Raw genomic sequence first — 112,404 nt, 5'->3', positions numbered from 1 at the left:
CCAGTACGCGCAACGAGCTGGTGCCATCGGACATGATCAGTGCATCGTCGAAGGAACATAGCCCCCACCCTTCGCCGTCAAACGTTGCCTGGTCGGTGACCTCGAAAGTGTGGGAGTGCCGTCGATAAGCGGTGCCATTTTGCCAGGTCAGCTGCCAGACCTCGTCGCCGTGCTGGGTGATGCCCTCCCCAAACTCCTGCGGTAACAATGGTTGGCTGGCGAGCTCCCGCCCATCTACGGTGCGACGCAGGATCCGGCTTTCGCCGTACCACCCGGTCCCCACGAGCAACTCCTGCGGGTTAGACCGGGATACCTCTAAACCCTGGGTAAACGCAGTGGGGTCCCCGGGGTGAGTCGCCACGATCTCCACCGTAAGTTGCTTCGGCTCGCTCGAACAGCTCACAACGAGGGGTAACACGGCCAGCGCGGCGACAAATGCGGATCTCATAGATTCCTATTTTGCCCCATCAGCCATAATGGGGGTGTGGGAACAGCTAAGAGACGACGCCGAGGACCGCTTTTTGACACCCGAGCAATCGGAATCGCACGCCGCGCCATCACCGATATGGGGGAGGATGGCGTCGGAGAACACACCGGAGTCACCGTGCTCTCCAAAAACGCTGTCGCGCATCATTTTGAGGCCGATGTTCCCGGTTATCGTGGCTGGGAATGGAACGTCGTTTTGGCATGCGCGGAAGGATCACGCTTCGTCACCGTCAACGAAGTTGCCCTCATGGCGGGCCGCGACGCCCTGCAAGCCCCAGACTGGGTGCCTTACGAAGATCGCGTCCAACCCGGCGACCTTCAACCCGGCCTGTACATCCCGCCTCGCGCCGACGATGAACGTCTGGAAGAAACAGACCGCGGGCACACCCTGACCAAGATCGGATTTCAAGGCGCCCTCAAACGCTGGCAGGACGCCTACGGACCCACCACCGAAAGCGCCGAACTATCCCCGCTCAAATGCGAAACCTGCGCATTCTACGTGCAGGTGGACCAGATCGGAAAGTTCTTCGGCGTGTGCTTTAACGAATTCGCCGACGACGGCCACATCGTGCACGCTTCCTACGGATGCGGCGCCCACTCGGAGACCCCACCTGCGAAAAACCTCGCTGCACAGGAGCACACCCCCTTCGACGACGAGCGCTTCTAAAGAACAGCGCTTCTAAACCAGATCCGCCCGCGCCCACAGCCACGCATTGACCTCGTCCACCGGGTACTTGGCGGAGGTGGTGCGCACCCCGGAAAACGCGTTGAGCAGCCACATCGGATGCCCCTCCGGGCGAAGCTGTCGGGTGGGAAGCCCGCCGAAAAACTCGGTGACCTGATGCAGCGTCGTCGATTCCAGCTGACGGGGTTGCGCCGGAACTACCGGGCCGGAAGGTGTGAACACGATCAATGCGGAGAAGATGCCTTCCACCAGGAAGCCATCGCCATCAACGAGCAGGCCTTCGTCGTAGCCCCGAGACTGGGATGTCGACATTGTCCCAGCTAGCCAACCAAGATCCGGTCCCTTGCAGGTGGGGTCGCACCGCTGATCAAGGTGCGGAACCGGATCCACACTAATCAGATCCTTGATAGGGCGATCGGGACGGTACTCCACCTCGCCGGTAGCCCTGACTAGAGGAAAGCATGGGGCCGACCCGAACCCACGCAACTGCTTCCGCACCTCGCGCTGCCCCTGCGGAGACAGCCCGAGCCGACGCCAATGCAGCTCTAGACCACGGACCCGACCCCCGACCATCCGGAAACTCGTTACCGTCATTGTTGCCCCAGCAGCACTCGGAAGGGCTCCATCTTCACCAGTACTTCTTCGTATTCTTCTGCCGGGTCGCTCAGCGCCGTTACCGCGCCGCCGGCACCGTATGTAAGCAGGTCACCGCGCTGCACCACAGTGCGGATCAGGATGGAAAAATCGGCGTCGCCAGTGGCGGACACATACCCCATGCAGCCGGAGTAAAAACCGCGTGGCTGAGCTTCCAGCGAGGCCAAGATGTCCATGGAGCGCTGTTTCGGCGCGCCCGTCATGGAACCACCCGGAAACGCTGCCCGCACCACCGACATGGGACTCACCCCGGCGCGCACCGTCCCAGTGATCGTGGAAATCATCTGGTGGGCGCGGGAAAACGTGTACACCTGGCACAGCTCCGGCACCGCGATGCTGGCAGGTTCGCAGGAACGAGCCAGGTCATTGCGCAGCAAATCCACGATCATGAGGTTTTCCGCCCGATCCTTCACGCTGGTTTCCAAATCTTTGATGAGGGCGGCGTCGTCATGCCCGCGTGGCCTCGTGCCTTTAATGGGGGACGCCGCCACCACGCTGTTGTGGATGGACAGGAACCGCTCCGGCGACGCAGAAAGCACGTTGACCTCGCCCAAGAACAACCCTGCCATTGGGGAGGGAGACTGCTCCCGCAGGCGCAGATAAAGCTTCAGTGGATCGGCCTCGCAGCGCGCCGACGCCACCGTGGTTAGACACAACTCGTAGGAATCGCCAGCCACGATGGCCTCCTGGCACCGCTGAACCAGCCCCACGTACTCGTCTTTTGCGTGCTTGAGGGTGATCTCACCGGAGAATGTCCCTGGCTCCGGCTCCCGCAACTCAGGCAGCTGCACCTCGTGCTGGGACAGCAGCCACGCCTGCTCGCCGCACACCTGGTACACCACCTCTGGAACGAGCAGCTCACCTGCCGCATACGGCCCACCGTCACTGCCACCCGTCGCCTCGTAGGGCAGCACACCGAGCGCGCCGGGCACGAAGTCCACCGGAGCGGGATCGGAGTCGAGGCTCAGCAAGCCGTGTGGAACATCGTCTGGCGCAACGAGCCGGTGGCCTGCGCCAATAAGGTGCATGCCGTCGCCTGTCGCGGTATCGAGCCAGCACAGGTAGGGGTATTCGGTGCGCCAGGCGTCGACAAGCGCGGCGGGGCTCACCAGGTCGGTGGCGCGGCGGTGCCAGGTGGGGAGGGCGCCGGTGGCGTCGATAAGCTGGCGCATCAGCCGCTCACCGTGCCCGGTGCCGATCGACTCGGGGTGGAACTGCACGCCCCACTGCTGCTTGCCGACGCGCCGGAGAGCCATAATCGTGCCGTCTTCCGCGGTCGCTAGCACTTCGACGCCGGTCGGGTCGGTGACTTCGAGCGAGTGGTAGCGGATCACCTGGAAAGGGGAGGGGATCCCGGCGAAAATCCCGGTGCCGTCGTGATGTACCTGGCTTTCTAGGCCGTGGCGCGGATGTTGCGCGCGAGTCACAGTGCAGCCGGCGTGCAGGGCGATCGCCTGGTGCCCGAGGCACACCCCAATCACGGGGGTGTCGCTGCGGATCGCCTCGGCCGAGGTGCCAATATCCGCTGGATGTGCGGGGTGGCCCGGGCCCGGCGAGATGATGTAGAGGTCGGCGTCGGGGAGGGGAGCGTCATTGGGCACGATCGTGGGCGCTATCCCTACTGCGCGGAAAATCAAATCAGCGAGTAGGTGCGTAAATGAATCATGGTTATCAATGAGCGCGATCTTGGTCACGTGGCGGTGGTCCCATCTGCATTTTTGGTTTGGTTTATTGTACAGCCCATGTTGCGAAAGCCCTGCGTGAGGTGCAAAAGTGTAACGGGCACCAATCACCATGACAAGGTGCATTTTAGTTTTTGGGAGAACATATGACTGCACCCGCAGTATCGCAACGCAGTGCGTTGGATAAATATTTTTCTATCAGTGAACGCGGTTCCACAGTAGGGAACGAGGTTCGCGCTGGCGTCGTGACTTTCTTCGCGATGGCCTACATTATTATTCTTAACCCGCTGATTATCGGCACCATTGAAGACCAGACTGGCCACGCGCTGGGCGTCCCACAGGTCGCGGCTGCGACCGCGCTGGCCGCTGGCGTCATGACCATCCTCTTCGGCCTAGTCGCACGCTACCCGTTCGGTATCGCCACCGGCCTGGGCATTAACACCCTCGTGGCTGTGACCATGGTCGCGGGCGAAGGTTTGACCTGGCCCGAAGCCATGGGCCTGGTGGTCATCGACGGTATCATCATCGTCTTGTTGGCTGTCTCTGGCTTCCGCGTAGCTGTATTCAACGCGATCCCTGACGCGCTAAAGGCTGCGATGGGTGTGGGTATCGGCCTGTTCATCGCCATGATCGGCCTGGTGGACTCCGGTTTTGTGCGTCGCATCCCGGACGCAGCAGGCACCACCGTGCCAGTGGGCCTTGGTATTAACGGCTCCATCGCTTCCTGGCCGACCTTCGTTTTCGTCGCAGGTCTCATCATCTGTGGCATCATGGTGGCCCGGCACGTGCGTGGCGGACTGTTCCTGGGCATCGTGATTACCACGGTGATCGCCATGGTGGTGGAAGGCATTTTCGGTGCGGGGCCGTCCTTCGTCGATGGCAAGCCAGTCCCAACCGGCTGGTCTTTGGCTGTCCCAGAAATTCCGCATTCCCTCGGCGGGTTGCCAGACCTGTCCATCATCGGTGCTGTTGACCTGGTTGGCGCCTTCACCCGTGTCGGCGTGCTTTCCGCCTGCCTGTTGATCTTCACCTTGGTGCTGGCCAACTTCTTCGACGCCATGGGCACCATGACGGCCCTTGGTAAGCAGGCGGGACTCACTGATGAACACGGTAACCTGCCAGACATGAAGCAGGCCTTGATCGTGGAGGGCGCTGGCGCGATCGTTGGTGGTGGCATGTCTGCGTCCTCCAACACGGTTTACGTTGACTCTGCAGCCGGTATCGCTGACGGCGCCCGCACTGGCCTGGCCAACGTGATCACCGGTGTGCTGTTCCTGCTGGCCATGTTCCTCACCCCGCTGTACTCTGTGGTTCCCATCGAAGCCGCGGCCCCGGTACTGGTGATCGTCGGTGCCCTGATGATGGGGCAAATCAAAGAAATCGACTTCACCGATTTCACCATCGCGCTCCCGGCGTTCCTGACCATCGTGGTCATGCCGTTCACCTACTCCATCGCTAACGGCATCGGCGTCGGTTTCATCGCCTACGTCTTCATGGCTTTGGCCTCCGGCAAGGGCAAGCAGGTGCACTGGCTTCTCTGGCTGATCGCCATCCTGTTCATGGTGTTCTTCGCTATCGACCCAGTGATGAATGCCCTGGCGTAATCACTGCTGTTTCTGGTGACCCGGCCGGCGCTGCCTTAAGGCGCGGCCGGGTTTTCGCATAGGGCGCTGGCTTATCGACGCAGTTCCGTGGCGCTAAAATGACACTGCTATGGCTACCTACATTCACATCGATGACCCCGCGGATCCACGCCTGGACGATTTCCGCGACCTCAAGCACTCCGACAACCGCCCCGACCTGCCCGGCGGAAAGGGGCTCGTGATCACTGAGGGGCCATTGGTGGTGCGACGCTGCCTTGAGTCGCGGTTCCCGGTCCGCGCGCTGGTGGGCTTTGAACACAAGCTGGATTCCTTCCTTGCTGAGGAAGGTGTGGCGGAGTTGACCCGGGACATTCCGATCTACTGCGTGACTAGGGACGTGCTCGCTGAGGTCGCGGGCTACGACATGCACCGGGGCCTGCTCGCAGCAGCCGATCGTGCCCCAGCCCTCAGCATCGCGGAAGCGATCGCCGGAGCAAAAACCATCGCAATCCTCGAAGGTGTGGGGGATCACGAAAATATCGGGTCGATGTTCCGCAACGCCGCCGGTATGGGGGTGGACGCGATCTTATTCGGGGCGGCCTGCGCTGACCCGCTCTACCGCAGGTCAGTGCGTGTATCCATGGGACACGTGCTGCGCATTCCGTTCGCGCATTTTGGTGGTACTCCTCGGACCTGGCACCACGAACTACAACAATTAGCAGGGTTCCACCTGGTTTCCCTGACCCCCAACACTGAGACCCTGCTGAAAGACGCGTTGGCGGGGGATCACGAGAAGGTTGCGCTGCTGGTGGGCGCGGAGGGGCCCGGCCTGACAGAGCGGACAATGCGTGTCACGCATACCCGCGCGAAGATCCCGATGGCTCCCGGCACCGACTCACTGAACCTGGCGACGGCCGCGGCGATAGCGTTCTACGAGCGACAGCGCCAGGATTAGCCCGATTTGGACGAGGAAATAGGGGGCGAACTGATCCCAGTGGTGTGGCCACGTTGACAGCACTGCCACGTCGGCCACCACAAAGACCGCAAACAGCAGCTGACTGAAAAATCCGACTTCTTTCCATTGTGTCTGAATTACAACAATTGGAACGAGGAGCAGGCTCTCCGTGCGAAAGGTGTTCGTTGCTGTCGCGCAAATGGTCAAGGTCAAGAACACCAGTATTGGGATAGGGGCTGAAACAACGAGTTTTCGATCAGACATCTTGACTAGCAGCGCACTCGAACGGGGAAAGTAGCATTGTATCCATCAGCAGGGCCGATACCTCGGATAGCTAAGCAATGACCATTGGTGAAAAAAGGGCCAAAAAGAGAGCCGATTGTTCCGATGGCCCCACAAATCTTGCCGATTGTACTTGGCACCACATGTGTGAAGCGACTTAAACCAGCCATGCACGAAGCTAGACCGGCTGCTGCCCATGTCATATCGTCAGTTGTGAATACAAGGTCTTGTCCTATCTTCTTACCGCCAGAGAACACGTCCCGAATGTATGGATCAGCGACAATTGGGAAAATGGCTGATGAAGCGTCAACTTTCTGGATCAACGTACTGCCTTCGATCTCGTAGTGTGAGGGAATTGGTCGGTTTTCCCAATCGACGGCCCACGCGGGATCGATCAATGCTTCCGGTTCTCCCCACTGTTCTTGACGGACCACTACATAGCCCTCTTGAGTGATATCGAGCCATTTGCCAGGAAACTCAAATTTTAGGTCTTCGTCGGATTCTGCTTCGAGGATGGAAACCAACTGGATCCCGTCTTGTCTACGGATCTCTAGTGTTCTTGAGCTCGGGGGAAGTAGGCTTTCGATGACTGGAGCATTGGGATCGGCTTGGCTGCGCATCATTGAGAGAGTATCGTGCTCTGCATGGGCAGTTTCCGATAAGGAAACTAATTCACCGGGGTTCTTTGTGTTGGCTTCTACGAGACTTAAAGCGTGATCTGCTGTAAAAGTGGGTGCTCGAGCCACAGCTGATGGTCCTGAGCTGGCGAACAGGATTAGTGCGGCCAAGAGGCCTGTCAGACTTTTTTCATTGCAACTCCCAAATCGAGTAACTAAGATCACACTCACCTTATCATCGGTTTCAATTTCATGCTTCGGAAATAGTAAAAGTAGATTTGTCGTGTCGATCGCTTTCAACGAGCGGCAGCGCTGCCTACTAACCCCGATCGGTGTGGCGCAGTTTGTCTTTCACTGTTTCTCCGAAAGCTCGCAGGGAGCGTCGCGCAGACTTTGCCAGAGCCTTCGCGTCAGCCCAGGCTTGGCCAGCGCGGTCGGGGCGGGCATCGTCGGGGGCCTCTTCGTAGTCGTCGTAGGCGCGGGTGGCTGGGTTCAGACCGAGCTTGGTGGAGGCGGATTCGACCATGTCGCTGACTGAACGTGGGGGACGGGGCGTCGATAAGCGTGGCTCTTTGCGGCCGTCGACGGCGTATCCGACCACTGAGAGGTCCGGGCCGTCGGCGGAAATGTCGATGCCGAGCCAGTGTGTGTCTGCCTCGCGGACCAGGTCAATCGGCTCAAACGGCAGGTTGATGCCAGTAGCTTCCCCGGCCCACAGCGGCGCTTCGAAGGGCTCCGGCAGGCCGACGTCCTCATAGACCCGGTCGCGGCGCGCACAGAAGCTGCGTCGCAGTTCGCCACCCTGCCAGTGCGCAATCCCACCGAAACCGGTGTCGCCGTTTTCTGCGAAGGCGTACACGTCGCGGGCTTCGATGGAGTTCAGCAGCTTCGTGGGCAGCTCTGACAGCACAGTCATCTCCTCGAGGAACGTCTGCACCACCGTCACGCCCGGGTAGCCCGCGATATAAAACTCGCCCTTCGACGCGCTGACCGAACGATTCAGTGGGAACTCGCCGAACACGGAGATAGGCCAGGAGGGATTCATCAAGGCCAGGTATTTCCGCCCAAACCCGCGGTCAGCCTTCGGACCTGCGTTAAGAACCGCTGCGGGATCGCTAACATTGACAAACCACAATGTCACGACGGCGTCATGCGGCTGCATGGCGGCCTACCCTCGTGGTCGCTTCGTGTTAGTGCGCACACCAAGGAGGACATCCTCCCAGTGGGGCGTCACCGCTTTACGACGACGCTTCTGTGGTTGTGGAGCGCTCTCCGGATGCTGGAGGAATTCTTCCTCGGTAGTCTCCACCGGTTCCTCGGCCGGTTGTTCATCGCGTTCCACCGGCGACAGGTTACGCACAGCGGGCTGACCAAAGTCTGGATCAGTGAGCTCCGCGGCGATGGCGTTCCGGGCAACCGCAGTAGCGTTGCTCATGCCGTGGCTGTGATAGGACCATTCCGCGGTGTTATCGGACATTCCTGTCTGCCAGGACACCCGCACCACCCATTGGCCGGAAGGATCCTTGTATGCATCCCAGGTTGAGGTCGACAGGTCGTTGCCACGGGCCGCAAAAGCGGTAGCTAGCACTTCCCACAGCGTGAGCTTAGCCGGGCCGTCTTCCCGTACCGGGTGGGAACGCTTCGCCATATCCGCTACCCGAGCGCGCTCGATCAGTACTGGGTGTGCAAACGGCTCAATACGGGCCTCCGCTACTTCGTTTTCCTCCGCGAGCTGCGCGATCGTAGCGCCAGCGCGAACCCGATCCTGAATCTCGCGTGGCCGCATCTTCAGCGGCGCGGAGAGGCGCGGATCGACCTCGCGGGGTGCCGGTTTTTCCGCCACAGGCTCCGGCTCAGGGGTCTGCTCGGGCTCGGGTTCCGTGGTGTCCGCTGGGGCGGGTGGTTCGGCGGGGGAGGCGTCGATAAGCTGGCGCAACTCGTCGGTGACCTCAACGAAGAAGTCCTCGTCGTCTGCGCGGAAAACCAGCGACGACGCTGTGGATTCTTCGGCTACAAATTTCAGCTCGCGCACGGGAAACTCCTTCTAACGTGGACGTGTCAGACACCACTGTAGACGAAAAAAGCGCAATAACGTGGGAGTTACTGCGCTTTTGCTAGGGCGTGTTATGCGTTAGCGTGGCCGCCGTCGATAGCCCAATCGATGGCCTTCGTCAGCTTCTCCACATCCTGGGAGTCAATCGCCGGGAACATGCCGATGCGCAGCTGGTTGCGACCGAGCTTACGGTACGGCTCGATGTCCACGATGCCGTTAGCGCGCAGCATCTTAGCGATTTTCGCGGCGTCGATAGCGTCATCGAAGTCAATCGTGCCCACGACCAGGGAACGCTTCGCAGGGTCCGTGACGAACGGGGTAGCGCCCTCGCGGGCCTCAGCCCACTTGTACAGGATGTCCGAAGAAGCAGTGGTGCGCTGCACCATGCCGTCCAGGCCACCATTGGCGTTCATCCACTTTACCTGGCTATCCATCATCAGCAGCGTGCCGACGGCCGGGGTGTTGTACGTCTGGTTCTTACGGGAATTATCCACCGCAGTCTGCAGGTTCAGGAACGCTGGGATGAAGCGGTCAGAAGCATTGATCTTCTCGATGCGCTCAATGGCCTTCGGGCTCATCGCCGCGAACCACAAGCCACCGTCGGAGGCGAAGCACTTCTGTGGCGAGAAGTAGTAGACGTCAGTGTTCCGCATGTCCACTGGGAGGCCACCTGCGCCGGAGGTGGCATCGATAGCGATGAGGGCGTCGGTGCCAGCTGGACGCTCGACAGGAACCATCGCGCCGGTGGAGGTCTCATTGTGTGCCCAGCCGATGAGGTCAACGCCGTCGATGGCCTGTGGTGCAGGAGCGTCGCCCGGCTCAGCCTCAACGACGACCGGTGCTTCGAGCCACGGGGCCTGCTTGGAAGCCTTGGCGAACTTGGAGGAGAACTCGCCGAAGGACAGGTGGCCGGACTTCTTTTCGATCAGGCCAAAGGTTGCAGCATCCCAAAACGCGGTAGCGCCACCGAGGGACAAGATGATCTCGTAGCCCTCCGGCAGAGAGAATAGCTCGCTCAGTCCCTCACGCAGGGAACCGACAACGTCCTTAACGGCTGCCTGGCGGTGGGAGGTGCCGATGATTCCGGAAGCGCCCTGGACAATGGCGTCGATCTGCTCAGAGCGGACCTTGGAAGGGCCACAGCCGAAACGGCCATCAGCTGGGAGAAGTTCTGCGGGCAGGGTAGGGAATTGATCGGTCATGGGCCAACCTTCTTTTCTTCTTCGGCGCGGTTAAAGAATGTCAACATTCTACCTGTAATAAATACAAAGGATTGAAAGTATGCAAAGATGGGGGTGACGTCAGCCGAGTTGTAACAATCGTTGCAACTACGCGGTTTTGTCTAGCTAAGTTTTTTAATGTGCAAAGTTTGTTAATGCTTCGACCTGGCTTGCAAATCATGCGAGGGGGTGGCTGGAGCGGAAACTAAAAATTTTGTTGGAGGCGTCACAGTTTTTGCTATTATGTGTGTTGTCCCACGGGGTTATGGTTGGTTGCCATAGTCCCGTGAGCCTAACGCGGTGGATTTTCTTGCTAAATTTCTTGCCGCAGTAGGTTCTAGGATTGCGCCCGCGCTACATTTGAGGTGACCTTGCAATATCCTAACGTTCTAATTGTGGAACAATGGTGCATATTGTGTAGGTCTGCCTAAGGTGCAATATGATGTGGCTCAAACGCACAGTGATCCAGTGCTGGTAAGCAAAAGTTTTCCAGCACATATGGTGAACTTAGAACGCCTAACACATGCGGCAAAAATTTAATAGCACTACCCGCTTACAGCAGGAGATCCCACCAGGGTTCCTGGACTGTGATAAATCGAAAGGGAAACTGTGGCTTCTGACAACAAAGAGAAGGCTGTACTCCACTACCCAGGTGGCGAGTTCGAAATGGACATTGCTCGCGCTTCCGAGGGTAACGACGGCATCGTCCTCGGCAAGATGCTTGCTGAGACCGGCCTGGTCACCTTCGACCCAGGCTACGTGAGCACCGGCTCCACCGAGTCCAAGATTACTTACATCGACGGCGAACAGGGCATCCTCCGCTACCGTGGCTACGCCATTGAAGACCTGGCAGCGAAGGCCACCTTCAACGAGGTTTCCTACCTGCTGATCCACGGCGAGCTGCCAACCCAGGAGCAGCTGTCCAAGTTTAACGACGAAGTCCGTCACCACACCCTTCTCGATGAAGACTTCAAGGCACAGTTCAGCGTGTTCCCACGCGACGCGCACCCAATGGCCGTGCTCGCATCTTCCCTGAACATTCTGTCCACCTACTACCAGGACACCCTCGACCCACTTAACGAGGATCACCTCCACAAGGCAACCATCCGCCTCATGGCAAAGGTGCCGATGCTGGCTGCATACGCACACCGCGCACGTCACGGTGAGCCATACATGTACCCAGACAACTCCCTCAACGCTCGCGAGAACTTCCTCCGCATGATGTTCGGCTTCCCAACCGAGCCATACGAGGTAGACCCACTGCACGTCAAGGCCCTGGACCAGCTGCTCATCCTGCACGCTGACCACGAGCAGAACTGCTCCACCTCCACCGTCCGCATGGTTGCCTCCGCACAGGCAAACATGTTCGTCTCCGTCGCAGCCGGCATCAACGCACTGTCCGGCCCACTGCACGGTGGCGCAAACCAGGCTGTTCTGGAAATGCTGGACGAGATCAAGGCCAACGGCGGCGACGCAACCGACTTCATGACCCGCGTGAAGAACAAGGAAAAGGGCGTCAAGCTCATAGGCTTCGGCCACCGCGTCTACCGCAACTACGACCCACGTGCTGCGATCATCAAGAAGACCGCTCACGAGCTGCTGGAGAAGGAAGGCAAGGACGAGCTGCTTGAGCTTGCCATGAACCTGGAGCAGATCGCGCTGGCAGATGACTACTTCATCTCCCGTAAGCTCTACCCGAACGTTGACTTCTACACCGGCCTCATCTACCGTGCCATGGGCTTCCCAACCGACTTCTTCACTGTGCTCTTCGCCATGGGTCGTCTCCCAGGCTGGATCGCACAGTACATCGAGCAGGTTTCCCAGCCAGGTGGCAAGATCTACCGTCCACGTCAGATCTACACCGGCGAGACCCTCCGCGAGTTCGTGCCACGCGACCAGCGCGGCTAAGACACACGCCGCAGCATAAAGCCAAACGCCTCCCAGTTACGTAAGATCGTGGAGAAGCGTTTGGCTTAACGCGTTTTTATCCCCTTCACTAAAAGGAGAATCAAGACATCATGGAAAAGCCAGTAATCGCCCCACAGACCGGCCCAGCGCCAGAGGACCTGGTCATTGAAGACCTCATCGTCGGCGACGGCCCAGAAGCACAAGCCGGTGGCATGGTGGAAGTTCACTACGTTGGCGTGGACTTTGAAACCGGCGAGCAGTTCGACTCTTCCTGGGACCGTGGCCAGACCATTGAATTCCCACTCGCCGGCCTTATTGCCGGTTGGCAGGAAGGCATCCCAGGCATGAAGGTTGGCGGCCGCCGCCAGCTGACCATCCCACCAGAGGCAGCCTACGGCCCAGCAGGTGGCGGACACCCACTGTCCGGCCGCACCCTGGTGTTCGTGATCGACCTGGTCGGCACGCACTAAGCTTTTCGACGCAGTAAGGCGCACTACCTATTGCAGGAGCGCGCCTTTTTCATCTGTCCTTGTTTCGGCGTCGGTAAAGCACGTACATGACGAGACACATTCCGCCGCCGGTAGTTAGCGGAATTCTGAGTGCCCGAACTATTGGGGATAGGGGTAAGCCGAACAAATCGGCCAAGCTAAGCAAGATGCCGATACAAGTGACAGCTGCGAGAGTTAATTCTAGTTTTGACACTTTCCCTCCAGTTACTGAGACCAGCAGGCACCGCCTGGGAAAAGTTTAACGCCGTGTCCCCATGAATTGCAGAGACCAACGATTCCCGATTGGGTGGCCAAAGCGCCTGCAATAGCTCCAGCGAGCAAAGGACCTACGCCAGTTTAGGCAGTGAGTAGCGCTGCTATGGCCGCAACGCCAGCTCCAGAGCTGTATGCATTTTGAACTGCTGTTGCAGCGCAGCTGTCCAAAAGAATTGCAGGGGGAACTGCTTCGAAGCCATTGCGCCCTTCGCAGCTATTACGCAGAGCTGTCATTGTGGGTAGAACTTCAGATGCTTGCGACTGAATGGCTATGAGGTCGGATTCTGATGCTTTTACGGCCCAACCTTGCGAGGCAAGTGCTGCTGAATACTCACTCAGAATGTTGTTGTCGACCAGTGGATTGCTTTTGGCTGATTCGAAGTCCAATTCTTTGGATTTCGTGAATACGTATGGTTCGAGCTGCTCCAAGGTTTTTAAAACTTCTTCTACTGTAGGTGAGGTGCTCGCATGGTTATCGGAATGTAGGGAACCGGTGTTAGTCTCAACCGTAGTCTGTGCGAGTGTGGTCTTTGGACTGAGTAGCAATGGAAATGTCACAGATGCTACTAAGATTTTTTTAACGGACTCAATCGATGCTCCTTCTATGGGCTGTGGTGGAAGCGATTCCGGTGGGAACGCTTCGATTTAAATCTAGCTAACTGCAATGATTATCGATAGTATCTTTATCGAACTGTTACTTTTGGGAATGATGCACTAATGCCTGCCACTTGTTGTTATATTCCTACGCTAACGCAGCTGCTTTCACGGCCTTAGCCACGGCCGGCGCTACCCGCGGGTCGAGCGGGGACGGCACTACGTGTGTCGCGTCGAGGTTTTCCTTAGCGATTTCCGCGATTGCGCGGGAGGCCGCAAGTTTCATGGTCTGGGAAATCTCCGTGGCCCCCGCTTCCAGTGCGCCCTTAAAAATGCCGGGGAAGGCGAGCACGTTGTTGATCTGATTAGGCAGATCAGAGCGTCCGGTGGCGACGACGGCGCCGTAGCGGGCTGCGAGTTCTGGCGCGATCTCCGGGGTTGGGTTCGCTAGCGAGAATAGGATCGGGTCAGGGGCCATGAGCTGCAGTTGCTCTTCGTTGACGTGGCCGCGGGAGAGGCCGATGAACACATCGGCGCCCAGCATAGCGGCCTCCAGTCCGCCGGTGATTCCCTCTGGGTTGGTGATGGCAGCTAGTTCCTGCTTGACCGTGTTCAGGGGCGAACGATCCTGGTGGATAATGCCCCGGGAATCCACCATCACGATATGGCGGACGCCGGCGGCGATGAGCATTTTGGCCGTCGCTACGCCTGCCGCTCCCGCACCGGTGATGACTACCTTGAGGTCGCTCAATGCGCGGTCGAGCAGCTCGCAGGCGTTGCGCAGCGCTGCGGTGATGACGATGGCGGTGCCGTGCTGGTCATCGTGCATGATGGGGATCTCGAGGGCTTTGATCAGGCGCCGTTCCAGTTCGAAGCAGCGGGGCGCAGAAATGTCCTCGAGGTTGATGGCGCCGAAAGAGGGGGCCAGGCGCACGATCGTATCGAAGAGTTCGTCGGTGTCGGTGGTGTCCAGGACAATCGGGATGGCGTTGAGCCCGGCGAAACGACCGAATAGCTGCGCTTTGCCTTCCATGACGGGGAGCGCGGCTGCAGGGCCGATGTCGCCGAGGCCGAGGACGGCGGTGCCGTCAGAAATGACCGCGACGTTTTTTCCCGCCCAGGTGTACTCGCGTGCCAGCGCGGGATCGTCGTGGATCGCCTCGCAGACCCGGGCTACGCCTGGGGTGTAGGCGATCGAAAGATCGCGGGTGGTTTCGAGGGGGCGAGTGGAAGAGATCGTCAGCTTGCCCCCGCGGTGCGTGTCAAAGATATCCTGGTCGCTGATCATTTCTTAATGCTACTGTAGCGTCGCTAACTTTTCGTAGTGTCGGAAACGCTCCTCTCGGCCAACTCGCTGCGGATTGTGATCCAGTTCCCATAAAGTGTGGCTGACGGTGGCCAAAACGCGGTCGATAAAGGCCTCCGGCTCGTCCGCGGCATCGCCAATCTCAGGGATGATAGCGTCCACAATTCCCGCCTTGAGCAGTGCGGATGCGGAAACATCCTGTTCTTCCATCATCTGTGGTGCGTGTTCTGTGTCACGGTAGATGATCGCGGACGCCCCTTCTGGGGGAAGCGGGGAGAGCCACGAGTTGCTTGCGGCCAGTACCCGATCTGATGGCAGCATCGCGAGCGCACCGCCGCCACAGCCCTGGCCAAGGATGATGGAGACAGTGGGTACATCCAAATCCACCAGTTCACCCAGGGTGCGCGCGATGGATCCGGCCATGCCATGTTCTTCTGCGTACTGGGACAGTTCTGCGCCAGGGGTGTCAATGATTGACACCAATGGCAGCTGGAGCTGGTGCGCGAGCGCAATGCCACGACGGGCCATGCGCAGTGCCTCGGTTCCCAGTGGGTGCTCACCCAGCGGCGGCTGCTGGTGGCGATCTTGCCCAATGAGTACCACAGGGCGGCCATCCAATTGGGCCAGGGCCACCGTCACAGCAGGGGAGCGTCGGCCATCACCGCTGCCAGAAAGGTAAATGAGCTTCGCGCGCAGCTTCGTGACGATATCCTGCACCCCAGGACGATCAGTACGCCGGGTCCGCTGGATGGCATCCCACACGCTCTCCGGCTCGTGAGGTTGCACTTCGGGAAGTGTGGGTTGCTGAGAGGGCACGGTGGATAGCAGAACCTCATTGATCTTCTTGACCGAGGCGCGTAGGTCCTTTGGAGAGACCACACCGTCGATAACACCACACCGGGCCAGGTTCTCGCCCGTCTGGACACCCTCCGGCATCGGGGTCCCCGTGGTGAGCTCCACCACTCGTGGCCCCAGGAAACCCAACAGTGCATCTGGTTCGGCGAAAGTGAAGTGACCTGCCGAACCCCACGAGGCCATCACGCCACCGGTCGTGGGGTTGCGCAGATAGACCAAGAAAGGAAGGTGCTGATCCTTATGGCGGTAAACGGCGGTGGTGATAGACACCATGAGTGCAAAAGCGGGGGTGCCTTCCTGCATGCGGGTGCCACCGGAGCTGGGGGAGATGAGAAGCGGTAGCTGCTGCGCGGTTGCGCGGTGGATGCCGTCGATAATGCGGCGTGCAGTGGCGGCACCGATGGAGCCGCCGAGGAAGCTGAATTCGCTGAGGATCGTCGCTACGCGACGGCCATCAATCGTCCCCTCACCAGTAATGACGGACTCATCCACGCCGCTTTTTTCCCGGGCCCGCTCGAGGGTGGCGCGGTAGTCGTCGGAAATGTCGCCGTACTCAGGAGGGGTGTCCCAACTGATGTAGGAACCTGGGTCGAGAACTTCGGTGATTAAGTCATGTGCGCTTGTGCGAGTCATGTCTTAAACGTAGCGAAACCCACACGTAGTTCGTGTGGGTTTCTTACTAATGGGGGTATTAATCCTCGTCGGGTTTGTTCCAGGCGAGAGCGAGCGCTGGATAGCCGCCCACAGTCAAGGTGGTCAGCAGGAGCAGGTAACCAGCGACGAGGTAGACGGAACGCGGACTTATTGTCAGGTCAGGAAGAACTGCCCCCAGGGCAATAAGGAAGAATGCAAGAGCTGCACCAAAGAAACCGTAGAGGCGGAATGCGAAAGAACGGTAGCCTTCCAGGCGCTCGAATTGGTACTCATCGAGTGCTTCCGGTGGGGCTTGGTCCTCGCAATCAATGGTGATGCGGATCATCGTCCAAAGTACAGCCAGAGCTCCGAGGCCGGCGGTCAAGGTGAGCAGATAGAGGTTGGATGCCGGAATGAGTAGGACGCCCAGAGTAGTAAGGGCGGCGATGAGCACGTAGGCGTTCACCAGCATTCGGCGGCGTGCTTGGCTGCGCCAGCCAGGAAGCTGGCCTGCGGTGCGCTGTTGTTGTTTGCGGTATGTTTCGAGCTTCATGACTATTTCTCCTGGTAGATCTGCGTGGACATGGGGGTGAACTCCGTGCGGGAGAAGATGGCTTCGATGGGGAGCTGGAATGCCTCTGAAAGGTTCATTGCGAGGTCGAGGCTGGGGTAGTGGTCGCTTCGTTCCAATGCGCCGACCGTTTGAACGTTGACTCCGATGATCTCAGCAAGTTGGGCCCGGGAGAGCCCACGCTCGGTTCTGAGTAATCGGATCCGGTTAAATATTGGTTTTGTAGGTTTCTTTGCTGGGCTCATGCTTCAAAGTGTTGTATAAACCCAACAAAATGTCAAGGTTGGGGGAGAAGTTTTTAGAAAGCCCCTGCGCAACAGCGGTGGGGCGCGCTACATTGGCGATATGACAGACACCACCTATAACCCCATGATTGTTTTCCGCGACGGCACAGAATTCCCGCAAGTGGGATTTGGAACCTGGCAACTTTCACCAGAAGATGCGGAACGCTGCGTACGTCGCGCCATCGAAGTGGGCTACCGACACATTGACACCGCAGCCATTTACCAAAACGAAGAAGCAGTAGGGAAAGCGATCCGCGACGCCATCGCTGCTGGTGACGTCACCCGCGATGAAATCTTTGTTACCTCCAAGCTGTGGCACAACCAGCAGGGAGAGGACACTGCTACTGGCTTCCACCAGACCCTGGAACGCCTCGGCCTTGACTATCTTGACCTGTACCTCATCCACTGGCCCTGGGCGTCCGCAGACCGGTATGCCCAATCTTTCGAGAACATGGCAAAGATCCAGGGGATGGGCACTGTCCAGTCCATCGGTGTATCTAATTTTTACCCACAGGTGCTCGATGATCTGATCGAGCGCACCGGCGTGGTCCCGGTATGCAACCAAATTGAGTTGCACCCTGGCTTTTCCCAGCAGGAGCTGCGTGAGTATCACTCGAAACACAAAATTGTCACCTCAGCGTGGTCCCCGTTGGGGTCGGGAAAGATCATCGACCTTCCGGAAGTTACTGACATTGCAACGGAGACCGGCAAGACGAATACGCAGGTTATCCTGCGGTGGAACCTGCAGCTCGGAAACATGGTGCTGCCACGTTCCAGTAATGACGAGCGGATCGCGGAAAACTTTGAGATCTTTGACTTTGAGTTATCCCCAGCCCAGATGGCGGTGCTGAGCGACCTTGATCGCAGCGAAGAACACGGTCGCCTGGGCGCTGACCCAATGACCTTCCCAGAACCACTCGAGGAGAACAACTAGATGTCACACCTGAACAGCGCGATTGATGAGAAGGTCTTGGTCCTGACGATTGATCGCGATGAAAAGCGGAACGCACTCAACACCGAACTGTGCATGGATATCGCAGAATTAGTGGGTGAAATCACCCTGGACAATGAAGCGCCGATCCGCGCCGTACTCATTCGGGGTGAGGGCAGGGCCTTTTGCGCCGGGGCTGACCTCGGTAAGGAAGACGGGGGCGTCTACGGTGGTGGCTTCCTCACCAGCCTGCAGCACATGCTCACTTCCATCATGAACTGCCCAGTCCCGGTCATCGCGGATATTCAGGGACCGGCCGTCGGCGCCGGCGTGCAGCTTAGCCTCGCCTGTGACCTGCGGGTGGTGGGAGAAAAGGCCTGGTTCCAGGTGCCACCGGCGAAACTTGGGTTTGCCCTGGACAACTGGACTATTCGTCGTTGCGTGCAGCTGCTGGGTGGCTCAGTCACCCGTGGGGTGTTGCTGGCGGCGCAGAAAATGGATGCGCACGAAGCTCACAATGTTGGGTTTGTGCATCTGTTGGGGGACGCCGATGCTGCGCTCGAATACGCACACGAGGTGTCTCGAAACGCTCCACTATCCATGAAGCACCTGAAGAACGTCCTCAATGATGAAGGCTTCGGCTTTGACCTGTCGCCAATGCAACAACAGGACTATGAAGCGGCCTGGAACAGCGAAGATGCTAAAGAAGCGCGCCAGGCCCGCAGCGAAAAGCGAGCACCTGAGTTTAAGGCTCGCTAACCTGCACTAAAATTAGGTCACATGAGTTTTGTGACCTCCGAAGACGGTTTGACCAGCGCAGAAGTAGCTCAGCGACGCGAACAAGGCGCAGTCAATCACGTGGTACGCAAAACGGGGCGCACAGTCAGTGAGATTGTGCGCTCTAACGTGTTCACCCGCATCAATGCCATCCTGGCGATCCTCTTTGCCATCGTGATGGTCACCGGAAGTTGGATCAACGGCGCATTCGGATTGTTGATCATCGCGAACTCCAGCATCGGCATCATCCAAGAGCTCCGCGCGAAACGCACCCTCGACCGCTTGACCATTTTGGGGGAAAGCAAGCCGCGCGTGCTTCGCGACGGCACCACCACAGAAATCTCACAGAGCGACATTGTGCTCGACGACCTTATCGAGGTCGGCTCGGGGGAGCAGATTTTGGTGGACGGCGTCGTTAAGCAGGCTAACGAGCTGAAAGTGGACGAATCGATGCTCAGCGGAGAATCGGACCCGGTACGCAAGAAAGCCGGTGATGAGGTTCTTTCCGGGTCGTTCGTTGTCGCTGGTGATGGCACGTTTCAGGCGACGCGGATCGGGGAAGATTCCTATGCTGCGAAGCTGGTCGCGGAGGCGGGGGAGTTTCGGCTTACGGATTCGGAGCTGCAAAAGGGCATCGACAAGATCCTGAAAATCATTGGATGGCTGCTGATTCCCACGGGCGCGCTGACAATCTGGACTCAGCTGTGGCGCACGGGCGCACCGGTGAAGGAAGCGATCCTGGCGATGGTTGCGGCGCTCGTACCCATGGTCCCGGAGGGGCTGGTCCTCATGACGTCGATTGCGTTTGCCGTGGGTGTGGTCCGGCTGGGACGTCGGAAAGCGCTGGTCAACGAGCTAACTGCGATTGAGTCCTTGGCGCGCGTGGACACCGTCTGCGTGGATAAGACGGGCACGCTGACGGAAAATCGGATGGAGCTGCTGAAGATTCAGCCGTTGGGGGAGACGGATGTGCAGCCCGTACTACGCGCGATGGTGGCGGCGGATAAGCACCCGAACGACACAATGCAGGCCATCGCTGCGGGCCTGGATGACGGAGAAACTCCGCAGCTGGTGCGGGTGGAGCCCTTTGATTCCGCCCGGAAATGGTCCGGCGTGGACCTGGGGGAGCGCGGCAAATGGGTGTTGGGCGCGCCCGAGGTGCTGTGCGATGAGGACGCGGTGCTCCATGCGGTGGCTGGCCAGCTAGACCAGGGGCTGCGGGTGCTGCTCGTGGCGCAGGTCGCTGAGTTCGGGGATCGGCCGACACCGCAGGCCATGGTGATTTTGCAGCAGAAACTACGCCCGGACGCTCGGGAGACTCTGGAGTACTTTGCTCACGAAGACGTCACGGTGAAGGTGATTTCGGGTGACAACGCGGTGTCGGTGTCGGCTGTGGCGCGTCAGGTGGGGATCGAAGGGGAAGCCATGGACGCTCGCGACCTCACCTCGGACACCATGGGGGAGCAGGTGGCGAAGGCACGGATTTTTGGTCGGGTGAAGCCGGATCAAAAGCGCGCCATGGTGGTAGCGATGCAGGCGGAGGGCCACACGGTGGCGATGACCGGCGATGGCGTCAATGACGTGTTGGCGCTCAAGGCCGCCGATATTGGCGTGGCAATGGGGGCGGGAGCTCCGGCAAGTAGGTCGGTGGCGCAGGTGGTGCTGCTGGACAACACCTTTGCGACGCTCCCGCACGTCGTTGCGGAGGGCCGCCGAGTGATCGGGAACATTGAGCGGGTAGCTAACCTGTTTTTGACCAAGACAATCTACTCTGTGGTGGTTGCGTTTGTGCTGGGTGTGGCGGGACTTACGTATCCCTTCCAGCCGATTCACGTGACCATGATTGGCTGGTTCACGATCGGAATTCCGGCGTTCGTGCTCTCGCTTGCACCGAATACGGAGCGTGCGCGTCCAGGGTTTGTGCGGCGCGTGTTGTGGCTGGCGATTCCGTTTGGTGTGCTGATTGCGCTGTTCACCATGGGTTTTTGGTTCGCGCACTATCCGGCGGAGTTTGGGGGAGTGGAGCATCGTCAGGTGGCGACGGCGACGCTAGCCGTGCTGCTCATCATGGCGATGTGGGTGCTCGGCGTGGTCGCGCGGCCGTGGCGCTGGTGGAAGGTGCTTCTCATCGGGGCCGGGGCCGTGGGGTATGTCCTGATTTTTTCGGTGCCGGTGCTTCAGCGGTGGTTGCTGTTGGACTCTGCTAACGTGCCACTGCTTATCGACGCCATCCTCACGGGCCTCGTGGGCGCGGCAGCGATCGAGGGGACTCGATGGCTGTCTCGGTGGGTGGACAATCGGCGTCGCTAGCGCAACACAAAGTTGGCTTTTGTGTCGGTTGCAAAGCCTTAGATCGCAATGAGTTAAACATTAACAACATTTGCAAACTTGCTTCAGTTTTCCATGTGGGGGTGCTTGGCAAATCGCCATTTGTCCAGCTAGGTGGCAAAGTCGGGGGTGCTCACTTAGCTAAATGGCAAATTCTTTAGTCATCAACTTCACAATTGCAATGTGAGCTGGGTAACTTTTCATGCATGCGGAATTTGTGACTGGTTGCACACTGTCAAGCCAGTTAATCTCTGGTCACTCCCGTAGCCCTTTTTAAGTTGAAATTGAGAATTCGAGAGGACTTCCACGATGAGCACTGGTACACACGCCCCGCTCACGCGTCGTGAGCCTACGGCCGCGGAATTTCGCGCGATGCAGACGAGCCAACAGTTTAAGGAACTGCGTTCCACTTTCCGCAACTTTACCTTCCCTATGTCGGTGGCCTTCTTCGTGTGGTTTGTCGGCTACGTATTGGTAGCTACCTACATGCCGGAAGCAATGGGAACCAAGTTGCTGGGTGAAGTTAACCTCGGCATCATCTTGGGTCTGCTCCAGTTTGTGACCACATTCCTGATCACCTGGATTTACATCAAGTACGCCAACAAGAACATTGAGCCGCGCGCTGCCGCGATTCGCCAAGAAATGGAAGGGTAGGTAGGCGACCATGAATACCACTGCGATCCTTGCCGCCGAAGGTAATACTGGCAACCCAATCCTTAATATCTCCGTCTTCATCATCTTTATCGTGGTCACCATGGGTATCGTGATGCGCGCAGGTAAGAAGACCTCCGAGGCGTCCGACTTCTACACCGGTGGTGCGTCCTTTAGCGGTACCCAGAATGGTCTGGCTATCGCGGGTGACTACCTCTCGGCCGCGTCCTTCCTCGGTATCGTCGGTGCGATCGCGCTGACGGGTTACGACGGATTCCTTTACTCCATCGGATTCTTCGTCGCGTGGCTGGTGGCGCTGCTGCTGGTGGCAGAGCCACTGCGTAACGTGGGTAAATTCACCATGGCGGACGTGCTGTCCTTCCGCTTGCGTCAGAAGCCAGTGCGTCTGGCCGCGGCGATGGGCACCTTGTTCGTGTCCCTGTTCTACCTGATTGCCCAGATGGCAGGCGCGGGCTCGCTGGTGGCCGTGCTGCTGGACCTGCATGGCAAGACTGAGCAGGCCATCGTCGTGGCGGTCGTGGGCATCATCATGATTGCCTACGTGCTGATCGGTGGTATGAAGGGCACCACCTACGTCCAGATGATCAAGGCTGTGTTGCTGGTCGGTACTGTCGTGATCATGACTGCACTCGTGTTCTTCGCAGTCAAGGGTGGTCTGTCCGAGCTGTTCGCCAAGGCTGTGCAGGCGCACAACGGCAATGAGGCGCTGCTCAAGCCGGGCATGAAGTACGGCAAGACGGAGATTTCCAAGCTTGACTTCGTCTCCCTGGGACTGGCACTGGTGCTCGGTACCGCGGGTCTGCCACACGTTCTGATGCGTTTCTACACCGTGCCTACCGCTAAGGAAGCACGTAAGTCCGTGACCTGGGCAATTATCCTCATCGGTTCCTTCTACCTGATGACCCTGGTCCTCGGATACGGCGCAGCTGCCCTGGTTGGTCCGGACGTCATTAAGAAGGCTCCTGGTGGTGCGAACGCAGCAGCTCCATTGCTGGCACTGGAACTCGGCGGTTCCTTCTTTATGGCCATCATTTCCGCAATCGCCTTCGCTACAGTTCTTGCTGTGGTGGCTGGCCTGGCAATTACCGCCTCTGCTTCCGTTGCGCACGACGTCTACCACTCCATCATCCGTAACGGTCAGTCCACGGAAGAGGAGCAGGTCCGCGTCTCCCGCATCACCGTGGTGGTGATCGGTGTCGCTGCAATCATCCTCGGCATCCTAGCGATGAGCCAGAACGTGGCCTTCCTGGTGGCGCTGGCGTTCGCTATCGCAGCATCCGCTAACCTGCCTACCATCCTGTACTCCCTGTACTGGAAGAAGTTCAACACCACCGGTGCTGTGGTCGGTATCTACGCCGGCCTGGTGTCCGCCCTGGTCCTGATCATCTTCTCCCCAGCGGTGTCCGGTAGCGCGACCTCGATGTTCCCAGATGCGAACTTCGCTTGGTTCCCACTGGCGAACCCAGGCATCGTCTCCATCCCGATGGGCTTCCTCGGTGGTATTGTCGGCAGCCTGCTGGGTAAGCCAGACAACCTCGATGACCTGCAGGCCGAGATGGAAGTTCGTTCCCTCACCGGTGTTGGCGTGGAGGCTCCGGTCGAGCACTAAGATCGGATCTCGACGTTAACTAGCCCGCACTTAAGCTTCGCGCTTGGGTGCGGGCTAAGATCATTTTTCGTGGCTAGTCGTATGTTTGAAGTGTTCCGCTGGACAGTGTCATTGTCCGCAGTGGCGGGACTCATCGGGGGAACGTTGGCGGTGAAAGAATGGTCGCAGCCTGAGCCTCCTGAGCCCACGGTAGTGGCGAAGACTGAGGCACAAGCCGATTACATCGCGGTGGATCAGCTGGATAACTTTCGGGACTTTCCCGGTGGCTCGCAGATGACGCTCGTGAAGCTTCGCACAGGCGAGCATGTTGGAAGCGCCACGGAACGCTTTCCCCGCCCGGCGCTCAGCCTGGCGAAGCTGTATCTAGCCGACTACGTCTTCGAGCACGGCGATGACAACGACCGTGACAAAGCACGCGAGATGATTGAGCGGTCCAGTGACTCCTTGGCCTATGAGCTGATTGAAAAGTACCCGGAAGCGATCTCAGCCACCGCCCGCAAGTATGGGCTGTGGTCCACACGGGCGGGCGAAACATGGGGGTTGAGCACGACCTCGACATACGACGTGGTGAAATTCGTCCAGGCCAAGTTAGAGCAAGACCCCACATCGCCGGTGCTGGAGGCTATGAAGGCGAGCGCCGCTATCGCTGCAGATGGCTATGGGCAGGATTATGGCACCGCAAAGCTCCCCGGGGCGCAAGGAACAAAGTGGGGATGGTCCAACTGGTACGACCTCCACTCCTCGGTGACATTCGGGGAGGATTTCGTGGCGGCCGCCGCGGTCTATGGCTCCGCGAGCGACCTCACGGCGCTGGTGAAGCGCTATATGGAACCGGAATTAATGCGATAGCCCCTGGGCTTTGTTGATGAGCTGGACGGCGTCGTTAAGCTGCTGCTGGCTCGGCAGTGGAATGTCGGCGGGAAGCAGGTAAGAGAGCGGGTTGGCGGCTGCGGGGCCGTAGCCCGGCTTCCACTGACCCCAGTCGTGGGCGTAGACGTTGTTGATATCCACCTCGATGCCATCGATCGTGTCTTTCAGGCCGGATTTTTGGTGGATGGTGGTGAGTGGGTGGATGCGCCCCTCGGAGCCCCAGTCGTGCATCCAGAAGTACTCGCCGAGCCCGTCCTTGGAGGCCCACTCAATGACGTTGTAGTTGCCGTATACGCCTAGCTTGAGGTTCGCGGCGGCCAGTGCGGTTTTGAAGGCGGTGAGGTAGGGGCGGATTTGGCCGTCGTACTGGGCGCGGGTGGGGTTGTCGTCGATGGCGACATAGATCGGGCGACCAGCGGGGCCGCCGGCGGCGGAGTGTAGGGAGATGGCCTTGGGGGCGTGCGTTGCGGCGCCGGCAGCGCCCTGGAGCCAATCGGCGGTCTCGGCGCGACCGAACTGGTACACAGACGCGACTTCCAGCCCAGCGTCGGCATAGGCCGTGGCTTCCTCTTTACGAACCGGCTTGCCCTTCATCCACTCGGCGCCAGGGCGACGCTCCGACACGTAGCGCACCGCGCCGAGGTGCCCCTTCGCCTTCACGTCCTTCGCGTTCGGCACGCCGGCGGAGTAGTCAATCACGGTGCCAATCGGTGCGCCCAGGGCTTGCGCCTGAGGCAGCTTAACGACGCCCCCTAACGCAATCGGGGCAGCCGCCGCAAGGGCGGAAGCCTTGAGAGTTGCTTGCAGGAAAGCGCGACGGGACAAATGCTGAGACATGACACTCCAGGGGTTTTAGTGAACTCGCGAGTTGAGTTCTAACACTTCAGTCACAATATCAACAATGGTGGGGGAGCGCTAGGGAGAAAGAGGGCATAGAGGGTTTCAGCTTTCTCCACTACCAACACACACGCATCCTGATCCCATCGCCGCTCCCATGAAAAGTTGGCGCTCGTCCCATGAGGGGTGCTGAGCTGGGTATACGATGCGGTTGTCCACAGATGGGGCCGAGTGCCACAGAACCAGTAGGTTTGAAGCTATGAACCACTTTGTGCCTGATGATCTGTTCAAAATCGCCACAGGAGCAAACCTCAAACTAATCGACGCGGCGACTCGTCCCGCCCGTGAACTTGCCTCCATGTCCGTCTCGGGTTTTGACGTGTCGTCGCTAGGGTTATTGGGGGCCATCGGCCCGCAGCCCAACTTTATGGGCAATGACTACACCAAGTACTTGGCCAGCTCGGGGCTGTCGGTCGCAAACAACCCCCTGGCGTCGATGGCTCCCGACCTCGCCAAAAAGCTCACGGGCGGCTTTGGTGCAGATATTGCTCAGGCTGCGATTGTGCCTGCGGTGGAGGGAGTTGCTAGATCATTTTGGCCTGAAACCCTAACCGGCGCCATAGCCGGGGCATCGGCGCTCGCACAGAACGCCGAAAGGTTGGGCGCTGCAAGTGGGGCTGCTTTGGGCGCGTTTACCATCGGGTACGAAAAGCAGCTTGGTGCAGTTCATGAAGCGTTTCAGTCTGTCTTTGACAGGGTTGTTAAACAGCCGGATTTTCGGACGCTACGAAAGACCTTCCTTCCACCCAACCTCGTAGACCTCGGCCCCGAGTTCTCACTGCACGATGTGTGGGATTTTGTGCAGGAATACGGTGTGCCCTTGTTGTTCGTTCCCCGTGCTCGAATAGCCGCGCGTCTTTTGAGAGCGCAGGACAAAGGCGGAGTCAGGGACGTGCTTGGGAAGGAGTTTGACAACCTCGTTGATGATTGCGAGACAGCAGTGGATCAGGTTAAGTCGGTAGAGCTATCTGAATATGTTGAGTTTGTTAACGACGCAATTGGTTCAATTCGCGCAGGCCATACGAGGTCAGCGCAGGCAATGTTGACCGTCCTCCTGGACACATTTGCCTACCAGCAAAACCCGCTTGCATACAAGGCCTCGAATAAGAAAGAGGCCAAGAGACTGTTTTCGATGGGAATCTCTGCGTACAAGCCCGACCGAAAAGAAGAAGATCAGGTCGAACTTGAGGACGAACTCACTATCCGCGCTGCAATGGTGTGGTACCCAATTCGCAATGTCCACTATCTTTTTGACCGAGATGTGGACGAGACGGTGCCACATGATTACGGTCGCCACCCCAGCACACATGCGGTGTGTAAGAGGCAATACACGAAACGAAACTGCGTACAGGTCCTCATGGTGGTGTGCTCGCTGTTGGCACATGTAAATGTCGAGAAGCGCAGACAGGAAAAACACAAAGCACAGATGCAGGCAGCTGTTTCCGCGTCGTAGAAGTGAAAGTAGCGCCGGTGCGAGTTTGTCTTGCACCGGCGCTACCCGCCTTTTTCGTGTCCCTAGTTCGCGGACTTCACGGCTGCGGACATCGTTATGAGCCGGGGCCAGGACCCGGCTTCCTTGATTGTGTCCTCGTAGGCGATGATGTACCCGACTTTGAGTGCGCCCATGTCCTCGTGGCTGGCCATGAGGACATGGGCGCTGGCACTCGTCCCACGAGGGTTGGTGAGCTGGTCGAATAGGAATCGGGGTAGGTACTATCCGATCCGTCGGGCCCGCCCCACATTCTTTATGTTTCGCTTACGTCCTGGCATACCTTTGAACCTCGTCTGTCCCTTCGCGGGTGACGTGACTGTTCTGCGTCCGCGGGTGACCGGATTGAATCGACGCGGGTCAAGAGGCTGTGCGTTGGCATCCAGCGTCTGGTGATGGATCGCGCTCATTTCGCTCCAGAAGCGTTGCCGCACCTGTTTCGTTGCGGTATCTCGTTCATTCTGAGGGCATCTCCTCGCTCGTTCCAGAACCTTCACGTATCGTTTCCAAGCGCTAATCTCAGCGGGCAAAACTTTGCTCATGTCAATGCTTCTACCGCACTTGTCCGTAGGGACGTGATAGGTGGTGGATCAATCGACTTCACTTAGATCGCGTGTTCCATGCGTACCTGCATGTTGTCCGTCCCTCATGATTTACTGAGCGTGTACTACTTGTTGGACCTACGAGGGGGACTCCGTTGACTAATGAGCCGCGCCTGCCAAAGCACATCAACCTTGACGAATTGATCGCCAAGCGACTGTCGGAGGACATTACCTACGCTGAATATCGTGATGTCTCCAGTTGGACTCGACTACGGCTTGTTTGACACAGAGAAGTAGCTGCACCTGGATGCGCAAACTCGTGGGATAGCGCACTGGGGTGTGGTAGACCATATTTTATGGCTGGCAAAAAGACTCAGAGCAAAAACGAAAACAAGACTCCGACTGTCGTCGTTTACCAGAACCCAGATTTTGTTTCGGGCCTTCTTCAAGAAATCTTCAAGAAGGGTCTGTTGGAGTACTCCGAGTTGAACGAAGGGTCGGCCAAAGACGGGAAAACTGATACGGCTGGGACGGTCAACGCCAAGGCCGACGGAGGTGCGAAGATTCCGCTTCTAGGCCAAGCTGGACTTGATTTTGGAGGAGACCTCACCCGGCGACATATCGAGAGTGAGGAGGTCTCCTCAACCGACCGCAAGAAGTTTGTTTACTCACAGTCTTTCTTCCTGGATCAAGTTAGAACTGCTCTTCGTGAGCGCAATCATATTCGGCCCGTGAAGGGTCTGGGGGACGTAAAGAATTGCAAGGTGGGAGATTTTGTTGAATTTGATGCCTGCTTTGTCCCCAACGAAGCTAATGTCCTGCTGGACATTCTGACCCCTGACCTGACAGCCGAAATTGCCCGCTACACGCGAAGGTCGGAGGGACGAAAAGAAGTTGAGCAGCTAGTGGATCAGGCTGACAATGCGCGAACGGAAATCTCGGTGGACAAGATAAGTTCGATTCGGGCGCTTCGAGAGGCGGAAGCAAACGACCAGGCCGACCTTGCTGCTGCAATCGCAAAGGCTTTCAGGCAGGACTTCCGGGGAGATACCACCAAAGAATTCTATGCCGAAATTGGATCGGGAGATGACAAAATTACTGCTGTTGCCGTGTGTGAGGCCGAGTACTTCACATCGAAGGACAGTGATCGGCTGCTAGATGGTCAATTCACTGTACTGGCAAAGGTAATTTCTGGTGTCAAAGAGGATGTCTCAATTCTGGAACGAAACAAGCTGTTGAACAGGTTAAATGTGGAAACTTTGGAGGAGTTGCTACTTAGGCCGCTTGCGAACCAGGACGAGGTATCCGAATATGTAAACCTTCGATTCAAGTCAACCATCGAGGGGGCCTCGGTAACGGTGCTACCAATTGCAGTGTACGTGTAACCCCACGCCACGCCCAGTTGATAAGCCCTTTTGCTTGTATTGGAGCATGGTCGGCCAGATCAGGTAAAAAGAATCCCGCCAAGGCGAAAAATGCCAGGGCGGGGTATCTCTTTTGGTACGGTTTTTAACCCGTTTTCTGTCCCCGAGAATACACTAGAATTGTGAAAGCACAAACCGGACGCGCAATAACTAGCGCCATCAGCTCGAATCGGTTTCAGACCTACCTCAATGCTGCGAATGGGAACAAGGAACGCGCGTTGGAGCTCTACCTCTGGAATGTGGAGGCAGCAGCCGCTGTTATTTCGACAACCGGAATGGTAGAAGTTCAGTTGCGAAACTCGATCAATGTTGCTCTGCAAAAGTGGAATATGGAGCAGCCGGTAACTACACCGGGACGTACTCGCGCTTATTCTGCGGACTGGCTAACTGATCCTGCGCCAAAGCTCGCCCAAATTATCAGTAAGCCAAACCAGAAGCCGCTGTGGGAAACTGCGCTGAAAACAATGAAAGACATCAACGGGAGCGTTACAAAGCCAAACCCAACTCACGATGATTTGGTGGCCGGTCTAACGCTAGGGAGTTGGACAAGTCTCCTTCCGATTCCGACTGCTGGTTCGAGAAATGCGCGAGTACATATTTGGGAAAACGCGCTACAGAGCAAATTTCAGTCGAGGTCGAAACACAAACAGTATCCATGTGAGAATCGAAACACTGTCTACTACTGGGCAAATTGTGTGAGGTATGGACGGAATCGTGCAAGTCATTTGGAACCTCTTTTGGACACTTCAGAATTGCTGTTGTTTCATAGAACCTCCATCCGACTTCTACACTCGATGAACGCCGATACAGCATCTTGGCTTGCAGGCCAGGCGTATATTCCGAAAGTAATGCGAAGGCGACCGTAGAGATATAAGTCTTGCCCAAGTGGGTGTCCAACTCCGTCATCGACATCGGGATTTAGTGGAAATCGTTGAAACCTTGTAGCTCACGCGGAAAGAGCTGGTAACGCCGGTGCGAGGTTGTTTTCCACCGGCGGTACCTGCATTTTTCCGTGTCCCTAGTTCGCTGACTTCACCGCCCCGGACATGGTAATGAGCCGGGACCATGACCCTGCTTCCTTGATCGTGTCCTCGTAGGCGATGATGTACCCGACCTTGAGCGCGCCCATGTCCTCATTGCTGGCCATGAGGTTGAGTGCTCGTTCCGCGGCGTCGCGCTTGGCCTTGACCTCCTCGTTGGTGCGGCCGCCTGCGTCCTTGCCCTCGACAATCCAGGTACGTCCCTCCAGGTCGCGGACCACGAAGTCGGGGTAGTAGGTCTTGCCCACCTGGTAGTCAATGGACGCGCCGTCGGCCATGTACAAGCGTGTCCACCACTCCACGTCTGGGGAGACATCGAGGTCGCAGGCTAGTTTGTGTTCTGCTGAGTTGGAGTCGAAGGACGCGGCGGTGTACAAATTGCGGGTCCAACCGCTGTAGAACTGGCCGTTGATGTACTTGTCGAACTCGCCCGGGCGTGGCTCAATGGTCTTTCCCACCCCGAGCTCGAACCGCGTGCGGGTCGGCATGGTCAGCGGTATGAGCGTGACGTCCGGCTCCAGATTGGCGAGGAACTGACGCACGGACGCATCAATTGCCTTTCCGAGCAAAATGGACGCGACATGCAGGGTATCGACCGTCCACGTCGTCGCCAGCGCGTTGTTGTAGACCAGTGGCGCGATACGGTTCTTAGCCTGGCTCATGTTCTGAGGCGAACGTTCCACACGTCGGTGGGTGAGGATTGCGCCCGCCAACTGCTTTTTCACCGTTTCCTCGTCCAGCGCAATAGCGTCGATGATGCCCTGGGTGAGACGCTTGGCCATCACCCGACCCTGTGCCTCGTCCCCAGTCAGTGCCAGGCGTTCCAGCACAGCGTGTGGGTTGTCCGTGATCTGCCGCGCGACCTGGATGATCTCGTCCTGCATGAGCTTTTCCAGCGGGTAGGCCGCGTTTTTGGCCGTGTATGTGGTGCGTGGGAACAGGAATGACACGTCCCTGAACTTCTCCACCAACTCCACCACCGCGAGCGGGGTTGGCTCCGGGTACAGGTCCTCCGGCTGTGCGCCATCCCCGCCGACCTGCTTGAGCCCGACCTGTGGTCGGGTGTCGGTGTCCTGGTCTGGGTCTGGGACCACCGGCTGCGGGTCCGCAGGTGGGAGTACCGGCGCTGGGTCGGCGGTGTTACCGCCCGGCACGGGGACTAGGTCCGGTGTCGGGTCTGGGGTTGGTGGTGTCACCACACCGTGTACGAGCGGCGGTGGCGGGACAGGCTCGCTGTGCCTGCGCCCCTCGAACCCGAACGACTTGTTGACCTTCTCACTGCTGAGCAGGCGCTGGAACGACTCGTGCGCCACGATGTCCAGGGTGTCGATGGCCTCAACCTCGGTGTACTTGCCGTACGGCAGACGCAGACCACGTCCCAGGGTTTGCTGGGTCAAGATGTCTGAGTCCATGGCACGCAGCGTCACCAACACCGCGATGGAACGACAGTCCCAGCCCTCCTTGAGCTTGTTCACGCTCACCACAGCCCGGACAGGGGAGTCAGGCGTGTCGATAGCGTCCAAGAGCGCGGCCTTCTCCTCGTTCATGGAGTCCGAGTCCACGCGCAGCACAGCGTACGGGTCACCGAACAGGTCCGGGCCAACGAGGGTTTCCTCGATACGGGTGGCGTGGGCGATGTCCTCACACACCACCAGCATGACCGGCGAGATCGGGGACGTGCCCTCCTCCTGGTTCTTAACCGCGTAGTGCCCCGCCTTAGTCTCCAGCAGGGTTTTTGCGTCCTTGAGTTGCTGGTATTCGCCCAGCTCGTCGTAGCCGTCCTTGCGGTAGACGATGACGGGCTGTTTGACGTTCTTGTCCGCGATGGCCTTATACAGCGGGTAGGTGAAGATGATCTCGTCCTTTTCACCGGGCGATGCGGTAAGACCCACCAGCGCTGCGGGCTCAAGATCATGTATGGCGGCGTGGAATGCCTTGGCCTTGGCCGAGTACAAGTGGTGCTCGTCCGCCAGAATCACGAGGTCATCCATATTTTTCAACTCGTCGTACAACACGCCAGCATACTCGGAGAACTTGCGGATACCACGCGCCTGCGCGGTCTTTCCACCGGAGGTGGTGTCACCGTCCATGTCTTTCGGAGCAATGAGTTGTTGAACGTTGAACACGTACACATTCGACGCGCCCTGCTCGGTGAACGCGGTCTGGTCCGCTGGATTGGACTTGTAGTTTTCCGGCGTGACCACACGCGGTGGGACAGGGGAGCCGTCGATGAACTTCGGTGCACCTTGGGTGAAGTTGGCGACCGTTTTGGTCTGCACCACCAGACCCGGGGTGACGATCATGACGTTGCGTAGACCCTGGCGGCGCATGTACTCGATAAACGCGGCCATGACGTAGGTCTTGCCAGCGCCGGTGGCCATGTTCATCACCTGTGGCTTGGAGCGGTCGAAGTCGCCGGACAGACGCTGCACGAGTGCGGTGAGTGCGCTGATATTGGAGGCGCGGAGCTGGAAGCTGACCGCGATTTCGGTGAGCAGGGCCTCGTCAAAGGTCAAACCTGGAACAGCCATGACTTATGCCTCGTCTTTCGTGCTCAGCGTGTGGGTAAACAGACCATCCGGGATGGACAGTGCGCGCGAGCCCTTGGCCCGCTTGTGCAGATAGGTGGTGTGCTCGGGCAGGACCGAGGTCGATGCGACGGTGACGGCTTCGTCCTCACCGAGGTAGGAGAGCAGCTCGTCCAACACCCGCTTGTCCACTGGCTGGCGGGTGACGTACAGCCACATGTTTCCGCGTCGGCCCGGGAACACTGGGTGTTCTGGGGTGAGGGTAAAGCGTAGGTGTGCTGCGACGGAGCGGGCGAGGTTGTCTGCGTCCGCGTGCTCGGTGAGGATGGTCAGTCCCAGGTCCTCGTCCACGTCGAAGCAAGGCTTGGACAAGGTGGCGATGGTGAATGACCCGCCGCCGCGCCAGTTCACGACGTCGCCTCTGTTGCGGGTCTTGGTCGCTGCCTTGAGTTCCTTGACCTGTGCGCTGTTTTTGAGTTCGGGGTTGTCCTTGATCACCTTGTTCAGCAACGAGGTGAACTTTTGTGCGTCGTCTGCGGTCATGCCCTCTGGTAAGCCGTCGGTGGTGTTGTCTACGCGCTCGCCCTTGGTCGTGGTGATACCGCCCATGTCCTCACCGCGTACCACCTTGGTCAGGCGAGGGACGGTAAAGCGGTTGAAGGTGTCCTCCAGTAGTTCGCAGGTGACCCAGCGCCGGCCCATCTTGTGGGCGACCGCGGCCGTGGTGCCGGAGCCTGCGAACACGTCCAACACGATGTCTCCAGGGTTGGTGGCGATGTGGATGACGCGCTCTAGCAGGCGCTCGGGCTTGGGAGTGGAGAATGGGGTCTGGCCAGGGAACAGTACCTTGATCTCATTCTTAGCGGCTCGATTGTGACCGACCTCTTGATTCGACCACCAAGTTCGCGGATTGTTTCCAGTCGCTGGAATGTATGCCTTTCGTCCTAGACCACCAGTTGAGCGGATCAGTATCTCTGGTAGCGGAGATATGTTTCTCCTGTTTTCAACGGATTTACGTGACTCCTCTAGCGGTACATCAAGAACAAGCGCGCATACATCGTGATTCACCTTCTCGGGATTGATTCCCTCGTTTTTAGCGCGCCATTCGCCGTCGTCAATATTCTTCAACGTATATGGTGCCCACTGTACTAGCGACGCAAGGATTCGTTGTTGGCTGTATCTCCAACTACCGCCCTTTGGTGGTCGCATCATCTCACCTGTCAGTGGGTTTTGGATGGCGTAGCACATACCGCCTGAGCCATCTCCGTGATTTGCAGTGGGGTCTCCATCCCACCACGGTCCGAGTGGGTCGTTGTCGGGGTTCTTGAAACGCGCATTGTCGGCTTCGGTTCTTGGCATGTGGGTAAACGCCCAACTATCTGACTTGCGATACACGATAATTACGTCATGGTCAACGGAGAATCCATCACCGCGTCTTGGTGAGTCCGACTTTTGCCACACCACCTCAGCAACAAAGTTGCCCGCACCGAATACCTCGTCCATGAGCAGGCGCATACGGTGGTTTTCCACGTCATCGAGGTGCACCCAGATGGACCCGTCCTCGGACAGGAGCTTCTTCATGTGGAGCAGTCTGTCTCGCATCATGGTCAGCCATACGGAGTGTTCGAGGTTGTCCTCGTAATTGGCAAAGGTCTGCGCCGTGTTGAACGGTGGGTCGATGTAGATGCACTTGACCTTGCCCACGTACTTGTCCGCCAGCTCGGGAACGCGGGTGAGGGCTTCGAGCACGTCGCCGGACTCGCCGTTAATGAGCAGGTTGTCGGTGGTGGGTTCGAGGTCGGCACGCTCGCCGTACTGTGTCCCGTCCTGCCTCGGTGCCTGCTCGCCGATAATGGTCTCGCCCTCGATCAGGTAATGCGTCTGGCAATAGCGCGGGTCATGGGGATCTACCCAGGCATAGCCGTAGCGTCCGCGTTTCTGGGGAATGAGTGCCTGGTCTTTGTTGAACCAGGTCAGTTCCAGCTTCTGTTGGGTCATGTCGCCTCGATCAAGTTACATTGGTGCGCTTTTCAACATCGTAGCAGGTCCGAGCTGGTTTTCGGTGGTATGTCCCTTAGGTTTTGGGTACAGAAAACCCGGCCTGCCTATGGGGAATAGTGTGGCACTAAGGCTGGACACAGCAATCCGACAGTCGAACAAATATGCGACATGAAAAGATCACCGTAAGTGCAGTTACCCGTTTTTCGACCTAGGGTGAAATTCACAGCAATGGGTAGGCTGTTACTTCAAGTGGGAAAGTGGCATTAACGCTTAAGAGCCCTCGGCATAAAAAGCGCCCCTGAGAGGAATCGAACCTCCGACACCGGCTTTAGGAGAGCCGTGCTCTATCCACTGAGCTACAAGGGCAGTTACAAAGCAACGCAACAAAGTTTAGCGCACCGCACCCGAAGACCAAATCACCGGGAGGGGGGACACTTTTGGGGGACTGACTAAATGGTTTTGCAGCGAAATCTAGTCATTTAGGCATAGGCTGTAGCTAGACGTACTCACAACTTAGAAGAAATGGGTGTTTAGAATGGCCGAGATCAAGCCAACCTTTACTGACGTTAACCGCCGCGACATCTTGGCTCGCATCGTTACCAAGAATGACGTTCCGGTGCTTTCCGTTGAGGAGCTGCAGGAAGACGGCACTAAGAAGCGTCTGATGCTGCTGAACAAGTATGACGCTAAGCAGCTGTCCGCGGTGTGTGAGCTGTACCTGCAGCAGATTTTCTCCGCTCAGTTTAATCAGTCCCACACTGGTCTTTCCCCAGAGGAGATGGCTGAGATCTTCTCGGATGACGAAGAATAAGCCATGAAGATTTCCGCGCCACCCAGCTCCGGGCGGCGCTTTTCTTTTTCCTAAAGTAGAACATATGCGACACATTGAAGTTATCGGTATTGGTGCCGGAAACCCGGATCACATGACGCTGCAGGGGATCGCAGCCCTGCAATCCGCGAGCGCAGTGTTAGCGCTGGATAAAGGCGACGCGAAATCTGATCTGCTTGAGTTGCGGCGGGAGATCGTCGAGAAGCATGCGCCCGGCACCCCGATCATTTCGGTGACCGACCCGGAGCGCGACCGCAACCCCGACGACTACAAAGCCGAGGTGGAGAGGTGGCACCAGGCGCGCGCGCAGCTGCTTATCGACGCCATGCCCGCCGAAGGCACCATCGCGTTCCTGGTATGGGGTGATCCGTCACTCTACGACTCGACCCTGCGAATCATCGAAAGGATGCGTGGCCTCGGGCTAGAGTGCACCGTCTCCGTGAGCCCCGGGATCACCGCTGTACAAGCGCTGACCGCAGCGCACGGAATCCTGCTCAACCGCATCGGCGAAGACATCCGCATCACCACTGGCCGAGCGTTACGGGAAGGATCAACGTCCAACACCGTCGTGATGCTTGATGGGGGAGCGGCATGGATGCACGTGCCTGAGGCCGAAATCTGGTGGGGTGCCTACGTGGGCAGCGACAAGCAAGTCCTCCGGCACGGGATCGTCTCCGACATCGGCGCGGACTTGGCACAAGAAAAAGCCGCACTTCGAGAGAAGCACGGCTGGATCATGGACATCTACCTGCTTAGGAAGTAAGGCGGGTGTACTTCCGCACGGCCACCTTAGGCTGCGGGTTCGTCGCGTGAGAACCGTCCGGGTACACGACCGTCGGTACGATCCGGTCGCCGCCATTGACGGACTCCACCCACGCGGCCGCCTCCGCGTCCTCCTCCACATCGATCCGGGTGTAGGGGATGTTCGCCTCGTCCAAAGCTGCGACCAGCTTCTGGCAGAACGGGCACCACTCGGTGGTATAAATCGTGAAATCAGCCATCGTTAAGAAGTCCTTTCGTAAGTAAGAAAGCGGTATTTCAGCGGGGTTTTCTCCTCGTCAGCCAGGAGATGTCCCTGCTCGGAGGTGTGCCACGGCTTCGCCTCAACCAGGGTGAAACCTGTCAGGGCTGGGGCGTGCACAGCGCCGGGGATTGTCGCGAGCTCCACATCGATCTCCGTCACCACTGCCCGGGAAACCGCGGGGAGGGTAGCCGCGTAGACTTTGCCGCCTCCGATGATCCAGGCGTCGATAAGCGGCAGCTCCGTCACCACCTGCGCGCCCTCCGACCACGTGCCCGCCTCTCGGCTGGACAGGACGTAATTGTCACGGCCCGGCAGGGGGCGGAACTTCTTCGGGATGGATTCCCAGGTGGCGCGGCCCATGAGTACCGGCTGGCCGAGGGTAGTGTCCTTGAAGTGTTTCAGGTCCTCAGGTAGGTACCAGGGCATGTCCGTGCCGTCGCCGATCACACCATCGCGGGACTGCGCCCAAATCGCTTGATAGGTCACACCGCGACCTCTGCCTTGATAGTCGGGTGCGGGTCGTAGCCCTCAAGCTGGCAGTCCTCAAAGTTGTAGCTGAACAGGTCCTTGGCTTTATTCAGCTTGAGCTGCGGGTAGGGCTTTGGCTCGCGGCTGAGCTGCTCTTTGACCTGGTCGACATGGTTATCGTAGATGTGGCAGTCGCCGCCCGTCCAGATGAACTCGCCGACCTCCAAGCCCGCCTGCTGCGCAAACATGTGCGTGAGCAGTGAGTAGCTGGCGATATTGAACGGCACGCCGAGGAACATGTCCGCGCTGCGCTGGTACAGCTGGCAGGAAAGCTTGCCGTCAGCCACGTAGAACTGGAACAGCAGGTGGCAAGGGGGAAGCGCCATGTTGTGCAGCTCGGAAACGTTCCAGGCACTGACGATGTTGCGGCGCGAGTCGGGATTGGTCTTGAGCATGTCCAACGCGCCACTGATCTGGTCGATGTGGCGGCCGTCCGGCGTCGGCCAGCTGCGCCACTGCACGCCATAAATAGGGCCTAGTTCGCCCTCAGGGGAAGCCCACTCGTCCCAAATGTGGATGTTGTTCTCCTGCAGCCACTTAACGTTCGACGAGCCCTGCAAAAACCACAGCAACTCGCCCACGACGCCCTTCCAGTACACCTTCTTGGTGGTGATGAGCGGGAAGCTGTCCTGTAAATCGAAGCGGATTTGCTGCGCAAACAGGCTGGTAGTGCCCGTGCCAGTGCGGTCTTCCTTCTTGGAACCGTCACGCAGGATCTTTGCCAGCAGGTCTTCATACGGGGTGGAGATCATGCTTTTTAGGATACAGGCCATGTCTAACGCTTTCGGCGTGTGCGGTGGCCTTGCAACGTGGGGGTGATTTTTGTGCCTTGTGACCTGCGGTGTTCGAATAAATGGGGGTATCGTGTCCGGTGTGGTGGATAAGGTTCGGGTCATGAACAGATTCGAGCATATGAGCGAACTTATGGAGCAAGCGTTGCTGGGGCAGCGTCAGGTCTGTGAGATGCTCGACAACGCCTTAGTGACGGGCACGGAACTCGACTTCCTGTTGGAAACCGCACGGCAGGCGCAGTGGCTCACTGAACTGCTTACAGTGAAGCTGGTGAAGCAGCTGCAGCTTGCCGACGCATTCCATCCCAGGTCACGGGCCAGTTTTAATGCCCGCATGCACAAAAACAAATTCACCCGAGGTGAGCTCAAAGACGCATGTCGGTTAGGGGAGGAGCTGTTTCCTGAATCTCCGTCCGTCGATCGTCCGGAGGGGAGGCCTGCGCGCATGCCTTGTACAGTGGCCGGGCTTAACGACGCAGCATTTGGGGTCGCTTCGGCAATGGAGATCGCACGATTGCTCGAACATGCTCCGGAAGGTACCCCCGCCGAATCTTTCGCCTACATCGAATCCATGATGGCCGAGATGGCGCGAAGCTTAGCTCCTGAGGACCTCCGCAAAGCAGGAATCAAGATTTTGCAGGGCCTGAATGCTGACTCCGAACCACAGGATGCCCAGCGCCAGCGCCGCCGACGCGTCACCATCTCCGCGCAAGGCGCTGATCTCAACGCGAAACTCTCGGGTGAAGTGACCCCTGAGCTCAAAGCACTGCTTGATCGGCTGTTCGCGGACTATGCCGGCGCCGGAGACCTGTTGCCGGACGGGGAGAAAGAAAACGATGTGCGAACCCAGGCGCAGCGCAACCACGACGCCCTGGTCGCAGCCCTGAAGTGTGCCCTGCACAGGAATGGGCCGATGCCTCCGACGCGAGGTTGCAGCACCGTTGTCGCCACCATGACCCTGGAACAACTCCAAAAGGCAGCAGGCGTCGTACCGACGGATGTGGGAACCCTACTTTCAATTCCAGACCTGATTCGCTTGGGTGCAGACCGCAACGCCTTCCTCGCCATCCTGGAGGAGGGGACCGGCAATCTCATTGAATTAGGCCGAACCAAGCGGGCCGCAGATGTTTACGCCTACCTTGGGCTCGTCGCTGCCCAAGGTGGAGACATGACCCCAGGGTCCAGCCTGCCCGCGGCGCTCTGCGAGATTCACCACGTCCGCGCATGGCGGTTTGGGGGCCTGTCCGAAGGGAAAAACTTCCAGCTCGCCGGGCACAATACCCACCGCAACATCGACGACACCCAAACAAAAGACACTAAGTGGTGGACCGTCTGCACCACCACGGGGCAGATGTTGTGGATACCACCAAAACACATCGATCCGGAGCGAAGACCGCAAGCGAACTTCAACCCCATGACCTGGTTCAATCCCGGACAAATGCTGCGGTTCGGCATGCATGAGCCCGAAGAAACACCACCGTTTACTATCCTGCGGTGCCCGAAATGTGGGAAGGACGTGGCCTAGTGCGTAACAACACACGAAGGGCTGGTAGCCCGGAAACTCTAGTAGGAACCGTGCGACTCCAGGTAGGAGTTTGCATGCTCAATAATCTCATCCGCCAGCTCAGGACGGCAGATGAGCAGATCTGGCATGTAGGTGTCCTTGTTGTTGTACGTCAGGTTGTTACCGTTCAAGCGGGAGCAGTGCAGGCCAGCAGCCTTAGCTACGCCCACTGGCGCAGCAGAGTCCCATTCGTACTGGCCACCGGCGTGGATGTAGGCGTCGGCGTCGCCAAGCAGCACATGCATTGCCTTCGCGCCAGCGGAACCCATGGGCACCAGTTCGGACCCCATGTTGTCCGCGATATGCTGGGCTACCTTTGGCGCGCGGTTACGCGACACCACAAACTTACGAGACAGGGGGCCTTCGACAGCCTTGGACTCGGCGGAGGTGAAAACAACCCCCAAGTCTGGCAAGCCAACGGCGGCGTGAATCGGGATGCCATTTTCCACGAGTGCAATGTGCACTGCCCAGTCCTGGCGGCCACCTGCGAACTCCTTGGTGCCATCCAGCGGGTCAATGATCCAGACGCGTTCCTTGCTCAGACGGGACTGGTCGTCGGCGGCTTCCTCGGAGAGAACGCCGTCGTCAGGGCGGTGCTGCGCCAACACGCGCGCGAGCCAGTTTTGGGAGAGTTCATCGCCGGCGTCGCCAAGGCCGCGGTCCCGCAGCAAGCCAACGCCACGGACACCTTTCAGGATTTCGCCGGTGCCCAAAGCAAGGCGGTACGTGAGGCGTGCGTCATCAATCGAAGCAGTCATACGTTTCATGGTAGTTGTTTGGTTACATAGAAGCATGACAGCACACATCCTCAGTCGTTTCCGCCCCCACGTGGCCACCTGGTTTGAGGATGTTTTCGCAGCTCCAACAGCTGTTCAGGAGCAGGCCTGGGAGCGGATTTCCCGTGGCGATCACGCCCTCGTCGTCGCCCCAACCGGCTCCGGTAAAACCCTCGCCGCGTTCCTGTGGGCAATCAACATGCTGGTGGAAAGCCCCCAACAGCCCGCATTGCCCGCGCTTATCGACGCCCCACTTGCCCCAACCAAAAAGGGCGGCAAAGTCAAAGTGCTGTATATCTCCCCGCTCAAAGCCCTGGGCGTGGATGTAGAAAACAATCTCCGGGCCCCGCTGCTGGGGATTGCGAGGGTCGCAGCCCGCCTGGGAATCCAAGAACCAGAAGTCACTGTAGGGGTGCGCTCCGGTGATACTCCCGCTAGCGAACGAAACCGCCAGCTTCGCCAGCCACCAGACATTCTGATCACCACCCCAGAATCCCTGTACTTGATGCTGACATCCAAGGCGAGAAGCATCCTGGATGAAGTGGATACCGTGATCATCGATGAAATCCACGCGATGGCCGGCACCAAACGTGGCGTCCACCTGGCACTCAGCCTGGAACGCCTCGCGGGGCTGGCAGGCGAGTTCCAACGCATCGGGTTGTCGGCAACGGTCCGCCCACTCGAACGCGTCGCCGCATTCCTCGGCGGGGATCGGCCCGTGGCGCTGGTGGCTCCCGAACAACCCAAGCAGTGGCAGCTTGATGTGCACGTACCGGTCGATGACCTCTCTGACTTGCCCACTCCGGATCAAGGGTCCCCGATCGGGGAAGCGGTGCTCGATGATCCACATGGCTTCGGGGGGCCCACGCCAGCGCAAGAATCAGCGTTGCCACAGCAAAAATCCATTTGGCCCTTCATTGAGCAGGAGCTCTACCAGGAGATCATGGCGGCGCAGTCCACGCTGGTGTTCGTCAATTCGCGACGCACCGCCGAACGGCTGACCTCCCGGCTCAACGAACTGTACGCGCTGGAATACAACCCGGCATCGTTGTCACCCGAGCTGAGGCGCCCACCAGCACAGGTAATGGTGGCGGCCGATACTGCAGGTCAAGCACCACCAGTGATAGCGCGGGCGCATCACGGTTCGGTTTCCAAGGAAGAGCGTGCCACCACGGAAGCTGCGCTGAAAGCCGGTGAGCTTAAGTGCGTGGTGGCTACCTCTTCACTCGAATTGGGAATCGACATGGGGGCCGTGGACCTGGTGGTGCAGGTGGAAGCACCACCATCGGTGGCTTCTGGGCTGCAGCGTGTGGGGCGCGCCGGGCACGCAGTGGGCGCCGTATCGCAGGGCAGCTTCTATCCGAAGCATCGCTCCGACCTGGTGCAATCTGCTGTGACGGTGCAGCGCATGCGCGCTGGGCTCATCGAAGAGCTGCGCATTCCACAAAATCCGTTGGACGTGCTGTTGCAGCATACTATTGCGGCAGCGTCGGTGGCGGACCTCCCGGTGGATGCCTGGTATGACCAGGTCTGCCGGGCTTACCCTTATCGGGATCTCGCGCGGGATGTATTCGATGCTGTGATCGACCTGGCCTCCGGCGTATATCCGTCCACTGATTTTGCTGAGCTCAAGCCCCGCGTAGTGTTCGACCGCGCCACCGGAACGCTGCAGGGCAGGCCGGGTTCCCAACGTGTCGCCGTGACCAGCGGTGGCACCATCCCGGACCGCGGCATGTTTGGGGTCTTCCTCGTGGGATCAGAGGGAACTCCCCGCCGGGTCGGTGAGCTGGACGAGGAAATGGTCTACGAGTCCCGCGTCGGTGACGTGTTTACCCTCGGCGCCACGAGTTGGCGCATTGAAGACATCACCCGCGACCAGGTGCTGGTGAGCCCGGCCCCAGGCCACACCGGCAGGCTTCCGTTCTGGACCGGAGACGGGGCAGGCCGCCCCGCGGAACTGGGCCGGGCACTCGGCGCTTTCCGACGCCACGTCCACGCCAACCCAGAAACCGCCGCAGGTCTCGGACTAGACGAACGCGCCCACAGCAACCTCATTGCGTTTCTGAACGAACAGGAGGAAGCCACGGGGATTGTCCCCGATGAAAAGACGTTGCTCCTGGAGCGGTTTCGGGACGAGCTGGGGGATTGGCGTATCGTGCTGCACTCACCGTTCGGCAAAGGAGTTAATGCTGCGTGGGCACTCGCGGTGGGTGCCCGCGTCGCGGAAATCACCGGGATGGATGCGCAGGCGGTGGCCGGTGACGACGGCATTGTCCTCAGGCTCCCCGAATCCGATACGGAACCGAGCGCGGACCTGTTCACCTTTGATCCAGAAGACATCCGGGAAATCGTCACCGAGGAGGTTGGCAATTCGGCGCTGTTCGCCTCACGATTCCGAGAGTGCGCCGCCCGCGGGCTGTTACTACCACGACGAAACCCCGGCAAACGAGCTCCGTTGTGGCAACAGCGCCAACGCGCCGCCCAATTGCTCGATGTGGCTCGCAAATACCCCAGCTTCCCGATCATCCTGGAAACGGTGCGCGAGTGTCTCCAGGATGTCTACGATCTCCCATCGCTGCAGGATATTCAGAAAGAGCTAGGCCTGCGGAGCATCAGGATTGCGGAGGTGACCGTCGATCAGCCCAGCCCGTTCGCCTCCAGTTTGCTGTTCAACTACACCGGCGCCTTCATGTACGAGGGCGATTCGCCACTGGCCGAGAAGCGGGCAGCGGCCCTCGCGCTGGATCCGAGTCTGTTGACGAAACTCCTCGGCACCGTTCAGCTGCGCGAGCTCCTGGACCAGGACGTCATCGCGGAGGTACATGCCCAGCTGCAACGGATCACTCCGGAACGGCGCGCCCGCAACGCCGAAGAACTCGCGGACACGCTGCGTATCATCGGTCCAATCCCGACCAGTCAGCTCGCGGCGTGGACGGATATCCCGCTTGATGTTGCTCTCACGCAGCTGAGCCACCGGGTGATGCTGGTGCGGATCGCCGGGGAAGAACACTTAGCTCAAACCCTGGACGCCCCGCTACTCCGTGACGCCCTCGGCATCCCCGTGCCAGCGGGAGTCTCCGCGCAAACCACCGTGATCACAGACGCACTGGCACAGCTCACGAACCGCTTCGCGCGCAGTCGCGGACCTTTTACCGTTGCCGAGCTTGCCGACGCCTTCGGACTCGGCCACTCCACCGCGTACGCAGCGATCCAGGCTGCCGTATCGGACAAAACAGTGGTAGAAGGACAGTTCCGGACTGGCGTCGAGGGCACCGAATATTGCGGGGCGGACGTGCTGAAACGGATCCGAAAGCTGAGCCTGGCGCGCGCCCGCGCAGAAGCCGAACCGGTATCGGCCACAACGTTCGGGCGGTTCTTGCCAGATTGGTTGGGGGTGTCGGCCGTCGGGAAGCAACCGCAGTTGGGCGGTGCCGATGGTGTGTTTCAGGTAATTGAACAGCTCGCCGGGGTGCGACTGCCTGCGAGCGCCTGGGAATCACTAGTGCTGCCCGGCCGGGTGGCGAACTACAGTCCCGCCCTGCTCGATGAGCTCACCGCCACGGGTGAGGTGCGGATCGTGGGGGCGGGGACGGCCGGTGCAAAAGATCCGTGGATCATGCTGCTGCCTGCCGACTACGCCGCCGAGCTCGCTCCGGAGCGCCACGACGGGGCGCTGTCGCCGCTGCAGGAGCAGGTACTTGAAGTGCTGGGTAGGGGAGGCGGCTTCTACTTCACCGACCTCCTCGAACAACTCGACGTACCAACCGAGGAGCTACGCGCCGCGCTGTGGGCACTTGTCGACGCCGGACTGGCTACCCCCGATAGCTTCGCGGCCTTAAGATCTCGCCTCGCCGGCACTACCGCGAAAGGAACCGCCCACCGGGCACGTCGCCGACCCACCCGCAGCCGATTACGCATGGGACGCACCTCCTTCGCTCAATCGGCGTCGCAGGGCACCCCACCAGACATGCTGGGGCGCTGGAGCCTCGCGGTCACACCATCGACCGATGCCACAGCCCGCTCGGTAGCACACGGCGAAGCCTGGCTGGATCGCTACGGCGTGGTCACCCGCGGCTCCATCGTCGCCGAGGATGTGCTCGGCGGATTCGCCTTGGCATACAAGGTGCTGTCGCGGTTCGAGGAAAACGGCAAAGCGCTGCGTGGCTACCTCATCGAGGGGCTTGGCGCGGCACAGTTCTCCACGCCAGCGATCGTCGATAGGCTGCGTGGCCTCGCTGACAGCGCCGACCTCGGCGGATGGCCATCAGGCGCCAGCGACCCCGACGTGTACGTTCTAGCAGCAACGGACCCCGCCAACCCTTACGGCGCGGCGTTGCCGTGGCCTGAGTCGAACCTGCGGCCCAGCAGGTCCGCCGGTGCGCTCGTCGTGCTTATCGACGGCCTGTTGCTCGCACACCTCAGCCGCGGTGGCGCCACGATGAACCTCTACTTCGATGGCCTCCCCGAAACTCCTCCCGAGCTGGCGCAACGCCTGGTCGCTGCACTGAGCTCGCTCGTAGCAGAAGGTAGGATGAACCGGATCGTGGTGGAGAAAATTAACGGGACAGCAGTCTTCGACTCCGAATACTTGACAGCGCTTAAAGAAGCCGGGGGAGTGGTAGTGCCGAAAGGACTGAAGATTGGTGGGGTGGGCGTCGTTAAGCGTGCGGTGCCAAAGCCACGTACCCTCGCCGACCTTTCTTTCGACGACGAGGAAGAACCACCCATGTCCTTCGGCAACCCCTTCGGGAGGCGACGCTAATGCCCGAAGGTGATTCCGTCTACCAACTATCCAAGCGCCTGCAATTCATGAGGGGACGCGACGTCCTCGCAACATCGCTGCGGGTGCCCAGCGTCGCGTTGGAGAAATTCGACGGCCAGCGCGTAAGCCGCGTCTGGCCCTACGGCAAACACCTATTCATGCAGTTTAGCGGCGGAAAGGTGCTGCACACCCACCTCAAAATGGAAGGAACCTGGTCAGTTCATTTGCAGGGTGAGAAGTGGCGCAAACCCGGGCACAAAGCTCGCGTCGTGCTGGTCCTGGATGATTCGCCCGCCCCTATCGAGATTGTCGGCTTCGACCTTGGCCTCGTAGAGGTATTTCCGATTGAGCAGTATTCCGACCGGATGGGATATCTCGGCCCCGACGTGCTGTACCCCGACTGGGACAGCTACGGGCGGGGCGAAGCCCTCCGCAGAATCCTCGAAACCCCCAACCGACCCATCGGATCCGCACTATTAGACCAGAAAAACCTGGCAGGAGTGGGCAACGAATACCGGGCAGAAATCTGCTTCCTCGCAGGAGTCCACCCCGCAACCCCCGTCGCAGCAGTGGACGTGCCCCGCATCCTCGACATCACCAGGCGGATCATGTGGGCAAACCGCAACTCGCCCATCCGCGTGACCACAGGCGTCAGACGCGCCGGGGAAAACAGCTACGTCTTCGGCAGGCACGGGCGCCCTTGTCGACGCTGTGGCACACCAATTCGTAAAAGCACGCTGCAATCGAGTCCAGACGAACTCGAACGCATCATATGGTGGTGCCCAAGCTGCCAGCTACTGACCTAGCTCCCGCATTCGTTTTTCTGCCTCCAACAGTCGCTGCTTCTTCTCCTTCGCTTCCTTTTTCTGCAACGACTCGAAGGTCTTTTCATCAGTTTCGTCATATTGCAACAGGGCGCGACTGAGCATCATCGCGCCACCGGAAGCTACCAAAGCCAGCCAGAAATAACCCCAGCCCAAATACATCCCGAGGAAAAACACGATCATGCCGACAACCGTGAAAGCCAAATCCAACTGCTGAATGAGCTTGCCGCGCGACTTCAGCTGCTTCAACTCCAGCAGGCCTGGATCCTCGGACTGCACTGCCGGAACATTCGGGGTAAGACCCGCACTTCCCAGCGTAAACGGCACACCACCTGGAAGATCACCGAACAGGGGAGTCAAGGCGCTGTACGTCTGTGCTTCCGCAACCTTCGTCGTACGCTCGTTAAACTCCGCACTGCTGATTCGCCCCTCCGCATAGTGGGTTCCCAGGGCTTGCAGCGCCACCATGCGCTCATTATCCGAGAGGCGAATATCGTCAGTGCTCATGGGCCACATCCTAGTCGACGATCGCCTAGGCTGGGGTTATGAAGACGATTCTTAATATTGTTTGGGTCATCACCGGTGGCATTTGGCTGGCACTGAGCTACTTCGTAGCTGGCGTCATCGCCTGCGCCTTTATCGTCACGATCCCAGCCGGCGTGGCGAGCTTCCGCATCGCAAACTACGTGCTGTGGCCGTTTGGACGCACCGTCGTGCAGCCGTCCCGTGGCGCAAATGCACTCGGCGCATTGTCCAACATCATCTGGTTCCTCGTCGCGGGGCTGTGGCTCGCCATCGGCCATGTCACCACCGCAGCAGCACAAGCCGTCACCATCATCGGCATCCCCTTGGCCTGGGCAAACATCAAGATGATTCCTGTGACCTGCTTCCCGTTCGGCAAGACGATCGTCTCATCCAACAACATCCCCTTCGGATATGAGCCGATGGTGAAGATGTAGCCCCCGAGCAACAAAAAAGGGACCTTCCGGTCCCTTTTTCCTGTTACGCCTGTTCCTCAGCCGCGCGCTTGGACTTGAGATCACGCCGCACCATGAAAACAAACAGCCAGATCAGCGCAATACCGACGGTCACATACACCACGGTGGAATACTTATCGATCACATCAGCGACCACCGTGTACCGATCGCCCAACCAGTAACCCAAGGCCACCAAAATCGCATTCCACACCGCAGAACCAATCGTGGTGTAGATACCGAACTGGAAGAGGTTCATCCGGTGAATACCAGCCGGAATCGAAATCAGGGACCGTACACCCGGAATCAAACGGCCAATCAAAATCGACCACGTGCCGTATCGATCGAACCATTCCAGTGCCTTATTCACGTCCTCACGAGTGACCAGCCACATCCAGTCAGCAATCCGGCGAAGCCGCTCCGCACCCACAGCCGCCCCAATCCCATACAGGATGTAGGCACCCAGCACAGAACCAACCGTGGCAAACACGAACGCCACGTACACATTCATCTTGCCCTGGGCAGCAGTGAAGCCCGCCAATGGCAGAACGACCTCAGAGGGGATCGGTGGGAACAAGTTCTCCAACAGGATCGCCACGCCGACGCCCGGAGCGCCCAGCGTGGACATAAGGGAAACTACCCAGTCAACGATTGAGGAAAGAATGGCTTTGGTCCTTTTCTTAACAGTTCGATTTTCCGCCCCAAAAGGAGTCTGGCGGGAAAATTTCGCAGGTCAGTCACGGGTATCCTATCAGGCTAGCCAAGATAAGGCCCATAACGTTGCCGAGATGAGTATGGCTGGTGGGATATTTCCGGTTTGACGATAATGAATTGTCGATGTTTACAGGTCGGGTTAATGAAAATTACCTACAACCTGGAGTCATCGTCAAAGTAACATCGTCACAACCATGCCAGACAAGAAAAACCCGACCCAGCAACCGGATGTGGTGCAGAGTCGGGATGAGTAAAAGCGTTACTTCTGTGCGCGGTACCAGCTGATCAACTCGTCGGTGGAGGAATCTCCGGAGTTGGCCTCAGCGGCACCGGTCACGGCTGGGAGTAGATCTCCGGCTTGCTTCTTGCCTAGTTCCACGCCCCACTGGTCAAAGGAATTCACGTCGTAGATGACGCCCTGGACAAAGGTGATGTGTTCGTACAGGGCGATCAGTGCGCCGAGGACAGCTGGGGTGAGCTCTTCCGCCAAAATGGTGGTGGTTGGGCGGTTGCCTGGCATGACCTTGTGGTTTACCAGTTCGGCGGGGACTCCTTCCGCTGCGATCTCAGCAGCCGTCTTGCCGAAGGCCAATACCTTGGTCTGAGCGAAGAAGTTGGACATCAGCAGGTCGTGCATGGATCCGTCACCGGTGGCAGTAGGCAGGTCTTCCTTCGGACGCGCGAAGCCGATGAAATCGGCTGGGACAATGCGGGTGCCCTGGTGCATGAGCTGGAAGAAGGCATGCTGGCCGTTGGTGCCTGGCTCGCCCCAGTAGATTTCACCGGTGCCGGTGGAGACCGCGGTACCATCACGACGCACCGACTTGCCGTTGGATTCCATGGTCAGCTGCTGCAGGTAGGCAGGGAAGCGGGACAGGTCCTCGGAGTAAGGCAGTACGGCGTGGGTTTCCGCACCATAGAACTCAGAGTACCAGACGCCCAGCATGGCCATGAGCACTGGCACGTTGGCGGCAATTGGGGTGGTGCGGAAGTGCTGGTCCATGGCGTGGAAGCCTTCGAGGAAGCGCATGAAGTCCAGTGGGCCGATGACGGCCATGAGGGACAGGCCGATGGCGGAGTCCACGGAGTAGCGTCCACCTACCCAGTCCCAGAAGCCGAACATGTTCTTGGTATCGATGCCGAACTCGGCCACCTTCTCCGCGTTGGTGGATACAGCGACGAAGTGCTTGGCAATGGCAGCTTGATCGCCGTCGAAGGCGTCGAGAAGCCAGCGCTTAGCGGCATGCGCGTTGGCGAGCGTTTCCTGTGTGGTGAAGGTCTTGGAGGCGACGATGAACAGTGTGGATTCGGGGTCTAGCTCGTCGAGGGTGGCGACCATGTCCGCTGGGTCGACGTTGGAAACGAACTTGGCGGTGATGCCAGCGACCGCGTAGTGGCGCAGCGCCTTGGCGGCCATCGCTGGGCCAAGGTCGGAGCCGCCGATGCCGATGTTCACGATGGTTTTGATGGTGTGGCCAGTGTGGCCCTGCCATTCGCCGGAGCGCAGCGCACGAGCGAAGTCGCGCATGCGACCGAGGACCTCGTGGACGTCAGCCGCCACATCCTGGCCGTCAACTTCGAGGGAGTCTTCGGCAGGCATGCGCAGCGCGGTGTGGAGGACGGCACGATCTTCGGTGTTGTTGATGTGCTCACCGGTGAACATCGCTTCGGTGCGACCCTTCAGATCGGCGGCTTCAGCGACAGCAACGAGGCGATCGATCACAGTGGAGTCCACGAGGTTCTTGGACAGGTCGACGTGCAGGCCAGCGGCGTCGAACGTCAGCTTGCTGGCGCGCTGCGGGTCGGCGTCGAAAAGCTCGCGGAGGTTGCTGTCTTTGAATGCCTCAAACTGCGTTGCAAGTTCGTTCCACTGTGTGGTGGTCGTGATATCCATGGCGCTGTTAGCTCCCAAAAGTTGCGGTTATGTAACTTCACTCCACATTAGTGCCGCCCACCGAATCCCGCTGCTAACCGAGCTTTCCCCGCCCCATTCGGAGCAGGATAGCGGCGAGAGCTGGTCCTTCTTCGCCAATTTCGTCGCGGAACTTGTTGATAATCGCCACCTCACGGGTGTGGACTAGTCGCGTACCCCCGGACCCCATTCGGGTGCGGCCGATCGCTTGGGACACCTCGGTGCGACGCTTCACTGCGTCGAGGATGACTCCGTCGAGGCGGTTGATTTCCTCGCGGTACTTCTGGATTTCGGCGTCGGAAAGTGGGTCGTCGGTGCCTGACGGCATGCGGATATCAAATTCTTCACTCATGGATATCCATTGTGCCACCTTGTCCGACCGCCCCAGTAGGCTATTAAGCATTATGGATAGCAGCTTCGGAAATGCCAGCCCATTCGGGGGACGTAGACCACAGGTGAGCAGCGCAGATGCGTTTGGATCGGCGGGGGATTTGCTGGACGGTCTCAATCCGCAGCAGCGGGCCGCGGTGGAGCATCGGGGGGTACCGCTGTTGATTGTGGCGGGTGCGGGGTCGGGTAAAACGGCGGTGCTGACCCGACGAATCGCCTACCTGATGCAACAAGGGGTGCATCCAGGTCAGATCCTGGCCATCACCTTCACCAACAAGGCCGCCGCGGAAATGCGCGAACGCGTCAGTGGTCTGGTTGGCCCAGCGGCGGAGCGGATGTGGGTGTCCACCTTCCACTCCACCTGCGTGCGGATATTGCGCCAGCAGGCCGCGCTTATCGACGGCCTGAACACCAATTTCACGATCTACGACAGTGACGATTCCAAGCGTCTCTTGACGATGATTGCCAAGGATTTCGAGCTGGACGCGAAGCGGTTCACGGCCCGTGGTTTAGCTGCTGCGATCTCGAATCACAAAAATGAGCTGGTCGGCCCCTCCGAGGCGATGAACCTGGCGGGCGGCGAGCCCTATGCCACGACCGTGGCGCGAGTCTACGACGAGTACCAGCGCCGCCTCCGCGGCTCCAACGCCGTTGATTTTGATGACTTGATCGGGGAAGTGGTGTTCCTGCTTAAGTCGCACCCCGACATCGCAGAACATTACCGCCGTCGGTTCCGCCACGTCCTCATCGACGAGTACCAGGACACCAACCACGCCCAATACGTGCTGGTCTCCACGTTGGTAGGGCGCCCCTCGGATGACCCACATGCGGTCCCGCCTGCAGAACTTGCGGTGGTAGGCGATGCAGACCAGTCCATTTACGCGTTCCGCGGGGCGACGATCCGTAATATCGAGGAGTTCGAGAAGGACTACCCAGAAGCCCGCACCATCGTACTGGAGCAGAACTACCGTTCGACCCAGACGATTCTGTCTGCTGCGAACGCGGTGATTGCGCAGAATGAGAACCGTCGTGAGAAGAAGCTGTGGACCGCGTTGGGCGAGGGCGAACCCATCACTGGGTACGTTGCCGACAACGAGCACGATGAGGCCCGCTTCGTGGCCAATGAGATTGATCGCCTGGTAGATAACGGTCTTAATTTCGGCGATATCGCGGTCATGTACCGCACGAACAACGCATCGCGCGCGCTGGAAGACGTGTTCATGCGCACCGGCATCCCCTACAAGGTGGTGGGAGGCACCCGCTTCTACGAACGCAAAGAGATCCGCGATATCGTCGCGTACTTGCGCGTGTTAGACAACCCCGGTGACGAAATGTCCCTGCGTCGTATCATCAACACCCCACGCCGAGGAATCGGCGATCGCGCGCTCGCATTCATCGGCGTGCACGCGCAGCAGCACGGCATCTCCTTTGACCAGGCGCTTATCGACGCCGCGGCGGGGGAGGTCAACCTGCTGGGTGGGCGCGGTCGCAACGCGGTTGCGCAGTTTAATGAGCTGATGGAGTCGCTTCGTGCGGACGCCCGGAACACGGTGGACGAGAGTACGGGCATGCCGAACCTAGGTGCCATTGTGTCCGCGGTGCTCGACGCCACCGGATACAAGGCCACCCTGGAGGCGTCGAACGACCCCCAGGACGGGGCGCGCCTGGACAACCTCAACGAGTTGGTCTCCATTGCACGGGAATTCTCTTCGGAAGCCGCCAACCTGCTCGCGTTCGAGGACTATGAGCCGGTGGAAGGAGAACCACTGCCGGGATCGCTGCAGGCCTTTTTGGAGCGCGTGTCCCTGGTAGCGGACTCTGATCAGATTCCAGACAACGATCAAGGCGTGGTGACGCTGATGACGTTGCACACCGCCAAGGGCCTGGAATTCCCGGTGGTGTTCGTAACGGGTTGGGAGGACGGACAATTCCCACACCTGCGGGCGTTGGGAGACCCTAAGGAGCTGGCGGAGGAGCGTCGTTTAGCGTACGTTGGGATTACCCGTGCCCGGCAGCGCCTGTACCTCACCCGCGCGATGCTGCGCAGCTCCTGGGGGAACCCGCTGACAAACCCGGCATCGCGGTTCCTCGGGGAGATCCCTTCCGACCTCATCGATTGGAAACGTGTTGAACCATCTGGAGGTGGCTGGGGTGCACCGTCGTGGGGGGCTCCCGCTCCTTCGGCCCCAGTTCGGCGCTCCAGCGTGCCACCCGCACCGAAGCGGTCGCTCAACAAGAACCTGCAGCTCGCCGTGGGGGATCGGGTCAATCACGAGAAGTACGGATTAGGCAAGGTGCAGGCTGTGTCCGGCACCGGACCGCGCGCCACAGTGACCATCGACTTTGGCTCTGCCGGGACGGTGCGGCTCATGCTCATTGGTGGCGTGCCGATGGAGAAGTTGTAACGCGGAATTTAGCGTACGGATGGGATGTTTGAGGCAAGAAAAGTACCATCCGTACGCTCGATTTCGGGGGTGGAGTAACTAGACGTTGATGCCACGGGCTGCGAGCCAAGGCACAGGATCCACTGGGGTGTTGCCGTCTGGATGGATCTCGAAGTGCAGGTGGGAGCCGGTGGAGAAGCCGCGGCTGCCCATGCCTGCAATCTTCTGGCCTGCGGTGACTTCTTGGCCGACGGTAACGTCGAGGGTCTCCATGTGGCCGTACAGGGAAACGGCGCCGTCTGCGTGGCGGATCCGGATCCAGTTGCCGTAGCCGGAAGCTGGGCCGGCATCGATCACGACGCCGTCTTCTACTGCGTAGATTGGGGTGCCGATAGCGTTGGCGATGTCAATTCCGGTGTGGATGGTGCCCCAGCGTGGGCCGAAACCAGAGGTGAAGGCGCCCTCGGCTGGCTTTGCGGTCTTTGGGGCGCGAGCCGCAAGATCGGCTGCGATGCGCTCTTGGTTGTACTGAATGGCCTTGGAGATCTGTTCATTCAGGTTGGCCATTGGCTTGAATTCGGAGATGGCGAGGATCTGAGGGGTCTCGCTGGAGATGGCGGGTGCCGCGTCTGCTGCGAGGGTGATCTGTGGCTGTACCTGCACCTCAGGACTGGTGGCCTGAGCGACGGCGACTCCGCCAGCACCTGCGGTAGAAGCAGCGCCTGTTGCGACTGCTACGAGGGCGACGCGACCTTTGGTCGTCGGCGAAACGCTCTGCTTGCGGTGGCGACCGGCGCCAGCTCGCATTGCATCCTTGTGCATGTAGCCTTCTTCCATCGTTACCTACAACTTGTAGGTTTTGTGACCATCTCGTTACCTAACGAGAGATTACGATAGCGGTTCGTTACAACCAAGGCAAGTGAATCTAATCGATTTCCGAAAAGTTATCCGGAATTAATCGGGAAAGTCTAGATGTCTGGTTGAGGGTTGACCGTTACCGTGTTGAATCAAACTCCTTAGTAATATCTCAGGAAAATCCAAGAAAGGGCAAATTTTAGATTCTTCAGACGCGCCTTGTCTCACCTCAAGGCCTGCGCGTGGCACAGTGGTGGTGATGAGTAAAAACACAAGCCCACAAGCGCGTCCGTCGCGAAAGTTGCGCGGTAGGAAACGCGATTCTGCAGCTAAAGACGTCGAAAAGAGTGCTCGGAGCGCTGCGTCTGCGACGCCGTCCGTACCTGAGCGTGACTCCAACGCGGCCCGCGTTCGGGAATTCTTGCCACTCGCACTCATCGCGAATGTGATAATTGTCTCCGCGTTGATTGTGCTAGCGCTGGCGGGGCTACTCATGACGAACTCGAGCTTCGTGGCACTGCCTGCTAGCATCGCGCAACTCTGGCTCATCTCCACAGGTGTCCCCGTGGCGAGCGACACCGCCGACCTTGGCTTCGTGCCATTACTCCCCGCGCTAGGAGTGATAGGAATCATTGCGTGGCGGGTGTACTCGGTGGTGAAGGAGCGGGTTTCTCTCGCAGATTTATACGTGTTAGCTGCCTGCATCGTAGGTGTGCCGGTGCTGCTGACCCTCACCGCGCTGGCGATGCTTGCTGACGCGGCGACCGTGCTGCCGGTGGGGATACCGAACGTCGCTCTCGCCCTTGGAAGGACAATGCTGATCCACCTGGTTGCCCTCCTCATTGGCATGGGGCCACGGCTCTGGCGGGCGCTGGAGAGGCGCTACGTTCCTGATTCTGGTCTGTTTGATACCGCACTTCTCGCAGTGAAATTCTGGGCTGGTTTGCTGGGGGCGTCCCTCGTGATGCTGGTGGGGCTGCTCGGGGCGCATGCGGGAACGGTCGGGGAGATCTACACCTCGCTGCAGCAGCCCGGCTCCGTGGCCGGTCTCACCGCGTTGAGCGTCCTGTATCTGCCTAATCTGCTCATCGGCATTGCATTCGTGCTGCTGGGTGGCGAATTCCTGGTGGCTGACGGGGTGATCAGTCTCTTCGGTATCTACCTGGTGCCTCTGCCACCACTGCCGATCCTGGGGGCCGTGCCCGGCTCGGTCTGGAGCTTCGCCTGGGTGTTCCTCCTGATTCCGCTCGTGGTGGCGGCAATCGTGCTGTACCGCCACCTAGGCGTCGCAGCTCGCCCCTTCCGTGACGTCGGCCTGGCGGGCCTATGGAGCGTACTGTTCGCGGCGGTCTTGCTCGCGCTCACCATCGGCGAGCTTGGAGGATACGGTGTCGTTGGGCCGCTGTGGTGGCTGGGGCTGCTTTCTGCGCCGGTATGGCTGTGGGGTGCCGGGCTCATCATCGCCAGCGTGGGTGCCATCCTGCGGGGTAGGGAAAAGCAGCCGCAGGCGCTTGACGACGACGATGCGCCCGCAATCGAGCCCTCCGAAGAAACCAGCGCTGACGACGACACCGCAGCTAATGAATCTGAGGAGGCTCCTGAGGAAGGCAGTGTGGAGGACTCTGCCGAAAACTCTGCCGAAGAGGCTTCCTTGCCGGAGGATGACGCTGGGGAAGACGTTGCCGAGGGCGCTGAAGATACCGAAGAAGAGGCTGGCGATGACAAGTAAACGAGTAGTCATTCTGGCTTCTGGGACGGGGTCCTTGGCTGAGGCCATCATTGCTGGTGCGGGCGAACGCTACCAGGTGGTGGGCCTGATTGCGGATCGTCCCTGCCGAGCTTTCGACGTTGCAGAAGCTACAGGTGTGGCTGCTGTGGCTGTTATATATAAGGAATACGACGACCGCGAACACTGGAACTGTGCGCTGCGCGACGCAATCGCGCGACTGAATCCGGATGTCGTGGTCTCCGCGGGCTTCATGCGGATCCTGGGGGAGCCGGTCTTGGCAGAATACGGTGGCCGGATTATCAACACTCACCCCGCGCTGCTGCCTTCATTCAAAGGCGCTCATGCGGTGCGGGACGCACTCGAGTACGGCGTCCGCGTGACCGGTTCTACGGTGCACCTCGTTGACGAGGGTGTAGATACGGGGCGGATCATTGCGCAAGCAGCCGTGCCGGTAGAAGATGGGGACACCGAGGAAACTTTGCACGAGCGGATCAAAGTGGTGGAGCGGCAACTCATTGTGCGGGTGCTGAATTCGTCGAATCCATGCGTCGCGCAATAGTATCTAAGGCGTCCAAACTTATGCACTTGGGAAAGGGCCCGCAGTTTCATGACTGAAGATCGTAAGGATATTAAGCGCGCTCTCGTGTCCGTCTATGACAAGACCGGACTTGAGGACCTCGCACGAGTACTGAATGAGGCGGGTGTTGAGATCGTCTCCACGGGCTCCACCGCTGCGAAAATCGCAGACCTGGGCATCCCCGTCACCCCGGTTGAGCAGCTCACTGATTTCCCTGAGTGCCTCGAAGGCCGCGTGAAGACCCTCCACCCCCGAGTTCACGCAGGTATCCTCGCCGATACCCGCAAGGAAGACCACCTGAATCAGCTGTCCAAGCTCGGCATCGCAGCCTTCCAGCTGGTGGTGGTGAACCTCTACCCCTTCCGTGAAACTGTTGCTTCTGGCGCAGACTTCGACAGCTGCGTGGAGCAGATCGACATCGGAGGCCCTTCCATGGTTCGCGCGGCTGCAAAGAACCACCCATCCGTCGCGATCGTCGTCGATCCTGCTCGCTACGGATCCGTCGTTGACGCCCTGGGCAAGGGGGGCTTCACCTTGCAAGAGCGTCGTGAGCTGGCCCGCGACGCCTTCCTGCACACCGCTTCCTACGACACCGCGGTGTCCGAGTGGTTCGTCTCCCAGCTTTCCGATGCGGACGTCACCTCCACGCTGCGCTACGGCGAAAACTCTCACCAGTCCGCTACCGTTACCCGCATCGGCACCAAGGGCTTGGCTAACGCAAAACAGCTGCACGGCAAGGAAATGTCCTACAACAACTACCAGGACGCCGAGGCTGCCTGGCGTGCCGCCTGGGACCACAAGCGCCCTTGCGTTGCGATCATAAAGCACGCTAACCCTTGTGGCGTGGCGGTATCCGAGGTATCCATCGCCGACGCCCACCTCAAGGCTCACGCATGCGACCCAGTGTCCGCGTACGGCGGTGTAATCGCTGTCAACCGCGAAGTCACCGTCGAGATGGCGAACCAGGTCAAGGACATCTTCACCGAGGTCATCCTCGCGCCATCCTACGAAGAAGGCGCCGTCGAAGTCCTGGCTACCAAGAAGAACATCCGCATCCTTGTCGCCGAGTACGAGGCCCCGACCGAGGAGAAGAAGTTCATCTCCGGCGGCGTCCTTACCCAGGAACCAGACCTCTACCAGGCAGAGGGAGATAAGACCGAAAACTGGCAGCTCGTCTCCGGCACCCCGCTGTCCGAGGCTGAATTGGCCGAGCTGGAATTCGCTTGGCGCTCCGTTCGCGCCGTCAAGTCCAACGCCATCATCCTGACCAAGGACAATGCGGCAGTGGGCGTCGGCATGGGGCAGGTCAATCGTGTGGACTCCGCCAAGCTCGCCGTCGAGCGCGCCAACACGCTTGCCGACGGCCAGGAGCGCGCCCGCGGATCCTACGCCGCATCTGATGCATTCTTCCCATTCGCCGACGGCCTCGAAGTGCTGATTAACGCAGGCGTCAAGGCTGTCGTGCAGCCGGGCGGCTCCATCCGTGACGCCGAGGTTATCGAAGCTGCTGAAAAGGCAGGCGTCACCATGTACCTCACCGGAGTGCGCCACTTCTCGCACTAGTTGTTGATCGGAAAAGCCGGACCAAGGTTGAACCTGGTCCGGCTTTTCTGGCCTTTTCACGTAACAGGGTGGTGCTACCCAATGGCAGCGCCACCCTTTTGTCAGTTAATGCTCGCCATTTCCCTGCGAAGCAACGCCCGCTTCCCAGGTCAGATAGCCACCGTCGAGGTTGATTGCTTCCACACCAAGGCCCGCCAATGTGCGGACGGCGATGTGGCCGCGCAGGCCCACTCGGCAGTGGACGACGACCGGGCCGCCATTAGCCAGGGCGCGGACTTCCTCAATCCGGGAGCGCAGATCATCGACCGGGATATTGACGGCACCGGGGATTGGCTCGGACTCGAACTCGCCAGGTGTACGGACGTCGATAAGCGGCATTGTGGAGGAAGTGAGCTCGTGCCACTGGATCGTTCGCTCACCTGCAACGATGTTGTCGTTGACCATGCCGATGAGGGCGACCGGATCCTTCGCCATGCCGAACTGCGGTGCATAGGCCAACTCGAGGTCAGCGAGGTCGGAGGCAGTGAGCCCGCCGGCCATGGCGGTCAGGATCACGTCGATGCGCTTGTCCACGCCCTGCTCGCCCGCAGCCTGGGCCCCGAGGATCTGATCCGTTGCGGGGTCTACCAGCAACTTGATGGTCATCTGCTTCGCGCCGGGGTAGTAGCCAGCGTGGTTCACCGGGTGGGTGTGGATCGCACGGTACTCGCGGCCAGCGGCCTTGAGTCGCTTCTCATTCCAACCCGTACCCGCGATGGCGAACCCGAACGCGCCGATGATGGAAGTGCCGTACACCGGCTTCGTGGTTACCGAACGCCCGGTGATCACGTCAGCGATGACACGACCGTGGCGGTTGGCGTTCTGCGCCAGTGGCAGCGGATTGTCGGAGCCATCGAGGAAGTCGCGCTTCATCACAGCGTCACCGAGCGCGTAGATATTCGGAACGTTGGTGCGACCGTGCTCGTCCACGAGGATGTGGCCGGACTTCGCCGTCGTAATGCCAGCGTCAGAAATGAACGCAGCGTCTGGGCGGACGCCGATGGCAGCGATGACCACGTCGGCGGGGAAGTTCTCGTCATTAGCGGTAACAGTGGTCTCGGAAATGGCAGTGACCATAGCGTTGGTGCGCACGTCGATGCCACCGTCCTGGAGGCGACGCTGCAGCAGGATGGCGATCTCTGGGTCGAAGGGCGCCATGATCTGTGGTGCGGCTTCGATCAGGGTGACAGCGAGGCCTCGGTGTTGCAGGTTCTCCGCGACCTCAACGCCGATGAACCCGCCACCGATCACTACGGCGGTCTTGACGTCCCCGGATACGAGTTCTTTGATGTGGTCCAGGTCCTCTACGGTCCGCAGCCCGGCAGCTCGCTCGATGCCCGGGATCGGTGGCGTGAAAGGCTGGGCGCCGGGGGCCAGCACCAGATCGTCGTAGGACTCGGTGGAGTCGGTGCCGGTGGCTAGGTCGCGGACCAGCACTGTCTGGGCCGTGGTGTCGATGGCGAGGACCTCGTGGCGCACCCGCACGTCAATATTGAAGCGCTCGCCGAGGGACTGCGGGGTTTGCAAAAGCAGGGCGTCGCGACTCTCGATGACACCGCCGAGGTGGTAGGGGAGGCCACAGTTAGCGAAGGAGACATAACCCGAGCGTTCGAATACGGTGATGTCGCGGGCTTCGTCGTTACGGCGCAGGCGGGTGGCGGTGGACATGCCACCGGCGACGCCGCCAACAATGATGGTGCGGGCCATTTATTTTCCTCCGAACAGTCGTGCTAGCAGGCCGGCTGGTTTCGCAGCGCGAGCCTCGGCGGTGGTCTGTGGGTTGCACTTGCAGCGCTTAGCAGGCGCTATGCCGGCCATGACCTGGTCGACATGGTTGCCACAGCCGGTCCAGGTGGTCTTATGGCATTGGGTGCATTCTACGGCACGGCACATGATGGGCTCCTTTGGAAAGGTAAGCAGTGGGGTGGTCTCCCCACCAGGTTCAATTAGGAGAACGCTAAAGTGGCCAGAGTCTATTCCCGTTTGCCATAGCGGGGGTAATGAATTCCCCGCGGTATGCTTTGTAGTTAACCGCGCTTAACTTAGGAGTTTGCCATGCACTACGACCACCTTATCGCAGGTCCTGCCATCCTTTTTGCCCCAGCCGGTCGCGCAGAAATCATCCCTAAGGCTGCGGCAAAGGCGGACATGGTGATCCTCGATCTTGAGGACGGCGCAGGGGATGTTGACCGCGAGGTGGCATACGCCAACATCCGAAACTGTGGCCTGCCCTCTGAGCGCACCATCGTCCGTATCGTGGGCCCAGATTCGCCCCACTTCCACTCCGACGTCGAGTTCGTCCGAACCACCAACTACCGCCTGGTCATGGTCCCCAAAGTGGGGGCGGAGATCCCGGCCGAGCTGGCAGGATTGCAGCTCATCGCCATGGTGGAGACGCCACAGGCCGTCGTGAAGCTGCCGGAGCTTGCCACGCACCCCGACGTCGTGGGCATGTTCTGGGGTGCGGAGGACCTGACGGTGCTGCTGGGTGGCACGCATTCGCGCCTGCTTATCGACGAGGGAGCCCCAGACACTCGTCCCGGACCGTATCGTGCTCCAATGCTCCTCACTCGAGCTCTTATGCAGATTCACGCTGCCGCGCATGGCAAGTTTGTCATCGATGCGGTGCATGCTGATTTTCGGGACGACGAAGGGCTGTTCCTGGAGGCTGCCGATGCGGCACGTTCGGGTTTCATTGGTTTTGCGTGCATTCATCCCCTGCAAGTGGACGTGGTGCGTCGAGCCTTCGCGCCAGCGCCTGAGCAGCTCGAGTGGGCGCGTCGTGTGGTGGCTGAAGCGAAGAATAACCCGGGAGCATTCAAACTGGATGGTGAGATGATCGACGCGCCGCTGATCTCGCAGGCAAAGCGGGTTGTTGCTCGTGGCAACATCTAGAGAGCAAGCAAAACTCAAGCGACGCGCCGATTTGTTAGCGGCCGCGGCGCGCATCATGGCGCGTCGGGGGTTCCATTCCACCCGACTGGCGGACGTGGGTGCTGAGGTGGGCATTTCCGGGCCGGGGGTGTTGCGCCACTTCGCTAGCAAGGATGAGCTGCTTGAGATGATGCTGGTGGATATCTCGATCCGGCTGGTGGATGGGGCGCGTGCCACGATCGCGGAGCATCAGGCGTCCGGCTCTCAGGAGCCGAGGGAACTGTTGTGGTCGCTGGTGGACCGCCATGCCGAATTTGCCTCCACGGAACCGGACATCATTCGAGTGCAGTCTCGAGAGATTCACAGTTTGGGTGATGAAGCCTTTACCAAGGTGCGGTCCTTGCAGCTGACCTATTTGGGGCTGTGGACGGATGCGCTTCAGGCGTGTCGGCCCGATCTGGATCGTCCCACCGCCCGATTGCGGGTGCAGCTGGCTGCGGGTCTGATTAACTCGGTGCGTCACGTTATTCACTGGGCGGGGGAGGAAGCCGTGCGGGAGCAGTCACGAGAAATGGCAGTGGAGGCGTTGTTGGCCTAGGTCGGGTGCTATGTCAACCAGCCCTGGAGGGGGTATTTGCAAGGGGTGATCTGGGTAACATTTGGCTGTGCGAGGAAAGTGCCAGCGTGCCGTTATTTTGCGGTTGCATGCATGCTTGCTAAGAAAAGCAACGCAAAATTAACAACCTGCAAATAGTGTTCGGGGTCACAAAAACTAAGTAGTCTCGCTTTCAAGTTAATCGTCATTAACTGAAACTTGGAAGCGAGCCCATGACAGCACCACAAACGAATCGTCAGCGACATGAAGAACTCGTATCTGAGCTGCGACGCCTGGTACACACTGCCGCCGAAGGTGGTTCCGAGCGTGCCCGCGAGCGCCACGTCAGCCGCGGAAAGCTCCTGCCGAGGCAACGCATCCAGGAACTCCTGGACCCAGGCAGTCCCTTCCTCGAAGTAGCCCCGCTAGCAGCGCACGGCATGTACGACGGCAAGGTCGCCGCAGCGGGCGCCGTCGCCGGGATCGGCCTGGTCCAGGGGCGCCGCTGCATGATCGTGGCAAATGATGCCACGGTCTCCGGCGGCACCTATTACCCCATGACGGTGAAGAAGCACCTGCGCGCCCAGGAAATCGCCGCAGAAAACCGGCTTCCCTGCATCTACCTGGTAGATTCCGGCGGAGCGATGTTGCTTAACCAAGACGAGGTGTTCCCGGATCGCGACCACTTTGGCCGCATCTTCTTCAACCAAGCCCGCATGTCCGCAGCAGGAATCCCACAAATCGCAGCGGTGCTGGGCTCGTGCACCGCCGGTGGTGCCTACGTGCCGGCCATGTCAGACGAGGCCGTGATTGTGAGAGAACAAGGCACCATCTTCCTGGCCGGCCCGCCCCTGGTGAAGGCAGCTACCGGCGAGGACGTCACCCCAGAGGATCTCGGCGGCGGTGACCTGCACTCCAAGACTTCCGGTGTGACCGACCACCTCGCACTCGATGACGCTGATGCACTTCACCGAGTTCGCAAGATCGTGGACACCTTCCCGCAGGACAAGGCCCCCGAATGGGATGTGGCAGCGCCGAAGGACCCGATTCGCCCGCAAACCGACCTCTATGACGTGGTGCCCGTCGACGCGAAGGTGCCCTACGACGTCCACGAGGTCATCGAAATCCTCGCGGACGGTGGCGACTACCAAGAATTCAAGTCCGAGTACGGCACCACCCTCGTCACCGCGTTCGCTCGCATCTACGGTCACCGCGTGGGCATCATCGCTAACAACGGCATCTTGATGGGGGAGTCCGCGCTCAAAGGAGCTCATTTCATCGAGCTGTGCGATCAACGCGGGATTCCGCTGATCTTCCTCCAAAACACCACCGGCTTCATGGTTGGCCGCGAGTATGAGGCCGGGGGTATCGCCAAGCACGGGGCGAAGATGGTTAATGCCGTCGCTACGGCGCGGGTACCCAAATTCACCGTGGTGATCGGTGGCGCTTTTGGTGCCGGAAACTACTCCATGTGTGGCCGCGCCTACAGTCCCCGCTTCCTCTGGATGTGGCCCAACGCCCGGATCTCCGTGATGGGTGGCCCGCAAGCCGCCATGACCATGTCCACCGTCCGTCGCAACCAGATCGAACGTCAAGGAGGCACCTGGTCGGCGGAAGAACAAGAAGAGTTCGAAAAGCCGATCCGCGAGAAGTTCGAGCGCGAATCCGACCCGTATTACTCAACGGCCCGGCTATGGGACGACGGCGTCATTGACCCTGCTGACACCAGGCGTGTGCTGGGCCTTGCCCTCGATACCGCCGCCGGTGCCCCGCTACCCGACACCAGCTTCGGTGTCTTCCGGATGTAGGAGAAACTGCCATGATCGATACCGTACTTGTTGCCAACCGCGGCGAAATTGCCTGTCGCGTCATCCGGACCCTGAAACAGCAGGGCGTGACCTCCGTTGCCGTTTACTCCGATGCTGACGCCGACGCCCCACACGTGCGCGACGCTGACATCGCCATCCACATCGGCGCCTCCCCAGCACGCGAATCCTACCTGGTGATCGACAAAATCATCGACGCCGCTAAGCGGTCCGGCGCCCAGGCGATCCACCCAGGCTACGGGTTCCTCTCCGAGAACGCTGAGTTTGCTCAGGCGTGTGCGGATCACGGCATCGTGTTTATCGGCCCACCCGCAGCAGCGATTGAAGCGATGGGGGACAAGATTTCCGCCCGCGCAGCGGTGGAAGCCCGCAACGTCCCCACTGTCCCCGGCATCTCCCGCCCCGGACTCACCGACGAGGAGATCCTCGCTGCCGCCCCCGGCATCGGCTTTCCTGTTCTCATCAAGCCATCCGCTGGTGGCGGGGGCAAGGGCATGCACCGGGTGGATCGAATCGAAGAGTTGGCCGAGGCTCTCACCACTGCGCGTCGTGAAGCGGCGGGCGCTTTCGGTGACGACACCCTCTTCCTCGAGCACTTCGTGGACACCCCACGCCATATCGAAGTGCAGGTCATGGCCGATTCCCACGGCAACGTGATCCACCTGGGGGAGCGCGAGTGCTCGCTGCAGCGTCGCCACCAGAAGGTGATTGAGGAGGCGCCGAGCCCGCTTCTCGACGCCGATACCCGCGCCGCGATCGGCCAAGCCGCATGCGATGCCGCCCGATCCGTAGGCTACGTCGGAGCCGGAACCGTGGAGTTCATCGTGCCGTCGAAGCAGCCGGACAAGTTCTACTTCATGGAAATGAACACCCGCCTGCAGGTCGAGCACCCCGTGACTGAGGAAGTCACCGGCCAGGACCTCGTGGCGCTGCAGCTAGCAGTTGCCCGCGGCGAGGAGCTGCCCGTTTCCCAGAGCGATATCCAGCTGACCGGCCACGCCATCGAAGCCCGCATCTACGCCGAAGATCCGGCACAAGGCTTCTTACCGACGGGTGGGCGAGTGGTGAAGGTGACCGCGCCTTCCGGCGCGGGTGTCCGCGTCGATTCCGGTATCGCGGACGGCTCTGACATCTCCTCGCTCTATGACCCAATGCTGATGAAAGTGATCGTGCACGGGGCAGATCGCGCCGAAGCCCTTACCCGGTTGGACAAGGCGCTAGCAGACACCACCGTCGCCGGTATCACCGTCAACACCGATTTCTGCCGCTACCTGATGAAGGTGCCTGAAGTGGTGGCCGGCGACCTGGACACCGGGCTGCTCGACCGCGTCACCGACGGCTATCAACCCACCACCATCACCGACGACGCCCTCGTCGCAGCAGCCATGATGTGGCTCGCACAGCGCTGGCCAAGCGGGCCGGTGTCCGCATGGGCCACCCCTGACGCCTGGCGCGCCGGGCGCACTGCCGCACAACAGATCCGCTTCGCCCATAGTGCGGAAAACACCCTGGTCACCATAGTCGGATCGCCGACTGGAGCCGAAGTTACCGTCCATGACCACATCGCGGGAAACACCACCGACACTGATGAACGGCAGCCCGTCACCGTCTCCGCCACCATCCATCAGGTGGGACAGCTCTGGCGCGTCACTATCAATGGTGTCTCTGCCCAGTGGTCTGTCACGGAGATGGCACCGGACTTCGGGCACCTCGTGCTCGCAGGCCCCACCGGCACCTACGAGCTGCGCCGTACCGAAGTGGTCCGCTCTGCCGGCGACGATGCCTCCGACGGTGACACCAACCTCACCTCGCCTATGCCCGGTACCGTCACCGCGCACTCCGTGGCCGAGGGAGCACCAGTCCAAGCCGGGGACGCGGTCCTAGTGGTGGAGGCCATGAAGATGGAACACACCCTTAAGGCTGCTGTCGACGGCACCGTCACATTCCACGCCCAGCCGGGAGAACAGGTTCCGGCCGGAAAACTACTTGCCACCGTTAACCCAGAAAAGGACTAGAACAATGACTGACATCAACATCGCTGACCTGCCAGAAGAGTACCGCGAGCTGCAGACCGTTGTGCGCGAGTTCGCCAACGAAGTAGTCGAGCCCGTGTCCTACCAGCACGACAAAGACCACACCTTCCCGTACGAAGTTGTCTCCGGCATGGCCGAGATGGGGCTGTTTGGCCTGCCCTTCCCAGAAGAAGTCGGTGGCATGGGCGGAGACTACCTCTCTTTCGGCATCGCCCTGGAAGAGCTAGCTCGCGTGGACCAATCCGTAGCCATCACCCTGGAGGCCGGCGTCGGCCTTGGCGCCATGCCGATCTTCCACTTCGGTAATGACGCCCAAAAGGACAAGTGGCTCCCCGAGCTCACCGCTGGCACCAAGCTCGCTGGATTCGGACTCACCGAACCAGGCGCGGGGTCCGACGCCGGAGCCACCCGCACCACCGCCGTCGAAGATGGCTCCGACTTTGTGATCAACGGCTCCAAGCAGTTCATCACCAACTCCGGCACGTCGATTACCTCCCTCAACACCGTCACCGCCGTGACCGGCGAGAAGGACGGCAAGAAGGAAATCTCCACCATCATCGTGCCCACCGACACCTCTGGCTTCGTTGCAGAACCCGCCTACGACAAGGTCGGTTGGAACGCCTCCGACACCCACCCGCTGACCTTCACGGACTGCCGCGTCCCGCAGGATAACCTGCTCGGCGAGCGCGGCCGGGGCTTCGCGAACTTCCTCTCTATCCTTGCCGAGGGGCGCGTTGCCATCGCGGCACTGGCTACCGGCGCGGCACAGGGCTGCGTGGACGAATCCGTCAAGTACGCCAAGGAACGCACCTCCATGGGCCGCGCGATCTCCGAATACCAGGCCATCTCCTTCAAGATCGCCCGAATGGAAGCTCGTGCCCACACCGCGCGCTTGGCCTGGATGGCAGCAGCCGCCCGCATGGCCAAGGGCCTGGACTTCCGCAAGGAAGCGTACATCGCCAAGATGGTGTCCTCCGAGGCAGCGATGGACAACGCCCGCGACGCCACCCAGATCCATGGCGGCTACGGCTTCATGAACGAATACCGCGTCGCCCGCCACTACCGCGATTCCAAGATCCTGGAGATCGGCGAAGGCACCACCGAAGTTCAGCTCATGCTGATCGCACGCGAGTTGGGACTGTAACCATGGCCGATATCGTTCAGCGCGGACTGTGGTTCGAGGAATACGAGGAAGGCGCCCGCTACCTGCACCGCCCGGGCCGCACCGTCACGGAAGCCGATGACGTGGTGTTCACCACCCTCACCATGAATACGCAGCCACTGCATCTCGACGCACACTGGTCCTCCCAACAACCAGGATTCGGTGGTGAGCGCCTGGTGAACTCCATGTGGACACTCTCGACCGTGGTGGGCCTGTCCGTGGGACAACTCACCCTCGGCACCATCGTTGCCAACCTCGGGTTCGAGGAAATCTCCTTCCCGAAGCCGATGTTCCACGGCGACACCCTCTACGCAGAAACGGTGTGCACTGCCAAGCGACTATCCAAGTCCCGCCCCGGCCAAGGCATCGTGGAACTCGAGCACATCGGGCGGAACCAACACGGCGATATCGTCTGCAAAGCAGTTAGAAAAACCTTGGTCCAGTGCAATCCGGAGGGAACGTCATGAGTACCTGGACCCCCACCGGCCCTGCCATTCTCTTCACCCCGGCTGACCGCCCCGACCGCTTCCACAAAGCAGTCGAACGCGCCGACATGGTCATCCTCGACCTCGAAGACGGGTGCCAGCCTCACAACCGCGAGCAGGCGCGCCGGGCCATCGAATCCTGCGACCTCGACCCTTCTCGGGTGATCGTGCGCATCAACCCGCCAAGCAGCACCGACGGCGCCCTCGACCTCGTCTGCGTGTCAGAAACAAACTTCCGCCAGGTGATGGTGTCAAAGGCGGAAGGTGCGCAGGACATCCAGGCCGTCAGCGCCGTGCTTGCCGACGCCCACATCATCGCCCTCATTGAAACCCCACTCGGGGTCCTGCGAGCCGATGAAGTTGCCGCCACCAATGGGGTAGTGGCGATGTTCTGGGGAGCAGAAGACCTGGTAGCTGGCCTTTCCGGTACCGCCTCGCGGCACAAGGATGGCAGCTACCGGGACGTCGCAAAGCATGCCCGTGCGCGCGTCCAGCTCGCCGCCGCCGCATTCGGTAAGGCCGCCCTCGACTCCGTTTTCGTCGACATCCCCAACACCGAGGGCCTTTCTGCCGAAGCTGAGGACGCAGCGGCACTTGGCTACGCCGCCACCGTGTGCATCCACCCCTCCCAGGTCGACGTGATCCGGGCCGCCTACCAGCCCACCCCAGAACAACTCGATTGGGCGACCCGCCTGCTTAAGGAAGCCCAGCAGCACCGCGGCGCGTTCCGATTCGAAGGACAGATGGTCGACGAACCCCTGTTCCGTCAAGCACAAGCAATCCTTAGCCGAGCACACGCAGAAAGTTAACCACCATGACCCTCAAGACTCAGTCAACTTCTTACGGATCCATCGTCGTGGATGATAAGGGCCAGCTCATGTCCCACGTGATCGGGGCAGGCGTCGACCAAGGTGCAGCCCCACTACGCGAAGAAACCCTCGGCCAGATTCTGCGTCAGATGGTGGAAAAATACCCGTCCCGCGACTGCATCGTCGACGTATACGCAGACGTATCGTTTACCTACGAACGTTTCTACAACCGCGTACTCCGCCTGGCCAGCGCCCTGATTCGCGCCGGCTACCGCAAAGGCGATCGCGTCGGCATCTGGTCGACCAACCGCTGGGAATGGCTGGTCGTGCAGTGGACGTGCCACCACCTCGGCCTGGTGCTGGTCAACATCAACCCGGCCTACCGCCAATCCGAACTCAACTACGTGCTGGAAAAAGCAGGCGTGAAACTGGTGTTCGCGGCGCGACGCTTCAAGGACTCCGAATACCGCACGATGCTCAACGAAGCCCGCAAGCAACGCGGATCCAAACTTCAGGAAGTGATCTACTTCGGATCCTCCGACTGGTACGACGCGATGCACGGGGAGATCGATGACCTGTCCGAATACGTTGCTGAGGTCAAGAACACCGACCCGATCAACATCCAGTTCACCTCGGGAACCACGGGCTTTCCCAAAGGCGCCACCCTGTCTCACCGCAACATTTTGAACAATGGCTTTTTCGTCGGTGAGATGCTGAACTACACCGAAGAGGACCGCGTGTGTGCGCCCGTGCCATTCTTCCACTGCTTCGGCATGGTTATGGCCACAATCGGGATCTTCAGCCACGGTGGATGCCTCATCGTGCCGGCCCCCTCCTTCAAGCCACGCGAAACCCTCATGGCGGTGCAGGCCGCGAAGGCAACCTCACTGTATGGTGTGCCGACGATGTTCATCAAGGAACTCGATGAGGCCCACGACCATGAAGAATACGGCTCCCCGTATGGCCTTAGTACCCTGCGCACAGGCATCATGTCCGGCACCTCCTGCCCGTCCAAGACCATGCGCGAAGTCATGGACAAGTTCAACATGCAGGAAATCTCTATCTGCTATGGCATGACCGAAACCTCTCCGGTGTCCTTCCAGACGCGCTCGGACGCGCCACTGGAAAAGCGCGTGAACACGGTGGGGCAGATCATGCCGCACATCGAATGCAAGCTCGTGGACGAAAAAACCGGTGAGACCGTCCCCGTCGGCACCCAGGGCGAAATCTACGTCCGTGGCTACTCCGTGATGCAGGGCTACTGGGAGCACCCAGAAAAAACCGCAGAGGCAATCAGTGAAGATGGCTGGATGCGCTCGGGTGACCTCGGCACCCTCGACGAGGACGGTTACCTGATGGTGACCGGCCGACTCAAGGACATGCTGATCCGTGGCGGCGAAAACATCTACCCACGCGAGATCGAAGAATTCCTCTTCACCCACCCAGATGTGGTTGACGCGCAGGTCATCGGTGTCCCAGACGACAAGTACGGCGAAGAGATCATGGCGTGGATCATCCTGCGCGACGGGGTAGAAGACCTCACCGTTTCAGACGTTGCCGAATTTGCACAAGGCAAGCTCTCTCGCCACAAGATCCCGAAATACGTCCACATCGTCGATTCCTATCCGATGACCGTGTCTGGCAAAGTCCGTAAAGTCGAGCTGCGCGAGATGGCGCCGCGCGTATTGGGGTGGGTCTAATGGATAAAATTCGTTCCTCCGTCCGCGACCTCGTCGGGGACCTGGTTAAGGACGGCATGACCATCGCCGTCGGGGGCTTTGGCCTCTGTGGCGTCCCCTTCCTCCTCATCGAAGCTTTGCGTGACGTAGGACGGCGCGATCTCACCGTGGTGTCCAACAACATGGGTGTCGATGGCAAGGGCCTCGGCCTCCTGCTGGAAAACAACCAAGTCCGCAAGGTGCTTTCCTCCTACGTGGGGGAGAACAAAGAGTTCGCACGTCAATTCCTGGCCGGCGAACTGGAGGTGGAATTCAACCCGCAGGGCACGCTCGCTGAGCGACTTAGAGCAGGTGGCGCAGGTATTCCGGCGTTTTACACAGCCACGGGCGTCGGCACGCTTGTTGCAGAAGGCAAACCGACCGTGACTTTTGACGGCCGGGAGTACGTGATGGAACGGGGCATCGTTGCTGACGTCGCCCTCGTCCACGCCTACCAAGGCGACGAGGCCGGAAACCTGATCTACCGGCGCACGGCCCGCAACTTCAATCCGCTGTGCGCTGAATCTGGCGTGGTCTCCATCGCAGAGGTAGAGCAGCTCCTGCCTGTCGGTGAAATCGACCCCGACCACATCCACACCCCAGGCGTCCACATCGACTACTTGGTTACCACCGACCTGGAGAAACAGATCGAACAACGAACAGTGAGGAGCCGATAATGCCGTGGACACGAGACGAAATGGCGGCTTTAGCCGCCAGCGAACTTAACGACGGCGACTACGTCAACCTCGGGATCGGTATCCCCACGATGGTTGCCAACCATCTGCCACCGGGGGTGAAAGTGGTGTTGCAGAGCGAAAACGGCATCCTCGGTATGGGACCATTCCCTCTTGAGGGGGAAGAGGACGCCGACATTATCAATGCCGGGAAACAAACTGTCACCCTGATCCCGGGCGCGGCAACATTTGATTCTGCAACCAGCTTTGGGATGATCCGCGGTGGCAAAGTGAAAATGGCCGTCCTGGGAGCGATGGAAGTATCCCAGAATGGAGACCTGGCCAACTGGATGATCCCAGGAAAAATGGTCAAAGGCATGGGCGGCGCCATGGACCTCGTCGCGGGAACCCCACGAGTTGTCGTCATCACGGAGCATGTCTCCAAGAGCGGCACCCCGAAACTCGTGCGCGAATGCTCCCTCCCGCTCACGGGCGTCCGGGTTGTACAGCGCATCATTACTGACCTCGGACTCTTCGACGTCGCCGACGACCACCTCGTCCTCCGGAGGCTCGCCCCAGATGTCACCCTCATGGACATCGAAAAGAACACCGAAGCCGCCTATGTCGTGGAGTTGGAAGACTCGAACCCAGTGTGAGGGAGGCAACCTATGACTAACTCATTTTTCACCCGTATCAGCGGCGACACGTACGCCCCGACGATCCATGCCGAAGGTGCGTGGTCCACGGAGGATTACCATTTTGCGTCGCTTGCGGGTTTGATGACGCATGTGATTGAGCAACACCGCGTTCAGCATGATGGTGGGAAGCTCGATCTGAGCCGGATTTCCTTCGATATTCTTGGTCGGTTGCCGTTCCAGGAAGTCTCCATCGAGGTGGAGGTAAAACGCCCTGGTCGCACGATTGAGCTGGTTGAAGCGGTGGCGACGATTGGGGATCGGCCGGTGATTATCGCGCGCGCCTGGTACCTCATGCCGTCTGATACTGCTGATGTGGCGGGCGTAGAGTACGAGGCTTTGCCGGCGCCGGAGGAGTGCCCGGAGCGGCCGTTTAGTCAGGACTGGGGCGGTGGCTACATTGCGCAGGTGGTGGCGCGACAGGCCGTCGAGAAGCGTGCTGGGCGCGGTGCGACGTGGCTGACGTCGCCAAATACGCTTGTCGACGGCGATACCCCTATCGCAATCGCGGAGTTTATCAATCGTGTTGACCCGGCCAACGGCATCAATCCGCGGCAGTCGCCCAAAGAGTGGGCCTTCCCGAATGTGGATTTGACCATCCACTTGTTCCGGCAGCCAGCGGGGGAGTGGACGGGTCTGGACACCGCGGTGTCTTGGGGTGCCCACGGCATCGGGCTGACTGCATCAACGCTGCATGACATTCACGGCCCGGTGGGGCGCGCGGAACAGTCGCTGACTCTTAGGAAGATGTAGGTGGGGTCAGCTGTAGAGCCCCTGGTAGTCGATGTCGGCGAGTGCTTGCAAGGATTCTTGCGGTACCTCGATTTTTAGGCTGCGGTCTTGTCCGCCGATGATGTAGCTGCTCTCGGTCAGTGCTTGGCTGTCGAGGGCAATGGGGATTTCGGGTTGTAATCCGATTGGGGTCACTGCGCCTTGCTGCATGCCGGTTACTTCGAGCGCGCGGTCAGCCGGCATGAAGGACGACTTTCCTCCCAGTGCCCTTTTTAGCCCTGAGTTCCCGATGCGGCGGTGAGCAGGGACCATAACGAGGCGTGGTTGCCGTTCGCCCTCGATTTTGGTTTCCACTAGCAGCGCATTGAGGCAGCGCTCTAGTGGAACGTGGTAGCGTTCGGCGAACTCAGCGGTATCCGAGAAGTTCGGATCGATGAGGTGGACGCGAGCGTTGAGTCGTGTGAGGAGCTCGCACACGCTGGTGGGGTAGTGTTCTGAAGGGTCGACGGTCTGAGCGCCGTAAGGGGTGAGTTCGAGCATGATAACCACTCCGGTTTGATAAAATAGGTTACATGTTTACTATAGCGAACTCTTGAGGGTGGTGGAGGTTATGGCCAATGAGTTAGCGGCGAGCATCGGTGCTGCGGTGAAGCGGTTGCGTGGCCAGCGAGGTATGAGTGCGACTGATCTAGCGCGCCGTGCTGGGGTGGGCAAAGCGACCCTGTCACAACTGGAATCTGGGACCGGCAATCCGACGGTGAGTACGCTCGATTCTTTGGCAGTCACGCTCGGGGTACCGTTGGGCGACCTCATTGAGCGTAACGACGTAGGCCAGGACACCTATGTTCCGGCCCGAGATTTTCCTGATGATGCACCGCACCACCATCTGATTCATCGAATCCCGTTGCCTGGTGGCCCTGAGGTGTGGGTGTTCGCTCTCCCGCCACACACCACGTTCTCTGGGGTGCCTCATTCAGCCGGTACTGTGGAGTCATTCTTTGTTCTCAGTGGTGAGGTGTTGGTGCGCACCTCCGCGCAGAACCATAAGTTGTCGGTTGGTGATTACGTCAGTTTCGATGGGCAACAACCGCATAGTTACCAGACGGAGCAACAAGCTGCCTCAATGTTGGTGCTGTTAAGCTCCGCCCGGTAGAAGCGAAAGACTGTTACCGGTTGGTTACCTCACCGAACGGTCTGGCAAGTTGTGCGAGCACCAGTGGTTTTGCAGCGAATACTGCGCCCGCGGTCACCAGCAGAGATACCAGGAATAACCCGACACCAAGCCAGCCGCCATCCGGGGAGGCAGCGAACATGTGCCCCAGGTTCTTCTTCATGCCCGTCGCGAATACCAGGAATACGTGGCCGACGATGAAGAGCACGAAGTACACCATGGTGGGGAAGTGGATCTTGCGGGCAACCTCCACCGGGAAGAACGTCCAGGCGTTCGGCCACCAGTTGCTCATACGGAAGCCCGTCGCTGCGGCGAGCGGGGCGGCCACGAACACGGTGACAAAGTAGGCCACCTGTTGCAGCGCGTTGTAGTGGATCCAACCATTTTCAGCCGGCCAGTCCATAGCGAGGTACTGCAGGGCCGCGGATGCCATGTTCGGGAAAACATCAACGCTTGTCGGGACGATGCGCATCCACTGCCCGGTCGCAAACAGCAGCACGAGAAAGACAACGCCGTTGAGTAGCCACAGCAGGTCCATGCTGGTGTGGAACCAGATGGTCAGCGATACCTTCTTGCCCGACTTCGACGTGAAATACGCCGGAGGTTTGCGCTCGCCACGAATCTGCAGGCCCGTCCGAATAATCAACGTCATGAGGAAGAAGTTGAAAAAGTGCGACCAGCCGAGCCACGCTGGCAATCCCACAGGGGTGTTGTCCGGAGTTTGCGCCACACCGGGGTACCTCGCGATGAAATCTGCGGCTGCGCCAGCCACAACAGCACGGGCAGCAAGGATTGCCACCGCGAGCAGAACCATCAGCCCCACTCCGGCGCCGATAGCCTTAGCGAACCACGCCGGGCGCTCCCGACGAGGCTCCGCAGGCTTTTCTTCCGCTGGCTTTTCTGCCGCTGGCTTTTCGACGACCGGGCTTGGCGCCTCCACCACCGGAAAATCCTCCGGCCCTGGAGCCGATTCGACTTGCGCTGTTGCCACTTCTGGCCACGGCGCCCCACCTGGGATGCGTGGGAGGCCACGGCGTAGCGTGATCTCGGTGTAGTGAACGCGCGCTGCAGCTACTGCCAGGGGTTCCGGAGCGGCGGTGGCTGGTTCCTCGGCTATCGCCAGGTCAGCGAACTCGATTTCTGGCCACTGCTCACCACCATGAATGCGGGGAAGACCGCGTCGTAACGCCTGCTGCTTAGTGGGGAGCTCTGGGGCTGGTGCAGCTGGTTTTGGCGGGGCCGGGGGAGTGTGCATGCCCTCAGGAGGCCAGGGGTCGCCGCCCGGAATACGGGGCAAGCCCCTTCTTAAAGTGGGGGCACTCATTTGCGGGCCTCGATTTCTTCGATGAGCTTCGGGACGATCTCGAAGACGTCACCGACGATGCCGAAGTCCGCGATCTCGAAGATCGGAGCCTCGGGATCCTTGTTGATCGCCACGATATTCTTGGAGGTTTGCATACCCGCCAGGTGCTGGATTGCCCCGGAAATACCGAGGGCGATGTACAGGTCCGGGGAGATGGACACGCCGGTTTGTCCCACCTGGGCGCTGTGCTCGATGTAGCCTGCGTCGACGGCTGCGCGGGAGGCTCCCAGAGCAGCCCCCAGGGAGTCGGCCAGTTGGCCGGCGAGTTCGAAACCTTCCTTGGAACCGAATCCGCGCCCACCGGAGACCACCCGCTTGGCACCCACCAACGCCGGCCGACCGGTGTTCACCTCAGCCGGGGAGCTGCTCACGACGGTGGCTAGGCGTCGCTCGCTTTGTTCAGGAGTCACCTCGAGTGGGGAGCCTGCGCCTTTGGCTGATCGCTCTGCGACAGCCCCCTTGCGGAGCGTCACCACCGGGCAGCCAAATGTTGGGGCGGAAGTCACGGTGAATCCGCCACCGAAAACGGAGTGCTGCATGATGATGCCTTCTTCATCGCGGGAGATGTCAATGGCGTCCGTTGCCAGCGCAAGCTTCAACCGAACCGCCAGGCGAGCGGCAATATCTCGGCCAGCTACTGAGTGAGACACCAGGATGGCTTCCGGTGAGTGCTCTTTGTAGATGTGCACTGCGGCGTCGATAAGCTGCTCAGCGGTGGTGGTGGCGATACGGTCGGCGCCGAGTTCAGCGAGGTTTCCGGGGTCGCCGGCCACGAGCGCGATTGGTTCGCTGAGCTGCGCGGCCGCCCCCAGGAGTTCCGCAGCGGTGGGGGCGATGGCGCCACCCAAGTCGGTATCGATGATGGCGAGAGTAGACATGGTGGCTCCTTATTTGATGAGGGAGTTGGCGGCCAGGAAATCGGCGATCTGCGCGGCAGCGGTACCGTCGTCGGTGATTTTGACACCTGCCTTGCGAGGAGGACGCTGTGACGCCTCCGTCATAATCAACCGCGGATGGGAGAAATCAAGTGGATCCACCCCAATATCAGCGCAGGTGAGCTTAGTAATCTGCTTTTTCTTCGCTGCCATGATCCCCTTGAAGTTCGGGTACCGGGGGTCCGGGAAAGACTCCGTGATAGACACCACCGCCGGCAAATCAGCTTCCATTTGGAAGTCCCCCTCCTCCGCCGAGCGAGTGCCTTGCACCTTTCCGTCAACCTGCAGTTGCGTGAGCTGCGTGAGGTGCGGCCAATTAAGGTGCTCAGAAATCATCGTGGGGAGCACACCAGCGTTGCCGTCGGTGGACAGATTGCCAGCAATAACGAGGTCATAGCCTTGCTTCTCGACGGCCCTAGCCAGCACCTCCGAGGTGAGAGATAGATCCGCGCCCCTCAGTTCTTCGTCGGTGATGAGGACGGCCTCGTCAGCTCCCATAGCAAGGCCTTTGCGGATGCTCTTTTCAGCCGTGGCAGGCGCCATCGCAAGGAGGTGTACCTCGTCACCGTCACCTTTGAGGGCAAGGGCGGCCTCGACGGCGCGCTCGCAGATCTCATCGAGGACATTCTCAGCGCCGTCACGGTCAACGAGGCCAGTTTCGAGCGTGATGTTGCGGTCACCGTAGGTATCCGGGACTTCTTTCGCCAAGACTGCGATTCGCATAATGCATCCTTTCCGCCGGTAAGGGACCATGCGGGAGATTTCAGTTAACGGTCATTAACTAACTTAGTGCATTTTATGTGATCTAGGCAACGTTTTGCGGGAATTAGTGGAGTCGGGTGGCGTGGTTCTGGCGGGGGTCGCGTAGAAATTCGAGACCTGTTTTTCGAGAGTGGGGGATGAAAACCGTCATTTCGGTGAATCTAGGGCACTTTTACTCCGAGTCTCGAATTCCAGGACTCGCACTCAAGGGGCAAGGCAGCAGGGGTGCCTTGTTGTGGAGAAAATCGAGCGTACGGATGGGATGATTTTTGCCCGAAAAATCCCATCGGTACGCTAAATTCCGTTGGAAACCAAAAACCCTCACCCGAAGGTGAGGGTTTTTGGAACCTGTGCCGTGTCACGATTGTCAGCGGCACAAGCTCGCTGTGTTATCGATTAGCCGCGGGCCGTAACCTGCGGCAGAGCGTTTTTTGCGTAAACTCAGTCGACTTAACGGCTGGTGAACGGCAGGAGAGCCATCTCGCGTGCGTTCTTCACGGCGGTAGCAACCTGGCGCTGCTGCTGTGGGGTCAGGCCCGTGACGCGACGAGAGCGGATCTTGTGGCGGTCAGAGATGAAAAGGCGAAGGGTGTTGATGTCCTTGTAATCGACCTTCTCAACGCCTGCAGCCTTGAGTGGGTTCTTCTTTGGGCGGCGGGACTGCTCGATCCGCGCCTTCTTCATGTTGGTGCGCTTCATTTTAAGCAAATCTCCCTATTACCAGCTGGACTTACGGACGCCCGGCAGCTCACCGCGGTGAGCCATTTCGCGAACGCGAACACGGGACAGGCCGAACTTACGAAGGAAGCCGCGTGGACGGCCGTCAGCAGCGTCGCGGTTGCGGACGCGAACTGGGGAGGCGTTACGTGGCTGACGGTTCAGTTCGAACTGAGCGTCGAGACGCTCTTCGTCAGTGGAGTTAGGGTTCTTGATAATAGCCTTGAGCTCAGCGCGACGCTCCGCGTAGCGGGCGACGATTTCCTTGCGCTGCTCGTTCTTGGCGATCTTAGACTTCTTAGCCATAGATTATCGCTCCTCGCGGAATTCGACGTGCTTGCGGACGATCGGATCGTACTTCTTCATGGTCATACGGTCCGGGTTGTTGCGCTTGTTCTTACGGGTGACGTAGGTGTAACCGGTGCCAGCCGTAGACTTCAGCTTGATGATTGGACGGATATCGTTACGTGCCATGGGTTAGATCTTCTCCCCACGTGCGCGGATCTGAGCAACGACGGACTCGATGCCGTCGCGGTCGATGACCTTCAGACCCTTGGTGGACACGGTCAGGGTGATGGTGCGGCCCAAAGAAGGCACAAAGAACTTACGACGCTGCACGTTAGGGTTCCAACGGCGAGAGGTGCGTCGGTGCGAGTGGGACACGGACTTGCCAAAACCTGGCTTCCGTCCCGTTACCTGGCAAATAGCCGACATAACTTTCTTTCTCCTAGCCGCCCACGCTCTAACTAGACGAAAGGTGCCGCGCCTAACCTACTGGTCAGGGGCACATCGATGTCAGCTGAGGAGGGCGAAAACGAATATTTCGACAACAGCAAGGGAAAACCTTACCGGTTGCAGGCCGAAAAACCTAATCGCCTAGTGGGGCATGCTTCACGACGTCACATCCTTCACAATACCTATCTACTGTCGCGGAGCCGGGTTCGCGTTAGCGTTAGGGGATTGGGTGGGATGGCCGTCGATAAGCCATGGCGATTTCTTCTGCGCCGTCCGGGCGTGTATAGTTTTTGCGGTGCTGGCTATGCAGTCAGCGTTATCTTGTCAATCCCAACTCAGGCACGATCGGCGCATAGAGCGTGCAGAAGCGACCTGAAGTTCAATCCTGAGGGAAACTATATGAAGAAGGATATCCACCCGGATTACCACCCAGTGGTGTTCCAGGACGCAGGTACTGGTTTCAAGTTCCTGACCAAGTCCACCGCTAAGTCCGACCGCACCGTCGAATGGGAAGACGGCAACGAGTACCCACTGATCGTGGTTGACGTTACCTCTGAGTCCCACCCATTCTGGACCGGCGCACAGCGTGTCATGGACACCGCCGGCCGTGTCGAGAAGTTCAACCAGCGTTACGGCGCACTCGCTCGCCGTAAGAAGAACAAGTAAAGAAGGAGGGAAAACAACATGGCAGTTCCAAAGCGTCGTATGTCGCGTGCTAACACCCACGCACGTCGTTCCCAGTGGAAGGCTGACAATGTCGCCCTCCAGACCGTCAAGATCGACGGCCGCGAGGTACAGATTCCTCGCCGCCTGGTCAAGGCAGCTCAGCTCGGTCTCGTAGACGTCGAGCAGTTCTAAGCACTTACTGCGCCTAGACCCATTAAGCCGGTCCAATTCTGATGTTGATATCAGGATTGGATCGGCTTTCACTTATACCTATACAATAGAATCATTTAGAAACCCCGGTGACTTCCTTAAGGGAGAAGTCGGTGCTCATCCTGGTTGTGGAATCGCAACCCTTGTAGTCAGGCGTAAGAGTAAAGAATGAAACTTCTTGTTGTTGATGACGAGCAGGCCGTCCGCGAATCGCTTCGTAGGTCCCTCACCTTCAATGGGTATGAGGTCTTGCTGGCCGACAACGGTGCCGCAGCGCTGGAACTGATCCATAAGGAACAGCCAGACCTGGTCATCCTGGACGTAATGATGCCGATTCTGGACGGCTTGGAAGTGTGCCGCAAGCTGCGTAGCGGTGGCGACAATCGACCAATCTTGGTTCTTACCGCCCGTGACGGCGTGTCCGACCGCGTGGCAGGCCTTGACGCTGGTGCCGACGATTACCTCCCCAAGCCGTTTGCCCTGGAAGAGCTGCTGGCCCGCGTACGCTCCCTTCTTCGTCGTTCCTACAACGAGGCCAAGAACGTCCAAGAAGAAAAGGCGGAACTGGTCTTTGAGGACCTTCGCCTCAACACCGAAACCCGCGAGGTGTACCGAGGGGAACGCCAGATCAGCCTGACCCGCACGGAATTCGCACTCCTGGAGCTACTGCTTGCTAACCCACGACGCGTGCTCAGCCGCGCGATCATCCTAGAGGAAGTGTGGGGCTATGACTTCCCGACGTCCGGCAACGCCCTCGAGGTGTACATCGGATACCTGCGCCGTAAGACCGAAGCGGACGGCGAGCCACGCCTGATCCACACCGCACGGGGCGTTGGCTACGTACTCCGTGAGAACGCGCAGTAGACAAGACAAACCTGTGATTTTGAAAAACCCAACCTCCGAGGATGTCCCGCAGGCCGGTGATAATAACTGGCAGAGTAGTTCTTGGAGCAAAGCCCCGCTGCGCTGGCAACTCGCCATTGTCACGGCGGTGATGGTGGCAGCTGCCGTTTCTGTAATGACGATTGTGGCGTATTGGAGCGTGTCAACGTCACTGAACCGTGCAGTTGACGAAGAGCTGACCAAAGTAGCCCAATCGGTTTTGGATCGCTCCGAAGACCCATCGTTCAATAGCCATATTGAGCAAGAAATCGCGATCTTTAAGGCCTACAACCCTGACATTCAGATTCAGTTCTTCCCTAAGGGAGCAGCCCGGGGGATCGGTGATGACATTCCGCTGGTCGTTGAAGGCGACGTCATTCGTGGCGAAGTACCACAGTCGCTGCGCAACCAGGGCGACGAACGTGTCCTAGCCATGAATAACCCCGATGGGGCTAGCGTGATGATTGCCCAAAACCTGGGTCCCACTTACATGTTGGTGAGCTCGCTGGGGATGGTGCTGCTGATTATCGCTGGGCTCGGTACTTTGCTCGCCATCGCAGCCGGCATGGTGGTGTCCACCACCGGACTTCGGCCTGTGGCCCGTCTACAACGCGCCGTTGAACGTGTGACCGCCACCGATTCCCTCGAACCGATCGAGGTTAATGGGCGCGATGAGCTGGCGCAGCTCACGCGCAGCTTCAATGAAATGTTGGCATCTCTGGAAGCTTCCAGGCGCCGACAAACAGAGCTCGTCGCGGACGCTGGCCATGAGCTAAAAACCCCGCTGACGTCCTTGCGTACCAACATTGAGCTGCTCATGATGGTGAGCAAGTCGCCAACCTCCAACTTCTCTCCGAGTGATCTCGAAGATCTAGAAAATGATGTGGTGGCGCAGATCGATGAACTGTCCACATTGATCGGTGACCTGGTTGACCTGGCACGAGAAGATGCTAAGCAAGGGGAGCTGGAGCTTGTGGATCTGGAAGAGACCATGATGAACTCGCTGGAACGTGTGCGTCGTCGCCGCCCAGACGTGGAATTCACATTTGATCAGGAGGAGTGGTACCTCAACGGCGACTCCTTCGCCCTCGGCCGGGCCACCGTGAACCTCATGGACAATGCTGCGAAATGGTCGCCTCCAAACGGCGTGGTACGGCTGTCAATGAAGCCGATCAGTGATCATGCGATCCATATTTCCATCGCGGACTCCGGTCCCGGTATTCCTAAGGATGAGCGGGAAAAAGTCTTCGAGCGCTTCTACCGTTCCGTTCAAGCCCGTTCCATGCCCGGCTCGGGCTTGGGGCTAGCGATCGTGAAACAGGTTATTGAGCGCCATCATGGCACTATTGAGGTGCTGGATTCTGATGACGGCGGTACCTTGATGCAGATTACCTTGCCTGGCGGCCGAACCCCGGAGCAAGGCAAAGCGAATGACACCATCAAGCCGTAACAGGCGAAAGCGTCCGGTATGGGAAACCTTGCCGTACTTGTTACTTTTCTCCGGGAACATTTCGCCCTGTCATGGCATTTAACAGGCGGTAAAGTCATTCAGAGAACGTACAGGAAGTGTTCAGGGACTGCCTGTCCTGGACACAGAGCATCGTCAGAGCAGAGGGGTTGAATAACTCACATGAACGAAAACTCCGGGTTCGGTTCCAGCGCGAACACCCCATCTTCTTCGAATAATCCTTACGCAGGACTCGGTGCCCAGCATCCTCAGCAACCGGTCTCTGCTCCCACCTACAGTCAGTGGGAACAGGACGCAGGCCGGGTGGAGCCAATTCCATCGACGATCGCTCCTGCTCCTAAAGAAAAGCGGAAGGTGGGGCTTGGAGCTGCCCTTGCGTTGATGCTTGTGGCGTCGGTAGGCACTGGCGTTGTGACCGCAGTGGCTCTCAATGAGACGGGCTCGACGGGCACGGTTTACAACTCACTGGAACAAGCTCCAGCGAAGCGTGAAGGGGCCGCGCAGCCGGGTTCCGTGGAAGAGGTTGCGAACCGTGTGCTTCCTGCTGTGGTCTCGATTCAGGTTTCAGCACGCAATGGGTCTGGCGAGGGCTCTGGGTCGATCATTTCGTCCGATGGGTTGGTGCTGACGAACAACCACGTGGTTGAGGACGCTTCTTCAGGAGGTCTCATCGAGGTTTCTCTCAACGACGGCTCCGTCCACCCCGCCGATCTCATTGCTCGTGACGGCAGTACCGACATCGCTGTGATCAAGATTCGCGACGTTAGCGGGCTTCCGACATTGAAATTTGGTAATTCCAACCATGTTGCCGTCGGCCAAGAGGTGGTGGCTGTCGGGTCACCGTTGGGGCTGTCGGCTACCGTGACGTCGGGAATTGTCTCCGCGCTCAACCGGCCGGTGCGTGCGTCAGGTGGCAACGGAGGAGAAAGCTCGCTTATCGACGCCATTCAGACCGACGCCGCGATCAACCCCGGTAACTCCGGTGGCCCACTCGTCGACATGCAAGGAAACCTGGTGGGGATGAACTCGGTGATCGCAACCTTGAGTGAAGGGCCGGGCGCTAAGTCAGGTTCGATTGGCCTTGGATTCGCTATCCCAGCAAACCAAGCCAAGCGGATTGCTGATCAGCTGGTGAAGACCGGTGAAGTCAAGCAACCGATGATTGGTGTCAAGGTGTCGCAAAACTCGAAGTACCGCGGTGCACTGGTCGCTGGTGTTGAACCAGATGGTCCGGCCGCTAAGTCGGGCATTGTGCAAGGCGACCTCATCACTAAGGTGAACGATCGAACGATCGATACTGCCGATGCACTGATCGCTGCAGTTCGTTCGCGTGAATTTGGCGAGACGATCACTCTGCAGGTGTCCGAACCGGATTCGCGGCAGACCCGCGAAGTCAAGCTGACGCTGCCACAGGAGTAACGGTTTTCGCCATACCGGTATCTTTTCCGCTGCACTAGGTTTATTCTTCCTAGTAAGAAGTAGCTCACACCTTTTGAAAGACATGGAGAAAATGCCAAGCTCGATACCTTCCAGCGAGTTCCACGATGACCTGCGCGAGCGCGACATGATCCTCGAGTCAGGGCGAGATTCGGCTCTGCTCGATGGCCTTGCTGAGCCCGACCCAGAATTCCTCATCGCGACTGAAAACGAGGAACTGCGGGCCCGTGCAACGAGGCGTGCTCTGGTGGTCCTCGTGTCAGATCACACCCTATCGACGGGGTCGGATGCTGACCGCCTCATCACGGAGCTGCTTGCCGAAGACGGCTTCACCGTCGATGCCGTGGTTGGGGTCAAGGCGAAAAAATCTGCGATTCGCAAAGCCATCGAAACCGCGGTCGTCGGGGGAGTGGACTTGGTCCTCACTGTCGGCGGTGTGGGAGTAGGGCCACGCGATAAGACACCCGACGCCACTCGCGCGGTATTAGACCAGCTGCTTCCGGGAATTTCGCAGGCACTGCGCGACTCCGGCCTGGCATGTGGCGCCATTGATGCGGGAACGTCCCGCGGAATCGCGGGTGTCTCCGGTTCCACGGTGGTAGTGAATTTGGCGGCATCTCGCGCCGCAGTCCGAGACGGTATGGCGACCCTGGGGCCACTCGTCCACTTTGTGATCGACCAGCTGCAGACGGCGTCCGTTGAGTAACATGAGTGACCGACCACGCCAGAGGCGACGAGCCGTACGCCCTTCGGATGCACCCGAAATAGACCGCTCTTGGGACAGCCCCGCTGGAAGCGCGATGTTCCAGGAACCCGCGGACGTCACAGACCCGCGCCACAGCGATGACTTTGTAGTCATCTTGGATGACAACTATGACGAAGAGTCTGAATCCGGGGAATTCGATGAGGACTTCTGGAAGGAACAGCGCCCGCCCCACTTCTGACATAGCAAAAGACCCCTTCGCAGGGGTCTTTCGTCGGTTCAGAAGTGAAATCTAGCGTACGGATGGGATCTTTCGCGCTGTACACATCCCATCCGTACGCTAAATCCCGTGGGTTAAACGTTGCGGGCCTTGAGCAGGTCGCGGATTTCCTCGAGCAGCTCCGCTTCGACGGAAGCTGGGGTTTCTTCGTCCTCCTTAACCCCCTTGCGTGCTGCCTGGATTTCCTTGAGCTTGTTCATTGGAGCAACCAGGATGAAGTAGACAACGGCTGCGATGATCAGGAAGTTCAGGGCTGCGGTGATGACGGCACCGAAGTCAACGAAGGTGGCTGGGTTGCCAGCGATGACGTGGAAGCCGAGGCCGCCAACCTCAGCGCCACCGACGGCTGCGATCAGTGGGTTGATGAGGTTGTTGGTGAAAGCGGTTACAATTGCGGTGAAGGCGCTACCGATAACGACGGCGACCGCGAGGTCGACGACGTTGCCGCGCATCAGAAAGTCTTTGAAGCCCTTAAGCATGAAATGTGCTCCTAGTTTTTGTTAGGTGGAGTGGAGTTAACTTCTCGGACAACACCTTAGCGAACAGTTCTATGTTTATGTCAGCAAAAGCCACACAAAGTAATGTTAGATTGTCGTTAAAACGACATGCTTGGTGAGCTAAGTTACGGTTTTAAGACAATTGTTATCGGTAGGCGGAGCGATGCCGCTGCAACATGTTGTGCTTCCTCCGTGTTCAAAGCGAGGAGTACGGTGCCCGGATCGGTACTGTCTGTTGCTTTCGCGGTGCCGAACACTACTGTGGCACCCTCGGCGATGACCATAGGAGAACTTTGTTCTTGCCCAGCACTAACCACCGATACCCGTGCGCCAGGAACTGCAAGTTGAGCCGCGGCGGGATCGGCGAGCGTAATAGGAACCATCGCGGAGGCAGTGGAGCCTAGAGCTGTGGCCAGTTCAGGGCCGAGCATGTCCTTTTCCTGCAGGAAATCCCCCGGCTGTAGCGGTCTGGCTATGACTTTCCCTACCGCGTCAGCGGGGGAGAGTACCGGGGAAGTAAGCCCTAGAGGCTGCTGGAAGGTACGAACCGTGAGGTCAGCTTCGGTGATGATCGCACCTGGGGTGAGTGTTGAGTTAGCAACTACATACTGGTGCGAGTCTCGTAGCTGTTCGGAGATCGCCAAAACCAACCCAAACATAAGCAAAACGGCGGCAAGGAGACGTCTGATAAACATGGAGCGCCGCCAACTCGGGTGACGCAGCGATAACGGGATGCGGGAAATAAAAGAGTCCATATTAAGTTAGACTCGCCAACCTGGCTAAAAGGTTCCGTCGGTGACCAAAGTTTTTTCGGGGGTGATGATGACGTCGGTGGGGGCGTCGTGTGGCTCCCGCGGCACATGGGGCAGCAGCTCGTGGGAAAACACCAGGGCTGCGGTCACTGGTTGTGCCACGACGTCTAATGCTCGGTCGTAGTACCCGCCGCCTTTCCCGAGGCGATATCCGGCAGAGTCGATCGCTAAGGCGGGTACAAAAATTACGTCTATCTGCTTCAATGGTGAACCTGGGAGTGGGGTGCCGACGGGTTCGGAGATACCAAAGGCACCTTTTCGGAACGTAGTATGCGGGGTGACTTCATGCCACGACATGGAAAAGTCCTCATGCGCCACTGGGATAATCACAGACACCCCAATCGACAACAGAAACGAAACCAAATCTTCCCCGCCCGGTTCTGTCCGAGTCGGCATGTATGCTGCGACTGACGTGTAGCCGTGCTGGGTGAGAAACTCTGCTATGCGGGAGTGGAGGGCAGCATTAAAGGATGCCAGGGAGTCCGGGGTGAGCGAGCGACGGACGTCGAAAAGCCTGCGCCGTAGCTCGGTTTTTTCCGTGGCGATTGTCATACCCGCCACACTAGCGGAATGTTTGGCCGGGTTGCTCCCGGATAACAGTGCGGTGCCAGGTATCCTTTGGGGTTATGAACCATCCGATCCATGAGCACAAGCATGCAGTAAAGACGGTGATTGTCCCTGCAGCGGGTATGGGCACCCGTTTCCTTCCTGCCACCAAAACCGTCCCTAAAGAGCTGCTGCCAGTGGTGGATACTCCGGGCATCGAGATGATTGCGGAGGAAGCCGCAAACCTGGGTGCTTCGAAGCTCGCGATCATTACCGCCCCGAAGAAACAGGGAGTGCTCGCTCATTTCGATCCATATCCTGAGCTCGAGGAAACCCTCAGCGAGCGCGGGAAGGAAGAACAGTTGGCAAAGGTGCGTCGCGCGCCGGAGCTGATCAACGCCGTTGCTGTAGAACAGGAGCGTCCGCTGGGCTTGGGCCATGCTGTGGGCCTGGCCGAGTCTGTGCTGGATGACGATGAAGACGTCGTCGCCGTCATGCTTCCCGACGACCTGGTGCTGCCCATGGGTGCGATGGAAAAAATGGCCGAGGTGCGTGCCAAGTTCGGTGGCAGCGTGCTGTGCGCGGTGGAAGTTCCCCGCGAAGAGGTCTCCAACTACGGCGTGTTTGATATCGAGGAGTCCGACACCGACTGCGTGAAAAAGGTGCGCGGGATGGTGGAGAAGCCGGACGCCGATGACGCGCCGTCGAACTTCGTTGCCACGGGACGCTACCTGCTGGATCGCGCAATTTTCGACGCACTCCGCAAGATCACCCCAGGCAAGGGCGGTGAACTGCAGCTTACCGACGCCATCGAGCTCCTCATCGAGGCCGGCCACCCCGTGCACATTTTGGTACACCAGGGCACCCGCCATGACCTAGGCAACCCAGGTGGCTACATCCGTGCTTGCGTAGATTTCGGACTGAAGCATCCGGTCTACGGCAAGGGGTTGAAGCGCTACATTACGGAACTTCTCCAAGAGAGTTAGCCTCTTTCGTCCGAAAGGAACCCACGCGCGTGCGCTCAGTAGAACAGCAATTGGCCATGGTCACCGACTCGGTGATCACACCTAGCCCTGTCCGCATCGCTATCGCAGAAGCCTTGGGGCTTATGTGCGCGGAAGAGGTGCAAGCTACCCGCGCGTTGCCCGGTTTCCCGCAGGCTGCGATCGATGGCTACGCTGTTCGCGCCGTGGACGTGGGAGGGGCCAGGGCCCTGAAAGGACGCGTTGTTGACGGTGACCAGCCACAGCCCGTGGCAGTCAATGAGAAATCGCTGCCCGTCGTCGGCGAGGTAGCCGCTGGGTCCCAGCGCCCGTTACGTTTGCAGCCGAAGCAAGCCGTCCGGGTGCACACCGGTGCACCATTGCCGACGCTTGCCGACGCCGTCCTTCCTCTCGAATGGTCCGACCGGGGCACCAAACGCGTAATCGCACACCGCCCCGTCAAGTCTGGTGAGTTCGTCCGTCGCGTCGGCGATGATATTCAGCCGGGTGACGTCGCTGTCACCCCGGGCTCCATCCTCGGGGCGGCACACATCGGCCTGCTGGCAGCTGTGGGGCGTAACAAGGTGCTGGTGTATCCGCGACCACGAGTTTCGATTCTTTCCATCGGTGCCGAACTCGTCGATATTGACCGCGATCCGGGGCTCGGCCAGGTCTACGATGTGAACTCCTACGCACTGGCAGCTGCTGCTCGGGAGGCTGGCGCAGAAGTGCACCGTGTGGGTGTCGCGGCGGGGGAGCCCCGCCGCCTCCGCGAGATCATCGAGGGACAGCTGATGCGCAGCGAGATGCTCGTCATCTCCGGTGCTGTTGGCGGGGCGGCCTCCAAACGGGCCCGCGACCTGCTGAAAGAACTGGGAGAGGTGGACATTAGCCGCGTGGCGATGCACCCAGGTTCTGTGCAAGGATTCGGACTACTCGGCGATGCTCGTATCCCCACATTCCTGCTCCCCAGCAACCCAGTGTCTGCGCTGGTGAGCTTCGAGATTTTTGTTCGTCCGAGTATCCGGGCGGCATTGGGGAAGAATTCCACGCGACGTCGTCACGTGCGTGCCCGCGCACTTGGCCCCATCGCGTCCAAGGAAGGCCGTCGTGGCTATGTGCGCGCCCGGTTGATGCGCGATGCGGACACCCAGGACTACCTGGTCGAAGGGCTCAGTGGCGCTACCGGCGCCCCTGCGCACCTGCTCGCAGGCATGTCCGAAGCTAATGCGTTGATTAGGATTCCGGAACCAGTGGGCGAAGTCCGCCCGGGCGATGTCGTAGACGTGCTTTTCCTCGGCCAAGGTAGCTGATGGTCGCGCAAGTTTTTGGTTTACCACGCATAAAGCAGTGGGGGCCGCAGGCTCCGCGGCACCGTATCCACCCCGGTTGGCCAGAACTCACCGAAGCGGTGCACCTAGCCGATGGCGCGCGGGTTCAGCTTCGCCCCTTGGTTAAGAAAGACCAGAATCGGTGGCGTGAGCTGCGCGTAGCCAACCAAGAATTTCTGGAGCCGGTAGAGCCGACCGTGGTCGGAACTTGGGAAGAAGCGCACGGCCCCGCGGCCTGGTCAGCAATGTTTGACCACCTGCGGTTAGCGGCTTCCAGCGGGACGATCATTCCGCTCGTGATCGAACTCGACGGCATGTTCGCAGGGCAGCTCACCTTGGGCAACATCCAACATGGGATCGTTTCCGACTGCTGGATTGGATACTGGGTCGATGCTGCAGTGACGGGGCGCGGCGTAGCCAAAACCGCTGTGGCGCTGGGAACCGATCTCGCTTTTACCCGGGTGGGCCTGCACCGCGTCACCGCAACGTATTTGCCGAGCAATCCGGCGTCGGGAAAAGTGCTCGCCGATAACGGGTACCGAGAAGAAGGGGTGCTACGACGCAACCTGCACGTCAACGGCGCATGGCAAGATCACATCCTGATGGCGCTAGTGGCAGATGATTATGAGAAAAATGCCGTCGATAGGCTGCGTGGCGTTGGAGTGCTTCGTTAGCTACTTTTTATCCGGCGGCGCGGCGTGGCACTCGGAGCGGCGTGCCTGGGATGGATAACGTTTTGGGGTATAGCTCGACAAGTTGACCCCTAGTGAAAGGCAAAGGTGCTCCCGCGTGTCCGGAACTCTTCCCATCGTTCTGATCGTGGTGGTATGGCTGTTTGTGCTGGCCCCGATTGCCTTGCGTGGCCGGAAGCCGATTCGCCACACTAATGAGGCGTTCGAAGAAACCCGCGTCATTCACTCAGGTGGCGACGAGGTCTCCCTGCAGCGCCGGAAACCGCGCTTGTCCTCGAAAGATGTCCATGCGTCCGACCTGGACGACGAAGACATGGAGCTGGTTGAGGTTGATGACGTGCTCATCGATGACGAGGATGAACGAACCGGTCACCTCAGCGATCGCATCGGCCAGGCCTTCGGACGTTTCGGCCGAAACAAAACCGCCGAACGTGTGGACAACATGGACGTTGTTGAGGGCTCCGTCGTGGCCGAGCTGCCAGCCCCAGAGCCTGCAGAATCTGAGCTGGAAGAGGACAGCTACGATGAGGACTACCTCGATGACGAGGGCGAGTACTACGACTATGACGAGGCCTACCTCTCCCCAGCGGATTACCTGCACGACGATGCCACCTACGAGCCCGTCGATGAGCTGGAGTCTGCGAACTACGACGCAGAAGACGGTGGCAACGACGAGGAACTGAGCGAAGCCGACCTGGAATTCGCAGCTAAACGACGCGGCCGTGGCGGATACGATCCAGAAGCAGACGCCCTGGCCACCGCCAACCGCTTCCAGCGTCGGCAGCGGACCCTCATTGGTCTGGTCAGCGTGTTGGTGCTCAGCGTCATCGTGTCGGCTGTCGTCGGTGGCTGGGTCTGGATCGCTCCGGCCGTCGTCCTGGCGCTCACCGCGTTTTACCTCTATGTGCTGCGGCAACAGGTGCAGCAGGAACATCAGCTGCGCGCCCGCCGGATTCGGCATATGCGCCGGGCTCGCCTGGGGGTTCGCTCCGCGGAAGGCGTGGAACTGGGGCTTCCGCCTCGGTTGCGTCGCCCGGGTGCAGTAGTGCTGGAACTGGATGATGAAAGCCCAGATTTCGCCTACCTTCCAGAAACCACCGCGCATTTCGCGCCAGAGCAGGATCACGATTCTACCCCTGAGCCACGCCGGGTGAGCTAATCCCAGCGCACCCTTCGCAGTAATCTATTGACCATGGATAAGCCGGTAGTTCGTGATCTCACCCTGTTGCTGTTGCGCGCAGTGTTAGGGTTTGTGTTTATTGCCCATGGGTGGGATAAATTCTTCATTACCGGCATGGTGGAAACCACAGGCCAGTTCAGCGCCTTCGGGATTCCCCAGCCGAAGCTGTCCGCATATCTGGTGGGGAGTGTGGAGTTAGTCGGGGGAGCGCTGCTGGTGATCGGCCTATTGACTACCCTCGTTGCCGGCGCCTTGGCGTTGCTGGTTGCTGCGGCGCTGTATTTCGTGCACCTTGAAAATGGAATTTTTGTGAGCAGCAACGGTATTGAGTACACAGCGGTGTTGGTGGTGGCATTGCTGGTTATTGTCGTGTTTGGTTCTGGCCGTGCGAGCATCGATGGGGCGTTGTCCTGATGTTAACGTGCGACCAGGTGCGGGCTGCGCTCTCCGCGCGCGTTGATGGCGAGGACAGCCCCTTCGATGACGACATTGTCGACGCTCACCTGTCCGGTTGCCCGGATTGCCAAGCATATTACGAACGCATCACAGCGCTGAACCGCATGATGGCGTTCCAAGATGCATCCGACATAGAGACAGAAACCCCGCCAGATCTCACGGCAATGATCCTGGCCGGTGTGGAACCAGTGCGGCGCAAGCAAGCCACCCGATTCGCGCTTGCCGAGGCCATAGCTCGGGTACTGCTGGTGGTGTTCGGACTCATCTACGTGGCTTGGGCCGTCATGCTGCTCACCAACGTCGCGGCGCTGCCCGTCAGTGGGCTTCCCGCCGGCACGCTGATCGCGACGGATGACCCGCTCCTAGCCGGGCTGCTTTTCGACGCTGCCGCCTTCCGCATGGCCATGGCTTTTGGTCTCTTTTTCGCCGCGTGGCGGCTGCAATCCGCCGCGGGGTTGTTCCCGGTCTTCGGGGCGCTCTTCACCTTCTCCTTGGGCTTCGGGGTGCGCGACCTCGTTCTGGGGTTCGCCACGGCTGGTGATGTGTGGGGGATTGCGTTGCTGTTTGCCACAGCGGTGCTGGTGCTGCTCGCGTGGCTGACAACGCTGCGGACAGGGACAGTGGACCGGATGGTCCGATCCGTCACGGCCACACCGCAAACTGATCTGTAAGAAGTATTACTTCCAGCTGCGCAGCCACATCATGGAATGGAAGTGATCATCAGTGATCTGAATGCCATAGAAAATGGGGCTGAAGTATACGAAGGATATGACGACGAGAGCCAGATAACCAAGCACGACGGCTTTGCCGAGCTGTAGTGGGGTGTGCCGTCCGGGAACCTGCACCAGGGTGGTGGAGTTGGCAATGAGCCCCAGGGTAAGCGCGATCATCACGATGGTAAACGGCACCAATGGGATGGCGTAGAAGAAGTACATCTGGCGGTCATACGCCAGGATCCAGGGAATGAACCCGGCCGCGAACCCGACCAGTGGCACCACGAACCGGCGATCCTTCCTCACGATCAAGCACCAAATCGCCCACAGCACCACTGGGACAGTAAGCCACCAAATCGTCGGGATGCCGAAGAGGTAGATCATGCGTCGGCAAGCTGCATCGCCCGAGCACGTCAGGCCGGTTTGGGAGTAGTACAGCACGGGGCGCGCCGCCACCAGCCACGACCACGGCTTAGAATCCCACGGATGGGAATGACCGCCAGAGCTGGTCAGTGAGGCGTGAAACTTCAACACTGTGTCGTGGTAGTAGCACCAGTTAGCCAGTGCGTCGGGCAGGTTGAAATACCATTTGTCCTCTGAAAACGTCCCGATTTCTTTTGCATGCCGGTACACGGAAGTCTCGTTGGCAAACCACGCGCGCCAGGACCACGCATAGAGCGCTATCGGAAGCAGGACAATGCTAGCGAAGGAAGGAATGCTATCGCGCCACACAGCCCCGAGAAATGGCCGTTTGATGCGGTATTGGTGCCGCACCCAGTAATCCAGCAGCACCGTCATGACACCAAAAAATGCCATGTAATACAGGCCCGACCACTTGACGGATAACGCCAGCCCTAGGGATACTCCTGCGGCGAAGCGCCACCAGCGGAACCCGCACCGAGGGCCCAGATCGCTCTGGTGAACCAGACCGGCTAGGTACGCGCGATAAAAGCGTTCCCGTAGCTGCTGGTGGTCGCGAATCAAGCAGTAGGCCGCCAGCACCACGAATAGGGTGAGGAAAATATCGAGCATCCCGAAGCGCCCTGCCACCAGAAGCACACCATCGCTCAGGGCGAGAAGGCCCGCCCAGGCGGCGACTGTCGGCGAGTGGCTTAAGCGACGCGCGATCGCGACGATGAGCAGTACCGTCAGGGTGGAAAACAGTGCCGTCATCACCCGCCAGCCGAGCGGGGTGTACCCAAAGAGCTGCTCGCCAATGGCGATGATCTGCTTTGCCAGTGGCGGGTGTACCACCAAACCGTAGGCGGGGTTTGACTCGATGCCCCCGAGGATCGGATTAGTGGAGGAAGTGACAATATCCCAGGCTTGGGGCACATAGTGCTTCTCATCGAACACCGGTGTGCCCTGGTCAGTGGCCCCCGACAGCCCAATGAATCGAGAAATCGCAGCGAGCACGCCAATGACACCAAAGACCACAGCGTCCACGGTGGACAGCTGAATGCGTCTCGGCTCCGCAACCGGCAACTTCGGCGGGGGGCCAGCGATGTTAGGTGTAGCAGCGATGTGGGTCACGGATTCATATTAAGTAATAGTCACGAAGTTTGTGCAATGCTTAACAGTTATGGAACCACTTGGAGACCTGCCCCGCGGCATCATCATCGCAGCCACGCCCTTAGGAAATCCGTATGACGCCTCGCCTCGACTGCGACATGCCCTCGAGCACGCTGATGTGATCGCTGCGGAGGACACCCGGCGCACCCGGAACCTCGCCGCGGCCCTCGGGGTGGAGATCTGTGGCCAAGTAGTGTCCAACTTTGACCACAACGAGCAAGGTCGAGTCACGCAGCTCATCGACGCCGCTCGCCACGGATCCGTGCTCGTGGTCACCGACGCGGGCATGCCCTCCGTCTCCGATCCCGGTTTCCCGCTGGTCGAAGCGGCCCACGATGCCGGCATCTCCGTGACCTGCTTCCCCGGCCCCTCCGCTGTCCCCACCGCATTGGCGTTATCAGGCCTACCCGTCGGACAGTTCGCCTTCGACGGCTTCGCCCCACGTAAACAGGGCGCGCGCCGCGCCTGGCTCGAATCCCTCAAAGCAGAGCAGCGCGCCGTGTGCTTTTTCGAATCCCCGCATCGCATCGCTGACACGCTTGCCGACGCCGCGGAGGTGCTCGGTGGCTCGCGTCGGGCGGCGGTGTGCCGGGAGCTGACGAAGATGTTTGAAGAAGTGCGCCGCGGGACACTTCCAGAGCTTGCGAAGTGGGCTGCCGATGGTGTGAAAGGGGAGATTTCGGTCGTTATTGAGGGCGCTTCCGACGTCGTGGTGGATTTGGAAGCTGTGGTTGCTGTGGCTATCGAACGGGTACACGCGGGGGAGCGAGTGAAGGCGGTGGCTGCCGATTTAGCCGCTAGCTATGGCGTGTCGAAGAAAGAGATCTACGACGCAGTAGTGTCGCAGAAAACCGGAAAAAGTTAACGCTGTTAGCTAATTGTTGTAGTTATGTAATAATTACCCCGTGCTTATCCGCTTTGACCAGTGGCATTGCATGTCACGAAAGGGTAACAATGCGGTGTAGGCGGGGTCGCTTCCTGTGTTTTGGTGGCGTATCAGCTTGAGATTGCCCCAGTGACACGCTGAAGCTGGAGGTCATGACCCTTGACGAAAATGAAGACGTTAAAGTCGTCGAACATTCTGAGCCTGTCGCACAGGAAGCCTCAGCCACGGCCGTTCTCGCGGAGATGATTGACCGTGGCGATAACTATGACGAGTCCGTGTTGGATCGCAACATTGACTACGCCTTTGAGGATGAATCTGCAGGCATTAACTGGCCAGTGACCATCGTGGCGGCTGTCTTTGCTGTCCTTGCCATCGCTTGGGGCTTGCTGTTCCCAGACAACCTTGCTGAGTTTGCTTCCACGGGCCTGAGCTTTGTGGTGACCAACTTTGGCTGGGCGTTTGTTCTGTTCGGAACGATTTTTGTCGCATTCGTTGTCGCCATCGCGCTGTCGAAGTTCGGCAATATCAAACTCGGTAGAGACGACGAAGCTCCCGAATTCTCCACCCCGTCCTGGATTGCGATGATGTTCGCCGCAGGTATGGGTATCGGCCTGATGTTCTTCGGTGTGACCGAGCCATTGACCTTCTACCGCAACGGCGTGCCGGGACACGAGAAGCATGAAGTGGGCACCGCTTTTGCCACTACGCTCTTCCACTGGACGTTGCACCCGTGGGCGCTTTACGCCGTCGTGGGGCTGTCTCTGGCGTACGCCACCTTCCGGATGGGGCACAAGCAGCTGCTGAGCTCCGCGTTCATTCCACTGATTGGCAAGCATGGTGCTGAGGGGCCCATCGGTAAGATCATCGACATCTTGGCCATTATTGCCACCTTGTTTGGTACCGCATGTTCCCTCGGTATCGGTGCTACTCAGATCGCTGCAGGGCTGTCCGCCAGCGGGTTCGTGAAAGACCCGAGCGATAAAACGGCGGTCACCATCGTCCTCATCCTGACCCTGGCCTTCCTGATTTCTGCCATGTCTGGCGTCGGCCGCGGAATTCAATATCTGTCCAATACGAACATGGTGTTGGCCGTTTTGCTCGCGATCTTTGTCTTCGTGTTCGGCCCAACGGTAGCCATTCTCAACCTCATCCCGGGCAGCATTGGCAACTACCTGTCTAGCTTCTTTGAGATGGCGGCGCGCACTGGTGAAACCGCTGATGGTACCGCAGGGAAATGGCTCAGTAGCTGGACAATCTTCTACTGGGTGTGGTGGATGTCCTGGAGCCCATTCGTGGGCATGTTCATCGCACGTATCTCCCGCGGACGCACTATCCGCGAGTTCGTGATTGGTGTGCTGCTCATCCCATCCGCCGTCACCGTCGTGTGGTTCGCAATCTTCGGTGGCGCAGCCGTGACCTTCGAGCGTGCGGGCCAATCGGTGTGGGGCGAAGGCGACTCGAAGCGTCAGCTCTTCGATCTGCTGCACCAGCTGCCAGGCGGTCAAATCGCAGGCGCTGTGGCAATGATTTTGCTGGCAGTGTTCTTCATCACCTCCGCTGACTCTGCATCTACCGTGATGGGCTCAATGAGCCAGAACGGCCGCCTGGAGGCACGACCATGGATCACTGGCGTGTGGGGCGTGTTGACTGCAGTCATCGGCCTGACCATGCTGCTGGCAGGTGGCGAAGACTCGCTCAGCAACCTGCAGAGCATCACTATCGTGGTCGCTAGCCCATTCCTCATTGTTCTCGTCGCTTTGATGTTCGCGGTGGTGAAAGGCCTATCCGAGGATCCGCTGTACCTCGAGGCGAAGGCACACGCCAAGTTCCAGCGACGCCTTGCCCGCGAGCACCGGATCCACGCCAAGATGGAACGACGCAAACGGCAACGCCTGCAAAACAAGAAGGCAATCAAAGGACGTCGTTAAGGCTGTGCGCCCCTAAATACAGCATTCCGCCAGGAGCTTAGTAAGGTAGTGAGCATGACAAAGTCTGTGCTCGTAGCTGTTGCCTGGCCGTATGCCAACGGACCCCGTCACATCGGACATGTGGCGGGTTTCGGTGTTCCTTCTGACGTTTTCGCCCGCTTCCAGCGAATGCGTGGCGCAGACGTGCTGATGATCTCAGGCACGGACGAACACGGCACTCCGCTGCTAGTGCAAGCAGAAAAGGAAGGCGTGACTGTCCAAGAGCTCGCGGACCGCTACAACCGGCAGATCGTGGAGGACCTGGCGGGGCTCGGACTGACCTACGACCTTTTTACGCGTACCACCACCCGCAACCACTACGCCGTCGTACAGGAGCTATTCCGGGGCCTGCACGATAACGGCTACATGATTAAGCAGGTCACGATGGGCGCCATCAGTCCTTCCACCGGGCGCACCCTGCCGGACCGCTACATCGAGGGCACCTGCCCGATCTGTGGCGCGAGTGGTGCCCGTGGCGACCAGTGCGATAACTGCGGCAACCAGCTGGATCCAGCCGACCTTATCGATCCGGTATCCAAAATCAACGGCGAAACCCCGCAGTTTGTGGAGACCGAACACTTCCTGCTCGACCTCCCTGCGCTGGCTGGCGCACTGGAGAAGTGGTTGAAGGGGCGCAAGGACTGGCGCCCGAATGTGCTCAAGTTCTCCCTGAACTTGTTGGAAGACCTGCGTCCGCGCGCCATGTCCCGCGACATCGACTGGGGCGTGCCGATCCCACTGGACGGCTGGCAGGACAACAACGCCAAGAAGCTGTACGTGTGGTTCGACGCTGTCGTCGGCTACCTGTCTGCCTCCATCGAATGGGCACACCGCGTGGGCCGTCCCGAGGCGTGGCGCGACTGGTGGACCTCTGAAAGCGCACAGTCCTACTACTTCATGGGCAAGGACAACATCACGTTCCACTCCCAGATCTGGCCAGCCGAGTTGCTCGGCTACCGAGGCCTGGGCACCCGTGAAGGCACCGCAGGCTCCCTTGGTGAGCTGCAGCTTCCCACCGAGGTCGTCTCCTCCGAGTACCTCACCATGTCCGGCTCCAAGTTCTCCTCTTCCAAAGGCGTGGTCATTTACGTCAAGGACTTCCTTCGCGAATTTGGTCCGGATCCGCTGCGCTACTTCATCGCTGTTGCCGGCCCAGAAAACAACGACACCGACTTCACCTGGGACGAGTTCGTCCGCCGCGTGAACAACGAGCTCGCAAACGGCTGGGGCAACCTGGTCAACCGCACCGTCTCCATGGCACACAAGAACTTCGGTGAAGTGCCAACGCCAGGCTCGCTTACCGACGCTGACCAGCGAATCCTTGATCTCGCCGCGAACGCCTTTGACGTCGTCGGGGAGGCCTTGGAGAAGAACAAGTTCAAGGTAGGTATCACCCACGCTATGCACGTGGTGGGTGAGGCCAACGCTTACATCGCGGAAATGGAGCCGTGGAAGCTGGCGAAGGACGAATCCCAGCGGGAGCGCCTGGCCACGGTGTTGCACACCGCCCTGCAGGTCGTGTCCGATTGCAACACGCTGCTCACCCCGTACCTGCCACACATTGCGCAGGCAGTACACGAAACCCTTGGACGCGAAGGGGTGTGGGCGGCGACGCCATCGATTGTCGAAGTTCAGGATGATATGCCGGTAAACCCAGTTGGTGTGAATCTGCCGGCCGAGGGGAAGACTTACCCGGTCATCATGGGTGATTACGGTAATCAACAGGCTGTGTGGCAGCGCGTACCCGTCGAGCCGGGCACGGCGCTGGCGAAGCCCAAGCCACTGATTGCGAAGCTGGATCCTGAGCTAGGGGAGACCGGCCCCGAGTGGGCGCCAGTGGTGCAGTAGCAGCTTTTACCAGCTCCACTGGCTCCGAGGCATAAAACCCGGGAAGCATTTCCCGGATCTCGGAGGAAAAACAGAGAAAAAGCATATCTGAAGCCACTAAACTGGCCGAAACCCGGGAAATGCTTCCCGGGTTTTCGCGTTATAGGGACGAGAGCAGCAGACCGTGGGCGATGGAAAGTATGGCTAGGATGGGGAGCCGTGTCTAAGAAGAAACCTCGACCGAAGCCTGAACCTGCCGACTTTCTCCCTGGCCTAGTGGATGCGCACACACACCTCGCGTCGTGTGGCGCCACCACCGAAGAGGAAGTGAGGGAGCTTGTTGACCGCGCTGTTGCTGCCGGTGTCGATAAAATCTGCACCGTTGGAGATGGCATCAAAGAAGCCGAGCTCGCCCTGGAGGCGGCCCGGAACCATGAACGGGTGTATGCGGCCTGTGCGATCCATCCGACCCGTGCGTTAGAGCTGAATGACGTCGTCAAGCAGCAGCTCACCGACATGGCTGCTGACCCGCGGTGCGTCGCGATTGGCGAGACCGGCCTGGACACCTACTGGATCGATAAATCCGATACCTGCGCGCCGCTCGATGCGCAAGAGGAAGCGCTGCGCTGGCACATTGACCTTGCTGTGTCTTCAGGAAAGGCGCTGATGATCCACAACCGTGAGGCTGATCAGGAGTTGCTTCGCGTGCTAGAGGATGCACCCGCACCAAAAGAGACCATCCTGCATTGTTTTTCCTCGCCACTTGACGTTGCGAAAGAGGCGCTGGAGCGCGGGTACGTGTTGAGTTTCGCCGGAAACCTCACTTTTAAGCGCAACGACGAACTGCGTGAGGTTGCGCGACTGGCACCGCAGGGGCAGTTCCTCATAGAAACTGACGCTCCTTATATGACTCCGGAGCCGTACCGTGGTGGCCGCAATGAGCCAGCGTTCGTCGGCCACACCGCGTTGTGCCTTGCTGAGGCTCGCGGGGAGGATCCGCGCGATGTGGTAGCTGCGGTTAATGCGACCTTTGATCGGGTCTACGGGCTGGATTATTAGCAACATCACAGGTTTTTAAATCGCAAGGTCGCGTGTTAATTGAGTTGTGAATTGTTATATTTCGAGCTGAACTAACACTCGCGTGATTTAAGAAGCAACGAAAAAGTGCTGGACTTCAGCGGGTTGTTACCGTACCGTGACGAAGAATGGGGCCGGATTGTTATTCTTCGTCCGGTCGCGCACTGTAAGTCCTTCAAGCGAATGTGAGTGATTGACACCGTGGGTGTACATCAAAAGTCCCGGATCAACCGCCTGAACTCGGCTCATTCTGTCCCGCTGCGTATCGCGACCGGCGGCATGCTGGCGACCCTGCTCGTCGGTGGTGTCTCAGCCGTGGGGATGAAAAAGGACATCGTTTTGGATGTCAATGGCGAGGAAATCACTCTCACGACCTTCTCTAACGACGTCGCTGGGGCTCTGGAGCAGGCTGGCGTCAGCGTGCAAGCCCAGGATGTGGTAGCGCCCAGCCCGACCACAATGTTGAACGATGGCGAGCGGATTACCGTCCGCTCCGCTAAGCAGGTGGCCGTGGTGATCGACGGGAAGCCGGTGAAGGTGACTTCCACCGCGCTGACCGTCGAAGAGCTCATGGCCGAAGTCGGTGGGGTCAAGGCAGCGGACAAAATCTCTGTCCCCGCAGATCAGAAGATCCCGCTCGACGGATTCACCGTGGACGTGGTGACGCCAAAGATTGTGAAGCTGGACAACGCCGGTAAAGTCACCTACACGCAGATCGCTGCGGACACCATCGCCGACGTCCTCAAGGCGCAGGGCATCGCAGTCGATGGCGATGACAAAGTATTCCCAGCTCTGGACACCCGTGTCACCAACGACACTGAGATCAGCGTGACTAAGGTTGACCTCGATGAGGTCTCCGCGGTGGAGGAGTTCGAAGCAGAACCTACCTACGTTGATGACCCCGAGTTGGAGCAGGGTAAGGAAGAAGAGCTCACCCCAGCTGTGCCAGGTAAGCGGGATGTGACTAAGCAGATCCGCAAGGAAAACGGTGCCGTGGTGGGCGAGACCGTGGTGAAGGAGAAGGAGCTCGCGCCAGCCACCCCTGCCACCATCAAGCGAGGCACCAAGGAAAAACCAGCCGTCCCTGCTGTGGCTGAAGGATCTGTTTGGGACGCACTCGCACAATGTGAAGCCACCGGTAACTGGTCGATCAACACTGGTAACGGCTTCTCCGGCGGTTTGCAGTTCACCCCTTCCACCTGGCTCGGGTTCGGCGGTGGCGAATACGCGCCGGCCGCATACCTGGCTACCCGAGAGCAGCAAATTGCTGTGGCTCAAAAGGTTCAGGCAGCCCAAGGCTGGGGCGCTTGGCCGGCATGTACCGCGAAGCTGGGACTTCGATAGCACCTGCGGTAGATTCTTAAAGCATGGAATCACGCGCTTTGGCTCAGCTGTTAGGTCCGGTGGAAATTCGGCAACTTGCTGAAAAACTGGATGTCACCCCGACTAAGAAGCTGGGCCAGAATTTTGTGCACGATCCCAACACGGTTCGGATGATTGTCGCCGCTGCGGATGTCAGCGAGCACGACCACGTGGTGGAGGTAGGCCCGGGCTTGGGCTCGCTCACTCTCGCACTCCTTGACACCGTCAAAGATGTGACCGCGGTGGAGATCGATCCACGCCTGGCCGGGGAGCTGCCGCACACCGTGGCGTGGCGAGCCCCCGATTATGCGGACAACCTGCGGATCATTCTGAAAGATGCGCTCCAGGTCAGTACTGGAGATTTCGAGGCTGCGGGTGCACCGATGCCGACGGCGCTGGTCGCAAACCTGCCCTACAACGTTTCTGTTCCCGTGCTACTGCACCTGCTCGCCGAATTTCCGTCCATCACCCGCGTGTTGGTGATGGTGCAGGCCGAGGTGGCGGACAGGTTAGCTGCGACCCCTGGATCAAAGATTTACGGTGTGCCGAGTGTGAAGGCCGCGTTCTACGGTGAGGTTCGCCGCGCAGGATCCATCGGTAGAAATGTATTCTGGCCTGCGCCGAAGATCGAGTCCGGTTTGGTGCGCATCGATCGTTTCGCAGCGGGCGATGAGCCGTGGCCCCTCAATGATGAGACTCGCGCGAAAGTGTTTCCGCTGATCGACGCCGCGTTTGCGCAACGCCGCAAGACCCTCCGGGCGGCGCTGAGCGGTCACTTCGGAGGTGGTGCGCAGGCCGAGGCAGCGCTGGTCGCGGCGGGTATCGCTCCCAGCGAACGCGGCGAGAAACTAGGCGTCGCGGACTTCGTTCGGCTTGCCGGAGTCACCCAATGATCACCGCCTACGCACACTCGAAAGTCAACCTGTACTTAGGTGTCGGCGATGCCCGCGAGGACGGGTACCACGAGCTGGAAACGGTGTTTCAGTCGCTGTCGCTCAAGGACCGCCTGGAGATCACCCCGGTGGCTGGGGATCCAGGCACCGTGCAGTCGTTCAACGTCACTGGGCTGGGGGCGGCGTCGGTGCCAACCACAGCGGAGAATTTGGTGTGGCGGGCTATCGACCTGATGGCGAATCGCGCTTCGCTCCCGGCCGTCGACGTGCGCCTGCACAAGGGGATCCCTACTGCCGGTGGGATGGCTGGTGGATCGGCGGACGCGGCGGCGGCCCTGCGCGCAATGAACACATACGCGGGCCTTGATGAGCCCGAACTGCTGGACATCGCTGCACAGCTCGGCTCCGACGTTCCCTTCACCTTGCTCGGCGGCACGATGCTAGGGACGGGCCGCGGGGAAAACCTGGTGCCGGTGCTCTCACGGGGTAGCTACCATTGGGCGCTCGCCTTCAATAGCGCTGGCTTATCGACGCCGAAGGTGTTTCACACCCTGGACGCCATGCGGGATGCGAAACCCGACATGCCCCGAGCTACCGGCAGTAATGAGTTGGCCGCGGCACTGCTCACGGGCGACCCAAAGCAGGTAGCACCCCACCTGGCTAACGATCTGCAGGCGCCGGCGCTGTCACTCATGCCTGCGCTACGCAAGACTATTCATGCAGGTGAACAGGCCGGAGCTCTGCGCGGAATCGTGTCAGGCTCTGGGCCCACTGTGGCTTTCTTGTGCGAGTCCGCGGAACACGCCGCCGAAGTAGCGGACTATGTGCTGGATGCTGGGGTCGCTACCGCGACCACAGTGGCCCAGGGGCCCGCTGCCGGTGCACACGTGGACTAGAATGACCTCTTACCATGGCAAACCTGATCAATCTTGAAAATGTCACCAAGTCCTTCGGACTGAAAACCCTCCTCGATGGCGTCTCGCTCGGGATCCAGACCGGGGACCGCATCGGCGTTGTGGGCCTCAACGGTGGCGGCAAAACGACACTGCTAGAAGTCCTCACCGGGATTGAACCGCCGGATGAGGGGCGCGTGTCGCACAATTCGCAACTGAGGATGGCCGTCGTTACGCAGCGTGCAGAGCTCGACCCGGCAGCGACGGTAGGGCAGGTGGTCCTGCAGCTCCTCGGTCTGCAGACCTTCGAGTGGGCGTCGAACCCGAAGGTGCGTGAGGTGCTGGGGGGCCTGGGGATTGCTGACCTGGGGCTCGATACGCCGGTAGGGGAGCTCTCGGGTGGGGAGCGCCGTCGCACGAATCTGGCGGCTGCGCTGGTGCAGGATCTTGACCTGATCGTGCTCGACGAGCCCACCAACCACCTCGACGTGGAAGGCGTCCAATGGCTCGCCTCCTACTTGCTCAAGACCAAGATGGCCATCGTGGTGGTTACCCACGACCGCTGGTTCCTTGACACTGTCGCCACTCGCACGTGGGAAGTCCACGACGGCGTTGTCGACACCTACGAAGGTGGCTACAACGATTGGACCTTCGCCCGCGCCGAACGCGCTCGTCAAGCCGACGCCATCGAGCAGCGTCGCCAAAACCTGGCCCGCAAGGAACTGGCGTGGCTGCGCCGCGGCGCACCCGCCCGCACCTCCAAACCGCGCTACCGCATCGAAGCAGCCGAAGCCCTCATCGCAGACGTGCCGTCTCCACGCGACAGTGTTGAGCTGATGGCCTTTTCCAAGAAACGCCAGGGCAAGGTCGTCATCGAGCTAGAGGACGCCACAGTATCCACCCCGGACGGCCGCGTGCTGGTGGAAGACCTTACGTGGCGACTCGCGCCGGGCGAACGCATCGGCCTCGTCGGCGTCAACGGGTCCGGCAAAACCACCCTGCTGCGCACGCTGGCGGGCGAGCACCCGCTCACTGCCGGACGTCGCATTGAGGGCAAGACCGTCGCACTGGGGTGGCTACGTCAGGAACTCGATGACTTGGATCCAACGTTGCGGCTTATCGACGCCGTCGAGCAGGTAGCCACGTACGTGCAATTCGGCAAGAAGGAACTGTCTGCCTCCCAGCTGGCAGAACGACTCGGGTTCTCCGCGAAGCGCCAGCGCACCCCAGTGGGAGACCTCTCCGGTGGCGAGCGCCGCCGCCTGCAGCTCACCCGCGTGCTTATGGCTGAGCCGAATGTGCTGCTGCTGGACGAGCCCACCAATGACCTAGACATCGATACGCTGCAAGAGCTGGAGTCCCTGCTGGACTCCTGGCCCGGCACCCTGGTGGTCATTTCTCACGATCGTTACCTGATCGAGCGTATTTGTGATTCCACCTGGGCGTTGTTTGGCGACGGGAAACTCACCAACCTGCCCGGTGGCATCGAAGAGTACCTATCGCGCCGATCCGCCCTGGCAGCATCCCAAGGCGGGGTGATTGACCTGGGGGAGAAGACTGATACGGTTCGCGAAGAACCCAAGGTAGACGCGGCGACGCACCGGCGCATCGTCAAAGAGATGAACGCCCTGGAACGCAAGATGGATAAACTTCGTGCGTCCGTAGCCACCGTAAATGACAAGATGGCAGCAGCTGCGGAAGCCGTGGATACCGAAGCTCTGGTCAAGCTCAACACTGAGTTCACAGAGTTGAACTCCCAGCTGGAGGAGCTGGAAATGCAGTGGATGGAGCTCGGCGAAGAGCTGGAATAGCCGGCTAAGGCTCCAAGTTGTCCACCGCGTATTGGGCCTCCTCGGGCGTGAATTGCTCACCGTACTCGGAGACCAGCTGGTCATAGATCGCGTCCGGTGACATGGCCATCCTGTCTTGATAGGACTTCGCTTTCTCCAACGCGTTGCTGTAGTAGTCGGCCTGTAGGTTCTCTATCGCATACTGGGCGGCTTCCGGTGAGAACTTTTCACCGTACTGGCTGGTGATCTGGTCATAGATTCCCTGCTTGGACATGTGCATCATCGTTGAATAGGTTTCGGCTTTGCGCAGCGCGGATTTTTGTTCCTTGGTGACCTGTGGCATGTCCGATGCCTCAAGCAGTAGTGGCGCTGGCTGAGACGCGACCGAATGTGAAGCAGGCGCCGTGCTCGAAAAGTCATTGGTACTGCTCATCAGCGCGGAGCAAGAACCAACAAAAATGACGACTCCAGCCACGATTGCTCCCCAGGTGAGGCAACCGGCCTTCTTGCGAACCGGTTGCTGCTGAGGGGATGGGTAAGTCATGGAAAGCTCCTTAGAAATCTGTGCAGTGGAACTGCTAATGCTGTGAATAAAGTGAACGTTAGCTGGGCTGCCGGACATAACTGCGGGAAAAGAGAACACCTGTTCCAATTTGCTGAAGTTGCAGCCGGATTACACTGGGGAGCCATGGGTGGTTTTTTCAAACCTGGACGCCTCAACTCCTGGGGTTTGATCCTCGGTGGCATCATGTTCGCCGTGGCTGCGACCCCATCGCTGCTGCCACGAAGCTGGCTGTTCCAAGCAGTGGCCAGCGGTTTTTCAGCTGCATCGGGCTACGGGCTCGGGGTGTTTTTGCGCTGGAACTGGCGGAACTGGGGTAGGGAAGTAGCTGCGGTGTTCGGCCATAAATTCCTCAAAGCATTCGCCCTAGAGGAGGAATGGGCGGCATTCAAAGAATGGGCAGCTCTTTCTGAAAAAGCTAGGGTTCGGTTGGAACTGGTCCTGCTCGCCCTAGTTTTGGTGTGGGCGAGCTACATCTCTGTGTCAGCGATTCGCTGGCAACGTGAACTACACGAATATATGGGCATGCCCCAGCAGTTGGGGTGGAAAGCCCTCGGAATCGTTCCCATTGGGTTAGGACTGTGGGCGCTCGTCTTGCTCATTGTCCACGCGTTGTTGCAGTTGGGGCGCTTTGTAGCCCGTATCGCCCCGGACCACTGGACCGCAGCTGCCCATTCCATCATTGCCGGTTTCGTTGCCCTGAGTCTCGGGCTGTGGCTGGTGGACTCGGTGATTCCCGGGACCGTCATTCGGGTGTTTGAGTCGGGAGCTGCGGTGACGAATGCTTCTCCTGACCCTGATGCACAACGCCCAAGTGACCCGTTGAAGTCCGGCTCCGAATATTCCTTCAATAGGTGGGATGACCTGGGCGCGCAGGGCTCTCGCTTTGTCACGATGGGGCCCAGCAAGGCCGACATTGAGCGGGTGACCGGTCAGCCTGCCAAGGAACCAATTCGGATGTATGCGGGGTTGCGCGGAGCTGAGGATCCCTCGGAGCAGACAACCCGGCTGCTTGCTGACCTGCGCCGGACCCACGCGCACGAACGGAAAGCCGTTTTGATCGCGGGGACCACGGGTACCGGCTGGGTAAATCCGACGGCCGCGCAATCCTTCGAGCTGCTGTATGGCGGTGATACCGCTGTAGTGGCCATGCAATATTCAAACCTGCCATCCCCGGTGCAGTTCATTTCCTCCAAAACTCAAGTCCATGAATCCGGCAAGGCGCTGGTCTCTGCGATGGTTGCTTGGCGCGATAGCCTGCCAGCAGAGCAGCGCCCCGAGCTGTACCTCTTCGGTGAATCGCTGGGAACCACCCAAGGGGAGGGAGCTTTCGACGGGGTGCGCGATATCACCCGCCAGCTCGATGGCGTGTTGTGGGTAGGGCCACCGAACTCGAATGAGCTGTGGGCGTCGATAAGCCTGCGCCGCGACCCCGGCACCCGCGAAGTCGCGCCGGAGTATGGCGGCGGTACCACGGTGCGGTTTGCGGAAAACTCGCAGCAGATTGGGCGCATGCTTCACGACGCCGCCCCCTGGAATCGCCCGCGTATCCTCTATATCCAGCACGCCACGGATCCGATCGTCTGGTGGTCGCCAAATCTGCTGTTTGAACAGCCAGACTGGTTGCGGGAATCGCCGGGGATTGGCCGGCACCCTAGCATGAGCTGGCAGCCAGTGGTGACGTTCTGGCAGGTGACCTTGGACATGGCGAACTCGGTGAGCGTGCCCACCTACTATGGCCACAACTACGGTTCGGAAGTGCTCGATGGGCTCGCTGCTATCACGGGATATGAGGGTGACCTGGAGCCCCTGCGCGAGGCGTTGGTGGTTTACTAGGCTGGTTCCCATGATTCTCATCAACGTCAAATACAAAGTCCGCCCCGAGTTCGTCGACACGTTCCGTGAGGAAGTCGCCGCCTTCACCAACGCAACCCGCGCTGAGGACGGCTGCCTGTTCTTCGAGTGGTACAAATCCACTGACGAGCCAGACGTGTTCATCCTCGTCGAAGGCTTCAATGATGATGCCGCCGAGGCGCACGTTTCTTCTGAGCACTTCAAGCAGGCGTGCGTCGATATGCCGAAGCTGCTGGTGGAAACCCCAACCATCATCAACACCCTCATCCCAGGCAAGACTGAATGGGACGAGATGGCGGAATTCAAAGTAGAAGGTTAATTAAGGGTTAAAGCAACTGGGGAAGTAGGCTGATAGATATGGGAAAGAACAAACCACCAAAGCTATCCAAAGAAGCCTACGAAGCTGAGCTCAAGCGGCTCCAGGCTGAACTCGTCGATATGCAGCAATGGGTCGTCGAGACCGGCGCCCGCGTGGTCATCATCATGGAAGGCCGCGACGCCGCAGGTAAGGGATCCGCTATCAAGCGCATCACCCAGTACCTGAACCCGCGCACCTGCCGCATCGAAGCGCTGCCGGCACCGAACTCCCGTGAACAGGGCCAGTGGTACTTCCAGCGCTATGTGGAAAAGCTGCCAACCAAGGGCGAAATCGTTATCTTCGACCGCTCCTGGTACAACCGCGGTGGCGTCGAACGCGTCATGGGATTCTGCACCTCCCAGGAATACCGTCGCTTCCTCCACCAAGCGCCGATCTTCGAGCGCCTCCTGGTGGAAGACGGCATCCTACTGCGCAAGTACTGGTTCTCCGTCTCCGATGAAGAGCAGGTCAAGCGCTTCAAGTCCCGCCGCAATGATCCGCTGCGTCGCTGGAAGCTTTCCCCCATGGACCTGCAGTCCATCACCAAGTGGGAGGAATACTCCCGCGCCAAGGACGAGATGTTCATTCACACCGACATCCCGTCCGCGCCGTGGTACACCGTGGAATCCGAAGACAAAAAGCGCTCCCGCATCAACGTCATCAGCCACCTGCTCTCGACCATCCCTTACGAGAAGATCGAGCGCCCGATGCCGGAGATCCCAGAGCGCCCAGCGTCCGTCAATGACTACGTGCGCCCGCCACGTTCCGATTTCCGCTACGTCCCCGATGTCGCTGAAAAACTGGAAGTAAAGAAAGTGGCTAAGAAGGACAAGAAGAAGTCCAAATAAGTCCTGATAGAGCGCGGAAGGCGTAGGGGTACGCCTTCCGTGCTTTTCATACCTGCGAGTGCTGATAGCCATTTGTTTTCCGGATCCTAATCCCTACGCCTTGGCCAGCTATTCTCCTCGGTTTTTGCGTCAGGAAGGCGAAGGGATTTGCCACGCACAACAAATCCCTATCGGGTAGTCGCTGGTTCGCAGCCAGCAAGTTGAAGCAGCAATAAACACGTTGATTTCCGATACTCGAACCACGAAAATCTGGCACACTCGTGGGTATGACTACACCTGAAGTTTTGACTGAAACCCGCGCCTCAACCGGCGTCTTGACCCTTAATCGTCCGAAGGCCTTGAATGCGCTGGATCCAGAGATGGTCCGCATTATCACTGAGCAGCTGGAGGAGTGGCGCGATGACCCGGAGGTGCATCGCGTCATCATCACTTCGAACTCGGAGAAAGGGTTCTGCGCGGGCGGCGACATCAAAGTGGTGCGGGAAAAGGCGGTGGAAGGCAATCACGAATTCGGGGATCAGTTCCTGCAGGCTGAGTACACCATGAACGCGATGATCGCGAACTTTCCTAAGCCGTATGTCGCGATTATCGATGGTGTGGTGATGGGCGGTGGTTTGGGAGTGAGTGCTCACGGCAGCCACCGCGTGATTTCTGAGAAGGCGTTCGCTGCGATGCCGGAAGTGGCCATTGGCTTTGTCCCTGACGTGGGAGTTTCGTGGATGAGCACCCATGTGGAGAGCCAGGAGGGGCGTCCGCTGCCGGAGGTCGCGAAGTTTGCCGGTGTGACCGGCTACCGCCTTACAGCCGCGGACATGCTGTACACGGGTCTGGCGACGCATTATGTGCCGCACGAGGACATGCAGCAGTTCACTGAAATGCTGATCGCGGAGTCGCTGGACGAGGCACTAGAAAAGTATGCCGCTGATCTGGAAGAGGAGTCCTTCCTCAAGGCCAATCTCGCGGTGATCGAAGAGTGCTTTGGCCACGATACGTGGGCTGACATTGAAGAAGCTTTGGGTAAGGCGGATAAGGAGTTCGTGGACCTGGTATGGGATCTGCTGAGTGCAGGTAACCCGGCCTCTATGGTCGCTACCGTGGAGCTGTACACCGCGAACGAAGAAGCAGACTCAGTAGAAAAGGGCCTGCACAATGAGTATGCGATCGGTTCCGTGCTGCGCCGCCAGCCAAACTTTGTGGAAGGTGTGCGTGCTGTGCTCGTGGATAAAGATCGGAATCCGACGTTCGTTCCGGATAAACCGAGCGATGTGGATCCGATCCAGTTCCGTTCGGTGCTGAGCTAGCCATGGGAGCTAGCTACAGCAGCTAGCTCCTGGCGGCGTCGTAGAACTGTTGTGCTCGTTCCGCAGATAGCGGGGCGGGCACGTTTTGTGCGAGGACGGCAGCGCGTACCTCTGGGGTGAGCGGTGGCAGTTGCAGCTCGGGGTGGCTCAGCAGCGTCACCGCGTAGGTGTCGGCTGTGATGGGGATGAAGGCGTGGGTCCAGCTGCGCAAGATGGGCTTGACCACGATGTCCAGGTTCCACTGCTGTGCGCACTTCACGGGGAGGGTGGGGGTGCACAGGGCAGGGAGGAGCTGGTGCTGCCCAAACTCGAGGAGTTGCTGCCCTGCATGAGCGTGTGGGGTGCGGACGAGGTGGGGGTCTGCCCAGCTCCAGGTCCATTGGTCGTCGGTGACGGTGGCGACAACGGTTGCGTTAGCGGACAGCGGCCCGCGGGTGGTGGTCAGATGAGCACACCCGGTGGCTAGGTCGAGGTACGTGCCGGGGTGGGGGACAAGGGCGTCGTAAAGCAGCTGGTGCTCGGCGGAGAGGTGCCAGGCGTCGGCGCGGATGTCGTCGAGAAGCATGCTGCCGGGCAGGTCGTAGAGGGCGCCGTCACGCAGGATAGCTCCGGTGGGGTTGGTGGCGAGGTAGGCGTCGACGGGGCGGCCACTCAGGCCAGCTGCGGTGAGCAGTGGTGTCTCTGGGCCGTGGGGCGGCAGGGTGAGCCATACGGCGAGGATGGCGGTGTCGCCACCTGGCATGGTGGCGCGCAGGATCGGCATGCCGCCGTGGAGCGTGCGGGCAGCACCGATAAAGTCAGGGTGTTCTTCGCCGACGCTGCCCCACAGCTCAGGCAGGTTGAACCGCTCGGCGGCTTCCTGCATGCTTAACGACGCCCACTGCCACCCATCCTCAGTCACATTCGCGACGCGGGTAGCAGGGAATGTGAGGTCCGGGCCGTGCTGACGCCCGAAACGCACCTCAGCATCGTGGTCGGAGGTATGGGACACCTCGGTGGCGACCACTGGGCCGATGAGCTGCGGAATCAGGGAATCGACCCAGCGTTGCCGTACGAGTCCGTCGGCAGCGACCTCGGAAACGGTGGTGGGGGCGTGAAAATTCATGATTTGCTTTCTGGTAGCTGGAAACCGTGGCGGAGCACCCTCATGCAGTTGGTCACACACTCTTCCGGGGTGCGCCCAATTGTGTCATTGGCACCGCCATGGAAGAAGCGGACGAGGCTACCCGCCAGTGCTTGGGCGGTGACAATGACCACCCACTCGATTGTGTTTGTGGTTAGCTCCGGGTGCAACCTGTGGTAGCTGCTGACGACGCTCGAACTCAGCCGGTTGAGGTCAATTCCAGTGGGGGAGAAGTTTGGTCCGGTGAGGGCGATGATTCCTCGCAAGCTCTGGGACCTTTGCGCATCCTGGTGGAGTACCTGCAGCGTGACCTGCTCAATAGTGGCGAGGAGGTCAGCGCCCGGGGAAGTGGTTACAATGATCTGGCAGAACTCATCGATCGCTTCGGTGCTGAAGAAGTGCAGGGCCTCGTCCCGGGAAGAGAAGTAATTGTGAAAGGTGCGGACCGAAACATGAGCCGTTTGGCAGATTTTCGCAACGGTAGCTGCGGCGATGCCTTCTGAGAGTGCGATCTCTGCGGCAGCGGTGGCTAGGGCTGTTTTGGTGGCAGCTTTCTTTTTCTCGCGATGCGTCAGCACATGGTGTCCATTCGATTGACTACTTACCTCAAGAAATCTAACACTAACTTCTGTATCGTATAATCTGATACAGAAAGGATGTGGGATGGTTTCACTCAATACTGAGAATCCTGCGCCCCTTTACCTGCAGCTTCGCGATTCGATAGTGTGCGAGATCACCGCGGGGCGCCTGAAACGTGGCTCGAAGTTAGGCTCTGTCCGCTCGGTGGCTGCTGATTTTGGGATTAACCCTGCGACAGTTAAACAAGCCTACGACCTGCTTCAGGAACAGGGGATCGTCGTAACGCGTGGCCGCCTGGGCACCTTCGTCGCGGTAAACAGCATTGACCTGCTTGTGCAGCAGCTGGGGATTTTGCTCGACCAGGGGTTTAGCGCTGCAGAGATTCGGTCCTGCCTTGCGCAACTAGAACAGGAGCACGCGAGATGACAATTCTGCTGGCTCTGTCGAACGCCCTCGTTTGTTGTTCCGGGATGCTCTATACCCGGCTTGCTCCCCACGGAACTGCCTTCGGATATCGTGTTCCCTTCGACTTCGACCGCGCTCCGGAGTTTCGTCGTTTCAATCGCAGCTGCATCCTGGCTGCACTTTTCATGTTTGTGCTGACTGTGGCGCTTCCTGCTTTCGCCGTGCCCATCGGGCTGGCGGCGATCCCCGTCTTAGGATGGTGCTGGCTGGCTTCTCGACGCCACATCCAGGCACATCGCATTGAAGGCGAAGTCCTGAGCGGATCGCTCACTGGTGATGGCGACAACATCATCACCGTTCCGCCCGTGAATCTCCTTGGCTACTGGCTTGCCCTGGCGATCATCCTGCTCACCACCGCTTACGTCGCCACACGTTGGCCCGACATCCCAGCGACCTTCGCAACGCACTTTGACGGATCCATGCAACCCGATGCGTGGTCCGACAAATCGGTGGGCTCCGTGTTTGCCATGAGCATTCTTAACCTGGTGGTGTGGCTGTTGCTCTTGGGATGCATGGCACCGTTTCTGGTTGTGCCGATCTACGCCCGAACTGACACCAGCCCCGGAGGCATGGCCGCAACGGGGGCAGCGGTTTCGGCTTCGGCCACGGCGTTGGGATGGTTCGAGTTTGCATTAGCTGCGGGTCTGAGCCTGGCGCAGCTGGCGATGGTGATTCCCGACTGGTCAGGGCTCATGGGGGTTGCCGTCACGCTGACGCTGGTGGGGAGTATCGGTGGCACCATTGGCCTCATCGCCTATATCATGCATGCCATGGATAAAGCCCGCGCCCGCTATCCCCGGGAATACAGCAGGTCCTTCCGCTCAGACAGCTATTACAAGGCCGGGATGTTTTATGTGAATAAGGATGACCCGGCACGGATCGTCGATAAGCGCGATGGCGTGGGCGTGTCCTTCAACTTCGCGCACCCGCTCGGCACAATCTACCTCGTCACCGTGCTGCTCGTGAGCTTCGCGCCGCTGCTGCTAGTGTTTTTGTAAAACCTAGGAGGCTTCATGTGGCATGCGGTCAGCTTCGCGCTGATGGACTCGATCAACGTCCTACTCATCGGCGTGATCGTGACGATCGGTGTGCTACTGCCCCCGCGCGCGCCTTATCGACGCATCGCGGCGCTCCTCGTCGGTGGCGATTGGCTGGGCGTGTTCCTGCTGTCAGTGCCGACCCTGGCGGTCTTCGACCGGATCAAAGGAATCCGCGGCGCCCTGGAATCACCGTGGTTTGGTGCCATCCTGATCGCCGTCGGCGTGCTGGGGGCAATTATGACCTTCCGCGGCGGCGACAACACCGCCCTGGTGAATCGCATCATGCGGCCCCTGCAAACGCCGTCCTGGCGCACCGCTGGGATGGGATTCACCCTCGGCGTCATCCAATCCGCCACCTCAGTCCCCTTCTTCGCAGGCCTTGCCTACCTCAGCGCAGGCGGCTTCAGCCTCGGATTCCGTTACACCGCGTTGGTTTTCTACGCCACCCTGGCACTGAGCCTGCCCTTTATCACCGCAGTCCTCGTGGGCTTCGTTCGGGCATTCCCCGAAAGCCCCGCTGGTAGAGGATTTGAGTGGGCGCGGAGCAACACCAAAACGCTTACCCCGATCGCCGGGTATCTCGTGTCGGCGATCCTGGTCGCTATGGGTCTGCTGCATCTTTAGCTGCTGGCGAATTTGTGGTTCTGATTAGCCACAGCGGAGGTGATTTTTGGTCAGATCGAGCCAGAAATTCGGCCTGCCTAATAGCGCAGCACTTTCACTGTCGCTTCGCGGTCTGGGTTGGCGAATTTCTTGGTTACTTCATCGACGCGGATGGTCGCGTTGGGATCGACCTCCGGCGGGTTACCTGCTGGTTTTCCTGGGCACGCGTCGACTTCGGTCGGATTGAAATAGATGACTTCGGTGTCGCCACTGTCGTATTTTAACGCCAACCCGGAGTGGGTCTCCCAGGCCTGGGAGTTGTTGCGGATCGAGTAGATGTCTTTCTCGCGGAAGCCGACCTTGGTGAAGGATTCCTGTTCCGCGTACGGGCAGATGACATACGCCTTATCCATCTTCTTCTTGGAAACCTCCGACAGCACGATGTGATCGGACTTCGAGATCGCGGTTTCGAATGGCGATTGTCGCAGGCTGACATCGACAAACCCTGCTACCACCACTAGTGCGATTGCTGCACTCGCTCCAACGAACCAGGTCGAACGCTTCATTGTGGCACTCCCCGCCGAAAATAGCCCTTTAGGTTAGGAAAAAAGCATACAGTGATGCCATCAATGAAGCTTCGTGAAAACTAGATACTTTAACTTAGGAGGTCGAATTTCTGGGTCGATCTGGCAGGAAAACACCCCCGTCGTGGCCAAACAGAACCAGAAATTCGACAGCGGTTAATCAGCTACCAATGGCTCCATGGTGAGCTCCGGATGCTCCTTCTCAATGAATGCGAGCTTCCACTTGTCGCCGAAGAGGGCGATGAGCTCTCCGTCGGTGCGGGTGAAGATTTCCACGCCACGCTGACGGCCTAGCTCAGGGGCGGATTCGGCATCGGTGCGACGCGCGACGGAGTACGGAATTGGGTCGGTTTCGGTTTCGACGTTGTATTCGTTTTCCATGCGGGCTTGCATGACTTCGAACTGCATCGGGCCGACGGCGGCCATGACTGGGTTTGCGTCGCCACGGGCGTCGTTACGCAGGATCTGGACCACGCCTTCGGCGGCGAGCTGGTCGAGGGCCTTACGGAACTGCTTGTACTTGCCCAGGGACTTGGCGCGCAGGGTGCGGAAGTGCTCTGGCGCGAACTGTGGCATCGGTGGGAATTGGACCTTGTTGCCCTCGTAGATGGTGTCGCCAGGGGCAAGCGATCCGGCGTTGACCAGGCCGACGATGTCGCCAGGGTAGGCCGTCTCCACGGTGGAGCGGGTGCGGCCGAACACTGTGAGGGCGTACTTGGTGGAGAAAGAGCGACCCGACTGGGCGTGAGTCACTTGCATACCACGGTCGAATTCGCCGGAGACGATGCGCATGAATGCCAGGGAGTCGCGGTGGTTCTTGTCCATGCCGGCCTGCACCTTGAATACGACGCCGGAGAAGGAATCGTCAATTTCTCGCGCAGTATCAAATGTGCCGGTCGCCGCAGCGACAGCCTTCGGGTCGGACTCTCGGCCTCGTGGAGATGGCGCTAGGGCACACAGCGTGTCTAGGATCTGGTGCACGCCAAAGTTCAGCATCGCGGAGGCAAAGATCGTTGGGGAAGTGGTGCAGGATTCGAAGAGTTCCTGGTCATGGACAGCGCCGTCCATCGTCATCAGTTCGACCTCTTCCACGCAGGTATCCCAGGCATCGCCCTCACGCGTGGCGGCCTCGTCCGGGGTGTAGTGTTCTTCCGGCGCGATGGTCGAACCACCTGCGGTGCGCAGGAAGTGAATGTACTCGTCCACTTCGCCGTCTTCGGTGATCCGCGCGAGGCCACGGAAGTCACCGGCCTCACCTACGGGCCAGTACATCGGGGTGGGCTGCAGCTGGATCTCGTTGACGATCTCATCCACGAGCTCGAGCGGGGAGCGGCCCGGGCGGTCCCACTTGTTGATCACGGTCACAATCGGCAGGCCACGGGATTTACACACCTTGAACAGCTTCAGCGTCTGGGGCTCCAGGCCTTTGGAGGCGTCGACAAGCATGACTGCGGCGTCGACGGCGGTGAGCACGCGGTAAGTGTCCTCGGAAAAGTCCGCGTGACCCGGGGTGTCCACCAGGTTAATCATGTATGGTTCGCCCTCGTGGCCCTCAGGCGCATATTCGAACTGCAGGGCGGAGGAGCCAATGGAGATGCCACGCTCTTTTTCCATGTCCATCCAGTCCGAAACGGTGGACTTGCGGCCCGCCTTGCCGTGCACGGCGCCCGCCTCGGAAATGACGTGCGCGTGTAGCGCCAACGCCTCCGTCAGCGTGGACTTACCAGCGTCGGGGTGGGCAATGACGGCGAATGTGCGGCGGCGTGACGCCTCGGTGGCAATGGAGCTCATGACGTATAAGAATAGCGGGCATGACTGTCCTATCCCAACTGTCAGTGCCCATCGTTGCAGCTCCCATGGCTGGGGGACCGTCCACGCCCGCGCTTGTCGACGCCATCGCCGCCGCAGGCGGATTCGGGTTCCTTGCGGCCGGGTACCTCACCCCGGACAAGCTGCGGGAGAAGATGACTGCTGTGACCTGCGATCGCTATGGGGTAAACCTGTTTTATCCGCAGGCTCCAGTGACGGACCTCAGCCCGGTAGACCGCTACGCCGACGCGCTTGCACCGGTGTTTGCCGAGCATGACGCACAGGTGCCGGACTACGCAGCAGCCGACCCCACCGACGGGTTTGCGGCGAAACTGGACGTGGTGTGCGAACTACGCCCCAGCGTGGTCAGCTGCACTTTTGGACTCTTCACCGT

108 protein-coding genes, 1 tRNA gene and 1 pseudogene (2 of these 110 cut by a window edge) are annotated in these 112,404 nt (G+C 59.5%); 65 read left to right on the top strand and 45 right to left on the bottom strand.

Going from position 1 to position 112,404, the window contains the following annotated elements:
• Positions 1-448, bottom strand: the 5' portion of a protein-coding gene (locus tag ACZ6ZO_RS02955; protein ID WP_182386680.1) for a glutaminyl-peptide cyclotransferase. It extends 299 nt beyond the left edge of the window; 448 of the gene's 747 nt are visible here — the first part of the coding sequence; its start codon is at positions 446-448; its stop codon lies beyond the left edge, outside the window.
• A gap of 36 nt (positions 449-484) precedes the next feature.
• Here ACZ6ZO_RS02955 and ACZ6ZO_RS02950 point away from each other — a divergent pair, with 36 nt between their 5' ends.
• On the top strand, positions 485-1,153 hold the full coding sequence (locus ACZ6ZO_RS02950; protein WP_232843318.1) for a DUF3027 domain-containing protein: 669 nt from the start codon (positions 485-487) through the stop codon (positions 1,151-1,153).
• Positions 1,154-1,165: 12 nt separating this feature from the next.
• Here ACZ6ZO_RS02950 and ACZ6ZO_RS02945 read toward each other — a convergent pair whose 3' ends face one another.
• A complete protein-coding gene (locus ACZ6ZO_RS02945) occupies positions 1,166-1,765 on the bottom strand; it encodes an aminotransferase class IV (protein WP_465290418.1) in 600 nt (199 codons plus the stop codon).
• Positions 1,762-3,519, bottom strand: coding sequence for a chorismate-binding protein (locus ACZ6ZO_RS02940; RefSeq protein WP_465290416.1), 1,758 nt, complete (start codon positions 3,517-3,519; stop codon positions 1,762-1,764). Before ACZ6ZO_RS02940 ends, ACZ6ZO_RS02945 begins: the two co-directional genes overlap by 4 nt.
• A 134-nt stretch (positions 3,520-3,653) precedes the next feature.
• On the opposite strand from ACZ6ZO_RS02940, the gene ACZ6ZO_RS02935 reads away from it, so the two are divergent.
• Both ACZ6ZO_RS02935 and ACZ6ZO_RS02930 read left to right on the top strand, forming a co-directional pair.
• The gene (locus tag ACZ6ZO_RS02935) at positions 3,654-5,111 is read left to right on the top strand and encodes an NCS2 family permease (protein ID WP_465290414.1); all 1,458 of its coding nucleotides are present in this window, start codon (positions 3,654-3,656) and stop codon (positions 5,109-5,111) included.
• 109 nt (positions 5,112-5,220) lie between these two features.
• Positions 5,221-6,045, top strand: a complete 825-nt coding sequence (locus ACZ6ZO_RS02930) for a TrmH family RNA methyltransferase (RefSeq protein ID WP_465290412.1) — start codon at positions 5,221-5,223, stop codon at positions 6,043-6,045.
• 269 nt (positions 6,046-6,314) lie between these two features.
• Here the strand turns inward: ACZ6ZO_RS02930 and ACZ6ZO_RS02925 are convergent, their stop codons facing one another.
• From ACZ6ZO_RS02925 to serC, 4 genes are all read right to left on the bottom strand, one after another.
• Positions 6,315-7,244, bottom strand: a complete 930-nt coding sequence (locus ACZ6ZO_RS02925) for a hypothetical protein (protein ID WP_465290410.1) — start codon at positions 7,242-7,244, stop codon at positions 6,315-6,317.
• Positions 7,245-7,263: 19 nt separating this feature from the next.
• The gene (locus tag ACZ6ZO_RS02920) at positions 7,264-8,106 is read right to left on the bottom strand and encodes a DUF6928 family protein (protein ID WP_417925012.1); all 843 of its coding nucleotides are present in this window, start codon (positions 8,104-8,106) and stop codon (positions 7,264-7,266) included.
• 6 nt (positions 8,107-8,112) lie between these two features.
• On the bottom strand, positions 8,113-8,976 hold the full coding sequence (gene sepH / locus ACZ6ZO_RS02915; protein ID WP_465290407.1) for a septation protein SepH: 864 nt from the start codon (positions 8,974-8,976) through the stop codon (positions 8,113-8,115).
• A 92-nt stretch (positions 8,977-9,068) separates the two neighbouring features.
• Positions 9,069-10,199 carry a phosphoserine transaminase gene (gene serC / locus ACZ6ZO_RS02910; RefSeq protein WP_465290405.1) on the bottom strand — a complete coding sequence of 377 codons (1,131 nt, stop codon included), beginning with the start codon at positions 10,197-10,199 and terminating at the stop codon, positions 9,069-9,071.
• 627 nt (positions 10,200-10,826) lie between these two features.
• Between serC and ACZ6ZO_RS02905 the strand changes: the two genes are divergently transcribed.
• Both ACZ6ZO_RS02905 and fkpA read left to right on the top strand, forming a co-directional pair.
• Positions 10,827-12,125: a citrate synthase gene (locus tag ACZ6ZO_RS02905; protein WP_465290403.1), complete on the top strand. Its 1,299-nt coding sequence runs from the start codon at positions 10,827-10,829 to the stop codon at positions 12,123-12,125.
• A 110-nt stretch (positions 12,126-12,235) separates the two neighbouring features.
• Positions 12,236-12,595 (top strand): FKBP-type peptidyl-prolyl cis-trans isomerase FkpA, encoded by a 360-nt coding sequence (fkpA, locus tag ACZ6ZO_RS02900; RefSeq protein ID WP_182386672.1) that lies wholly within the window; start codon positions 12,236-12,238, stop codon positions 12,593-12,595.
• 375 nt (positions 12,596-12,970) lie between these two features.
• On the opposite strand, the gene ACZ6ZO_RS02895 is transcribed toward fkpA, so the two are convergent.
• The 5 genes from ACZ6ZO_RS02895 to ACZ6ZO_RS02875 form a co-directional block, all read right to left on the bottom strand.
• Positions 12,971-13,447, bottom strand: a complete 477-nt coding sequence (locus ACZ6ZO_RS02895; RefSeq protein WP_465290401.1) for a hypothetical protein — start codon at positions 13,445-13,447, stop codon at positions 12,971-12,973.
• 184 nt (positions 13,448-13,631) lie between these two features.
• Positions 13,632-14,771 carry an NAD(P)-dependent malic enzyme gene (locus tag ACZ6ZO_RS02890; protein ID WP_182386670.1) on the bottom strand — a complete coding sequence of 380 codons (1,140 nt, stop codon included), beginning with the start codon at positions 14,769-14,771 and terminating at the stop codon, positions 13,632-13,634.
• 9 nt (positions 14,772-14,780) lie between these two features.
• Positions 14,781-16,277, bottom strand: a complete 1,497-nt coding sequence (locus ACZ6ZO_RS02885) for a carboxyl transferase domain-containing protein (RefSeq protein WP_465290398.1) — start codon at positions 16,275-16,277, stop codon at positions 14,781-14,783.
• Between the two features lie 58 nt (positions 16,278-16,335).
• Positions 16,336-16,830, bottom strand: coding sequence for a hypothetical protein (locus tag ACZ6ZO_RS02880; RefSeq protein WP_465290396.1), 495 nt, complete (start codon positions 16,828-16,830; stop codon positions 16,336-16,338).
• A gap of 2 nt (positions 16,831-16,832) precedes the next feature.
• Complete coding sequence (locus ACZ6ZO_RS02875; protein ID WP_182386667.1) at positions 16,833-17,093, bottom strand: helix-turn-helix transcriptional regulator; 261 nt, start codon at positions 17,091-17,093, stop codon at positions 16,833-16,835.
• A gap of 100 nt (positions 17,094-17,193) precedes the next feature.
• Between ACZ6ZO_RS02875 and ACZ6ZO_RS02870 the strand changes: the two genes are divergently transcribed.
• The 6 genes from ACZ6ZO_RS02870 to ACZ6ZO_RS02845 all read left to right on the top strand — a co-directional run bounded on the left by ACZ6ZO_RS02870 (position 17,194) and on the right by ACZ6ZO_RS02845 (position 24,298).
• Complete coding sequence (locus ACZ6ZO_RS02870) at positions 17,194-18,066, top strand: aldo/keto reductase (protein WP_465290394.1); 873 nt, start codon at positions 17,194-17,196, stop codon at positions 18,064-18,066.
• Positions 18,067-18,822, top strand: a complete 756-nt coding sequence (locus ACZ6ZO_RS02865) for an enoyl-CoA hydratase (RefSeq protein ID WP_182386665.1) — start codon at positions 18,067-18,069, stop codon at positions 18,820-18,822.
• Between the two features lie 21 nt (positions 18,823-18,843).
• Positions 18,844-21,150, top strand: coding sequence for an HAD-IC family P-type ATPase (locus ACZ6ZO_RS02860; RefSeq protein ID WP_465290391.1), 2,307 nt, complete (start codon positions 18,844-18,846; stop codon positions 21,148-21,150).
• Between the two features lie 327 nt (positions 21,151-21,477).
• Complete coding sequence (locus tag ACZ6ZO_RS02855) at positions 21,478-21,822, top strand: DUF485 domain-containing protein (RefSeq protein WP_465290390.1); 345 nt, start codon at positions 21,478-21,480, stop codon at positions 21,820-21,822.
• Positions 21,823-21,832: 10 nt separating this feature from the next.
• Positions 21,833-23,449, top strand: a complete 1,617-nt coding sequence (locus ACZ6ZO_RS02850; RefSeq protein ID WP_465290388.1) for a solute symporter family protein — start codon at positions 21,833-21,835, stop codon at positions 23,447-23,449.
• A 69-nt stretch (positions 23,450-23,518) separates the two neighbouring features.
• Positions 23,519-24,298, top strand: coding sequence for a hypothetical protein (locus ACZ6ZO_RS02845; RefSeq protein WP_465290386.1), 780 nt, complete (start codon positions 23,519-23,521; stop codon positions 24,296-24,298).
• Here the strand turns inward: ACZ6ZO_RS02845 and ACZ6ZO_RS02840 are convergent.
• Positions 24,287-25,156, bottom strand: a complete 870-nt coding sequence (locus ACZ6ZO_RS02840) for a DUF1906 domain-containing protein (RefSeq protein ID WP_465290384.1) — start codon at positions 25,154-25,156, stop codon at positions 24,287-24,289. The genes ACZ6ZO_RS02845 and ACZ6ZO_RS02840 overlap by 12 nt on opposite strands.
• Before the next feature lie 259 nt (positions 25,157-25,415).
• On the opposite strand from ACZ6ZO_RS02840, the gene ACZ6ZO_RS02835 reads away from it, so the two are divergent.
• The gene (locus ACZ6ZO_RS02835) at positions 25,416-26,669 is read left to right on the top strand and encodes a hypothetical protein (RefSeq protein WP_465290382.1); all 1,254 of its coding nucleotides are present in this window, start codon (positions 25,416-25,418) and stop codon (positions 26,667-26,669) included.
• Between the two features lie 62 nt (positions 26,670-26,731).
• Here ACZ6ZO_RS02835 and ACZ6ZO_RS02830 read toward each other — a convergent pair whose 3' ends face one another.
• A complete protein-coding gene (locus ACZ6ZO_RS02830; protein ID WP_465290380.1) occupies positions 26,732-26,860 on the bottom strand; it encodes a hypothetical protein in 129 nt (42 codons plus the stop codon).
• Between the two features lie 743 nt (positions 26,861-27,603).
• Here ACZ6ZO_RS02830 and ACZ6ZO_RS02825 point away from each other — a divergent pair.
• A complete protein-coding gene (locus ACZ6ZO_RS02825; RefSeq protein WP_465290378.1) occupies positions 27,604-28,632 on the top strand; it encodes a DUF6414 family protein in 1,029 nt (342 codons plus the stop codon).
• A 161-nt stretch (positions 28,633-28,793) separates the two neighbouring features.
• On the top strand, positions 28,794-29,537 hold the full coding sequence (locus ACZ6ZO_RS02820; RefSeq protein ID WP_465290376.1) for a hypothetical protein: 744 nt from the start codon (positions 28,794-28,796) through the stop codon (positions 29,535-29,537).
• Positions 29,538-29,689: 152 nt separating this feature from the next.
• Here the strand turns inward: ACZ6ZO_RS02820 and ACZ6ZO_RS02815 are convergent, their stop codons facing one another.
• The 3 genes from ACZ6ZO_RS02815 to ACZ6ZO_RS02805 all read right to left on the bottom strand — a co-directional run bounded on the left by ACZ6ZO_RS02815 (position 29,690) and on the right by ACZ6ZO_RS02805 (position 34,606).
• A complete protein-coding gene (locus ACZ6ZO_RS02815; RefSeq protein WP_465290375.1) occupies positions 29,690-32,242 on the bottom strand; it encodes a DEAD/DEAH box helicase in 2,553 nt (850 codons plus the stop codon).
• A 3-nt stretch (positions 32,243-32,245) separates the two neighbouring features.
• Positions 32,246-34,237: a site-specific DNA-methyltransferase gene (locus tag ACZ6ZO_RS02810; RefSeq protein WP_465290373.1), complete on the bottom strand. Its 1,992-nt coding sequence runs from the start codon at positions 34,235-34,237 to the stop codon at positions 32,246-32,248.
• 296 nt (positions 34,238-34,533) lie between these two features.
• Positions 34,534-34,606: transfer RNA gene (locus tag ACZ6ZO_RS02805), tRNA-Arg, on the bottom strand.
• 169 nt (positions 34,607-34,775) lie between these two features.
• On the opposite strand from ACZ6ZO_RS02805, the gene ACZ6ZO_RS02800 reads away from it, so the two are divergent.
• Together ACZ6ZO_RS02800 and cobF are read left to right on the top strand one after the other, a co-directional pair.
• Positions 34,776-35,051 (top strand): cg0963 family protein, encoded by a 276-nt coding sequence (locus ACZ6ZO_RS02800; RefSeq protein WP_465290371.1) that lies wholly within the window; start codon positions 34,776-34,778, stop codon positions 35,049-35,051.
• A 64-nt stretch (positions 35,052-35,115) separates the two neighbouring features.
• Entirely contained in the window at positions 35,116-35,832 is a 717-nt protein-coding gene (cobF, locus tag ACZ6ZO_RS02795; RefSeq protein WP_182386648.1) for a precorrin-6A synthase (deacetylating), read from the top strand.
• Here cobF and ACZ6ZO_RS02790 read toward each other — a convergent pair.
• Genes ACZ6ZO_RS02790 through ACZ6ZO_RS02780 form a run of 3 tightly spaced genes read right to left on the bottom strand, consistent with a single transcriptional unit; the run spans position 35,822 to position 37,373 of the window.
• The gene (locus ACZ6ZO_RS02790; protein ID WP_465290368.1) at positions 35,822-36,070 is read right to left on the bottom strand and encodes a mycoredoxin; all 249 of its coding nucleotides are present in this window, start codon (positions 36,068-36,070) and stop codon (positions 35,822-35,824) included. The two genes, cobF and ACZ6ZO_RS02790, sit on opposite strands and share 11 nt — an antisense overlap.
• A gap of 2 nt (positions 36,071-36,072) precedes the next feature.
• Positions 36,073-36,519, bottom strand: a complete 447-nt coding sequence (locus ACZ6ZO_RS02785; RefSeq protein WP_465290453.1) for a dihydrofolate reductase — start codon at positions 36,517-36,519, stop codon at positions 36,073-36,075.
• 56 nt (positions 36,520-36,575) lie between these two features.
• Positions 36,576-37,373: a thymidylate synthase gene (locus ACZ6ZO_RS02780; protein WP_182386645.1), complete on the bottom strand. Its 798-nt coding sequence runs from the start codon at positions 37,371-37,373 to the stop codon at positions 36,576-36,578.
• A 160-nt stretch (positions 37,374-37,533) separates the two neighbouring features.
• On the opposite strand from ACZ6ZO_RS02780, the gene ACZ6ZO_RS02775 reads away from it, so the two are divergent.
• Positions 37,534-38,937, top strand: a complete 1,404-nt coding sequence (locus ACZ6ZO_RS02775; protein ID WP_465290366.1) for a DUF222 domain-containing protein — start codon at positions 37,534-37,536, stop codon at positions 38,935-38,937.
• 38 nt (positions 38,938-38,975) lie between these two features.
• On the opposite strand, the gene ACZ6ZO_RS02770 is transcribed toward ACZ6ZO_RS02775, so the two are convergent.
• Complete coding sequence (locus ACZ6ZO_RS02770; RefSeq protein WP_182386643.1) at positions 38,976-39,734, bottom strand: 3'(2'),5'-bisphosphate nucleotidase CysQ; 759 nt, start codon at positions 39,732-39,734, stop codon at positions 38,976-38,978.
• Positions 39,735-39,768: 34 nt separating this feature from the next.
• Between ACZ6ZO_RS02770 and ACZ6ZO_RS02765 the strand changes: the two genes are divergently transcribed.
• Complete coding sequence (locus tag ACZ6ZO_RS02765; protein ID WP_465290364.1) at positions 39,769-44,514, top strand: ATP-dependent helicase; 4,746 nt, start codon at positions 39,769-39,771, stop codon at positions 44,512-44,514.
• Complete coding sequence (locus ACZ6ZO_RS02760; protein ID WP_182386641.1) at positions 44,514-45,320, top strand: Fpg/Nei family DNA glycosylase; 807 nt, start codon at positions 44,514-44,516, stop codon at positions 45,318-45,320. Before ACZ6ZO_RS02765 ends, ACZ6ZO_RS02760 begins: the two co-directional genes overlap by 1 nt.
• Here the strand turns inward: ACZ6ZO_RS02760 and ACZ6ZO_RS02755 are convergent.
• Positions 45,309-45,845 (bottom strand): DUF1707 SHOCT-like domain-containing protein, encoded by a 537-nt coding sequence (locus ACZ6ZO_RS02755; RefSeq protein ID WP_465290361.1) that lies wholly within the window; start codon positions 45,843-45,845, stop codon positions 45,309-45,311. The two genes, ACZ6ZO_RS02760 and ACZ6ZO_RS02755, sit on opposite strands and share 12 nt — an antisense overlap.
• Positions 45,846-45,883: 38 nt before the next feature.
• Here ACZ6ZO_RS02755 and ACZ6ZO_RS02750 point away from each other — a divergent pair, with 38 nt between their 5' ends.
• Positions 45,884-46,297: a YccF domain-containing protein gene (locus ACZ6ZO_RS02750; RefSeq protein WP_182386639.1), complete on the top strand. Its 414-nt coding sequence runs from the start codon at positions 45,884-45,886 to the stop codon at positions 46,295-46,297.
• 43 nt (positions 46,298-46,340) lie between these two features.
• Here ACZ6ZO_RS02750 and ACZ6ZO_RS02745 read toward each other — a convergent pair whose 3' ends face one another.
• The 3 genes from ACZ6ZO_RS02745 to ACZ6ZO_RS02735 form a co-directional block, all read right to left on the bottom strand.
• Positions 46,341-46,940, bottom strand: a complete 600-nt coding sequence (locus tag ACZ6ZO_RS02745; RefSeq protein ID WP_465290359.1) for a DedA family protein — start codon at positions 46,938-46,940, stop codon at positions 46,341-46,343.
• 345 nt (positions 46,941-47,285) lie between these two features.
• The gene (gene pgi / locus ACZ6ZO_RS02740; protein WP_465290357.1) at positions 47,286-48,920 is read right to left on the bottom strand and encodes a glucose-6-phosphate isomerase; all 1,635 of its coding nucleotides are present in this window, start codon (positions 48,918-48,920) and stop codon (positions 47,286-47,288) included.
• Positions 48,921-48,993: 73 nt separating this feature from the next.
• Entirely contained in the window at positions 48,994-49,290 is a 297-nt protein-coding gene (locus tag ACZ6ZO_RS02735) for a chorismate mutase (protein WP_182386636.1), read from the bottom strand.
• 52 nt (positions 49,291-49,342) lie between these two features.
• Here ACZ6ZO_RS02735 and ACZ6ZO_RS02730 point away from each other — a divergent pair, with 52 nt between their 5' ends.
• Positions 49,343-51,733: a UvrD-helicase domain-containing protein gene (locus ACZ6ZO_RS02730; protein ID WP_182386635.1), complete on the top strand. Its 2,391-nt coding sequence runs from the start codon at positions 49,343-49,345 to the stop codon at positions 51,731-51,733.
• A 78-nt stretch (positions 51,734-51,811) separates the two neighbouring features.
• Here the strand turns inward: ACZ6ZO_RS02730 and ACZ6ZO_RS02725 are convergent, their stop codons facing one another.
• Entirely contained in the window at positions 51,812-52,534 is a 723-nt protein-coding gene (locus ACZ6ZO_RS02725; protein WP_182386634.1) for a M23 family metallopeptidase, read from the bottom strand.
• 292 nt (positions 52,535-52,826) lie between these two features.
• On the opposite strand from ACZ6ZO_RS02725, the gene ACZ6ZO_RS02720 reads away from it, so the two are divergent.
• From ACZ6ZO_RS02720 to purH, 3 genes are read left to right on the top strand one after another with little or no spacing between them, the layout of a single operon-like run.
• Complete coding sequence (locus ACZ6ZO_RS02720; protein WP_465290354.1) at positions 52,827-54,296, top strand: cell division protein PerM; 1,470 nt, start codon at positions 52,827-52,829, stop codon at positions 54,294-54,296.
• The gene (purN, locus tag ACZ6ZO_RS02715) at positions 54,286-54,855 is read left to right on the top strand and encodes a phosphoribosylglycinamide formyltransferase (RefSeq protein WP_182386632.1); all 570 of its coding nucleotides are present in this window, start codon (positions 54,286-54,288) and stop codon (positions 54,853-54,855) included. The genes ACZ6ZO_RS02720 and purN overlap by 11 nt, the downstream gene beginning before the upstream one ends.
• A gap of 48 nt (positions 54,856-54,903) precedes the next feature.
• Entirely contained in the window at positions 54,904-56,436 is a 1,533-nt protein-coding gene (purH, locus tag ACZ6ZO_RS02710; RefSeq protein ID WP_182386631.1) for a bifunctional phosphoribosylaminoimidazolecarboxamide formyltransferase/IMP cyclohydrolase, read from the top strand.
• 105 nt (positions 56,437-56,541) lie between these two features.
• Here the strand turns inward: purH and ACZ6ZO_RS02705 are convergent, their stop codons facing one another.
• Positions 56,542-58,182: an FAD-dependent oxidoreductase gene (locus ACZ6ZO_RS02705; protein WP_465290351.1), complete on the bottom strand. Its 1,641-nt coding sequence runs from the start codon at positions 58,180-58,182 to the stop codon at positions 56,542-56,544.
• Positions 58,183-58,368: a hypothetical protein gene (locus ACZ6ZO_RS02700; RefSeq protein ID WP_182386628.1), complete on the bottom strand. Its 186-nt coding sequence runs from the start codon at positions 58,366-58,368 to the stop codon at positions 58,183-58,185.
• 162 nt (positions 58,369-58,530) lie between these two features.
• Between ACZ6ZO_RS02700 and ACZ6ZO_RS02695 the strand changes: the two genes are divergently transcribed.
• From ACZ6ZO_RS02695 to ACZ6ZO_RS02645, 11 genes are all read left to right on the top strand, one after another.
• On the top strand, positions 58,531-59,370 hold the full coding sequence (locus tag ACZ6ZO_RS02695) for an HpcH/HpaI aldolase/citrate lyase family protein (RefSeq protein WP_465290348.1): 840 nt from the start codon (positions 58,531-58,533) through the stop codon (positions 59,368-59,370).
• Positions 59,357-59,947, top strand: coding sequence for a TetR/AcrR family transcriptional regulator (locus ACZ6ZO_RS02690; RefSeq protein ID WP_232843314.1), 591 nt, complete (start codon positions 59,357-59,359; stop codon positions 59,945-59,947). Before ACZ6ZO_RS02695 ends, ACZ6ZO_RS02690 begins: the two co-directional genes overlap by 14 nt.
• 230 nt (positions 59,948-60,177) lie before the next feature.
• Positions 60,178-61,752, top strand: a complete 1,575-nt coding sequence (locus ACZ6ZO_RS02685) for a carboxyl transferase domain-containing protein (protein WP_182386625.1) — start codon at positions 60,178-60,180, stop codon at positions 61,750-61,752.
• Between the two features lie 11 nt (positions 61,753-61,763).
• Positions 61,764-63,785 carry an acetyl/propionyl/methylcrotonyl-CoA carboxylase subunit alpha gene (locus ACZ6ZO_RS02680; RefSeq protein WP_465290345.1) on the top strand — a complete coding sequence of 674 codons (2,022 nt, stop codon included), beginning with the start codon at positions 61,764-61,766 and terminating at the stop codon, positions 63,783-63,785.
• Between the two features lie 4 nt (positions 63,786-63,789).
• The gene (locus tag ACZ6ZO_RS02675; protein ID WP_465290343.1) at positions 63,790-64,947 is read left to right on the top strand and encodes an acyl-CoA dehydrogenase family protein; all 1,158 of its coding nucleotides are present in this window, start codon (positions 63,790-63,792) and stop codon (positions 64,945-64,947) included.
• Positions 64,948-64,949: 2 nt separating this feature from the next.
• Positions 64,950-65,432, top strand: a complete 483-nt coding sequence (locus ACZ6ZO_RS02670; protein WP_465290341.1) for a MaoC family dehydratase — start codon at positions 64,950-64,952, stop codon at positions 65,430-65,432.
• Positions 65,429-66,259 (top strand): HpcH/HpaI aldolase/citrate lyase family protein, encoded by an 831-nt coding sequence (locus ACZ6ZO_RS02665; RefSeq protein WP_465290339.1) that lies wholly within the window; start codon positions 65,429-65,431, stop codon positions 66,257-66,259. Before ACZ6ZO_RS02670 ends, ACZ6ZO_RS02665 begins: the two co-directional genes overlap by 4 nt.
• Positions 66,260-66,264: 5 nt before the next feature.
• Entirely contained in the window at positions 66,265-67,959 is a 1,695-nt protein-coding gene (locus ACZ6ZO_RS02660) for an AMP-binding protein (protein ID WP_465290337.1), read from the top strand.
• Complete coding sequence (locus tag ACZ6ZO_RS02655; protein WP_465290335.1) at positions 67,959-68,654, top strand: CoA transferase subunit A; 696 nt, start codon at positions 67,959-67,961, stop codon at positions 68,652-68,654. Before ACZ6ZO_RS02660 ends, ACZ6ZO_RS02655 begins: the two co-directional genes overlap by 1 nt.
• Positions 68,654-69,307, top strand: a complete 654-nt coding sequence (locus ACZ6ZO_RS02650) for a CoA transferase subunit B (protein ID WP_465290333.1) — start codon at positions 68,654-68,656, stop codon at positions 69,305-69,307. The genes ACZ6ZO_RS02655 and ACZ6ZO_RS02650 overlap by 1 nt, the downstream gene beginning before the upstream one ends.
• Before the next feature lie 12 nt (positions 69,308-69,319).
• Positions 69,320-70,099 (top strand): thioesterase family protein, encoded by a 780-nt coding sequence (locus ACZ6ZO_RS02645; protein ID WP_465290331.1) that lies wholly within the window; start codon positions 69,320-69,322, stop codon positions 70,097-70,099.
• A 6-nt stretch (positions 70,100-70,105) separates the two neighbouring features.
• Here ACZ6ZO_RS02645 and ACZ6ZO_RS02640 read toward each other — a convergent pair whose 3' ends face one another.
• Positions 70,106-70,618, bottom strand: a complete 513-nt coding sequence (locus tag ACZ6ZO_RS02640) for an aminoacyl-tRNA deacylase (RefSeq protein WP_465290329.1) — start codon at positions 70,616-70,618, stop codon at positions 70,106-70,108.
• 70 nt (positions 70,619-70,688) lie between these two features.
• Here ACZ6ZO_RS02640 and ACZ6ZO_RS02635 point away from each other — a divergent pair, with 70 nt between their 5' ends.
• Positions 70,689-71,231 carry a helix-turn-helix domain-containing protein gene (locus ACZ6ZO_RS02635; RefSeq protein WP_465290327.1) on the top strand — a complete coding sequence of 181 codons (543 nt, stop codon included), beginning with the start codon at positions 70,689-70,691 and terminating at the stop codon, positions 71,229-71,231.
• Between the two features lie 13 nt (positions 71,232-71,244).
• Here ACZ6ZO_RS02635 and ACZ6ZO_RS02630 read toward each other — a convergent pair whose 3' ends face one another.
• From ACZ6ZO_RS02630 to rpmB, 7 genes are all read right to left on the bottom strand, one after another.
• Positions 71,245-72,546: a cytochrome b/b6 domain-containing protein gene (locus tag ACZ6ZO_RS02630; RefSeq protein WP_465290325.1), complete on the bottom strand. Its 1,302-nt coding sequence runs from the start codon at positions 72,544-72,546 to the stop codon at positions 71,245-71,247.
• 23 nt (positions 72,547-72,569) lie between these two features.
• Positions 72,570-73,490, bottom strand: coding sequence for an electron transfer flavoprotein subunit alpha/FixB family protein (locus ACZ6ZO_RS02625; RefSeq protein WP_465290323.1), 921 nt, complete (start codon positions 73,488-73,490; stop codon positions 72,570-72,572).
• 9 nt (positions 73,491-73,499) lie between these two features.
• On the bottom strand, positions 73,500-74,270 hold the full coding sequence (locus ACZ6ZO_RS02620) for an electron transfer flavoprotein subunit beta/FixA family protein (protein WP_465290321.1): 771 nt from the start codon (positions 74,268-74,270) through the stop codon (positions 73,500-73,502).
• A 489-nt stretch (positions 74,271-74,759) separates the two neighbouring features.
• Positions 74,760-75,008, bottom strand: coding sequence for a 30S ribosomal protein S18 (gene rpsR / locus ACZ6ZO_RS02615; protein WP_047239834.1), 249 nt, complete (start codon positions 75,006-75,008; stop codon positions 74,760-74,762).
• Positions 75,009-75,026: 18 nt separating this feature from the next.
• Positions 75,027-75,332 carry a 30S ribosomal protein S14 gene (gene rpsN, locus ACZ6ZO_RS02610; RefSeq protein ID WP_182386608.1) on the bottom strand — a complete coding sequence of 102 codons (306 nt, stop codon included), beginning with the start codon at positions 75,330-75,332 and terminating at the stop codon, positions 75,027-75,029.
• A 3-nt stretch (positions 75,333-75,335) separates the two neighbouring features.
• Entirely contained in the window at positions 75,336-75,500 is a 165-nt protein-coding gene (gene rpmG, locus ACZ6ZO_RS02605) for a 50S ribosomal protein L33 (RefSeq protein ID WP_156192867.1), read from the bottom strand.
• Positions 75,501-75,503: 3 nt separating this feature from the next.
• Positions 75,504-75,740, bottom strand: coding sequence for a 50S ribosomal protein L28 (rpmB, locus tag ACZ6ZO_RS02600; RefSeq protein ID WP_182386607.1), 237 nt, complete (start codon positions 75,738-75,740; stop codon positions 75,504-75,506).
• Positions 75,741-76,160: 420 nt separating this feature from the next.
• Between rpmB and ACZ6ZO_RS02595 the strand changes: the two genes are divergently transcribed.
• The 7 genes from ACZ6ZO_RS02595 (at position 76,161) to ACZ6ZO_RS02565 (ending at position 81,368) form a co-directional block, all read left to right on the top strand.
• Positions 76,161-76,427, top strand: a complete 267-nt coding sequence (locus tag ACZ6ZO_RS02595) for a type B 50S ribosomal protein L31 (RefSeq protein ID WP_182386606.1) — start codon at positions 76,161-76,163, stop codon at positions 76,425-76,427.
• A gap of 18 nt (positions 76,428-76,445) precedes the next feature.
• A complete protein-coding gene (gene rpmF / locus ACZ6ZO_RS02590; RefSeq protein WP_156192858.1) occupies positions 76,446-76,619 on the top strand; it encodes a 50S ribosomal protein L32 in 174 nt (57 codons plus the stop codon).
• A gap of 186 nt (positions 76,620-76,805) precedes the next feature.
• Positions 76,806-77,501 (top strand): response regulator transcription factor, encoded by a 696-nt coding sequence (locus tag ACZ6ZO_RS02585; protein ID WP_343159468.1) that lies wholly within the window; start codon positions 76,806-76,808, stop codon positions 77,499-77,501.
• A 13-nt stretch (positions 77,502-77,514) separates the two neighbouring features.
• Positions 77,515-78,969 carry an ATP-binding protein gene (locus tag ACZ6ZO_RS02580; RefSeq protein WP_465290316.1) on the top strand — a complete coding sequence of 485 codons (1,455 nt, stop codon included), beginning with the start codon at positions 77,515-77,517 and terminating at the stop codon, positions 78,967-78,969.
• Positions 78,970-79,149: 180 nt separating this feature from the next.
• Positions 79,150-80,406: a S1C family serine protease gene (locus ACZ6ZO_RS02575; RefSeq protein ID WP_465290314.1), complete on the top strand. Its 1,257-nt coding sequence runs from the start codon at positions 79,150-79,152 to the stop codon at positions 80,404-80,406.
• A 145-nt stretch (positions 80,407-80,551) separates the two neighbouring features.
• Positions 80,552-81,130: a MogA/MoaB family molybdenum cofactor biosynthesis protein gene (locus tag ACZ6ZO_RS02570; protein ID WP_182387317.1), complete on the top strand. Its 579-nt coding sequence runs from the start codon at positions 80,552-80,554 to the stop codon at positions 81,128-81,130.
• A gap of 1 nt (position 81,131) precedes the next feature.
• Positions 81,132-81,368: a hypothetical protein gene (locus tag ACZ6ZO_RS02565; protein WP_465290312.1), complete on the top strand. Its 237-nt coding sequence runs from the start codon at positions 81,132-81,134 to the stop codon at positions 81,366-81,368.
• A gap of 113 nt (positions 81,369-81,481) precedes the next feature.
• Here ACZ6ZO_RS02565 and mscL read toward each other — a convergent pair whose 3' ends face one another.
• The 3 genes from mscL to ACZ6ZO_RS02550 form a co-directional block, all read right to left on the bottom strand.
• Complete coding sequence (mscL, locus tag ACZ6ZO_RS02560; RefSeq protein ID WP_182386602.1) at positions 81,482-81,886, bottom strand: large conductance mechanosensitive channel protein MscL; 405 nt, start codon at positions 81,884-81,886, stop codon at positions 81,482-81,484.
• A 143-nt stretch (positions 81,887-82,029) separates the two neighbouring features.
• The gene (locus tag ACZ6ZO_RS02555; protein ID WP_182386601.1) at positions 82,030-82,659 is read right to left on the bottom strand and encodes an SAF domain-containing protein; all 630 of its coding nucleotides are present in this window, start codon (positions 82,657-82,659) and stop codon (positions 82,030-82,032) included.
• A 24-nt stretch (positions 82,660-82,683) separates the two neighbouring features.
• The gene (locus tag ACZ6ZO_RS02550; protein ID WP_465290309.1) at positions 82,684-83,268 is read right to left on the bottom strand and encodes a 5-formyltetrahydrofolate cyclo-ligase; all 585 of its coding nucleotides are present in this window, start codon (positions 83,266-83,268) and stop codon (positions 82,684-82,686) included.
• A 74-nt stretch (positions 83,269-83,342) separates the two neighbouring features.
• Between ACZ6ZO_RS02550 and ACZ6ZO_RS02545 the strand changes: the two genes are divergently transcribed.
• From ACZ6ZO_RS02545 to ACZ6ZO_RS02520, 6 genes are all read left to right on the top strand, one after another.
• Entirely contained in the window at positions 83,343-84,248 is a 906-nt protein-coding gene (locus ACZ6ZO_RS02545) for a UTP--glucose-1-phosphate uridylyltransferase (RefSeq protein WP_465290307.1), read from the top strand.
• A gap of 29 nt (positions 84,249-84,277) precedes the next feature.
• Positions 84,278-85,558 carry a molybdotransferase-like divisome protein Glp gene (glp, locus tag ACZ6ZO_RS02540; protein ID WP_465290305.1) on the top strand — a complete coding sequence of 427 codons (1,281 nt, stop codon included), beginning with the start codon at positions 84,278-84,280 and terminating at the stop codon, positions 85,556-85,558.
• A complete protein-coding gene (locus tag ACZ6ZO_RS02535) occupies positions 85,558-86,250 on the top strand; it encodes a GNAT family N-acetyltransferase (protein ID WP_465290303.1) in 693 nt (230 codons plus the stop codon). Before glp ends, ACZ6ZO_RS02535 begins: the two co-directional genes overlap by 1 nt.
• Positions 86,251-86,365: 115 nt before the next feature.
• Positions 86,366-87,427 (top strand): divisome protein SepX/GlpR, encoded by a 1,062-nt coding sequence (sepX, locus tag ACZ6ZO_RS02530; protein WP_465290301.1) that lies wholly within the window; start codon positions 86,366-86,368, stop codon positions 87,425-87,427.
• 33 nt (positions 87,428-87,460) lie between these two features.
• Entirely contained in the window at positions 87,461-87,862 is a 402-nt protein-coding gene (locus ACZ6ZO_RS02525; protein WP_182386595.1) for a DoxX family protein, read from the top strand.
• Positions 87,862-88,575: a zf-HC2 domain-containing protein gene (locus tag ACZ6ZO_RS02520; RefSeq protein ID WP_465290299.1), complete on the top strand. Its 714-nt coding sequence runs from the start codon at positions 87,862-87,864 to the stop codon at positions 88,573-88,575. The genes ACZ6ZO_RS02525 and ACZ6ZO_RS02520 overlap by 1 nt, the downstream gene beginning before the upstream one ends.
• Positions 88,576-88,581: 6 nt before the next feature.
• Here ACZ6ZO_RS02520 and ACZ6ZO_RS02515 read toward each other — a convergent pair whose 3' ends face one another.
• On the bottom strand, positions 88,582-90,150 hold the full coding sequence (locus ACZ6ZO_RS02515; RefSeq protein WP_465290297.1) for a dolichyl-phosphate-mannose--protein mannosyltransferase: 1,569 nt from the start codon (positions 90,148-90,150) through the stop codon (positions 88,582-88,584).
• A gap of 49 nt (positions 90,151-90,199) precedes the next feature.
• Between ACZ6ZO_RS02515 and rsmI the strand changes: the two genes are divergently transcribed.
• From rsmI to ACZ6ZO_RS02475, 8 genes and pseudogenes are all read left to right on the top strand, one after another.
• The gene (gene rsmI, locus ACZ6ZO_RS02510; RefSeq protein ID WP_465290295.1) at positions 90,200-91,054 is read left to right on the top strand and encodes a 16S rRNA (cytidine(1402)-2'-O)-methyltransferase; all 855 of its coding nucleotides are present in this window, start codon (positions 90,200-90,202) and stop codon (positions 91,052-91,054) included.
• A 173-nt stretch (positions 91,055-91,227) separates the two neighbouring features.
• Positions 91,228-93,003: a BCCT family transporter gene (locus tag ACZ6ZO_RS02505; protein WP_465290293.1), complete on the top strand. Its 1,776-nt coding sequence runs from the start codon at positions 91,228-91,230 to the stop codon at positions 93,001-93,003.
• A gap of 33 nt (positions 93,004-93,036) precedes the next feature.
• Positions 93,037-94,890, top strand: a pseudogene (gene metG, locus ACZ6ZO_RS02500) (methionine--tRNA ligase); the annotation flags it as partial.
• A 198-nt stretch (positions 94,891-95,088) separates the two neighbouring features.
• Positions 95,089-95,928: a TatD family hydrolase gene (locus ACZ6ZO_RS02495; RefSeq protein ID WP_465290291.1), complete on the top strand. Its 840-nt coding sequence runs from the start codon at positions 95,089-95,091 to the stop codon at positions 95,926-95,928.
• A 219-nt stretch (positions 95,929-96,147) separates the two neighbouring features.
• Positions 96,148-97,290 carry a resuscitation-promoting factor gene (locus ACZ6ZO_RS02490; protein ID WP_232843363.1) on the top strand — a complete coding sequence of 381 codons (1,143 nt, stop codon included), beginning with the start codon at positions 96,148-96,150 and terminating at the stop codon, positions 97,288-97,290.
• A gap of 23 nt (positions 97,291-97,313) precedes the next feature.
• Positions 97,314-98,201 carry a 16S rRNA (adenine(1518)-N(6)/adenine(1519)-N(6))-dimethyltransferase RsmA gene (rsmA, locus tag ACZ6ZO_RS02485; protein WP_182386588.1) on the top strand — a complete coding sequence of 296 codons (888 nt, stop codon included), beginning with the start codon at positions 97,314-97,316 and terminating at the stop codon, positions 98,199-98,201.
• Entirely contained in the window at positions 98,198-99,097 is a 900-nt protein-coding gene (locus tag ACZ6ZO_RS02480) for a 4-(cytidine 5'-diphospho)-2-C-methyl-D-erythritol kinase (RefSeq protein ID WP_465290289.1), read from the top strand. Before rsmA ends, ACZ6ZO_RS02480 begins: the two co-directional genes overlap by 4 nt.
• Before the next feature lie 14 nt (positions 99,098-99,111).
• A complete protein-coding gene (locus tag ACZ6ZO_RS02475) occupies positions 99,112-100,905 on the top strand; it encodes an ABC-F family ATP-binding cassette domain-containing protein (RefSeq protein ID WP_465290287.1) in 1,794 nt (597 codons plus the stop codon).
• Between the two features lie 4 nt (positions 100,906-100,909).
• Here ACZ6ZO_RS02475 and ACZ6ZO_RS02470 read toward each other — a convergent pair whose 3' ends face one another.
• Positions 100,910-101,428, bottom strand: coding sequence for an Ltp family lipoprotein (locus tag ACZ6ZO_RS02470; protein WP_465290285.1), 519 nt, complete (start codon positions 101,426-101,428; stop codon positions 100,910-100,912).
• Positions 101,429-101,572: 144 nt separating this feature from the next.
• On the opposite strand from ACZ6ZO_RS02470, the gene ACZ6ZO_RS02465 reads away from it, so the two are divergent.
• The 4 genes from ACZ6ZO_RS02465 (at position 101,573) to ACZ6ZO_RS02450 (ending at position 105,807) form a co-directional block, all read left to right on the top strand.
• Positions 101,573-103,282, top strand: coding sequence for an alpha/beta hydrolase (locus ACZ6ZO_RS02465; RefSeq protein ID WP_465290283.1), 1,710 nt, complete (start codon positions 101,573-101,575; stop codon positions 103,280-103,282).
• Between the two features lie 10 nt (positions 103,283-103,292).
• Positions 103,293-103,619 carry a putative quinol monooxygenase gene (locus tag ACZ6ZO_RS02460; RefSeq protein WP_465290281.1) on the top strand — a complete coding sequence of 109 codons (327 nt, stop codon included), beginning with the start codon at positions 103,293-103,295 and terminating at the stop codon, positions 103,617-103,619.
• 38 nt (positions 103,620-103,657) lie between these two features.
• The gene (gene ppk2 / locus ACZ6ZO_RS02455; RefSeq protein ID WP_417926024.1) at positions 103,658-104,506 is read left to right on the top strand and encodes a polyphosphate kinase 2; all 849 of its coding nucleotides are present in this window, start codon (positions 103,658-103,660) and stop codon (positions 104,504-104,506) included.
• A 266-nt stretch (positions 104,507-104,772) separates the two neighbouring features.
• Positions 104,773-105,807, top strand: a complete 1,035-nt coding sequence (locus ACZ6ZO_RS02450; protein ID WP_182386581.1) for an enoyl-CoA hydratase/isomerase family protein — start codon at positions 104,773-104,775, stop codon at positions 105,805-105,807.
• A 22-nt stretch (positions 105,808-105,829) separates the two neighbouring features.
• On the opposite strand, the gene ACZ6ZO_RS02445 is transcribed toward ACZ6ZO_RS02450, so the two are convergent.
• Together ACZ6ZO_RS02445 and ACZ6ZO_RS02440 are read right to left on the bottom strand one after the other, a co-directional pair.
• On the bottom strand, positions 105,830-106,912 hold the full coding sequence (locus tag ACZ6ZO_RS02445; RefSeq protein WP_465290278.1) for a DUF6882 domain-containing protein: 1,083 nt from the start codon (positions 106,910-106,912) through the stop codon (positions 105,830-105,832).
• Positions 106,909-107,508, bottom strand: coding sequence for a TetR/AcrR family transcriptional regulator (locus ACZ6ZO_RS02440; protein WP_465290276.1), 600 nt, complete (start codon positions 107,506-107,508; stop codon positions 106,909-106,911). The genes ACZ6ZO_RS02445 and ACZ6ZO_RS02440 overlap by 4 nt, the downstream gene beginning before the upstream one ends.
• A gap of 85 nt (positions 107,509-107,593) precedes the next feature.
• On the opposite strand from ACZ6ZO_RS02440, the gene ACZ6ZO_RS02435 reads away from it, so the two are divergent.
• Genes ACZ6ZO_RS02435 through ACZ6ZO_RS02425 form a run of 3 tightly spaced genes read left to right on the top strand, consistent with a single transcriptional unit; the run spans position 107,594 to position 109,638 of the window.
• The gene (locus ACZ6ZO_RS02435) at positions 107,594-107,935 is read left to right on the top strand and encodes a GntR family transcriptional regulator (protein ID WP_465290274.1); all 342 of its coding nucleotides are present in this window, start codon (positions 107,594-107,596) and stop codon (positions 107,933-107,935) included.
• Positions 107,932-108,972 carry a DUF1648 domain-containing protein gene (locus ACZ6ZO_RS02430; protein ID WP_465290272.1) on the top strand — a complete coding sequence of 347 codons (1,041 nt, stop codon included), beginning with the start codon at positions 107,932-107,934 and terminating at the stop codon, positions 108,970-108,972. The genes ACZ6ZO_RS02435 and ACZ6ZO_RS02430 overlap by 4 nt, the downstream gene beginning before the upstream one ends.
• Before the next feature lie 15 nt (positions 108,973-108,987).
• Complete coding sequence (locus tag ACZ6ZO_RS02425; protein WP_465290270.1) at positions 108,988-109,638, top strand: hypothetical protein; 651 nt, start codon at positions 108,988-108,990, stop codon at positions 109,636-109,638.
• A 77-nt stretch (positions 109,639-109,715) separates the two neighbouring features.
• On the opposite strand, the gene ACZ6ZO_RS02420 is transcribed toward ACZ6ZO_RS02425, so the two are convergent.
• Both ACZ6ZO_RS02420 and ACZ6ZO_RS02415 read right to left on the bottom strand, forming a co-directional pair.
• Positions 109,716-110,183, bottom strand: a complete 468-nt coding sequence (locus ACZ6ZO_RS02420) for a hypothetical protein (RefSeq protein ID WP_465290268.1) — start codon at positions 110,181-110,183, stop codon at positions 109,716-109,718.
• A gap of 174 nt (positions 110,184-110,357) precedes the next feature.
• Positions 110,358-111,992 carry a peptide chain release factor 3 gene (locus tag ACZ6ZO_RS02415; RefSeq protein ID WP_465290266.1) on the bottom strand — a complete coding sequence of 545 codons (1,635 nt, stop codon included), beginning with the start codon at positions 111,990-111,992 and terminating at the stop codon, positions 110,358-110,360.
• A gap of 20 nt (positions 111,993-112,012) precedes the next feature.
• On the opposite strand from ACZ6ZO_RS02415, the gene ACZ6ZO_RS02410 reads away from it, so the two are divergent.
• Positions 112,013-112,404: the 5' portion of a nitronate monooxygenase gene (locus ACZ6ZO_RS02410; RefSeq protein WP_465290264.1), read on the top strand. The gene runs 625 nt beyond the window's last position; the window shows 392 of its 1,017 coding nt (coding positions 1-392); the start codon lies at positions 112,013-112,015; the stop codon falls past the right edge of the window.

The sequence above is a fragment of the Corynebacterium sp. NPDC104732 genome (assembly GCF_055583565.1).
Note: the sequence above shows the minus strand (reverse complement) of the source record. Positions and strands in the feature narration are given on the sequence as shown.

Bases quoted from the DNA above. Each gene is read 5' to 3' on its own strand.
- ACZ6ZO_RS02945 (WP_465290418.1), bottom strand. From the start codon at position 1,765: ATGACGGTAACGAGTTTCCGGATGGTCGGGGGTCGGGTCCGTGGTCTA.
- ACZ6ZO_RS02935 (WP_465290414.1), top strand. From the start codon at position 3,654: ATGACTGCACCCGCAGTATCGCAACGCAGTGCGTTGGATAAATATTTT.
- ACZ6ZO_RS02930 (WP_465290412.1), top strand. From the start codon at position 5,221: ATGGCTACCTACATTCACATCGATGACCCCGCGGATCCACGCCTGGAC.
- ACZ6ZO_RS02920 (WP_417925012.1), bottom strand. From the start codon at position 8,106: ATGCAGCCGCATGACGCCGTCGTGACATTGTGGTTTGTCAATGTTAGC.
- serC (WP_465290405.1), bottom strand. From the start codon at position 10,199: ATGACCGATCAATTCCCTACCCTGCCCGCAGAACTTCTCCCAGCTGAT.
- fkpA (WP_182386672.1), top strand. From the start codon at position 12,236: ATGGAAAAGCCAGTAATCGCCCCACAGACCGGCCCAGCGCCAGAGGAC.
- ACZ6ZO_RS02890 (WP_182386670.1), bottom strand. From the start codon at position 14,771: ATGATCAGCGACCAGGATATCTTTGACACGCACCGCGGGGGCAAGCTG.
- ACZ6ZO_RS02885 (WP_465290398.1), bottom strand. From the start codon at position 16,277: ATGACTCGCACAAGCGCACATGACTTAATCACCGAAGTTCTCGACCCA.
- ACZ6ZO_RS02880 (WP_465290396.1), bottom strand. From the start codon at position 16,830: ATGAAGCTCGAAACATACCGCAAACAACAACAGCGCACCGCAGGCCAG.
- ACZ6ZO_RS02875 (WP_182386667.1), bottom strand. From the start codon at position 17,093: ATGAGCCCAGCAAAGAAACCTACAAAACCAATATTTAACCGGATCCGA.
- ACZ6ZO_RS02870 (WP_465290394.1), top strand. From the start codon at position 17,194: ATGACAGACACCACCTATAACCCCATGATTGTTTTCCGCGACGGCACA.
- ACZ6ZO_RS02865 (WP_182386665.1), top strand. From the start codon at position 18,067: ATGTCACACCTGAACAGCGCGATTGATGAGAAGGTCTTGGTCCTGACG.
- ACZ6ZO_RS02860 (WP_465290391.1), top strand. From the start codon at position 18,844: ATGAGTTTTGTGACCTCCGAAGACGGTTTGACCAGCGCAGAAGTAGCT.
- ACZ6ZO_RS02855 (WP_465290390.1), top strand. From the start codon at position 21,478: ATGAGCACTGGTACACACGCCCCGCTCACGCGTCGTGAGCCTACGGCC.
- ACZ6ZO_RS02850 (WP_465290388.1), top strand. From the start codon at position 21,833: ATGAATACCACTGCGATCCTTGCCGCCGAAGGTAATACTGGCAACCCA.
- ACZ6ZO_RS02840 (WP_465290384.1), bottom strand. From the start codon at position 25,156: ATGTCTCAGCATTTGTCCCGTCGCGCTTTCCTGCAAGCAACTCTCAAG.
- ACZ6ZO_RS02835 (WP_465290382.1), top strand. From the start codon at position 25,416: ATGAACCACTTTGTGCCTGATGATCTGTTCAAAATCGCCACAGGAGCA.
- ACZ6ZO_RS02830 (WP_465290380.1), bottom strand. From the start codon at position 26,860: ATGGCCAGCCACGAGGACATGGGCGCACTCAAAGTCGGGTACATCATC.
- ACZ6ZO_RS02825 (WP_465290378.1), top strand. From the start codon at position 27,604: ATGGCTGGCAAAAAGACTCAGAGCAAAAACGAAAACAAGACTCCGACT.
- ACZ6ZO_RS02815 (WP_465290375.1), bottom strand. From the start codon at position 32,242: ATGGCTGTTCCAGGTTTGACCTTTGACGAGGCCCTGCTCACCGAAATC.
- ACZ6ZO_RS02810 (WP_465290373.1), bottom strand. From the start codon at position 34,237: ATGACCCAACAGAAGCTGGAACTGACCTGGTTCAACAAAGACCAGGCA.
- ACZ6ZO_RS02800 (WP_465290371.1), top strand. From the start codon at position 34,776: ATGGCCGAGATCAAGCCAACCTTTACTGACGTTAACCGCCGCGACATC.
- cobF (WP_182386648.1), top strand. From the start codon at position 35,116: ATGCGACACATTGAAGTTATCGGTATTGGTGCCGGAAACCCGGATCAC.
- ACZ6ZO_RS02790 (WP_465290368.1), bottom strand. From the start codon at position 36,070: ATGGCTGATTTCACGATTTATACCACCGAGTGGTGCCCGTTCTGCCAG.
- ACZ6ZO_RS02785 (WP_465290453.1), bottom strand. From the start codon at position 36,519: ATGCCCTGGTACCTACCTGAGGACCTGAAACACTTCAAGGACACTACC.
- ACZ6ZO_RS02780 (WP_182386645.1), bottom strand. From the start codon at position 37,373: ATGATCTCCACCCCGTATGAAGACCTGCTGGCAAAGATCCTGCGTGAC.
- ACZ6ZO_RS02775 (WP_465290366.1), top strand. From the start codon at position 37,534: ATGAGCGAACTTATGGAGCAAGCGTTGCTGGGGCAGCGTCAGGTCTGT.
- ACZ6ZO_RS02770 (WP_182386643.1), bottom strand. From the start codon at position 39,734: ATGACTGCTTCGATTGATGACGCACGCCTCACGTACCGCCTTGCTTTG.
- ACZ6ZO_RS02765 (WP_465290364.1), top strand. From the start codon at position 39,769: ATGACAGCACACATCCTCAGTCGTTTCCGCCCCCACGTGGCCACCTGG.
- ACZ6ZO_RS02760 (WP_182386641.1), top strand. From the start codon at position 44,514: ATGCCCGAAGGTGATTCCGTCTACCAACTATCCAAGCGCCTGCAATTC.
- ACZ6ZO_RS02755 (WP_465290361.1), bottom strand. From the start codon at position 45,845: ATGAGCACTGACGATATTCGCCTCTCGGATAATGAGCGCATGGTGGCG.
- ACZ6ZO_RS02750 (WP_182386639.1), top strand. From the start codon at position 45,884: ATGAAGACGATTCTTAATATTGTTTGGGTCATCACCGGTGGCATTTGG.
- ACZ6ZO_RS02745 (WP_465290359.1), bottom strand. From the start codon at position 46,940: ATGTCCACGCTGGGCGCTCCGGGCGTCGGCGTGGCGATCCTGTTGGAG.
- pgi (WP_465290357.1), bottom strand. From the start codon at position 48,920: ATGGATATCACGACCACCACACAGTGGAACGAACTTGCAACGCAGTTT.
- ACZ6ZO_RS02735 (WP_182386636.1), bottom strand. From the start codon at position 49,290: ATGAGTGAAGAATTTGATATCCGCATGCCGTCAGGCACCGACGACCCA.
- ACZ6ZO_RS02730 (WP_182386635.1), top strand. From the start codon at position 49,343: ATGGATAGCAGCTTCGGAAATGCCAGCCCATTCGGGGGACGTAGACCA.
- ACZ6ZO_RS02725 (WP_182386634.1), bottom strand. From the start codon at position 52,534: ATGCACAAGGATGCAATGCGAGCTGGCGCCGGTCGCCACCGCAAGCAG.
- ACZ6ZO_RS02720 (WP_465290354.1), top strand. From the start codon at position 52,827: ATGAGTAAAAACACAAGCCCACAAGCGCGTCCGTCGCGAAAGTTGCGC.
- purN (WP_182386632.1), top strand. From the start codon at position 54,286: ATGACAAGTAAACGAGTAGTCATTCTGGCTTCTGGGACGGGGTCCTTG.
- purH (WP_182386631.1), top strand. From the start codon at position 54,904: ATGACTGAAGATCGTAAGGATATTAAGCGCGCTCTCGTGTCCGTCTAT.
- ACZ6ZO_RS02705 (WP_465290351.1), bottom strand. From the start codon at position 58,182: ATGGCCCGCACCATCATTGTTGGCGGCGTCGCCGGTGGCATGTCCACC.
- ACZ6ZO_RS02700 (WP_182386628.1), bottom strand. From the start codon at position 58,368: ATGTGCCGTGCCGTAGAATGCACCCAATGCCATAAGACCACCTGGACC.
- ACZ6ZO_RS02695 (WP_465290348.1), top strand. From the start codon at position 58,531: ATGCACTACGACCACCTTATCGCAGGTCCTGCCATCCTTTTTGCCCCA.
- ACZ6ZO_RS02685 (WP_182386625.1), top strand. From the start codon at position 60,178: ATGACAGCACCACAAACGAATCGTCAGCGACATGAAGAACTCGTATCT.
- ACZ6ZO_RS02680 (WP_465290345.1), top strand. From the start codon at position 61,764: ATGATCGATACCGTACTTGTTGCCAACCGCGGCGAAATTGCCTGTCGC.
- ACZ6ZO_RS02675 (WP_465290343.1), top strand. From the start codon at position 63,790: ATGACTGACATCAACATCGCTGACCTGCCAGAAGAGTACCGCGAGCTG.
- ACZ6ZO_RS02670 (WP_465290341.1), top strand. From the start codon at position 64,950: ATGGCCGATATCGTTCAGCGCGGACTGTGGTTCGAGGAATACGAGGAA.
- ACZ6ZO_RS02665 (WP_465290339.1), top strand. From the start codon at position 65,429: ATGAGTACCTGGACCCCCACCGGCCCTGCCATTCTCTTCACCCCGGCT.
- ACZ6ZO_RS02660 (WP_465290337.1), top strand. From the start codon at position 66,265: ATGACCCTCAAGACTCAGTCAACTTCTTACGGATCCATCGTCGTGGAT.
- ACZ6ZO_RS02655 (WP_465290335.1), top strand. From the start codon at position 67,959: ATGGATAAAATTCGTTCCTCCGTCCGCGACCTCGTCGGGGACCTGGTT.
- ACZ6ZO_RS02650 (WP_465290333.1), top strand. From the start codon at position 68,654: ATGCCGTGGACACGAGACGAAATGGCGGCTTTAGCCGCCAGCGAACTT.
- ACZ6ZO_RS02645 (WP_465290331.1), top strand. From the start codon at position 69,320: ATGACTAACTCATTTTTCACCCGTATCAGCGGCGACACGTACGCCCCG.
- ACZ6ZO_RS02640 (WP_465290329.1), bottom strand. From the start codon at position 70,618: ATGCTCGAACTCACCCCTTACGGCGCTCAGACCGTCGACCCTTCAGAA.
- ACZ6ZO_RS02635 (WP_465290327.1), top strand. From the start codon at position 70,689: ATGGCCAATGAGTTAGCGGCGAGCATCGGTGCTGCGGTGAAGCGGTTG.
- ACZ6ZO_RS02625 (WP_465290323.1), bottom strand. From the start codon at position 73,490: ATGTCTACTCTCGCCATCATCGATACCGACTTGGGTGGCGCCATCGCC.
- ACZ6ZO_RS02620 (WP_465290321.1), bottom strand. From the start codon at position 74,270: ATGCGAATCGCAGTCTTGGCGAAAGAAGTCCCGGATACCTACGGTGAC.
- rpsR (WP_047239834.1), bottom strand. From the start codon at position 75,008: ATGAAGCGCACCAACATGAAGAAGGCGCGGATCGAGCAGTCCCGCCGC.
- rpsN (WP_182386608.1), bottom strand. From the start codon at position 75,332: ATGGCTAAGAAGTCTAAGATCGCCAAGAACGAGCAGCGCAAGGAAATC.
- rpmG (WP_156192867.1), bottom strand. From the start codon at position 75,500: ATGGCACGTAACGATATCCGTCCAATCATCAAGCTGAAGTCTACGGCT.
- rpmB (WP_182386607.1), bottom strand. From the start codon at position 75,740: ATGTCGGCTATTTGCCAGGTAACGGGACGGAAGCCAGGTTTTGGCAAG.
- ACZ6ZO_RS02595 (WP_182386606.1), top strand. From the start codon at position 76,161: ATGAAGAAGGATATCCACCCGGATTACCACCCAGTGGTGTTCCAGGAC.
- rpmF (WP_156192858.1), top strand. From the start codon at position 76,446: ATGGCAGTTCCAAAGCGTCGTATGTCGCGTGCTAACACCCACGCACGT.
- ACZ6ZO_RS02585 (WP_343159468.1), top strand. From the start codon at position 76,806: ATGAAACTTCTTGTTGTTGATGACGAGCAGGCCGTCCGCGAATCGCTT.
- ACZ6ZO_RS02575 (WP_465290314.1), top strand. From the start codon at position 79,150: ATGAACGAAAACTCCGGGTTCGGTTCCAGCGCGAACACCCCATCTTCT.
- ACZ6ZO_RS02570 (WP_182387317.1), top strand. From the start codon at position 80,552: ATGATCCTCGAGTCAGGGCGAGATTCGGCTCTGCTCGATGGCCTTGCT.
- ACZ6ZO_RS02565 (WP_465290312.1), top strand. From the start codon at position 81,132: ATGAGTGACCGACCACGCCAGAGGCGACGAGCCGTACGCCCTTCGGAT.
- mscL (WP_182386602.1), bottom strand. From the start codon at position 81,886: ATGCTTAAGGGCTTCAAAGACTTTCTGATGCGCGGCAACGTCGTCGAC.
- ACZ6ZO_RS02555 (WP_182386601.1), bottom strand. From the start codon at position 82,659: ATGGACTCTTTTATTTCCCGCATCCCGTTATCGCTGCGTCACCCGAGT.
- ACZ6ZO_RS02550 (WP_465290309.1), bottom strand. From the start codon at position 83,268: ATGACAATCGCCACGGAAAAAACCGAGCTACGGCGCAGGCTTTTCGAC.
- ACZ6ZO_RS02545 (WP_465290307.1), top strand. From the start codon at position 83,343: ATGAACCATCCGATCCATGAGCACAAGCATGCAGTAAAGACGGTGATT.
- ACZ6ZO_RS02535 (WP_465290303.1), top strand. From the start codon at position 85,558: ATGGTCGCGCAAGTTTTTGGTTTACCACGCATAAAGCAGTGGGGGCCG.
- ACZ6ZO_RS02525 (WP_182386595.1), top strand. From the start codon at position 87,461: ATGGATAAGCCGGTAGTTCGTGATCTCACCCTGTTGCTGTTGCGCGCA.
- ACZ6ZO_RS02520 (WP_465290299.1), top strand. From the start codon at position 87,862: ATGTTAACGTGCGACCAGGTGCGGGCTGCGCTCTCCGCGCGCGTTGAT.
- rsmI (WP_465290295.1), top strand. From the start codon at position 90,200: ATGGAACCACTTGGAGACCTGCCCCGCGGCATCATCATCGCAGCCACG.
- ACZ6ZO_RS02505 (WP_465290293.1), top strand. From the start codon at position 91,228: ATGACCCTTGACGAAAATGAAGACGTTAAAGTCGTCGAACATTCTGAG.
- rsmA (WP_182386588.1), top strand. From the start codon at position 97,314: ATGGAATCACGCGCTTTGGCTCAGCTGTTAGGTCCGGTGGAAATTCGG.
- ACZ6ZO_RS02480 (WP_465290289.1), top strand. From the start codon at position 98,198: ATGATCACCGCCTACGCACACTCGAAAGTCAACCTGTACTTAGGTGTC.
- ACZ6ZO_RS02475 (WP_465290287.1), top strand. From the start codon at position 99,112: ATGGCAAACCTGATCAATCTTGAAAATGTCACCAAGTCCTTCGGACTG.
- ACZ6ZO_RS02470 (WP_465290285.1), bottom strand. From the start codon at position 101,428: ATGACTTACCCATCCCCTCAGCAGCAACCGGTTCGCAAGAAGGCCGGT.
- ACZ6ZO_RS02465 (WP_465290283.1), top strand. From the start codon at position 101,573: ATGGGTGGTTTTTTCAAACCTGGACGCCTCAACTCCTGGGGTTTGATC.
- ACZ6ZO_RS02460 (WP_465290281.1), top strand. From the start codon at position 103,293: ATGATTCTCATCAACGTCAAATACAAAGTCCGCCCCGAGTTCGTCGAC.
- ppk2 (WP_417926024.1), top strand. From the start codon at position 103,658: ATGGGAAAGAACAAACCACCAAAGCTATCCAAAGAAGCCTACGAAGCT.
- ACZ6ZO_RS02450 (WP_182386581.1), top strand. From the start codon at position 104,773: ATGACTACACCTGAAGTTTTGACTGAAACCCGCGCCTCAACCGGCGTC.
- ACZ6ZO_RS02445 (WP_465290278.1), bottom strand. From the start codon at position 106,912: ATGAATTTTCACGCCCCCACCACCGTTTCCGAGGTCGCTGCCGACGGA.
- ACZ6ZO_RS02435 (WP_465290274.1), top strand. From the start codon at position 107,594: ATGGTTTCACTCAATACTGAGAATCCTGCGCCCCTTTACCTGCAGCTT.
- ACZ6ZO_RS02430 (WP_465290272.1), top strand. From the start codon at position 107,932: ATGACAATTCTGCTGGCTCTGTCGAACGCCCTCGTTTGTTGTTCCGGG.
- ACZ6ZO_RS02425 (WP_465290270.1), top strand. From the start codon at position 108,988: ATGTGGCATGCGGTCAGCTTCGCGCTGATGGACTCGATCAACGTCCTA.
- ACZ6ZO_RS02420 (WP_465290268.1), bottom strand. From the start codon at position 110,183: ATGAAGCGTTCGACCTGGTTCGTTGGAGCGAGTGCAGCAATCGCACTA.
- ACZ6ZO_RS02415 (WP_465290266.1), bottom strand. From the start codon at position 111,992: ATGAGCTCCATTGCCACCGAGGCGTCACGCCGCCGCACATTCGCCGTC.